This is a genomic window from Salipaludibacillus aurantiacus, assembly GCF_900111295.1.
Lineage (GTDB): Bacteria > Bacillota > Bacilli > Bacillales > Salisediminibacteriaceae > Salipaludibacillus > Salipaludibacillus aurantiacus.
Window position 1 is genome coordinate 1 of sequence record NZ_FOGT01000015.1, and the last position, 106371, is coordinate 106371.

Consider the following 106371-nt stretch of genomic DNA (forward strand, 5'->3'; position numbering starts at 1 on the left):
ACCCTTCACACCTCCACTCAACTATTAAATTATATTTAGTTACAGTTTACATCGAAGAGGAATTTGGTGTCCAAATGATTAAGGGGGCTTAAGAGCATTACCGCTTAATTGTGGCACTTGCCACTTATTTGATGCACTTCACCACTTATTTGAGGCATTCCCGACTTTATTTGATACACTCCACCACTTATTTGCCGCACTACCCAAAATAGTTTTGCACTCACGCAAGGCCAGCGATCCGCACAGCACAAAAAAACAGCCCCGAAAGGCCGCTTTTTCTTCTTACACTTTGGTGTCGATACTGCCGCCGAGATGGGGTGGCATCGCATGTTCCATCCGCTGCAACTCTGCGGAGTCTATCAGCTTTTCGAGTGCTTGTCCTTGCTGCCCAGCCTGATCCATCGATTTTTGCATCATCGAAAGAGAGGCCTGCTGGTTCACTCCCGCCTGGCTAAGGGCAATGGAGAGTGAAGGAATTTCCATCGGATCACCTCCTTTATACAAAATTAAGAGAACAGCGTTATACACATCGTTGCATTCATTTACCGGCGAGAGAACGATGTATCTATCATATCGACTTAAATCTCCCGGATTTAATAGACTGTCCCCCAAAACTGCATCCTCCTGCATATAATTATCACTTAAATACAAATGTAAATATATTTATGCACCTCATATCAAGCCTTCCATTTCCGTTCCAGCTAACCGTCTTTTCATTAAAACTTTCCTTTTTCTCAATAACTGTAGACGATACTCTCCAATAAACACCAAATCTATAAATCCTATTATTTTTATACAACACTATTGATTTTTATTCATATACTTGGTATATTTATAACCGTTCTATTTTATTTATACTTTGGAGGTTGCTTTTAATGGCTAACGATTATAATACACAAACGGTGACAAAATCAGATGAATATTCCTTATCTTTAATGAAATTTTTATTGCCTTCCTTATTCGGGATTCTAATGTTTCTTGTTCCGGTTCCGTTTAACGGAAGCATTACCATCGGCGTCGGGATTTTAGCAGAAACGATCCAGTCGACTTTCGCTGACATCATTCCTTTGTTTATGACGGGTGTGATTATACTGTCGGCAGCCGGCGCATTAATCACGAAAACAGTGAAGCCGGCCTGGATCACGAATAATGAAGCGATGCGAAACCTTTTTGATATCTCAGCGTTCTGGCTCCTTGTCCGAGTCATTGGTTCGGTTTTCGCGCTCATGGTTGTGCTCGAGGCTGGCCCGGAAATGATCATTGCGCCATTCACAGGAGGAACTGTCCTGTTTGAACTGGTTCCTGTATTGATGGCATGGTTTTTATTTGCCGCCTTATTCATGCCGTTTTTGCTGTCATTCGGTTTAATGGATTTTATCGGCACGCTTTTACGTAAATTTATGCAGCCTGTATTCAAACTGCCTGGCCGTTCGGCGGTTGACGCGAGTGCGTCCTGGATGGGCGCCGGGCCTGTCGGTGTGTTAATTACCACCCAGCAGTTCGAACAAGGGTATTATACAAAGCGTGAATCATCGGTTATTTCAACGAACTTTTCGATTGCTTCAATCGCCTTCAGCCTTGTTATTATCAGCTTCATCGGCCTTGAAGCGTATTTCGTACCGTTTTACCTGACAGTAACACTTGCTGTCTTTGTGGCAGCAGTCATCATGCCGCGCATTCCGCCGCTGTCCCTTAAGAAGGATGACTATCATGAACCTGTCGGGAAACAGATCACTGAAGCTGCTCCTAAAGATGAGTCGACGCTCTCATTCGGCCTGAAGGTTGCAGTGGAAAAAGCGAACAGCGTGAAGAGCCTTGGAAGTGTCATGCAAAAAGGCGCCACTAACGTCCTCGATATGTGGCTTGGCCTCATACCGGTCGTGATGACACTTGGAACGATTGCTTTAATACTCGCGGAATTCACCCCGCTCTTTGTGTGGCTGTCCATGCCAATTGTTCCTCTGCTTCAGCTGCTGCAGCTTCCGGAAGCACAGGCGGCAGCTCCTGCGATGGTCGTCGGGTTTGCGGACATGTTCCTGCCTGCAGTCATTGGAAACGGCATTGAAAGTGAATTGACACGGTTCGTTATTGCGGGCGTCTCAATCAGCCAGCTCGTCTATATGTCCGAAATTGGTGTGTTAATTATGCGGTCAAAAATTCCGCTCAGTTTCTGGGAACTTGCCGTGATTTTTATCCAGCGTACAATTATCACCCTGCCAATTATTGCCGGGATTGCCCACCTTATTTTTTAATTGTTGAACGGCACTGAGACTGTTATGCTATGGCAGTAGCAATTATTTTTCGTGAAAAAACAGGAGGCTTTATTCATGGCTATAAATGCAGAAGAATCGTTGAAAAAGCGGATGAGTGACCGGCTGGCGCCAAGCATGGCTAAAGACCATCCGAACCTTCCTGTGATTAAGGAAGAAGGCTGTTATTACTACGGCGCTGACGGAAAAACATACCTGGATTTTACGTCAGGCATTGCCGTGACCAATACCGGGCACCGCCATCCAAAAATTGTGGAAGCCATTAAGAACGGGGCAGATTTATTAACCCACGGTCCTTCCGGTGTTATTATGTACGACTCGATTTTAACGCTGGCGGATAAGCTGGCAGAGGTGATGCCGGGAGAAATCGACTGCTTTTTCTTTGGAAACAGCGGGACAGAAGCCATTGAGGGCGCATTAAAACTGGCCAAGTTCGTCACGGAACGAACCGCAGTAGTGTCCTTTACAGGCGGCTTCCACGGCCGGACGTTCGGCGCGATGGGAGTCAGCACCTCTAAGAGCAAGTACAGGAAACATATGCAGCCCAACATGAACGCGTTTCAGCTCCCTTACGCTGATCCTGAGCTGACGGAGGAAGAAAATATAGACAACCTGGACAAGCACCTTGATAACCTTTTCGCCCATCAAGTGACCCCTGAAGAAGTTGCCTGCATGATCGTCGAACCGATTTTGGGAGAAGGAGGCTATATCGTGCCGCCTGCAGCGTGGCTCAAAAGAATCCGCGAGCACTGTTACAAGCATAACATTCTTCTGATTTTTGACGAGGTCCAGACAGGGTTTGGACGGACCGGCCACTGGTTCGCGTCACAAGCTTTTGATGTAACGCCTGATATTCTCGCAGCAGCAAAGGGAATTGCTTCAGGCATGCCGCTCGGAGTCACTGCGGCTTCAAAAGAACTCATGCAGAAATGGCCGCTCGGCGCCCACGCGACAACTTTTGGCGGAAATCCGATTGCCTGTGAAGCCGGCATTGCCACGATCGAGGTGTTAACGGAAGAGAACTTGCTGGAAAACGCACAGGAAATGGGCGATTACGCTGTTTCCCGTCTGGAAAAAATGAAAGAAGACCATCCGACCTTAGGGACGATCCGGGGAATAGGGTTAATGATCGGCATTGAAATCATTAATCCCGAAACAGGAGAAGCCGACGGCGGCGGCCTTATGGAAGTCCTTGATCTCGCCCTTGAGGAAGGCGTCCTCTTTTACTTCTGCGGCAACAAGACGGAGGTTATGCGCATGATCCCACCGCTTATTGTTACAAAAGAGCAGATAGATGAAGGGTTGGAAAAGCTGGATAAGGCGCTTAACAGGTTTGAGAATTCATAACAAAAAGAGGTTGAGGAGCCGTTCCTCAACCTCTTTTTTGCTTACTTTTTATTCCTCTTAATTCCTTTAATGAGCTCTTAGGTACTTAAATTGTACTTAAAAGATTTGGTTTCAGGCTCAAAAATCTCTTCTAAAAAGTCTTTCGAGATTTTTAAATATATACATCCACATGGATGCGACTTAATGACATATAATTCCCTCCATTCGTGATGCAATTTCAATCCACGCATCCACATGGGATGCGACACGGGAAACGATCTCAGAGCGTGTTAGCTTTAATATATTTCAATCCACGCATCCACATGGGATGCGACGTTTATTGAGATAGTACACCTTTTCCGTGTCTCTATTTCAATCCACGCATCCACATGGGATGCGACCCCATCTTTTCACGGATGGAATCGACCATATCTTGATTTCAATCCACGCATCCACATGGGATGCGACTTGGGTGTGAGTAAGGACACTTTTTATAAATGGAAATTTCAATCCACGCATCCACATGGGATGCGACACAGGAGTTGCAAGCGCCGTACTTGTCCGATACAATTTCAATCCACGCATCCACATGGGATGCGACAAAAACTTGTACGTGAGGGTAAATGGCATGGTGATTTCAATCCACGCATCCACATGGGATGCGACTGAAACTAAATTCCATATAAATGACAACGATGCGATTTCAATCCACGCATCCACATGGGATGCGACTTGCTGTACTGGTTAAACTCTAGCCCGCCTTTGAGGTCATTTCAATCCACGCATCCACATGGGATGCGACATAACGATAAGACAGGCGAGCAGAGTATTAAAAAGGTCATTTCAATCCACGCATCCACATGGGATGCGACGTCTGCTTGCGGTTCTTTGACTCCTGGTGTTCCTATTTCAATCCACGCATCCACATGGGATGCGACTCACAGCCTCAGAAGCGTTCTTGTCTCAACAGATTTCAATCCACGCATCCACATGGGATGCGACGCCAATCTTTTCCAAGGGGATTGGGAAGGATTGTGGATTTCAATCCACGCATCCACATGGGATGCGACTTGCCGGTATTCAAACACATTTCGCATGTTATCATTTCAATCCACGCATCCACATGGGATGCGACTCGGGTATATCCTTTTCTTCTCCGAAAAAATAGATTTCAATCCACGCATCCACATGGGATGCGACTCGCCCACGATATTAAATGTATACGGGGTGTTATCATTTCAATCCACGCATCCACATGGGATGCGACAAACGATGGATAAGGTAATGGGAGTCAGTCAAACGATTTCAATCCACGCATCCACATGGGATGCGACCAGACAACCGGCGTGTGATCGGCTGGACGGTCATATTTCAATCCACGCATCCACATGGGATGCGACCCCTTCGTGCTTAGTCACCCACACGATGACAGGATTTCAATCCACGCATCCACATGGGATGCGACCTACTCATTCTACAACCACCAAAACCACAGTTATATTTCAATCCACGCATCCACATGGGATGCGACGTCCTACACTTCGCCCTTGCTGATACGTCACCTTAATTTCAATCCACGCATCCACATGGGATGCGACTCGGTTTCATTAGCTTTAGTTACTTGTAGATTTTATTTCAATCCACGCATCCACATGGGATGCGACGGACTTCAATCAGGTGTAGATGTAAATACATTAACATTTCAATCCACGCATCCACATGGGATGCGACCATCGGTAGAATGTCAATATGGGGGTGACTTCATATTTCAATCCACGCATCCACATGGGATGCGACGCTGAGTGGAAGTTATGCGAGAGTCATAGGCGGATTTCAATCCACGCATCCACATGGGATGCGACGATATAACTAACATAATCGTGTCCATGTTTTCACGGCGGATTTCAATCCACGCATCCACATGGGATGCGACGTTCCAGTGCCTAAAAGAGCGACAAAGCCGAAAATATTTCAATCCACGCATCCACATGGGATGCGACCAATACTAGGGAGTAATCTATCATCTTGTAACTATTTCAATCCACGCATCCACATGGGATGCGACAATTCCAATTTATGTTCACCCCCTCTTTATAAGGATTTCAATCCACGCATCCACATGGGATGCGACCGACTTCTTACCTGACTACAGATACAACACCGAATTTCAATCCACGCATCCACATGGGATGCGACTGCGAAATAAGAGTCTAAAGAACCACAACTAAGGTAGTTTTCTTCCTCTAAATGCGCTTAGTTATATAAAAACATATTTTTCCTTTAGAAAGACTCGGGATTTTAAGAGCAAATTTAAGTGCGAACCTACCTGAAAACAGATGTGCACTTTGTATTCGCACTAAAATATTAACGGGTCTTCAAGGTCTAATGATTCTTTTATCCCAATATGCTCAACTTTGGACTTATAATTATTACCTAACCTGTAAAATCTCAAACTGTCTTCATTTTCATCAATGATTTCACATAACTCAATTTTAAGCATAGTGAATTGAGTTGAATCAATCACGCATTCAAAAACAGAGTTCTGAACCCTTTGACCATATTTTTGACATACTTTAGCTACTTTTCGCAGTCTTCTTTCACCCGCGCAGCTCATGGTGCTAACATCATAAGTGATTAGCACAAGCAATTTATACACCTACTTCCATAAGAAAGGTGGATATTGATCAATATCTCCACGTAAGTATCTGGCTAACAATAATGCCTGAACATGAGGCATTAATCCCCACTCAATTTTTTCTCCAAGAAAAGGATGCGTAATCTTATCTTTTTTACGGTTTTGCCAAGCTTTCAAAAACTCTTTTCTGGAATTATCCGTGAATAAAACAGCTCCATTTTCCTTTTTATAAAAATCTTTTTCACTCATTACTTTTTTATTGATAAGTGACAAAACAAACCTGTCGGCGTATACACCTCTCAGTTCTTCCATTATATCCAATGCTAAAGAAGCTCGCCCCGGTCTGTCCCGGTGTAAAAAACCTACATAAGAATCTAATCCAGCTCCCTCCAACGCCGAAGCTGTATCATTCGCTAACAGTGAATAAGCAAAAGAAAGCATGGCGTTAACGGGGTCCATAGGAGGTCGGCGTGTTCTTTTAAGAAAGCTGAAAACGTCTTTTTGATGCAATATCATCTCATTAAATACTCCGTTGTAAGAAACAGCTCCCTGCCCTTCCAACCCTCTTAAAGCTTCTAGGTTTTCACATTTTTTAACCTCATTCATAATTAAGCTTAGATGTTTGGACACTTCTTTAAATTTTGGTACATTTATCCGAAGAGGATAATCTCTTGTTACTCTTTCCAAGATCCATTTAGTGTTGTATAGTTTTCCAAGTATAAAATTCCTCGCAATTTTGGCGGACTCTTTTTCACTTTCAGATAGACGGTACTGGCTTTTACGTAAAACGACATTTCCTCTGCTTTCTCCAATAACCTTAGCTAAAAAGCGCCCAGACATTGTAAAAAATGTTAGGGAGATATTATTCTTAGCACAATACCCCATTAACGCAGGACTCGCTCCTGTATAACCGAAAGTTACGATCGACTCCAAATTATGAAGGGGAAGCCGGCCCAGTTTTTCTTCATCTTTTAACAACACAACATTTTCACCGTTTAGTGATAAATAAACGTCCGGCTGAGTCACAAATAACGTATTTAAAAGTTTTTTCATTCTGAAAGTTTCCTTTCAATATACGTTTGTACAGATTGTTTTTTCATCAATTCCGGAAGGCAAACTTGCTGCAAAGAACAACTATTACAAAAAGCCCCTGTTTTAACTCTAGGTGTATGTCTTTTCCTATAGTAATGGTGCATTTCTTTTATAGTCCTTTTTACCAAATCCTTTTCTTTTTCCGTAAATTCAATGGCTAATCGGTGTTTTGTTTCCCCATAATACACATAACCTCTATTAACGGAACAGACTAGCATCTCTTCTAAACACATAGCTTGAGCAGTCAGTTGTAAAATATCTTCTTCACCACGTTTAGGTTTACCTCTTTTATATTCAACTGGAACAGGTATGAAAGTACCTTCATATCCTTGAATAGGTACTCCCTGACTATCTTCAATAAATTCAACAACATCACACAGTCCTGTTATACCAAGGTCCCTCGACTGGATAGGTAAACCACGCACAATCACTTTTTCCTTGCGGCGTTCTTTAATCAGTGGCTGATCAGCTTTTTTGTGCAAATATTGTCCTTCAATTGTTTTGACGTTTTCCTCCCATTGCTGTTCAATATGAATAAGAGCCCATTGCCGTTTACAAAACTTGAAGTGCTGAATTCCCGACAACATCAGATAATTTTCTTCATTCTTATAGACCATTTAATTCTTCCAATTTTAGTCCTTCCAACTCTTTGATATTAACTGTATAATCATCGAATGTTCTAGGTTCCGATACTGTACTGCTAACTTCTAAAGCTCGGTGAACTTTAGCCGCTGAATATTGCCCTAATTTTGAATTATGTTCCCACCAGAGTACTTTATGAATTTCCATACTTCCTTCGGGTCTTGCTGAAGAAGCATCATTTTCAAAAAGTGTAACAAGCGCTTCCTTGATTTTATTAGAATCAGAAATGGTAAAACCTGTCTTTTCAGCAAGCTGGGTATTAATGCTACCGTGAAATACGTACACACCGAAGTCCACCCTATGTTTCATCCCCATCGTGTCCGAGCCCCGTTCTTTTCCTGGTTCTGAGTTGACGCTTTTCGTAATCTGCATACTTGTTAAATCGATGGGATCTACGCTAGTGGCAGTATGGATTGAGACAGGACCACGTACCCCTACAGAAACGCCAGTCCCAGTACCCGAACCTTTATATGCAAATACTTGGCCAAATCCCCGAACATCGATCCACTCCTTACAAGCTATTTCTGCAAATTCTTCCGCTTGACTGTCTTTCGATTTTAATATATCAGCCAGTTCTTTCACCGACTCTGCTCTTTCTTTTAAACTTTTAAAAGAGTCTACACGTTTGTCATTTGACTGCACAAAAACATATTCTCCCATATCCTGTAAACGGTTACGAATCTTACGCTTAATAGCCACATCTGAAATTTCCCCATGTCCGTCATAGTTTTGCCTTGGACGATTTCCATTTAACGGATCTCCATTAGGATTCGCCTTAGTAACAGACATAACAACTGAAAAATCGATTTTATGATCAAGTACACTCATTTTTATTCCTCCTCGTGGGTTGTAGGTTGTTTATCTCTTTTCTGAAACAAATCGTGACGCTGACTGTAGAATCCCAGCAAATATTTTTCAGATAATGGCTTGTTATTAAAATCTTCGATAGCGATTCGAGAAGCTACGTCGTCGATTAAGCTAGATAAATATCCTGCCTTTGGCCCTAGTCGTGCCTGATAAGGCTGCAGACTCGACTGAATAGTTTTCCAGGTTCGTGCAGGGTGTCTTGAGAAAGAGTTCATATACCTGATTGCATTAGTTGCCCGGTTCTCCTCATTTCCCAAAGCCCTTCGTTCAAGAACATCAGCTATAGCTAGTAGTCTTCCAAACAAGTAATCTCGATTTGTTTCCTCCTGAGCTAATCTCACATCATATCCCTCCTTATGATTGAATAAAGAACACGCTATACTTAAGGTTTTTTCCCACTCCCACTTATCCATTGCTAATGGATTTGAAGCCCGGTAAAACGCGCTTTTCACAATATCTGCCGGTATTTTTCGTCCATCTATTATTGAAGGTAACATTCGCTCCATTAAACCTTTAACAATTTTCTCATTGGCTCGGGGACCATAGGCCGCAAACGCAATATCCCTCGTAGCAGGCGCTCCAAAAAATGGCTTCTTAAGATACGTGTGCCGCCAAAAACAAGAAGAATGCCAGCTTTTAATACGGTTCAAATAAATCTCTTTATTAAGGTACCTGTAATAGAGAACCGCCAGTCTTCCGGTCGTCGCAGAATCCAGGACAATAATATTAATATCATTCGAGTTGGATATATCATGTTTGTAACCATCTATCGCTTTGGATAATTCTTTAGCAAACTGCTCATTTGTAAATCCTTCCGGAGTGGTTTCACCCGTTCCAAACAAATTCAGGCTATCTTCATGAGGGTCAGGCGGATGATTCTGCCCTTTTTCCCACACTAGAAAAACTCTCTGATCTATCACTTTTGCCTGTTTATGAATAAGCCATTTCAAGGCATTATGCGCTTTTTGTGAGACCTCATAGCTGATCGTGGCCGCCTCACGGCTTTCTTTAAACCTCCCCCGGAATGTGAATCCAGTTTTATCATTTGCCGAAATCAATTTCGCTTTATCACCAGAATGCCGAATTTTATTTGCATGCATAGTTGTAGCAGGAGCTTCTTTACCTGTCACAAAGCAATAATCAACTGCCCCTAGCTGGTCTTTATAAAAATTTTTAAAAGAATCATATACGTTTTTATCATTCCAAATTTTCGTCAAGAGCTTCTCTTGAGAGAAAACATTGAAACGAATGAAGGCGCTCTCCTGACCGCCTGCAGCTATTGAAAATATTGCTGGTTTAGGACCATGCAAGTCTTCATACTTTTTATGCCATTTGTTTATTAGATTACCTTCAGTATCCAAGTACAAAATATACTCTGCTGTCAGGTCTTTAATTAAACATCCTTTCAGTAAATAGTGATATATACTAATCACTTTCTCAGTAGCAAAAGGTGACTGTGCCCATTTTTCAAGTTGCTTAATATAGGCTTGGTATTGTTCTCTTTTTTTAGCTTGTCCTCCATAATGGACAAAATCACCAGCGGTATAACTGAGTTTATCATGCAGAGGGTATGGAGCCACCTTAGAGCCTGCCCGATTAGCGGCATTCTCTGTTGCAGGGATTAAAGTACTGCTGTCGTTTTTTTCAACCACTGAAGCAGAATGAAATTCCCCTTTTTCTGTAATATTTACTTCAATGTGAGCGGTCTGAGTGGTGTGAGACACCGGCAGCAGTGTATATTCCTGCCCATTCTTTTTTTTATCAATAACACCAATTTTATCGGAATTGCATTCATAAGTTTCATATAAATGTAGGAGCCAGCTCATTTACTCTCCCCCTAACCTATCAAGCAACTCATCTGCAGCTTCCATATTTGAATCATCAAAATGTTTCTTATCCATTTTTTTCACTTGCCGTACATGTGTGCACTCTTCTGGTCTAATAAAAGTTATGACCCCATCTCGTATCACAGGGTTCCACAGTCTCACTTCCATGGCATCACGACCTGTTTCATCAGGGTAATTAATTCCGTGAACCATGGTCCCTAAAGCCAGCTCGCCATACTGATCATAAAAACTTTCTCCTTCTCCAAATTGACAGGGTTCTACATATCCTTGACACTCTCTAGTCCCAAGAAAAATATCTCTTCGCCCTCCAGCATTCAACGCCCGTTTCATAATATTATGGTGCTTGTGCTCATTACGATCATAAGCAAGATCTGGGCGGTATTCATTAAATTCAAAATGAGCCTTAACTTGATAACGAACATCACGTAGGTACGTATAATTCGCTAACGTATTTCCTCCACCATATTCTATAGGCCTGATACCTTTTGATTCCATCCGAATAGGATTTAAAATACGGATAGCATCCACTAAAATAAGGAGTGTCGGTTTCCAGTATATAGACTCTGTAATGCCTTTTAACGCCTGATAAGTTGGCACCTGATAACTGAGCTTCTCACCACCTAACTTTGTTAATGGATCCGTAAACAATGCATAGTCTCCAGTCACTTCAAATTCGATTGCATTCCTCATACTCACACCTCCAACCTTTTATTTAACCTTCTAAAACACATAGTTATCAAAGCCTGCTCCATCTTCTCGGATATCCAATCCGAATTCATCACTATAAAATCCTTCTTTTAAAGCAAGAACGGCTCCATCCAGAAAAGACACGAGTGCTCCTTGCTTTTCTAAATCCTGTTTCTGCTGACTGTATATATTAATGGAAAAGTGTTGAGCCTGTTTCATAAACTGGGAAAAGTGCTCAATCGTTTCGTAACCGTTCAAATCAGCAATATGTTCCTTTCCCTCCTCATAAGGCACAAGAACTGAAGTTGTAAGATTATCAATTACAGAAAAATGTTCTGCTGCCGTCCCGTAACTTGTAACTAAGTAAGTTTTAGGGGGATGGTTATATTTGCTATACAAACTTTTAACCCAGTCACTTTGAGTTCTATCCCAGAAAAGTAAATCGGTCATATTCTTTTCAACCCTGGGAACATAGTAATCCAGCTCTGATTCTAAATCTGTGTAGAATTCCTGAAAGTAACGAGTCATAGCTGGTGGTGAAAGAATCTCGTTCCCCCCTTCAGTTTTCATTTCTTTTAATAATTTCTTTGAAATCTCTTTTCCTTTTTGAATTTCTCTAAGTCTAGATAATTTTTCATCCCGATGATCAATTAAATAAACTTTTTTTATATCTTTTTTTCCATGTCTATTGCATCGTCCAGCTGCCTGGGCTATAGAGTCCAGACCTGCCAAGGAGCGGATGACACAATCAAAATCGACATCAACACCCGCTTCTATTAATTGAGTGGTCACACAAATAACCTGCTCATTGTTAGCGAGATATTTTCGGATTTCAGCTAATAACCTTTTTCGGTGTGAGGCGCACATGGATGTACTCAAATGATAGAGAGGCACTCCTGAATCACATTCATTTAATAACACATACAAATTTCTAACGGCCGATTTAGTATTTAAAATAACTAGAATACTATTTTCATCCTCTAGTTTAGTGCTAATAAATTGTTGCAACTCCTCATTAGTTACAGGTCCCTGACGAGATCGATCAATAATTTTTGTCCTTTCAAAGGACAAATTCACTTTGTTGATATCAGAGATCATGTCATTGTTACGGGGAACATCCAGTTTATAATCTACAAAGTCAAGTGCAGGCTGAGTCGCTGTGCAGAGCACAATACTTGATTTACATATTGATTTTAGAAAATTCAAAGCTTCATTAAAGAGGGAAACACACTTAACAGGTACTTTTTGTACCTCATCAAAAATAATGACAGCATCGCTCAACCTGTGGAGTCTTCTCACACTTCGGCTCTTTTTTTCATAAAACACATTTAAGAATTGAACCATGGTAGTGAAAATAATTGGTGAATCCCAATTGTCTTTAGCTAACCTTAGCTTTTCCTCTGGAGATATCATCCCGTCAAAACGCTCATTCTCTTCATAGTCCTCCTCAATCACATTACTGTGATGTTCGAGGATATGCTCATCATCTTGAAGTATTTTTCTGACCTCTTGAGCATTCTGTTCAATAATGGTAGTAAAAGGAACGATATAAAAGATACGTTTCTTTCCATATTTTTTCGCATGCTTTAACGCATAACGCAAACTGGCCAATGTTTTGCCACCCCCAGTGGGAATGGATAAGGTGTAAATATCTGAAGGCTTTTCAGCACAATCCTCACATTGGTCAGACATAGAAGCACGCAGTTTATTGATACGATTCCCAGCATCTGGATGCTCTTTAAACGCTTTTATTTTCATCATAAGTTTGTCATAATAGTTATCCATCAACTCTGCTGAATTAATAGGTTCATACTCTTGGTTTTCTTCAAAAAGACGGGTATTAGTTCTGTCAGCATCTATAAGAGAGCTAAATACAAATTTTGTTATAAAATGAAGATGCCTAGGGTAATCTTCTGGAGCATAATTTTTTAATAATATCTTTAATTCATCTTTAGCTGCAGTGACGTAATGGTCAAATGTATTTTCATCCATCACTTTTCTATAAAAATAGTCTTTAGTCTGTTTAAATTGTAGTAACTCCTTTTCCTTCACGCGTCTCAAATAAGGCGAGTCAAGGTCAGGAGTCAGAAAATCATGTAAATAAGAATGATGCGAGATAATAGCATTTCCCACAACTTCTGAAAGGACAGTATAAAAGGGGTCTGATTGTGTTGAGTGGTAAGAATTAAATAATATTTTTCCCCCAGCAGTTGAATGATCGACACTCCCCCGTTTAGGAGCATGCTCAGGATCATTAACAGCCTTTAAAATATAGTCTCTAAATTCCTCGGTCAATTTGCCTGCATCGTGAAGAAGAGCTGACAGTCCGCAAATATGCCCCATGCCCGAACTCTTACCGAATTTTTCTGCCAATGCCTTAGTTTCCAAAAGATGGTCTTCAACCGTCTGAATGCTGCCATCATTTTCACGAATGTGCGCTATGAACTCCATACGCCACCTCCACTTAGTCTCGACAAATTTCCTTTAATTTCTATTTTATCACGTAATAACTTCTTATTACCTATTTATTTGGAAATATTTTGTTAACTTTTGAAATTACTAAGTGTGAATAACAACTCTTATTATGGGAGTAATGATGACAAGGACTGTCAGGGAACTTACGTTTTCACTATTTTAATTAAAAAACACCGCAAACACGTTCTTTAGTTTGCGATGCTAATCTCAGTATGTTGCTGTGGTATTGGAAGCTATCAATCCCTGTAACTGTTCTGGAAATCTACCTTTACATAAGGTAGATTCTTATTCTACCGCAAAGCCGGGGGGGCTCAGCACCCCGTAATTCATAATGTCTTCTAGGTCCTCCACTTTCACTACTTCCGCTTCAATCCCAAGATTCTCAATAGCTTCCCGGGTTCTTGCTTCCAGCTTCTTGCATTTGGCACACCGCTTACTGAAATTTCAATTTTCATCATTATCCCTCCATATTAAAAGGGCAGGAAGGCAAGCAGTTCCGTCAACCCAATAACTACCACTATAAACTTCTGCCCGTTTAAATCCCATAATTTTCGAAACAATGATCAAATTAGGAAAACTCATCTGGCCCTGCCAGCAAAAGACCAAGGACAGACCCTTTAGCCATACTGAGATCAGGAAACTGTTCACAATCGGCCTTCTGTCAGTGTCGCAAAGAAATAAATAAACGCCCCAAAAATTTAGGCAAGAAAGGTTGACTGAACTGTACATTATTTAAATTTAAGCCACAATCAAAACCACCAGTTCCCACCGGTGGTTTTGATTTTTGATGAGCTCCTATATAGCCTTACCATCTATAGAACCTGAAAAGAGGAAAATTATTATCTCTTCACGGCATGTATGGTGGCTGAAACGACATCCTCCATTTGCAGGTCGCCCTCTTTCCAGGCTTCGAGCAAATCATCACTCGAGGTGGTTTTTGTAATTTGAACAGCGGAAAAGCCTGCATCCTTAAGCATCAGTTCAATCTTATCCATACGTTCTGCTCCAATGATACAATTACAAACCTGAGGATCTTTATAAGCACTTTCCGGCGCCTGACCACTGCCCCTGACGATATCAGAAATATTTATACGGCCACCCGGCTTTAAGACACGGTACACTTCTTTAAAAACTCTCTCTTTTTCAGGAGAAAGATTAATGACACAATTAGAGATAACGACATCGATAGTAGCATCGGCCACTGGCAAATTCTCTATTTCACCCAGTCTGAACGCCACATTCCCATACCCCTGCTTGCATGCGTTATGCCGGGATTTCTCAATCATTTCGTGAGTCATATCCACCCCGATAACTGCTCCTGATTCACCGACTTTCTTTCTTGCAAGAAACGCATCAAACCCGGCGCCGCTTCCAAGGTCGAGGACAGTTTCGCCTTCCTGAAGACCAGCAATGGCGGTTGGATTCCCGCAGCCGAGACCAAGGTTGGCTTCCTCCGCCCCCTTTAATTCGTCATCCCCGTAACCCATTGTTTTAGCAATCCCGCTTGCTTTCCCGTCATCAGAGCAGCACCCGTCACCCGCTCCTGCCGCAATACCGCCGTAACGCTCCCTGACCAGTTTCCGTTGAATGTCTGCTTTCATAAGTCATTCCTCCTCTTAATGATCGTTCACCAGAGAAGACGAAAGCAGTTTAAAAGGGTCGCAAAACTTCTTATGCACAGCACACATTTCTTTTCTCGTAACGGACCACGTTGCCGTACGCATCAAATTGAACATCACAGCAGTTCAGCAAGATCTCCTTCAGCTGCCTTCTGGCCCTTTGCACTCTCGTTTTTGATCCTGACAGTGTCAGATTCAATTCGGAAGAAATTTGGCGGTGTTTCCATTCCTCCCCCACATACAGCCAGAACGGCAGCTGGTACTTTTCATGAAGACCCCGTAATTCTCTAAGTAAGTAAGAGCCACAGTCTTCATTAAAATTAGTTTCCGCATGTTCCATATCGTTTATAGGAGTGTCCGGTACATTGACATCTGGAATTTCTACCGTTCTTTTCCGGTAAAAATCGATGATCGTACTCCTGACAATCTGGAATAACCACCCGCGCACGTGTGACACATCGGCCAGTTTATTCTGATTTCCAACTACCTTGATCCACATGTTCTGAAGGACATCCTCTGCATCAAACCGGTTTGTGACGCGTTTTAACACAAACTGCCTCAGTTCCTGATGATACTGCTCCACAATACGATCCAGTTTGCCTGCCATTATATGCACACCCCTTTATATAAACACTTTATTATATAATATACCATTTACTGCTCAGGAAACAAGAAAAAAGATGATCCGCTTTGAGATCATCTTTTTAAAGTAACGCTTAAGTTATTTTGCTGACAGATGTTTCTTAATATCTTTAACACTCAGTAACTTTCCTGTGGTGATAACTTCGCCGTCGACAGCAAAGCCGGGGGTGCTCAGCACACCATAATTCATAATCTCTTCCAGGTCCTCCACTTTCACCACTTCCGCTTCAATCCCAAGATCAGCGATGGCTTCCCGGGTTCTTGCTTCCAGCTTCTTGCATTTAGCACATCCGCTTCCTAAGATTTCAATTTTCATCATTATCCCTCCATCTATTATTTAAAAGATCAGCACGCCTGCAAGGAAGGCAAGCAGTGTCGTCAGCCCAATAACTAAACCAATATAAGCTCCTGCCCGTTTCAGTCCCATAATTTTTGAAACAACGATCATATTCGGCAAACTCATCGTCGGCCCTGCCAGCAGAAGGGCAAGGGCTGGCCCTTTGGCCATGCCGAGATCAAGGAAACTGTTCACAATCGGCACTTCAGTCAGTGTGGCAAAATACATAAACGCGCCGAAAATTGAGGCAAGGAAGGTGGCCTGAACCGTATTTTCGCCAGCGGCGGCCGACATAAATGTTTCAGGGATTAACACCGTAATGACACCGGCAATAAATATCCCGACGACAAACAGCGGAATAATTTTTTTAGCCAGATCAAAAGTCTCCAAACACCAGCTCCACAATTCATCTTTATCGAAAAACCATATAAGCTGGACGGCTAATATGACAAGAGCCCCTAAGGTCACAAATGGCATGTTCATGCCTGACAGCAACATGACGAGCAGGGTCACGAAGAACAGGCCGTTTTGCCACAAATTTCTCGGAGAAGTGTCTTTTATCTCGAACATTTTAGCATTTTTATCAGTGTGATTTTCGTCCTTTTGAAAAATAAGCTGCATAATAAAACCTATAATGATGGCTAATACAACCGCACTCACGACTCTGGCTACCCCGATGTCTGCACCAATAAAACTGAATGTAAAGGTGATCGCAAGCAGGTTAATCGCAGGGCCGGCAAAAAGAAACGTAATAGCAGGACCGATTCCTGCCCCTTTTTTCCAGATACTCGTAAACATCGGCAGCACCGAACACGAACAGACGGTGAGGATAATGCCTGAGACGGAAGCCATGGAATACGAGACTGATTTCTTAGCATTGGGACCGAAATATTTAAGCACGGCACCTTGCGACATAAACTGGGCGATCGCTCCTGAAATAAAGAACACAATTGTCAGCGTGATCGTTCGGGGAAGGGTGAAATATTCAATAAGAAACTGCCAGCCGGCATATAAAATATCCATCATGAGTCTCCCCCTCCTAAAAGAACGTCCAGGTTTTTAATAGAAGGGTTCAATTTATATATTGTGAACTTCCCCTCTCTCCGCGACTGAATGACCCCGCCTCGTTCCAGCAGTTTCAGATGGTGAGTCACCGTTGAATTCACACTGCCGAGTGCTTCAACCAGCTCGCACAGGCAGCATTCCCGGACAGCTAATAAGGAGACGATTTTTAGACGTGTCTCGTCCCCGAGCGCTTTAAACAACGCGGCTTTCGCCTCTATACCTTCATCTGTCTTAAGGTGAGGGAACTTTTCCTGCGCTTCGTTAAAGAGCGCTTTGCTTTCTTCTTTATTTAAAATAATCCATTCTTTCTTCGCCATATCTCTCACCTGCCTTTTCATTACCTATGTTCAATATATCACTAATCAAGTATTAAAACTACATTTCTAGTTTTATAGTTTTGACAGGTTTGTGACGAGTTTGGCGGGAGTTAAGATGTAGTTTCTGGTGGTGGAGAATGTGGATGAGGCGGGAGCAGACAGTGGAAAGAGTACCGTCTGGCTCGTTTTTTGTGGGAAGAAGCGGGACGGCCGGGGTGCGCATTATTTGAAATTTCAGCCATAAAAAAAAAAGACCCTGTAAAAACAGGGTCTTCTTGGTTATTACTTCTGTACGTTAGCAGCCTGTGGGCCACGTTGGCCTTGCTCGATGTCGAAGTTTACTGCTTGACCTTCATCAAGTGTTTTGAAACCTTCACCTTGAATTGCGGAAAAGTGAACAAAAACGTCGTCTTGTCCTTCAACTTCGATGAAACCGAAACCTTTTTCTGCGTTAAACCATTTTACTGTACCTTGAGTCATAACTTATTCCTCCTGCGTGGGAATTTCCCACATTGTATTACTAGTTGAGCCCTTCATTTAATCAATCCAGAGGAATTTAACTTGTAAAAGCAATCTCTTTCATTCTTATCCGAACCTCAATAAGCTTTCTATAGTATAACCCGTGTACCTTGAGAATGATACCCCTTTTCGAAAATTTATTATAATTTCTTTTTATGGAGGCGCGCTGAAGACTGGCATGGAGGGATAATTTTCATATAAAAAATTTTATTTTTCCTGCTGTTTATAACCACAACTTTTTAAAAATAGGGGCTAATCTTTTGTACATCGAATGGCCGGCAATCACAAGAAACTTAGCGGTAAAAAAGCCTGCAGGTCATATCTGCAGGCTTTGCTTATAGTTATTTTAAGGCATTGTACGCATCAACTAACCCGTGGCCGAAATACTCGTCATGCCCTTTTTTGCCAAGATCCTCGGCTGTTTGCTGTAAGTGAGTGATTGTTCTTGCCCTTGAAAACTGAGGATTCTCAGCTTTCACGAGCGCGGCTGCCGCTGCTACTTTAGGAGCGGCCATGCTTGTTCCCATCGCCCAGCCGTAAGACCCTCTGCTCACAGGAACCGTACTGTAAGCGCGGGATTCAGAAACGAGTAAACTCTGGTCATTTTCAGGATTAGGCCAGTTCGGACCATAGTCGCCGCCCGGAGCAGCCAAATTGACGTTCGACGACCCATAGTTGGAATAATAAGCGAGCGTATCTCGATCAGTAGTAGACGACACGCTGACTACCCCAGGGATGTCTGTGAATGTATCAAAAAGCGGGCCGTAAACTTTGCCTTCGCCTTTTTCAGTGTGAACAGCTTTTCCTAAATCCATGCCATTGTTACCGTTGGCGCCAACGATAATCATCCCTTCCTGATGGGCGTACTGGACCGCTCTTTTTGAAGAGAGGTGGAGTAGCCGCTGGGCTTCATTTGTGATCGTTGAATACGTGCCAAGGCTTAAGTTCGCTACATCCACGCCGTCATCCGCTGCCGTAGTAATAGCATCAAGGATGCCTGCCCAGTTCATCCGCCCCTGGTCATTGGTTACACGGTAAGAAGCGAGACCAAGCTCCGGCCCTACTCCTAACACTCTGCCATTAGCGGCAATCGAGCCTGCCACATGCGTGCCGTGCATGCCGGAATCTTTGTAAGCATCCTCTTCTTCAGCACCCGGGAAGAAAGCTTTGCCATACAGAAGGTTATCTTCAAGATCCGGGTGAGTGAAGTCCACGCCGGTATCAATGACACCGACAACGACGGAATGGTCACCTTTAGTAATGTCCCATGCTTTCCCATTACCAGTCACGCGCTTAATGTCCCACTGATACTCTTCAAATAAATCTGCTTCAATCGTCTCTTCATTTATAGATAACTCTCCATCTGCCTCAAGCACATAGTCATTTGTAAAAATGTCAATGTTCTCAGCCACGAGGCTCACATCTTCCATTTCCTCCGCCTCATCCAGGAAACTTTCCGGAGCGGCTACGTGAACCAGGCCAACTTTAGAGGCTTCCTGTAAAATGTCGGCCCCTCCTGCTTCCATTTCAGCTGACGTCTCCTCATTAATCGTATTCGATTTAAAAAGAACTAAATATTCTTTGTCTTCTTCTTCCTGACCCAAAGCTATCGTACCAAAACTGGTCACAGTTAAAGCAGTAACAAGAGTCAAACTTAACAGTTGTTTTTTCATTTGAACCTCCATATAATATGTAATTTTAATGCAGTGGACTACCACAACCCTCCTTTTCTAATTTTTGTAAATTATTAATTTTAAAATATCACATATAATGGCAGAATTGTTTGAAAAAAGTAAATACAGTCGTGTTTTGAGAAAAAAGAACTAGATAAAGTAAGTGAAGACTTGAGTTCCTTGCGAATAGGACAGCAAATAGAGACTAACATTTTTCGGAACACTAAATTGATTAAACTATACAGGACCTTCGGCATATAAACGGCCTCCCGTTTTTAGTTCAGTTCAAAAAAAAGAGTTACCTTTAGAGGCAACTCTTCCTGTTTATTCTATTATTACTAAGTGAGATACGGTTGAAAAGCTTTCTTAAGATCATCATTTAACTTCCTAAACTGGGGAATAAGTGTGGAATCAAGAACTTCTTCTACTTTTTCGTATTTTTCTGCTTCCAGGCCTGTGACCACAGCATTAACACCCTTTTGCACATTAGTAAAATATCCTTGAACCTCTTCTGCCTCGGCCATATCCATTTCAGCAAGCACAGGAGTAACAGATCGTTCCACAGACTCGTATGAGACAAGAATGTCATCAAGCATCTGCATCGCTTCCGGTCTCTTCCCCTCACTAAGCAAGGTCTTTGTATGTATTAATCCATTAACTACAGTCTCCGATAACTGAAGAGACTGTTTCATAATTTCAAGATGTCTTTCCAATTGAGTCACTACTTTCTATATAAATTATTGCAAAATATCACTGAAGAAGCGGAAATAGCAATTCCAGACAAGAGCGAGCGGCTCAATCTAATTAAGACAGAACCTGGCGTAAAGCTCTTAAGTTGTCTCATCACACGCCACCCCTATGGTTTAGCCCCCCTCCTTTTTTCTCTTATTGACATTAAACTGCCTGGCTGAAATTTTTTCCTGAAAAAATACTATAAACTTAACTCCCTGTCATTGTCAAATAATCCCTGTAAATATATTGGGATCAATATAACTGGAGAAACCAAAAACGGACGAAATTATTTTGCTGTGGCTCAATTAGAAATCAGGTAATAGAAACAACATTAATTAAGAAGCAAACAGGACAAATCCTTATTCACAAGTTTGGCCTATGAATTTTAAGGAACAAAATAAAGAACCAGTATAATTTTAATCAGGATACAATGTCAGGCTTAAACACCGTTTCCATCTCTTCTTTTAATTTCTTCACGTTCGGGAGGAGGGTAAACTGGATGACTTCCTGGACTGTCCCAAAATTCTCTTCCTCCAGCAGTGTCACCACTTGTCCCATGTTTTTACGGACATCGTCTAAATGGCCTTCTACCTGACCTTCTTTTTCCAGCGCTATTAAAACCGGGCGAACGGAATTTTCAATCGATGCATAACCAGATATCACATCGGTTAACAGCTGGGTCGCCTCTAAATACTTCCCCTCACTCAGCTGCTTTTGGATATGCGATAAACCTTCCACCATTGTTTCCGTCAGCTGTAAACTATGTTTCATAACCTCTGTGTACTTTTCCATACGATCACTGCTTTCTATGTAAGTATTTAGAAATCTATTCTTTAACTGCCATTTTACATGAGTCACTCTCATTCAGGTAGTTCTAAGGACTTTGTTTTAAACCTATGCTTTTAAAGTTCGGTTTAAATTTATGACATTAACTAATATTATTGTACTACAACTTAGGATATGAATATATTTTTTCCTTACAAATACTACGTACCTAAAAATGCTTTTACTTTTTTAATTTGATGCGTCTATTTCCCCGAAACTTCTGCTGTTTTTCCCTCCATTCAGTCTGATCCGTATAAAAGAAGAGTTAAAAAAACTCAAGTATTTTCATTTTTTTCCGATATTAGTAAGAGAAAGTTTTTGTCGAATGAGCAGGGGAAATAAGGCCCCTGATTTCATATGGCAAAAAGAAGAGTCTAAAGTCCCGATCCTTTAGAGGGGGATTCTAACCAATGTTTAAAAGTTCACCTTAAATAATTTCATTTAGGCTCCAGGTTTCTAGTTATACACTTGAGCACGACAGGGGGGAGTTATGGGTTACAAAGGAAGAATAATAAGTGTTCTTACATGTTTATTAATTGGGGTCGTCACTATCATAGTAGATTTCCACATATACGGCTACATACCTGATCTGGCATTTTTATATAGACTGATTTTATTTATTCCATTTTGGTGGATAGGAAAACAATTTGATAAAGTGACCTTTGATAAACATACAGCTACTCAAAAAATTGATGCGTTACAACAGCAGGCAAGCTGTGATAAGGAAGATGAGCAGTTAAACTTTGTCGTTTACTATGATTCTTTAACGAATCTGCCGAACAAAAAACTTTTAACTAACACATTGAAAAAGAAAGTTTTGAAAGCGGGCAATCGGTTTAGTCTATTGTTTATAGATCTTGACGGCTTCAAAAAAATTAATGATCAGTTAGGGTATTTATATGGCGACAAGTTATTGATAAAAGTAGCGACCTTATTGAAGTCTGCTTTTGAGTCAGAGAATGTTTTCCGTTTCAGCGGTGACGAGTTTATTATTATAGTAAATGACAGAGGCCAGCTTTATTTAACTTTAAGCGATTTGTTAGGTTCTTTCTCAGAACCTTTTAAATTAGATGATAAAGAGGTTTACATTACCCCAAGTATTGGTGTAAGTCTTTATCCGGAGCACGGGAAAAATTCAGAGGACTTAATCAAACATGCAGATGCCGCTATGCAATATGCAAAGGAAAAAGGGAAAAATACGTGGAAATACTATTCCTATTCCCTTGAAGAGAAAAACAAATACTACTACTCAATGGAACATGACTTACGAAAAGCAGTTTCTTATGCTTATACCGACTTTTCAATGCTGTACCAGCCGCAAGTAGACATTAAGACAGGAGAACTGGCTGGGCTTGAAGCACTTATTCGTTGGCACCACCCGCAAAGAGGAATGATTTCACCGGCTGAGTTTATTCCGGTTGCTGAAAAAACAGGACTCATCCTCCCTCTCGGAGAATGGATATTAAAAGAAGTATGCAATCAAATCATAACGTGGAAAACAGCGGACGACACTTCCCTTCCGAAAATTGCTGTGAATGTGTCTGTCATTCAATGGCAGTCCTCGGACTTCATTGATCGGGTTAAACGGATCATTAATGAAACAGGTGTGTCACCGGAGTATTTAGAGTTTGAAATTACCGAAGGATTTATGGAAGACCGGACAAACGTTTCAAACAAACTGAATGAACTGAGAAAAATCGGGATCCAGGTGGCCATTGATGATTTTGGGACAGGCTATTCCTCTCTTAGTCATCTGAAGCAATTCCCAATTAACGTTTTAAAAATTGATAAATCCTTTATCTTACAAAATGAAACAGCCATTATAGAAAGCATTTGTGATATTGCAGAACACCTAAAAATAAATGTGATAGCAGAAGGAATTGAAACCCAAGGGCAGCTCGCTTTTTTACAAAGCATCAATTGCACATATGGCCAAGGGTTTTACTTTGAACGTCCAATCAAAGCTGGTGAATTTGAAGAAAAATATTTAAGAAGGCAGCCTGAAATAATACAGTGATACTATTCCGGTGAATAAGAGGGACGTCATTGAGGTTTCTTGTAGATTTCTTTAGAGAAGGGCTGGAGCTGTATCTCCAGTTCTTCAGATTGCAGCGAAGCCCACACTTTTTGTAATGTGTGGGCTTTGATTTTTGATATGTGCCAGGCGCTTCAACACATCAAGTAGTTGAGTATAGCTTAGTTGTGGAGGGTATTTAATGAAGGAGATGTATTTCAGCGAAAAATTAGTTTTCACGCTTGTCACCCATAAAATAAAGCGCAACTGTTCCAGGACCCGTATGGGCACCAATAACAGTCCCCACACTGTTTATTCTTACGGACTCGTTAAGGTGAGGGAATTTTTCTTCTATTAAATCCGCCACTTTTCGTGCATCATCATAGCACGCCGAATGCGATATAAAACACTTCCCTGAGTAATCGGTACCATCCTTCGCATGAACTTCCATCATACGAACAATTTCATTGATCACCTTCTTTTTACCTCTAACCTTCTTGCGTGGAGTCAACTTCCCATCCTCGCTCATGTTTAACAAAGGATTTATATGTAGTAAACTTCCGACCATTGCAGACGTTGGGGAAATTCGGCCACCTCGTTTATAATGTGTCAGATCTGTAGAAAAAAACCAATGGTGTACATGAAGCTTATTATTCTCAACCCAATTGTGCAACTCTTCTATTGTTTCCCCTTGGTCTCTCAGATCAGCAGCCATATCAACAAGCATTCCGTAACCTGATGAAGCCGCCAATGAGTCTGCTATCAAAATTTTTCGCTCCGGGTACTCAGATAAAAGCTCTTCTTTTGCAATATTAGCAGATTGAAACGTTCCTGAAAGTCCTGAAGAAAAAGAAATATGCAGGATATCCTTCCCTTCCTCTAAATAAGGTTCAAAGAATTCGATAAACTGACTGACATTAACTTGCGACGTAGTAGGCATGGCCCCTTCAGAGATTCTTCGATAATAGTCATCAAAAGATATGCTTTGACCTAGATCATCAGGATACTCAGTCCCATCTATACTGTAGTGAAAACAGACATATGGTATTTTCCTATTTTGGAAATACTCATCCGGCATATCTGCAGTAGAACAACACGTTAGTACAAAACCCGACAAATTCACCACTCCTTCATCATTTATAATAGATTATCCATCTTAAATCATACATTAATAATTACTATTATAATATAGAAGGTGGAATAAATATGTAAAATTAATCTTGGTAGAGGGCACTTTCTTGCAATAATAGCTACTTTAAATACTTGCCCTTTTTTCAATTGATGTGTTTCCAAAAACAATTCAAATAGCCTCTACTCCTAAATGGAAGTAGCGGCTTCGTTACTTGTTTCTTGAACCTCCTGTGCTCACAGAACAAACGTACGTTTAAATTCACAATATATGGATAAAGATTTATTTAGTACTGGTTAGGTTTAGTGGGCCATTAGCTAAGCTATGTGGATATTCATAATTACTTTCTGACTAATTCCCCTTCACCTATTATGGAATAGCCATTTTGACCATTGCTTTGTACTGCCCCTCTTCCTTCTAGCCTGATATGTTGGTCTGTATAAAAAATAAATTGACTTCTATTTTTTTCTGTTAATCTAAAGTCTTTATATGTTACCCTTTCAGCACTCCAATAGCCTGTATACTCTGGCGTATTATCAAATAGCTCAACGTCTTGACAATCAAATTTGATTTTCTTTCCATTTTTGTCATGGTATTCTATCTTGACCACATTGTATTTAACCACTTAATCAATCCCTTTCCTATTAAAGTAAAGAGACCCCAGCCTAAGCTAGAGTCTTTCTTGTATTGTATAATAAAATTATCCAAGTAATTGTAGTACTGATTGTGGTTGTTGGTTGGCTTGAGCTAACATAGACTGAGAAGCTTGAGAAAGAATATTTGCTCGAGTCATTTCCATCATCTCAGCTGCCATGTCAACGTCACGGATACGTGATTCCGCAGCAGACAGGTTCTCAGAAGCGTTGTTCAGGTTAGAGATTGTGTGCTCTAAACGGTTTTGGTTTGCACCAAGCATTGAACGCTCAGCAGAAACCGTTTCAATAGCTTCATTGATAGTAGTGATAGCAGCATCTGCTGCAGCTTGAGAAGAGATATCTATTCCTAGAACACCTTCGTCACCTTCTGCGAGTTTGGAAGTAGCAAGTGTTAACTCTCCTTCAGTCGTGTAGTATCCTGCTACATCAGCATTAATAGCTGGATCGTCTCCGGCTGCTCCAACAACTTCAGCTCCAGCTGCGAAAAAATTAGATGTAACTTCTGTTCCCTCTGCGTCATTGAATGTAATAGTATCTCCATTTGTGCCTGCCACGAAATTAGTACCTACAGCTAGTGCATCAGAACTCATGTCACTAATGCTAAGTGTGATATTTTGTTCAGAATTTGCACCGATATGAAATTTACCTTCAAAATCTCCACCTAAAAGATTTTGAGTGTTAAACTCAGTTGTATCAGCAATTCGCGTGATTTCTTGAGAAAGCTGATCTACTTCTTTTTGAAGCTCTTCACGGTCTACTTCAACATTTGTATCGTTAGCAGACTGAACTGCAAGTTCACGCATACGTTGAAGAATGCTATGAGTCTCGTCAAGTGCACCTTCTGCAGTTTGGATTAAAGAAATACCATCTTGCGCGTTACGGCTAGCTTGATCTAAACCATTGATTTGTGCACGCATTTTTTCAGAGATTGCAAGACCTGCTGCATCATCACCTGCACGGTTAATACGCATACCAGAAGATAACTTCTCCATTGAGTTTTGCATAGCATTTTGGTTAATACCCATTTGACGGTGGGTGTTTAACGCTGGGATATTGTTGTTAATAATCATAATAAAATTCCTCCTTGAATTTACTTCCTGTCACGTCCTTGTGAGCGGAAGGTTGATCTATTTAGTGAACAGGCAAGCGTCGGCCGCCGCTGTCCTGGTCACTGTTACATTTCTATTATCGGATCTTTCATTTAAATGTTTAGGATTATTCAGAAATAAATTCACTAAATTGAACTTTCATCTCAGACTTTCTACCCAGCCGTTCCGGATGGCCTGGACGGTTGCCTGCGTGCGGTCGTTGACTTGCATTTTTTTGAGAATGCCGCTGATCGTCGCGCTCACTGTTGAGGGTGAGAAATACAGCTCGACAGCAATCTCGTTCGTCGTTTTTCCTTCTAACAGCCCCTGCAAAACGTTTAGTTCGTTTTCTTTTAACAGGCATCCGGCGAGCTCTCTCTTAAGCTCAAATTTCTTAATTGGTGTTTTCCTTGATTTTTTCTGGTCGATCTCAAATGCCAGGTTTTTATGTAACGAAGGTTCAAGCACAGGCAGATTAGAATAAATGGTTTCCAGGATTAGATGAGTATTTTCTTCAAGAAAGGTAATCGAAAATAAGCCATCAAAAGGAAACGACAAGTAAGGAAGACACTTATGGCAAGCTTCCCCTGCCTTAATAAGATAAATTTTGCATCCGGTCTTTTCTCTCATATCTGTTAATCTCTCAAATTCACCATCTTCTTTTCCATTAATCAGATAGAAAACAACGTCATTCGACTCAGTATTAACAGGCAGCTCCCTGATTTGTAACACACTGGTCCCATTGTTAACTCGTGAGAAAAGGCGTGTGAAATTAGTTTCAGATACCCCTCCAGTATCGACAATTACCAACTTCCCAACTAATCCTTTATTCTTAATCATCTGTACATCACCTGATTCTTTAGAATTTAATATATAGTAAATATTAACAAATTAAGTGTGAATCTACAATATCACTTATGTGTCGACAATTTTTGCATAAATGAGAAAACGTTTACTTAAACCGATAAAATGGTGCTCTATTCTATTTAATTGTAATTAATTCCCATTAAATGAGTCTAATATGACCTCAAAATTAGAGGGATTAGTACTAGGTGTTTTTCCAGGTAATTTGCTGAGTGAGAAAGAATTAGCAGTTAGTACGAAGAGAGTGCGAAGTTGAGTGAGAGTTGGTATAGTCGGCAGAACAATAATAATAGATAAGCAGCGTGCGAGTCTGCTTATCTATTATTACCTTAAAGCATCTACCCAGCCTTTACGGATGATCTGGACCATCGCATCGGTGCGGTCGTTAGCCCCGAGTTTTTTAAGCAGGTGGCTGATCACCGTACTGACGGTTGACGGCGCCAAAAACATGAGTTCGGCTATTTTCCGGTTATTATGGCCATCAAGTATGTGCTGCAGGACTTTCTTTTCGTTTTCAGTTAATATGTATTGAACATCTTCAACACGCAGTTTAAGCCGTTTGATCGGCCGGTCCTTTAATTTTTTATGCTGGATCAGGGTGACGAGGTCACAATGAAGCTTCTGTTCAAGAAAGATCCCGAACTCGTCAAGAGAATTAAGAACGCGGCGCCCGTTTTCCAGGAAAAATGGTAAGGAAACGATACCATTTAAGTCCTGCATAAAATAAGGAAAAAGGGACTTAGTCGGCTGTGCTGCTGTCATAATAAGTGAGTATGTATTGGTTTCCTTTAATTCTTCAAGTCTGTCTTCGATGAAGCGGAGGGTCTCGACTCTGTAATCTTCTATTAAAAAGAAGATGTACTGTACCTGTTTCAGCTCATCGGGATTACCCTTATCGATGATGACCTCTTTATCACCGGCGATCGATGAAAGTTTTCCCACGGTTTCTTCCGACAGGCACTGATCAAAATCGATAAAGAGGACCTTTTCGGTAGTAACTGTATCTTTGGAAGAATACAATGAGTGCATAGGTTGATCCCCTTTCATTAATGTCTACTCTTAACAATACCTATTAAAAACTTTTACGACAAGATTCGATTGTCTGATCATATATGCGACTTTTGTTGTTCAATTTTGAGAATAGCGATAAAATATTCCTCTATAAGGAAGATGTGACAATAAAAGATCTAGTTAATTGTAAAAATAAAAGTCAAAAAGTCTCACTGATAACAGCAGAATCTGCTAATCAATGAGACTTTTATATAATGTTACTTTTTTATCGAATTTGTGAATTGTTTTAAAATGTCGACAGACGCCCCGGCGGCCGCTTCGTTTTCTTCCTTGATGGCGAGATACACTTCTTTCCGGTGAATGTCGATATGCCTCGGGGCGTCGATCCCGAGTTTAATCTGATCCCCTTCCACCCCGATCACTGTGATCTCAATATCGTCCCCTATTTTGATCGATTCATTGAGTTTTCGTGTCAGCACAAGCATCGGCTATCCCTCCTTCTTTCCGGAGGCCGCAGGCTGTTTTAACGAATGCTTCGTCTCGTACCCGGAGTCGTTCATCACAATCTGCTTTCCTTTTTTGCGGGCGGTATTAATCACTATTGGGCCCCTTAAGTTTGCCGTTGACTCCTCGATCGTTTCCTTAAGGGTCAGCACCGTGAACAAAGCGACGTCCTGTTCGTTGGTGATATCCAGTGTTTCCAGCAGCTGGTTGGACAGTTTCACTTCATAGTCCGGGAAAAACGAGAAAGGCGTCATGACGGCGAAAGCGAGCCCCGGTGTCACCGTTGACTGGAGAATATAAAACGGGCCTGGTTCGTCACTGAATGGAAGCAGAATAAACGCTTTCTCTTCTTCAAAACTTGGCAGGCCCTGGTCGAATTGGATAATATTATCCGGATTGATCTCTGTTGGTCCTGAATATTTCGTCTCGATTATCAAACTGATCACTCCATTTTCATTCTTTGTTTTATTGTATCGAAAATTGGCGACGCTGTGGGGCGGAATTGGAAATTGTTTCTTTTTAAAGGGAGGAGAGGCTGACTTTTCCAGGAAATATTTTAAGCATCCCCCATCGTTGAATGGCGGATGCTTATAGCTGTCGGTTGACTGATCCTCCCGTCACGGAGAACTGGATATTGTTTTTCTGCTGGAGGTACACCTCAGTTTCCCAGCGGGGGATGCTGATGTCCGGCTTATTAGGGGTGATACGGATATCAGGGTCGGCCCAGTCGGATTGGATGGACAGATCGGACGGCTGGTATTTAAATGTGACTTTCCCCATATGTTCAGGAACAACGCCATAATTATAGTCTTTCGGAGGGCGTTCCCCGTTTTGTTTAGCAATGGAAGCGAGAGCGTTCGTTCCGTGCTCAATCTTTTTCAGCTGTTCGCCTTCACGGGTGACTTTGGCGACGTACTGGCGTACCTTTTGCTGCGACTGGGCTCCGTATTCTTTCACCCGGCGAAGCGGGCCTTTCAGATCGGCGTCGGCAAAGGCTTCTGACTGATCGATAAACAGTCTGGAAGCTGTTGTGCTGATGTGCAGAGTGCCTGAAAGGTCCTGGTTAATATGCAGGTCGGCGTTCGGCTGCTGAATCGACATGGGAGGACGCTGCTGCCGGATACCTGTCTGGGCCTGTACGGACGAGATGTGAAGACGGGGGAATTCCATGAGCATGCCTCCTTGATGACTCAGCTTCGCCGTGATTTTTCCAAAAAAGTTATCTTAAGAAGTCCATCAGGGTCGGCTGGATGATCCGGCCGCTTGAGGAGAGTGCGGCGCGGTGGACGTTCTCCTGCATCATGAGTCCGGTGATGACTTTCTCGATGTCGGCGTCTTCGTTGTCGGAGAGGATGCGTTTGGCGATGACTTCCTGCTCCTGGATTCTGTCGTCGATCATTTCGATGCGGTTTACGCGGGCGCCGAGTTCGGCGCGTTCGTCGACGGAGTTGTTGATGTGGGTGTCGATCGTGTTGAGCATGCCGGAAAGGTCAGCGGCTGTTGTGTTCGGATCTTCGAGCATGTCTTCGAGTGCCTGAATATCGTTAAACAGGTCTTGTGAGAAGACGTTTTGCGGGCGGATATTCACAGGGATTTTGACGCCTTTCAGCAGCTCGATCTCCACGTTTTCTGTATTGGTTGAGAATTCACCGGCTTCGAGGTTGACTGGTTTGCTGGTGGTGTTCGTGCTGTTAAAAATGTATTTATTGTTCGCCTGTGTGTTGGCCAGCGATTCGAGGTGTTCTTTAAGCTGGCGGACTTCGTTGGCTATATTGGCGCGCTGGCCTGCTTCATAGGTGTCGTTTGACGCCTGGACGGTCAGTTCGCGCAGGCGGTGGAGCGTGTTTGTTGTTTTATCGAGCGCTGAATCGGCGGTGTCCATCCAGTTGTACACTTCGGAAAGGTTGCGTTTAAACTGGGATGTTTCGGCTGCCTGGGTACGGTAGCGCATGCCGTTCATGGCGATCACCGGGTCTTCAGAGGCCCGGGATATTTTTTTGCCGGTGGACAGCTGGTCCTGGTATTTTTTCAGCTGCTGGTAGCTGTTGCTCAAATGGTTGAGCGAGCTGTTGGCAATCATGGATTGTGTAACGCGCATGTTCGTTCACCTGCTTTTAGTTAGTTTTGCGGCTGGCCGGCCGGGTTTAGAGGCCGCCTGATTGCTTGCCGGGATGACGGGAATTTAAAGTCTTCCTGGAAAAGGGCGGATTTTAATAGAAGGAAGAGGAATCCACCCATCCCCCCCTCCCCGGGAAAGAGCGTTTCTTAAGCTTTTATGGTCAGGCTCGTTTATTACCGGCCGACGACGCCCATACCGTTAATAATCCGGTCAAGCATTTCATCAATCGCGGTCAGGTTTCGGGCCGCTGCGTTGTAGGCGTGCTGGAACTGAATCATATTAGTCATTTCTTCATCAAGAGAGACGCTGCTTACCGATTTGCGGTTCTCGTCGACTGAATTTTTCAAAGAAGCAGTGTTACGCTCCATCCGTCCCGCTTCGTTCGTGTCAACGGCCATCTGGCCAATGATGCCCTGATAGAAGCTTTGAACGTTGGTCGTGTTCTCTCCGAAGCTGAGGCGGGCGTCTTTCACATCTGCAAGGGCAAGAGCGTTTGAGCCGTCCCCGGCGAATGCTTCAGCACGGGGTTCAAAGTTGCCGTCTCCGTCACGTTTCCCGGCGCCAGAAGCCGCGATGTTGTCGAGACTTGCCATAACGTCGTCTGACACTTTAAGAAACTTGGCGGCCTGGGTCGGCGGTGTGTCGTTCAAATCCTGGGAATAGGCAAAAAAGTCGAACCCTGTTTTAGTAAAAGCTGAGTCAGGATCGTTTGCTGCTTCAATCTCGGACAGGCTCCAGCCTGATTGATGGACCTCATTAAATTCAGCGGCGAACGCGGCGGCCATTGTATCAAGCTGCTGCATCATGTGCGGGAAATCGCCTCTTTGGCTGTCCTCTTCCATGTAGCCGTGGGTCTCGATGACAGCTTTTAACGCGCCTGACGTAAAGGTATTGAACTGGCCTTCCGTTTCAAAACTGATTGGATCGTAGTTATCGAATGTGACGCCTGTGACAAGTCCGGTGTCATCATCTGTATTCACAGTCATGGCACTCCTGGTGAGGTTTTCCCCGTTGACAAGCTTCACGGATTCCCCGCCTTGAGTGACGCGCTGGCCTTTACTGTCCAGCAGGTGAACGGTATATTTTCCATCGGCCATGTCTTTTGCCTGGCCGCCGCTCGGCACACGCTCGACTTCGATGTTGACGAACTGGGACAGCTCGTCAATCAGCTGGTCGCGCTTGTCGTAAAGGTCGTTCGGCAGCATGCCGTGCGGTTCCACGGAAGCGATTTGTCCATTCAGGTCGTTAATCTGCCTCGTGAGCGAGTCGATCTGGTTGTTCTGGACGGTCAGCTGTTCTTTATAGTCACGCTGAATGGCTTCAAGCGAGTTGTAAGTGTAATTGAACGTTTCGGCGACAGCGATCCCCCGCTGCCTGACGACTGAACGGGCGCCTGAATCTTCCGGGTTGACGGACAGATCCTGGAGCGACTCCCAGAAGCGGTCGAGCGTATTGGCAATTCCGTCCTCAGTCGGTTCATTCATAATGTCTTCCATTTTTTGAAGGGCGGTGTGTCGGGTGTCCCAGTAGCCGTTCTTCGTGTTCTGGGCGCGGTACTGCATATCGAGAAATGATTCACGGACCCGCTGAATTTCGCCGGGTTTCACGCCTGTTCCGATTTGGCCGGGAATGCCGGGCTTGTTAAACGCCGGGTTTGGGAACGCTTCAGTCTGTGTGAAGTTGACGCGCTGGCGCGAATAGCCCTTTGTGTTGGCGTTGGCGATATTATGGCCTGTTGTATGTAAAGCTGCCTGCTGCGTGCTCAGCGCGCGCCGGCTTGTTTCTAGTCCGTGAAACGTTGAAAGCATGGTCGTCTCTCCTTTGTTATGTATATTGCATTAAGATAGGGGCGGAGCTTTGTTAGCGATGCTCCAGGTGATAATTCGGGTGTTGCTGGTGCCGGGTAATGCTTATGCTGGGTGAGGCTCATTTTGGGCAGTGCTCATGGCTGGTTTCGGGTGCATCACCGGAGAGCATGAACGGATGACGCCTGGCCCTCCCCCTCCTGTCTGAAAAGCTGGTTAAAGCCAAGGCTGACGGTTGTCTTTTTAGACAGCCAGCCTTGATGGCGCTAAGCTTTTGAATCAAACAGGGAGCGTCCGCCCGGGCCGAAATCTTCGCCGTCATCGTTGCTGCCATCGCCGCCGTAGCCGGCAAACTGATTCTGCGGGCTCATGGCATCCAGCGAAAGATTCACAAACCTCAACGAATCTTCAAGCAGCTGCTCGTTCAGCTCATTTTGGTCCTTGAGCTTGTGGATTTCAGTCATAAGACGCTGCTGCCAATATTGCAGATCTTCTCTTTCTTTTTCCGGAAAAAGAGGGATCAGCTTGTCCATCGTGATGTCTTCTTTAATGATCCCTTTTTGTTCGAGCCATTCCTGAACGAGGCGCTGGCGCGTGTTTTCCAGCTTTCGCAGCTGCTGGATGAGAGGCGATTCTTCCTTCATCACTTGTTCAAGCCCTGGCATATCCCCTTTTTTAATGACTTCTTCTTTTCTTGCCGCCTGTTCATTGAACCGTTCATGGACGACGGTCATGGCCTGAAAAATTTGTATAAGCTGCTCCACCACGCTGTTCACCTCGCTTGAATATTAGTTGGCTGCCGTATGCCGGCTGATTGGTATTGGCTGTTGATTGTTTCTTATTAAATGTTGATGGTTTGGCCTTGTATGTTGGTGGTACGGGTTGTTAAAAATTGTTTTTGGTTATTGGTATCTTCGGCGGGGCTTTGTTATTTGTTCCAGAACTCGTAGAATTTTTTTGCCACCGCTTTATGGTTAATTTCGTATGTTCCTTTTTCGATCTGGGCTTTCACTTCGTCAACGCGCTGCTGGCGCTGGGCGGAAACATCAGTCGACTTCGCCATTTCCTTCGCCTCAGAAGAGATCTCCACCTGATCCGAACGCGTGGTTTTATCGTTATGTTTCTGCTGCGTCTCCTGCAGCTTGCGGTATGCCTGGATCGAATGCATCGGATTAATCTTCATCTTATAGCACCTCCCGGGATTCACAGTGTTACTCTGCTCATTCCCTTTTCTCTCAATTATATCGGTTATACAGCGAAAACCTTTAGCATCATGGCCGTTTTTTTACTGGGAATAAATGGCGGGTCTGTCCCCCCATTTATTCCCAGAGATGGCCCGCGGTTTTCTTAACGGTTCCGTCTCACCCTGTCATCTAAGGTCGTATAAATTCCGGCTCTGGGATTCTCCCGGTTTTTCATCCGTTGTTCAAAAGCTTTCTGCCGGTCCTTTGTTCGTATTCCTTTGTTAATCTCATCGGTACAGGTACTGCAAAGACGATTTTGACGAATTTGCACTCCGCATTTTTCACAAGGGTAGCCCAGGTTAGGGAATTGAGCCAGCTGGAGGCGCCCCTCCCGGATAAACTGATAAACTAATGCTTTTTCTACATCCGTCGCTTCGGTCACTTCATCCATTGTGGCCTGTCTGTTCTCGCGTTTGCGGATAAATTTATAAACCCGCTCAAACTTTTCCTCGACTTGCTGGGCACACGCGTCACAAGTCGGCCGTAGGGCTTTCGCAAAGACTTTCCCGCAGTTTGGGCAATTTGCTAATTCGGCCATAGCCGCCCCTCCTTAACGTTTCGCTTAATGTCTACCCCTTATATCGGCAGACCCTGGAGGAAGTTAAGGTTCCCTTTTTATCTTCCCTGTCGCCCTGGCGACTGTGACGGTGAAAACGTGAGAGGCCCCCTCTGTATAAAAAACTTCCGCAGCTGCTCTTAATGTGGCGCCTGTTGTATAAATATCATCCACAATCAGCACCCGTTTGTCTTGCCAGTCAGTTTGCCGGGCGGCAGATGAGAGGCTGAATGCCCCCTTCAGGGCAGCAATCCTTCCAGAGCGGTCCCTCTTGCTTTGTTTGTCTGAAGAGCTTGTCCTCTCAAGAACGTGTTGAACCGGAAAACTCTCGGCCAGAAGTTCTGCCTGATTGAATCCGCGTTCCCATAACCTTTCTTCTTGTAGAGGAATGACTGTTACCGTATCAATCTTTCCCAGGGACCGTGTGAGTTTTTTAAGCTTTCCGGAAAATAATTCGGAGAGTTTGGCGTCCCCTCTGTATTTATAGCGGGCGATCACTTCCTGGAGGTGAGCATTATACACATAAAGGGCCCGGTGCTGAAGCGGATGGTCAGCCCAAATGCCAGTGTCTTTCCATCTCTTACAGTCCAGACAGAGAACGTCCGGATGTTTCACAAACATGTTCGGGAGCCTTACCGAAGGATCAACAAATCCAATTTCTGGGGGGGCTGACCCCTTGGGGTCAGACCCCCCAGTTTTTTTCACAGAGGGGCGGCCGCACATGCTGCAGCCGATAGTGGTGATGCTTTCCAGTTTATTTTGGCACGGAGGGCAGAGGAGCTGATTTTCTGTTAAACCGAAAGCCCAGCGCCAGCTGATCTCTTCATGAAACGGGGTATCGCAATAAAGGCAGCGGTTGGTATGGGATAATCCTTCTCTCATATCCTGTCGGTTCAACTTAGCGCTCCTCCTTCTCTGTTCATAGCCTGAATGTGTCTGACTGCCGCGACCATCGCCTTCGTTTTACCGTAATGAAAATAAATGACGTCACCGTCCGGTTCGTCAGGGCTTCTTCCTGCCCTGCCGGCAATTTGGACGAGCGCCGATTCGGTGAAGATGCCGTCTTCCGCTCCTAGAACGCCGACTTGTACGCCTTTTACGGTGACCCCGCGCTCTAAAATAGTGGTTGTAACAAGGACCCTGATCGCCCCCTGCCTGAACTTGCTGACTTTTTCGCTCCGCCCCGGATCAGCCGAATGAACGGAATCTATCTTCGTCTCATTCAGGATTGCGGTAAGGCTTTGGACGATCGTGTCCATCACATCAATTCGCGGCACAAATAAAAAGATCTTTTTTCCGTTTGCTGTATGCTGCCGAAGCCACTGAATAACCGGATACGGAAGCCTCTTTTTAGCCAGACTTTTTTTCCAGTTTCCCGCCCACTTCATTTTTGGCACAGGGAGATCATAGCCGTGAAAACGTCTTGGCACTTTCACATGGCTGAGCGCGCCCCTTTCTGCCAGACGTTTCAGATCGCTTAGCGGAGTGGCAGTCAAGTAAACGGTGAGGCTTTCTTCTGCCCGGGCATTTTTCACAGCAAAACGGAGCTTCTCATCGTATGTATATGGGAACGCATCGACCTCATCTATGATTACGACAGGGAAGTGCCGATGAAAGCGGAGCACCTGGTGGGTGGTTGCTATGACCAAATCGGCGCTTACATATCTGTTGGCGGCATCGACCTCTCCGTGAAACGCTTTAACCGCGGAGTTTGGAAAAGCTTTTTCCAGCCGCGGCAGCAGTTCCCGAACGACATCTGTTCTTGGTGTCGCAATCAACACAGGGGTTCCGAGGTTTAATGCCTGATAAATAGCCGGGAACAGCATTTCCGTTTTACCTGCTCCGCAGACGGCCCAGATTAGAAATTCGGTCCGGCCGGAGATGTTTTTGACCTTCTCCGTCAGTTTCCGTGACGCTCTATCCTGTGCTTGGGATAACTGGCCATCCCAGCCTAACCGGTGACCTTTTTCTTTTTTGCGAAAAGTGCCATGCCAGGTTAACAACGGCGAACATTGGGTGACCCGCCCCATCATCAGGCAGGCCCGGCAGTAGAGGCACGCTTCAAGGCATCTCCCGCAAGTTACTTCGCCAAACAGAAACGGATCCGCGTTTCCACAGCGCTGACAAGCCGGACGCGGTTTCGTGTGGATGCCGGCTTCGTACCGTATGTAACCGGCGTGCACGTGTTCGTGGATATTTTCCAGGGAACAACCTCCGGTCCCAAGCACTTCATCAATTAATAAGCGTCTGCCTGTCAGCATATCGGCTAATGTTTCGTTCAGAATAAAATGGGGGCTCGGTTCAGGAAAATATAATTGATCTTGTGGGATGTCGCTTAATCGGGTGAGGAGAGCTGATTCAAGATGCGATTGAAGTGAATGAAAGGGTTCTTGCGGAAGCTGGGAACCTATTGCTCTTTTGAATGGCCGGATAAGGGGTTCAGGAATGAGCCACCGGCGATTCAGGTTTACAGGTAAATCAGAATGTGACGGGAAAAGCGGTAACAGAGAAGAGGGCTTCTCAAAAAGGGCAGGAAGAGGAAAATCATAAAAACGCATGAGGTGCGCCTCCTTTATATTTATTTGTATGGTTTGGAGCGGGAGGAAAAGCTTATAAAATGAAGAATCACGCTGAGGCATTATTTCGGGTAAAAACATAGGGAAAGCAAGGGACATGGCATGGCGGTAAGTGGCAGCCTGCCCGACCCTTGAATCCCCGGGCACACACTGCCAAACCGTGTCAGTTGGGGTCAGCCCCCCCATTTGACCCCCCATTTACTTCCATATTAGGTGAGGTGGGATTTGACCCAGCCGATGCCGAGGCTGCCTTCGCCGAGGTGGGTGCCGATGACAGGTCCGAAGTAGCTGATGTAAACGGTGGAGTTCGGGTACTTTTCGCGCAGGTCTGCCGCTATTTTTTCGGCTTTTTCCGGCCGGTTGGCGTGGATGACTGCGATGTCGAGCGGGGTTCCGTCCTGGGCGTCTTCATGAAGCAATTTGCAGATCTTGGCCAGTGCTTTCTTCTCTGTGCGCACTTTCTCGTACGGCACGATTACTTTGTTTTCAAAATGAAGCACCGGTTTAATCTGCAGGAGACTTCCGACTACAAGCTGCGCGCCGTTCAGGCGGCCCCCCCGGTGGAGGTGATTTAAATCGTCTGCCATAAAGTAGGCTCTCGTCGATTTTTTCAAGTCGTATAAATGATCTAAAATCTTCCTCGCATTCTCACCTTCGTTAGCCATCTTTGCCGCATGAAGTGCGTAAAATCCCTGGATCAGACAGCTGATTTCTGAATCGAAAACATGCACGTCGACGTCCCCTGTCATGTTCCCTGCAGCGACCGCGGTCTGATGGGTCCCGCTGATCCCGCTTGAAAGGGTAACGACAATAATTTCATCGTGAGTGTCCGCGAGCTTCTGGAAGGTTTCTTCAAATAAACCGATAGACGGCTGGGAAGTGGTCGGGAGTTCCTCTGTTTCTTTCATTTTTTTATAAAAATCATTAGTGGTAATTTCCCACTCTTCTTTATATGTTTCGTTGCCGAAAGCAACATTAAGAGGGACCATTGTGATCTGATGCTGTTCCCGCAAGTCTTTTGGTATGTATGCCGTGCTGTCCGTGACAATGGCAGTTTTACTCATAATGAACGCTCACTTCTTCCGTATGTATTTAGGTGTTTTTACAAAGGGTATGCGTCCTGCCTTAAAACAGAGCGCCGGGCCAAGCCGAAGCCCGCACTTACTCTCTGCACCTATCAATAACCTTATAATACCAACTGACGAGCTGGCCTGTCCACACAGTAAAAAAAAAGATGCACCTGCAAAACGTGCAGATGCATATCATCAACTTGTTGAAAAAACCTTCTTAATTCACTTTTACCCAGCCATTTTTAATCGCTTCAACCACAGCCTGCGTCCGGTCGTTCATGCTCATTTTCTGCAGGATATTACTTACGTGGTTTTTAACCGTCTTTTCACTGATATAGAGCGCTTCGCCGATCGCCCGGTTGCTCTTTCCGTCTGTCATCAGCTGGAGCACTTCACATTCACGACGTGTCAGAAGGTGAAGCGGGCGGCGGTATTCCACTTCGCGGAAGCCGATTTCCGTTTCCGTGCCAGTGTCACTGGCCAGGCGGCGGTACTCATTAATTAAATTGTGTGTGACTTTCGGGTGAATATACGCTCCGCCGTCACCGACGACTTTCACCGCTTCAATCAATGCTTCTGTGTCCATTTCTTTCAGGAGGTAGCCTGAGGCTCCTGTTTTTAGTACATGAGTGACATACGTTTCGTCATCATGGATGGAAAGAATGAGGACTTTAACGTCCGGGAACGTTTCAACGAGCGTTTTCGTCGCTTCCATTCCGTTCACATTCGGCATATTAATGTCCATGAGGACGACGTCTGGACGGTTTTGGCGCACAAGATCCAGAACTTCTTCCCCGTCGTTGCCTTCTGCCACGACATCGAAGTTTTGCTCCATGCTTAAAATACGTTTAACGCCTTCTCGGAACAGTTGATGATCATCAATGAGTACAATTCGTAGTTTATCGTCTCTTTCCATTTTTTCTCCTCCTAAAATATATTTATACGTTTTTACACGAAATTTCTCTCTGTAACAGCATCCTGTATATAGCAACATTTGTACATCCGACAAAGAACGGAAGTATCTAGTTCTTTTATCCTATTGGACATCCATTGTCTCTGCTGTATTCATCTTCACAGGAATTTGAACCATAATTAAAGTCCCCCGGCCGGGTTTGGAATCAATGCTGATGCTTCCATCAAGCATATTGATGCGTTCTTTCATTCCTACTAGGCCGAACCTGCCTTCTTTTTTCTGGGCAGGGTCAAATCCCTTGCCGTCATCTTTAATGACTGCCGTCACAAGGTCATCTTTCATTTCCATTTTCACTTGTATTTCAGCAGCATCCGCATGCTTGACGGCGTTTTGGACAGCTTCCTGTATAAAACGGAAGATCGCCACCTCCATATGCGTAGGAAAACGGCGTTCTCTGCCGAGGTTTTTAAATCTAATGGAAATGCCTGTACGTTCTTCGGCATTCCGCAGATACTTAGAAAGTGTCGGTAGAAGACCCAGATCATCCAGAGTCATTGGGCGGAGATCATAAATAATCCTCCTGACTTCGCTTAAGGAGTCTTTCACCATTTTCCTTAAATCACGAATTTCTTCCCGGGCTTTGTCCACGCCATCGTGGTCAAGCACCTTTTCAACCAGCTCTGAGCGGAGCATCACATTCGCCATCGTCTGAGCCGGTCCGTCATGAATTTCCCGGGAAAGTTTCTTGCGTTCTTCTTCCTGAGCCTGAATAATTTTCAGCCCGAACTGCTGCATTTCTTCAGCGTTCGCTACAATATGGGAGACTTGCTGCAAATCACCGGTTAAATAATTAATGACGACATTAATCTGGTTGATCAGCTGATCTGCCCGTTCCATCGTTTCACCGAGTTTCATGAGCCGGCGCTCGATGTGATCCCGTCTGTCGCGAAGCTGCTTTTCTTCCTGGTGTAGCAGCGCCAGTTTAACCTGATAATCATTTGCTTTTTCGTAAGCTTCCCTGACTTCTTCATCGCTGTATTTGGAAAAATGCTTGCTCACTTCCGCAAGCCGGTTTCTCGCAAACCGCGAATGAAGTTCGGTACGCTCAGACTGCTCAATCATCAGTACAACTTTTTCCTGGATTTCAGATAATTCACTTTTCAAGGTGTCATATTCGTTTCTCGACTCTTCACCAATTTCAAAAATTTCTTCTTTACTTCTGCCAACCATCTCCATCATTTTTTCCAGGATGGCTTCAATTGAACGAACGGAACTCATCCAACCCCTCACTTTCTGACTAGAAAAATATTCCTGTTTTTGGAAGGGAACCAAAAGCCCGGCCTCCCCTGAAGGGAACATGTCCGATAAATCCCACCGTTGCTGTATGTGCTTTGTTGGTGACAGCGTTTACGCCTGTCAGATGGCTGGCCTTTTAAGCTGCCTGCGTAACTTAATTGCAGTGCTATAAAGAATAATCGTACGCAACTTTTGATTTATGGGGGTGGTCCGCCATTTGATTCATTTATATAGAACTTTTTTTCCTGAAAAGACGGGAACATTAATTTTTGTGCTCCATTATTATCATATAAAAAAATTGCGGTTTTGTCGAAAATAACTCTTTTGGCACTTTAAGCCAGTTAAGAAGGACCTTCCATCCATATTTTTTTAAGCAGAAAATGGTGAAGGGGTTTTATTAAATTGTGCTTAGTCATACGGGTAACTTGACAGCTCCCTTCAACCATCATACCCTAAATTTACAGCTGGCCATCAGCTTTCACAACTTTTATATATTTTTTTACAATCATAAATAAGCCTTTTAGGATCATGTCAGGAGAGGTTAATCCATGCTTTCGACTTATTATACTGTTAAAGGTACGGGAGAACACGAGATCGCCATTCAAAAGTCACGTTTCATTGCTCATGTGACGCGTGTCACCTCTGAAGAAGAAGCCCAGGAATTTATTGATTCGATTAAAAAGCAGCATTGGAACGCGTCACATAATTGCTCCTGCTATATGATCGGCGAGCAGGACCTGATTCAAAAAGCGAATGATGACGGCGAGCCTTCCGGAACCGCCGGCGTACCGATGCTCGAAGTATTAAAAAAGCGCGGTCTGAAAGACACGGCGGTCGTGGTCACCCGCTACTTCGGAGGCATAAAGCTTGGCGCGGGCGGACTGATCCGCGCGTACAGCTCAGCAACAAGCGAAGGAATCAGCGCCGTCGGGGTAGTCAAACAGCAGCTGATGACTATCTATACCGTCACCTTTGACTACACGCTGCTAGGTAAAGTGGAAAATGCCGTCCGTTCGTCAGACTATCCGCTTAAACACATCGAGTATTTAGATCAGGTTAAGCTTGAGATTTACGTGGCAGCCGGTGCGGAAGACGCCTTTGAAGAATGGATGACAAACTTAACGAACGGAAAAGCCCTTATTGAACAGACCGGCCAGGAGTATCTGGAAGAAGACGTACCTACGGAGTAAACAGGTAGTCTTAGGGGGCGCTCGTGTTTTGGGGTGGATTATAGTGGAGTGAGCTTTGAGGTTTTTTGTAAAGGTCTGTGTAATTAGAGTTTGCGTTTTGGCATGTTGAGGGCGTGGGGCCTTTGAGAGCAAGGATGGCACGTACTCAGGTAAATTAAAAAGCTGGCATTTGGGAAAAGTGAACGGCCCAAATGCCAGTTTTTTTTATTAATTTAATAGTGAAGGTTTCATTTGCTCCAGCTTTTTCTCTCCGATTCCCGGGACACGCAGCAAGTCTTCCGTATGGTTGAACGGACCGTTTTTCTCCCGCTCGTTAAGAATCTTTTGAGAGAGGTCAGCGCCTACTCCAGGGATGGTCAGTAAGTCGGCAGGACCGGCTGTATTAACATCTATTTTACCAGGATCAGCTGGTGCGGATGAGTCGGCAGACTGGACCTCGGATTCCTGGGTCGCAGGAGTGTCTGAAGGCGCGGCCTCCTGATAGGATTGATTAGTTTCAGGGGCTGCGCCTAGAGTTTCAGAAGCGTTTGTATCTTGAACCGGCTGGTTTGTGTCTTTAGTTTGCGCTTCTTTTGACCGCAGTTCCGAAGATTTTGTTTCTGGTGATTTGGTAGCTGGTGATTTGGTAGCTGGTGCGTCTGCTCCCGATGATTCCGTTTCGGCCAAATGTGTGGCTTCAGCAGTTTCTTTTCGTTTGGTTTTTCCAGCTAGGTCGAGCGGTGTTTCATGTGCCTCAGCCGGGGGATTTACAAGACTGCCTGTTCCCTTGTGATCCCCAGTAGACAAGTGATCACCGGTGTCTTTTTCATTTTTATAGTCATTCAGCTCCGCATCAATTGCTTTCCTGTTCATAAACGGCAAAACAACTTTCCATAATGCCAGCATGAAAAGAGCCAGCACCACTAGTTTCTTAAACATCTCTTACCCTCCACTCTCTTAAACTCAACGACTATTATACCAATAACTGGGGGGGCTGTCCCCCCAGTTATTAGGAGATCATTAATGCCCTTTTTGGAGGCCAGTTTCTTATACGATAGGGGCGCGGTTTGTACCCCCCTCGTCGGCTTAGCTGCTGACAGCTCATAGCCTCATGTTACGAGCCATCCTGCTGTCTCGCCTCCTAATTGGGCCTTTTATAAGTCTATGACCCACTCACCAGTTTTGACACTGGCCGAGCGGGTCATATTTTTGTTTTATGAGCCGCTCATCTGCGTTCTCGGATCTCGAGCAGCTCTTATTTCCACTTTATCACCCGCTCACCTGGCGGACCGCAGTCCGAGCAGCTCTTATTTCCACTTTATCATCCGCTCACCTGGCGGACCGGCTCCCGAGTGGCTCATATTTCCCTTTTATCACCCGCTCATCTGCGGCCTCGGCTCCCGAGCGGATCATATTTTCATTTTATCAGCCGCTCATCTGCGGCAGCCCTCGAGCAGCTCTTATTTCCTTTTTATCACCCGCTCACCTGCGTCCTCGGCTCTCGAGCGGATCATATTTCCTTTTTATCACCCGCTCACCTAGGGCCTCAGCTCCCGAGCGGATCATATTTTCATTTTATCAGCCGCTCATCTGCGGCATCAGCCCTCGAGCAGCTCTTATTTCCACTTTATCACCCGCTCACCTGGCGAACCGGCTCCCGAGTGGCTCATATTTCCCTTTTATCACCCGCTCATCTGCGGCCTCGGCTCCCGAGCGGATCATATTTCCACTTTATCACCCGCTCATCTGGCGGACCGCAGTCCGAGCAGCTCTTATTTCCACTTTATCATCCGCTCACCTGGCGGACCGGCTCCCGAGCGGATCATATTTCCCTTTTATCACCCGCTCGCCTGGGGCCTCAGCTCCCGAGCGGATCATATTTTCATTTTATCACCCGCTCATCTGCGGCCTCCGCTCCCGAGCGGCTCTTATAATGGAACTCTCAAATTTCCCTGCCCCAGAAGAAGCAGCTTTTAAGCTTAAAGCCCCTACTAGTCAAAACACCTATTAGAATACCCTTTTCGGCATGCCTGTCTGGTTTCTGAGGGTTTCAGCCTCGATGCGAACCTCTCTCCCAAGATTTTCACCCAAAAGACGTGTGATCCAGAGCCACAACTACTCTTAACCTAATATGACTAGAAGCAGGGTCAGGGTGAGGACGCTTAGCAAGGTGGTGATGAGTGTGATGCTCGACACGAGTTTGGGTTTGGCGTCAAATTCAACGGCGTACATGACGATGGTGGCTGCTGACGGCATTGCCGATGCGACGATCAGGACTTTTGCGAGCAGCGGATCAAGCGGGAGAATGAGTGTGATTCCCCAGGCGATCAGCGGCGACAGCAAGAGCCTTACGATTACTCCGTATGAGACCTTTCCCCATTCAAATCCTGTCCATTTAATTTGGGCGAGCTGCATGCCGAGAATCAGCATGACGGTCGGGATGGCTGCCTGGGAAATTAATTCGACGGGCTGCATGAGATTGGCAGGCACCGTGACGTTTAACAGTTTTAAGATGACGGCTAAAATGACTGCGTATGTCACAGGCATACGAAGCAGCACCTGGAGCGCGGTTTTGACACCTGACACGCCCCGGGCCGCATAGTAGACGCCGAAAAAGTTCATGATGACTGACTGGAGAACCATAAACGACACGGCGTAAGCAAATCCTTCCTGTCCGTAGGCAAAAAGGATAATCGGCGCTCCATAGTTTCCTGAATTCATAAAGGCGGTCGATAAAATCAGCCCGCCTTCCGTACTGGAGTTGTACTTCATTTTCCATGCGTAGAGCTTATTGATGATAATTAGGGCAAAAAGAAGGCCCAGCGCAAAGACAATCATATACACGTACTGCATGTTCATTTCTGCTTTATAAAATGTTTCAAAGACAAGGGCCGGCGTCAAAATATAAATCGCCACCGTTGAGACGGGTTTAATATCGACCCGGCGCCAAATCTGAACAACGTACCCTATTAAAAAAACGAGTAAAACAGGTAAAACTACTGAAATAAAAATTGTCATATGTATCGCTTCCCGGTCAGGGGGTCAGTCCCCCCATTTTTTGTTAAATAAAAAAAGGATTTTAAAAGTTTATGTCGAATAGAGTCATTTACAAGAAAGAGAGGCTTATGTAGGCCAGTTTAATAGATTATTATAGCAGCAGCCAACGATTAAAGACGCTTTCCTTTTTATAACGATGACGCAGCGAGCCGTGAGACCCCTGTCTGAGCCACCCGCTATTTCCTCTTTTGCCATCGTACCACACCCAACCGGATGAACGTACCTGTTACCCTCTCTTTTCATAGTTACCCAGTTTTTAAAATTGAATATGAAAGGTTTGATGTTTATGGGAAGACAGCCGAGAGTCTGGTATCCCGGTGCCACGTATCATGTCACAAGCCGGGGCAACCGCCGTTCAGCTGTGTTTTTCGACAGCGAGGACCGGATGATGTACCTGGATTTACTGGAAGAGACGAAGTACGAATTTCCTTTTAAGCTCCATGCCTACTGCCTGATGACTAACCACATTCATTTACTGATTGAAACTGAGAAGGCGCATATTAAAAAGATCATGAAACGGCTCCATTCTTTATATGCGATCTACTTTAACCACCGCCATGACTTGTGCGGCCACTTGTTCCAAGGGCGGTACGGGGCGCGTGTGGTTAAAAACACGACCTATTTTCTTGAAGTAAGCAAATACATTCATTTAAACCCGTACATGGCTTCCATCGTTGCCGAGCCGGAAGATTACTGGTGGAGCAGCTACAAGGAATATCTCTCGCACTCTCCTTCTCCTCTTCTTACCACAGACAGAGTCCTCTCCTATTTTCCGTCCCGGGATCCTGAATTGTACAAGCAATTTGTCGAGCTCGATATGCGCGAAGAGGCAGCACTCGACGACCATCTCGAGTTTTATAACCTGTACCTCCATTATCTTTCCAAATACGCAACTGCCAATCTGCCCAGCTGGGAAGATTACGATAGGGGCAAGTCAAAAACAGCCCTTATAGCAGAAATGAAGGAAACGATGCATTTTAAAGAAGAAACTCCCGCTCCCCGCCGCTAACATCAAAAGGTTGTGCGGAAAGGCAATCACCTTTCCCGCACAACCTTGCTTTAAAGCGTGAGGGGACAGACCCCCCAGTATTATCCAGCCTGGTTATCTTCAGGCGGGGCGGGCTTATGCCCTTCCCCTTCTCCGCCGTCGGTGTTTGAAGTGTTTTCACTCGGCTGCTGCTCATTTCCCGATCTTGCCATGTTTCCTTTTCCGGAAAAGTTTTCGAGCAGTTCATTGACATCAAGCCCTGAGGCGGCTTTCAAGTTTTCCGGCAAAGTGGCCATTAAGTCAGTTACATACCCTGACATTTTAGCCGCGCCCCCGGCACTGCCATCTTTACCGCTTCCGCCCGTATCAACCACTGTTACTTTATCGATCGCGCTGAGTGGAGCGGATACTTCTTTAGCATAAGCTGGAAGCATGTCGAGGATCATGCTGAGCTTCGCTGCTTCGCCATAGTATTCGTAAGCTTCTGCCAGTTTCTTCTTCGCTTCGGCTTCGGCTTCACCCTTCTTCTGGATGACCGTCGCTTCAGCTTCACCTTTCTTAAGCGCTACGCTGGCTTCTGCTTCCCCGCGGAAACGCTCAGCGTCCGCGTTCGCTTTCGCTTCAGCTTCAATTTGATACTGGGACGCTTCTGCCGCACGCATTTGCTGGACTTTTGCCGCTTCCGCCCGCTGCTCCTGCTCGTAACGGTCGGCGTCCGCTTTCTTGCGCACTTCGGCGTCATACTGCTTCTCACGGCGCAGAATTTCACGCTCTTCCAGTTCAATCTGCTTATCCCGCTCAATGATCTGGATCTGCATCTCTTCCTGAGTCACCTGCTGCTTAGACTTTGCTGTCTGCAAGTCATACGCCTGGTCAGCTTCGGCGCGAGCCTGGTCCTGCTCACGTGTATACTGGGCGACCTTCAGCTGCTTTTCCTTCTCGGAATTTGCAATTTCAGTGTCCCGGATAAGCTCCTGAGCCTTAGCTTCCTGCTCCGCTCGGGCGTTTTCAATCCGCGCTTCTTTTTTACGCTCGGCTTCCGCTACCGCCGCATTCCGTTTCACTTCAGCGATGCGCGGCTTACCGAGTGAGTCGAGGTAGCCCTGGGCGTCCGTGACTTCCTGAAGTGTAAATGACTTAATTTCAAGCCCCATTTTGTTAAAATCACGGGAAGCAACCGCTTGCACTTCCTGGTTGAAACGCTCCCGGTTATTGTTGATATCTTCCACGCTCATCGACCCTAAAATGGACCGTAAATGTCCTCGAAGGACATCCTGCACTTCTTCCTCAAATTCGTCCGTGCTTTTTCCTAAGTATTGTTCCGCAGCCGTTGCGATCTCTTCCATCGTTGATCCGACTTTAACGATCGCTACACCATCCACGGAAACCGGCACACCCTGTTCCGTATAAGCGCCGGTCGTACGCACGTCCAGGCTGTAGTTCGACAAGCTGAATTTCGCATACTGCTGGAATACCGGAACCACAAATGCCCCGCCCCCGCGGATAATTTTCATCTTCTTTCCTTCAGAATCATCCGAAATATTTCTGCCTTTTCCTAAGTAACTCCCCGTCACGATCAGCGCTTCGTTTGGCCCTGATGTCTGGTACCGCGTAAAATACACGCCGAGCAGAACAAGGAATACAAAGGCGATGACCACCGCTACGATAATAATCGTTTCCATTCTCCCAACTCCTCATTTGATTGTCTGTGGAAAAAGCACGCTCCCACACCTTTACGACAAAGAAACAGTCTTACAGAAACAAGCGTTGTTTTTTTAACCGGCTGGAAGACATTCTTCACTCATTTTTTTGAAAAAATCAGTCGTAATGCTTCGACACGTGGAAAACGCCTTCATCATCGATATCAATCACGAGCACTTTCGTTCCTTCAGGAAGATCCTCATTATCAAAGCTCTTAGCAGCCTTGCTGACTGTTCCGTGAGTCCGTGAAATGACCACTTCGCCGAAACCTTCCGCAGGGATGGTCGTATACACTTCACCAACCGTTCCTTTCAGCTCATTAATTGAATAAGACGTGCTTTTCTCCGACCGTTTGACAGGAAGGATGATGAAATAGTTGACGAGGACGATGAGAACCGCTGAAACGACGAGATTGACGAGAAGGATCAGCCCGCTTCCCATAAAGAAAGCCATTGTTTCGAGGATGTATCCCAGTCCGCCGATTAACGTGATATATCCAATCACAGTAATCGGATTAATGATGCCGTCTCCGCTGATGTCCATCATGCCTTCGATCAGTTCCCCAACAAATATGTAGAGAAAGGTTAGAATCACCCCTGCAATTAACAAAAACAGGTAAATCGATTCAATCGTGTACCCCGCTATCTCCATGCCTCTCACCTAATTCCTTCTTTTGAGTGATTTTTTCAGTGCTTCCAGCTTGGCGTCCACCCCGGCTTCGTCAGCTGGTGCGGAAATCCCGGTGCGGTTCTTTTCCGGGTAGTCCTGTTCGCCTTCCGGGGGAATCGCCTCGGTGTGATTAACAGCCGTTTCGCTCCCTTGCTTCTTTGCCAGCTCAATCTCATTTACGGCGGAAGACGGATAGAAGTTTCGCTTTGCCTGTAATTCATTCTTTTTTCTTTGCAGACGTTCGTAATCAGCCATATGTTCTTCGATGTGGCGGTGAAGTTCTTCCTTATGGCTGTTAGCTGCCTGGTATAGCGATTTGATTTCTTCCACGTGCCGGTCCGTTTCTTCTTTTTTTATAAGCGCCAGCCTGGCCGAATACTCATCATTGTTTTCGAGAAAGCCGACCGCATCCTTTTCCCGTTCCGCTGACTCTGCCCGGGCAGTTTCCAGCCGCCGTTTTAGCCGTTTTTCAGCAGCAATCTGCTTATTTAAAGACTGCCTCATATCACTAAGTTCCTGCTCCATATCGCTTAAAAGCTCATCGGCCATGGCCACCGGGTCATCCGAAGACTGCGCCGGTTCTGCCGGAGTACCAGCTTTGAAATAACGTTTCAACCTGCGGAACCATAATATCATCCCGTCCCCTCCTTTCCTCACTGACAAATGAGCACTATTTCCAGTATACAGAAAAAACATGGTGTTTGGGGTCAGACCCCCCATTCATTTCCATTTTCATCATAAGAAAAACCCGGCAGCCCGCCGGGTCAGGTACTCGTATGTGTGATAAAAATAAATTATTTTAAAATATCGTGGTCTACATAGCGCTCGCCGTTCAGTTCGCTGATCACGTTGATCGCTACAGCGGCACCGTGGCCTGCCGTGATAATTGTATGGACACTTTCGCCTGCACACGTGCCTGCCGCCCAGACTCCGTTGACGTTTGTTTTTCCTGCGCGGTCAACATTCACAATCTTTTTAATCTTAGGCTCTGTCCCCTCTTTCGTAGTAATCCCGGAATCCTCAGCGACATTAGCCATCACACCGGTGGCCAGAATGACATGCTTCCCGTCATAAGCACCGATATCTGTTTCAACTTTAACCCCATCTCCTGCTTTCGTCACCTTCGATACTTTCGTTTCGATCACCTCGGTACCGAATTTTTTAGCCTGTTTAATCCCGGTATGCAGGAGATCAGGACCTGCCGCTTCCATTAACCCGTAATGGTTCTCAAGCCACGCTTTCTTAGTAATACTCTGCCCGCTGTTAATCATTAACGTTTTCTTTCCGGCTTTAGACGCAAACAAAGCAGCACTCGCCCCCGCCGGACCGGCTCCTACAATGATAATATCGTACACTTCTACCACTCCTCCTTCAAAATGATAGCGCTTTCTAAACTATATTTTACAAACCCCTTTGATTAAAAGCCACCAATATGCTTAGAAAAAACTGGGGGGGGGGTCAGACCCCCCAGTTTCTGGAACTTACTCGTAGACTTTTTTGAGCCGGTAAAGCTGGCTTTTGTAATGCTCTGATGGTGTCCATTCTATGCCATGCCTCATAAAGTAGGAGCCGCTCGCCCGCAGACCTTCATTGTCTTCATAAAGCGCTTCGGGATCGAGCCCTTTCAGCTGAAGCCTCACCTTTTGCGGGCCGTAGGCGATACCCTGCTCGAGCAGGAAAACAACCGATTCTTCTTTAGTGCCTTCAGACACATATTGGATGGCAAATACGGCTTCATTTCCATTTACGCTGTGACCGAACCCTTTCGCTCTAGTGGCTGCAGGTGCCAACCGGTACTGGTTGCCCTCCTGCACTGTCGCCCTGATTTCTTTATATTCAGCTATCCACTTTTTCGCCTCGGCAAGCTCCACATCGTTCCACTGATCAAGATTGCCGCCGATCCCGAGAGACCCCATCATCGCCGAATGGAACCGATATTTTAAAGGCACTTCCCGCTGATTGAGCCAGTTAGGAGAATCCGTTACCCAGCACATCATCGCTTTTGCGTTATAAGCATAGGAGCAGCCGTACTGTATAGGAAGCCGGTCGACAGCGTCCGTATTATCGCTTGTCCAGAACTGGTCGGTCCGCTGCAAGACACCTAGATCTATCCGTCCGCCGCCTCCTGAGCACGTTTCAACAACCACATGCGGATACTTCTCCTTAATTCCGTCCATGACCTCATAAAGCCCTTCCACATGGTCAAGCCACAATTTCTGCTGCTCCGCAGCTCCTTCCGTATGCGCCATCGCACCGCCATGGATCTGCCGAACATTTCCGGGTTCGGAAATAGCCCGGTTCATATCCCATTTAATAAAACGAATGTCGTGGTGCTGTAAAAGATCGTCCAGCCAGCCTTGAATATAATGGCGCACCTCTTTTTTTCCGAGGTTCAGAACAAGCTGGTTACGGGCTTCTGTCTTCTTTTTGCCGGAAAACTGATACACCCAGTCAGGATGGGCACGGAAAAGCTCGCTGTCTTCATTTACCATCTCCGGCTCGACCCAAATACCGAAGTCCATCCCCAGCCCGTGGACATGGTCAATTAATGGGGTCAGACCCCTCGGAAATTTTTCACGGTTGACGTACCAGTCCCCGAGGCCGGCTTGATCTGAATGCCGCTCACCAAACCAGCCGTCATCCACGACGAACAGCTCGCACCCGATGGCTGCAGCTTTGTCTGCCAGCCTTTTCTGTTCAGCTTCTGAGACGTCAAAATAGGTCGCTTCCCATGAATTATAAAGCACCTTGCGCAATTCCCCGCGGTGTTTTGGCGGAAGAATATTTTCTCTTTGAAAACGGTGGGCGAGATGGCTCATACCGGTAAAGCCGTCCCCTGTATATCCGGCAAAAAAGACAGGTGTTTCAAACGATTCTCCTTCAGACAGTGCTACTGAGAAATCAAAGTCATTGAGTCCTCCGCACACTTGGACAAATCCGAACGCGTCTTTTTCCACATGGATGTCCCAGTTCCCCGAGTAAGCAAAATGGCCAAACCAGACGTCGCCGTCATCTTCATTTGCGCCCGTATCAATCGCAAACCAGGGATTAGCCTGATGAGACGTACTGCCTCTTCGGCTGTCTATCGTTTTTCTCCCTTCAGTGAGAGGTTCACGGATGAGCTGAAATTCGCCTGTCCATTTTCCCGCCAGGTGGCTGAAATAATAGTCTTTCCCCGGGTTAAAAGCTGTCTGCAGGGATCTCGCCGCTTCGAGCGTGAGAGGCTCGCCGGAATAATTGAATACCTTCTGGCTGCGTCCGATGATATCAAATGTGTCATAGAGATCATAAATCAGTTCCACACCGTATCTGTTCGTGCCCGCTTCTTTAAGTGTCACAGTAAGCCGGGTGCCTTCTTCGCGTTCGTCAATTTTATAACTGTCAAAAATCCATTCGAACCCTCGCTCACCTGAGGCGTTCGATACTTTTAATGTCGGTTCAGAATAGACCATCTCTCCCCAGGGAATGAATTCATAACCCATCACACCGCGGGTCGCTTCAAATGAAGAATGAGGAATGACATGCGGGATACACGCCTCATAATCCTCTTTGTACGGCATTTTCTTTCCCCAGTAGACATGCTGGAGATGACCATCATCCTGACGATCGAATATATACGCGGTGTTTGCTGTCTCAAGAACAAACCGCTTTTCATCACGGCACACGTAAATCCCCATCGTGCAACCTCCTTTGAGTACTGTAAATAAATGGGGGGTCTGTCCCCCCAGTTTTTAGGTTCTGTCAATAAATGGGGGGACAGACCCCCCATTTTCTGACAAAACGGGAGAGGCTTAGCCTCTCCCGTCCTATTTTAATGCTGCTTTCTTTTCTCGAGGACGAGGCTGCCAAGGCGGGGAATCTCTAAAACTCCTGTATGCTTTTCGCCAGAGGCTGCATCCGTCCACTCCCCTTCAGGAAGGGCCACTTCATGGCCTTCCTCAACGTCGTGGTTTAAAACGGATAAGTACGACGCCTCTTCACTCTCTCTTCTCACGAGCTCGACATTTTCCGCTGTTTCCGTATATGTCAAGTTCGTCTCTTCGAAAATAGACGCATACAGCTTTTGAAGCATCGGTGACTCTATTCCGGCTCCTACATAATAGACGGTGCCTTCACCATATTTGTTTTTCGTTACAGCTGCGCGGTCCTGGAACCAGGAATCCTCATAAGTGGCGAGCACCTCTGCTGTTTCCGGCTCAATATAATCACACCAGACGCTTGCAGACGATGACAGGCCTTCGACTGCGCCTGCTACACCTTTTACACGTCCTGATTTTCCGCCTCTGAGTGATTCGTATTCGTGCACTTGTATTCCTGCCAGCCCTGCCAGATCGCCAGGCAACGTTTGGTCAGTCACAATATTATCCTCATCTTTTACACCGGTACGGTAACTGAAGATCACTGTCCCGCCGTTAGCGACATAGTCTTTCAGCCTGTCGTTAAATGTCTTTTTCGTTAAAAAGTACACAGGGACGACGACTACTTTGTACCGGCTTAAATCTTCATCATCCCGGATAATATTCCCCTGGGCGTTCAACGAATGGGCAGGCTCGTAAAACCTTAGAAACTCTCCGATATAGTTAAACTGGTCGGACTGAGGCTGAATCTGCCACGCCCAGTCATTCTCAGGGTCATGGTAAAAACCGACGTCAGCCGGTATTTCCGACTCAATCCATTGATCTGCAAAACCTTCAAGTGACGTGATCACATCTTTTACTTCATTATATTTTCTTCGCGGCTTGCCGTCGTGGTCAAGGATGCCATGGCAGAACTGTTCGGTTCCATACCTGGCCGCCCGCCAGCGGAAATACACAATTGCTTCCGCACCGCGTGAAATCGCCTGGTACGTCCATAATTTTAAATGACCGGGCCGCGGCAGATAGCCGATCTGGCTCCATCCTTGTGCACCTGATAATTCTTCCATGACCCAGTAACCTTTGCCGTTTTTCGTCCCGCGGCACAAGTCATGCTGCCTTGCAATAGCGGCAGGTGAAATCGGATCTGCCAGACCGCCCCACACGGGATAATTATCAAATGAAATGAAATCCAAATCTTTAGCCATTTCTTTCTGATCCTGGGAAAGCCCCGAATACACAAAGTTATGGGTAATAAACTGCCTGTCGGCAATATACTTTCTTAACGTCTCCACCTGAAGACGGTTATAACGGTTATAAGCTTCCGCACAGAATCGGTCGAAGTCCAAAAGCAGACTCGGGTTATGCTCCTGGTAAACTTTTTTAGGAACAGGAATCTGCGACCAGTTCGTATACGTCTGGCTCCAGAAAACCGTCCCCCACCTTTCATTCAGTTCATCAAGACTTTCGTACTTCTCCTGGAGCCAGGACTGGAAAGCTTTCCGGTCTGTTTCACTGTAGCTCCGGTCGGATTTTTCATGGCCGTATTCATTATCCACCTGCCAGCCGATGACCGCAGGATGGCTCCCGTACCGCTTTGCCATCTCTTCTACAATCTGTTTCGTAAGCTGCTGGTAAACCTCACTGTTCACCGTGTAATGTCTGCGTGCTCCAAAACCAATTACATTCCCGTGGTCATCAGCCGGAAGGACGTCCGGATATTTTTCGATCAGCCAGGCGGGAGGGGTAGCCGTCGGTGTGCCGAGCACAACATCAAACCCGTATGATTCAATAGCCGCAATAGCGTCATCGATTAAGGAAAAATCGTACGCTCCTTCTTCAGGTTCCATGACACTCCATCCGAATTCAGCAATTCTGACGACATTAATGCCCAGCTCTTTCATCAGCTTTAAATCAGTGTCCCACCGTTCACGCGGCCATTGTTCCGGATAATAATCCACTCCTATATACATATCAAAAACTCCTTTTAAAACCATCTGCTTTTCTTTTTACATTGCTCTGTTAAAGGGCAATGCCAAATTTTTCAGACACACTCGCCGTGCGGCTTTAACTCTTTGGCACCACCGCTCACTGCTTTTTTCCTGACAGAAGAAACCTGCCTCGCTTACTCCTTCACCGAGCCTCCGAGAATACCGGAAATAAACTGGCGCTGCAGAAGCAGGAAGAATACCATGATCGGCAGGGTAGATAAGGTTGTACCGAGCATGATCTGCCCGTAGTCGATCCGCGACATCCCTACAAGACTGGATAATGCGACAGGAAGTGTGTACATGGAGCTGTCTCCTAAGACAACTAGCGGCCAGAGGAAGTTGTTCCACTGGAACATAAACAGGAAGATAGCAACTGCCGCAAGTGCCGGTCTCATCGTCGGCAATACGACGGTAAAGAAAATACGCATCTCGCCGGCTCCGTCCACACGGGCCGCTTCTAATAGCGAGTTAGGGATGGATCTCATGTTCTGTCTCATTAGAAAAATTGCAAACGGGTAAGCCAGGTGAGGCAGGATTACCGCCTGGTAAGTATTGAGCCAGCCGACATTAGCCATCAGTTCGAATAACGGAATCAGTGTGACATGATAAGGAATCATAATGGCCAGCAGCAGCATGAAAAAGATCGGGTCACGGCCTTTAAACTGATACTTTGCAAAGGCAAAACCGGCAGCTGAACAAATCATCACACTGACAACGGTAAAAGTCAGCGTAATAATTAACGAGTTCATAATAACCCGCCAGATCCCTACGTTTTCATTCAAGTTTCTTAAATTCTCAAAAAAGTGGTCTCCCGGTACTAAGTTTGGGGGCATACTGAAGATCGCCCCTGATGGGTTCGTGGCTCCAATGAACATCCAGTAGAAAGGAAACATAGATAAGAAGACACCGATTCCCAATAACGTATACAAGCCGATCTTTTTTAAAATGGTCGTTGTCTTATTCTTGTTGTTAGTCATCTTTATCACCTACCACTTTCATTTGGAACCAGGATAAGAGAGCAATAATAATAACGAGTATATATGCAATAGCGGATGCATAGTTAAAGTCAAAATAACGGAAACCGTTAATATATAGATACAAAGAAATAGTAAGTGTCGAGTTGTTCGGGCCCCCGCCGGTTAAAATAAACGGCTCATCAAAAAGCTGTAATGTGCCGATAGTGGACAGCACGAACGTAAACAGGAAGATCGGTTTCAATTGAGGAAGCGTAATGGAAAAGAACTGCCGTATTTTTCCTGCTCCGTCAATACTCGCTGCTTCATACAAATCGTTTGAGATATTTTGAAGGCCGGCCAGGAAAATAACCATGTTATAACCTGTCCAGCGCCACGTAACTGCAACAATAAGTGACACTTTGGCCCAGAACGGGTCATTCAGCCAGGCGATAGGGTCAATTCCTACTAAACTTAAAGCATAGTTTACTAGACCATAGTTTTCATCAAGCATAATCATGAAAACGATCGCGTAGGCAACTAATGCTGTAATAGCCGGCATGAAAAAAGCAATTCGGAAAAAAGCTCTCATTTTTAATAAAGCTGAGTTCATAAGTACTGCTAACAGCACCGCGATGGTGAGCATAATTGGAACCTGGATAATGAGAATGGTAAAGGTGTTCCCTAATGCCTTGTAAAAAAGCGGGTCGTTAAAGAGACGCCGGTAATTATCGAGTCCTGCAAATGTACTGACTCCGCCGCTCGATGTCTGGAAACTTAAAATTAATGACTGAACCACCGGATAAACAGTAAATATAATAAATAAAATAACTGCAGGGGCGATAAAAATATATGGTGCTGTTTTAGGTGTTATAAATTTTCGTTTCGATTTTTTCTTAGATTCAGCTGTTGACTGATTCATCGTGAAAGCCCTCTCTTTCTTAAAAAATCCTTTTAAGAAGTCCCGCCGCCTGCAACTGGAGCAGACTCCCATTACTTAATTAAATTGTTTAACTATCGGTTAGGAAAGAAAGAAGAGCATCGGGACGCTCTTCTCTCTTTTAAATTCTTATTCGTTAATGTCTCTTTGCGTTTCATTTGCAATCATGTCGGCCGCTTCTCTTAAAGCTTCTGCCGGATCCGCATCCTGAAGCAGCGCGTTAGCCTGTGCATCAGAAGAATAGCGGAGGGCTCTTGCATAGTCGCTTGTATAGTTTGCCGGAAGGACGCCTTCAGAAATATCTGCAAACAAGCTCCAGATCGGCTCATTGTTAAAGTACTCATCTTCTTCCTCAAAGAATGGATCATCGTATGCTTCAAGGAGTGAAGGGAAGATACCGTACTCACTTAACGCATTAACCTGGGCGTCAGAGTCAGTTGTAAAGTATTCAACGAAAGCGTAAGCTGCCTGCTCATTATCAGACCCGTTAATGACTGTTAAGTCTGAACCTCCAAGGTTCGCATCACGGTTGCCGCCTTCTTCAAAAGCAGGAAGTTTGAATACACCCCACTCGCCTTCCTGTTCAGGTGCCTGGTCCATAATCGTTCCAGCATACCAGACGCCGAACGGCACAGTGGCTACCTGGTTGTTTACTGTCGCTGTGACGGTGCCATCCCAGCCGTCAGCATTCGCAACGAGATCTTTTTCCCGCATTTCTTTAATTGTCGATAATGCCTGCTGTCCTTCTTCGTTGTGAAGATTGATGTTTCCATCTTCGTCAAAATAATAGGTTCCCTGAAGATTCAACATCATACGGAACAAGTTATCATCTGCGGAAATATCAACAGGAAGCATTTGCGCTTCGGTTTCTTCAAGGATCGTTTCACCGGCTGCAATATAGTCATCCCACGTTTCGATATCGTCCGGATTTACGCCCGCTTCCTCAAATAGAGGAATATTATAGAAGACACCTGCCGGCCCGATATCCCACGGTGCCGCTACGAAGTCTCCGTCATTATTTTTCATTGTTTCGATTTTTGACTCGGCAAATTTATCTTCATGCTCATCGAATCCATACTCACTAAGGTTGACGAAACCATCCGGAAATTCTGCGATGTAGTTGTCGAGACGATCGGTTTCAACCATGGTGACATCCGGAAGACCTGATCCGCCTGCCGCTAAACCAACAGTTAAACGGTCATATAAATCTTCACGGCCGATATCTTCCACTGTCACATCGACATCAGGGTATTCCTCCTGAAAGCCTTCAATTGCAATTTCCATAGAAGCAGCTGCCACATTCCAGCCCCAGACAGTAATCTCACCGGACACCTCATCCGGGTCAGCTTCACCGTCAGCGCCTCCATCAGCGCCATCATTTCCTCCGCACGCAGCGAGCATAGAAACAGACAAAGCACCAGCTAACATTGTTTTCCATGGTTTCATTTGTTATTTCCCCCTTGATTTAGTTTTGTATCCGCTTTCAAGGGTTATGAAAAAAATGGGTGTCTTCTTATTTAACGACACGCCTGCGTTTTTCCAACAATGCCTTAAAGCGTTATCAAAACTTTTTTAAATTAAATTAGTAACTAGGGATAATGTATCACACCTTATCAAAAATGAAAAGTATTTTTTGAATATTTAGTGACTGGTATTTACTGGGGGTTGATTGCTGTTTTTATGACCGGTCATATAATTGTTTAAGTACAAGCGTAACGGCGCCAATCATCGTCCCTTGGGCGGCAAGCTCTGATACGGTTATCTCCGTCGATTTGGCATCTGTCGTCATTGCCCGCTTCTTTACCGTCTCTTTTAACGGAGCCATAATAAAATCTCCTGCTTTTGAAACGCCTCCGCCGACAATAATTTTATCCGGGTTCATAAAATTAATTAAATTAGTTATGCCGATTCCTAGAAACCTGCCTGCTTCATCGAGCACCTCTACAGCAAAAGCATCGCCTCTTTTTGCAGCTTCATGGACCGTGGCGCCTGTAATCTCTTCTTTTTTCCCGTCTACAAGGTCGGGAATAATCGTTCTTCTTCCTATGGTGATCTCCTGGGTGACTCTTTCTTTGATACGGATACCGCTAGCGACGGTATGCAGGCAGCCGTAGCTTCCGCACGTGCACTGGCGGCCATTTAAGTCGACAATCATATGGCCGAACTCCCCCGCGATATTATGTTTCCCGTGAAACAGCTGGCCATTAAGGATAATACCTGCCCCGATTCCGTCTCCGACGTTAATGCATACAAGGTTTTGGGCATCCCGCCCGTTCCCGAACCACAATTCCGCTAATGCAAGCGAACGGGCATCGTTTTCCACAGTCACAGGAATATCGAAAACGTTTTCAATTTTATCTTTAAGAGGAATATTTTCAAACCCGAAATGAGGGGCATAAATACTAATCCCCTTTTCGTGATCAACAATTCCGTGCATCCCGATGCCTATCCCGATCACTTTTGTCTTATCCACTTTTTCGTTCTCAAGAAGCGATCGTATGAGATGTTCCAGAATCGTTACGAACTCATTTTTGGTCATGCCCGTAGCGAGTTTTTGTTTTTTAGTAGCAAGAATTTCGGCATTCAGGTTAGTTAAACCTGCACGAACTTCCTCTGTTCCTACATCGACTCCAATTACAAAATAATTATTATAGTTGATTGATAATAAAATCGGTTTACGGCCGCCTTTTGATTCTCCGATTTTAAACTCCCGGATAATCCCCGTTTCGAGCAGTTCACTGACTATCGTTGAGACGGTGGGCGGTGTCAGGTTCGCTTTCTTGGCTATATCTGTCCTTGAGATCGCCTCTTCCTTGCGGATAATATTTAAAACCAGCGACCTGTTTAATGATTTCATAAGCTGAAAACTGCCTGTGATGTTCTGTACCATATCTTTCACACTCCCTGTATGTCGCTCATCACCTAAAGTTTTAATATTTAAGAAACAATGTGAACATTTAAACTTAACTATATTATACGCAAATAAACGAAACATTGTAAAATTATTTAAAAAAGACATGGGAATTAATGGGGGGTCTGACCCCTTTGTGAAATAACAAAAACTGGGGGGACAGACCCCCCAGTTTTTACCTTTTACTGACTTCCATGCTGGTGCCGGCCAGGATTTGTTTTCCTTCTTCCTGTGTCCAGCCGCTGCCTTTTTTATTAAATAACGGGAGCAGCTGATCTTGCACGTACACGTGTGCCGTTAATAAAGCTGTTTCGTCATCCGGTTTAGCTGATGCCCTCTTCAGAAGCATGACTGACTCAAGCACAGTGACCATTTTTTTCGACAGAGGTTTAATATAACGCGTTTTTTCCATAGCATCCAGTCCTGCAAGCTCCGCCATCTCCTCTTCAAGGGCGCTGATTGCGTCTTTCACTTCCTCCACAGCAGTCTCATTTTCCAGTTTGACCAAATCTGCCGTCTGTTCGTTCAGATAGGCCGTAAAAACCGTGTGGACTTGAAATTTATCCATGAGCCGGAGGACTTCAAGCCCGAGTATATTTCGGGTGCCTTCCCAGACGGTCAGAACCTGGGCATCGCGCAGCAGCCTTGGCGTCACAAAGTCCTCTATATACCCGTTCCCCCCAAGCATTTCGATCGCTTCATGGGAAAAATGAATGGCCTGGTCTGCTGTTTCAGCTTTTATAAGGGCGATCAACAGACGCAGAAGCCCGTCTTTTTCAGGCGTGGAATCACCGTTGTACCACTGGTCATAAGAGCCGATGAGTTCAAACGTCGTGAGCAGTTCCGCATCAAGCTTCACTTTGAGCCTCACAAGCGAATCCTGAACCATCGGGTAATCGGATAACGCCCGGCCAAACGCAGAGCGCTCTTCCGCGTATGCCTTCGCCTCTGTATAGGCCCGCCTCATAATCCCCACCGATGCCACGGCATTGCAGATTCGCGATAAGTTGAGCGCCTCCATCATATAGTAAAAGCCTCTTGACGGATCACCTACGAGGTACGCTTTCGCTCCATCAAATTCCACTTCACCGGACGGGACTGCTTTTACCCCTAACTTGTCTTTTAAGCGTCTGATGGAAAGCCTGTTCAGTTCCCCGTTTTCTGTGCGCCACGGCACCAGAAACAGGGACAGCCCCTTCGTTCCTTCCTGGGCATCCGCGATTCGGGCTAGCACCATCGCCACCCCGCACATCCCCGCATTACTGGCAAAATATTTTTCACCGTAAAGCCTGTAGTGCCCGTCCCCGTCTTCGTTCACATAGAGGGCTTCCGTCTCGTTGGCGCCTACGTCTGATCCTCCCTGGCGCTCAGTGAGAAACGTGGCTCCTTCGTATAATTCCGTCTCACCGGTGGACAGCACATGCGGCAAAAACCTCTGTTTCAATTCGTCATCGCCGTACCGGTCAAGCAAATAAGCTGTAGCCATCGTTAACGTGACTGGGCAGTAAAAGCCTGGCTCTGACTGGGACAAAAGGTAACCTTGCGCGAACGAGTACAAATAATTTCCTTTTCTGTTCAGAGCCGGTATTTCCCGGTGGACGTGGGCGACTATTCCTTCACCGTACGTTTCTTCAACGGTTCGCCGGTACCCTTCATTCACCCATACTTTTGACTGATCATTTCCATATTTATCGTATTTAATGAGCTGCGGCTGCCCTTCTCTGTCTGTATGTCTCGCCCGCTCATCAATCTCAGTGGCGCAGCGGTGCCCGAACCGCTCCAGTTGCCGGTCTGCCCAGTGGAAAAATTCATCGTCCAGCTTTTCTTTTAAGATCTCTTTAAGCAATGAATCATTTGTGTAAAAATTCATTTTCCGTCACCTCTTATACATGATTTTTTCTTAAATGGTGTTTTAATATTTTTCCAGTCGGGTTTCGCGGCAGCTGGTCAATCACATGAAAGTGTTTAGGGATTTTATAGTCGGCCACTTTTTCCTGCAGGAATGATTTCCACTCACTTTCATCGGCAGATTCTCCGTCTTTCACAGCAATATAAGCAGTAACTGTTTCTCCCCAGTCCTCGTGCGGGGCGCCGATTACAGCACATTCAGCCACAGCCGGATGGGTGCTTAACACTTCTTCAATTTCTTTTGGAAAAATATTGACCCCGCCTGAAATGATCATGTCTTTCTTACGGTCGATGACCCAGTAATAACCGTCCTCGTCTCTTTTAGCCATATCTCCGGTAAAGAGCCAGCCATCTTTTAAAGTTTCAGCTGTTTTTTCAGGTTCTTTATCATACCTCACCATATTACCTTCACCGCGGAGAATAATTTCTCCCGGTTCACCAGTATTTACTTCCTCCCCCTGTTCGTTCACGAGTTTTATTTCAGCATTCAGGGCAGCCCGCCTGCCGATGCTGCCGGCTTTCTCCTCATGTTCCTCAGGCAAGAGCAGCGTGCCGTTTGGACCCGCTTCGGTAAGTCCGTAAACACAATAAAAACGATCTGATTTAAAGGCTTGCTGCATGAAGGTCACTTCTTTTTTTCCTAAAGGGGCTCCGCCATACACCCAGTGGGTCATGGATGAAAGATCCCTCTCGTTTATAGACGGGTCTTTCGCTGAAAGAAGGTAGGCAACAGGCGCACCAAAAAAGTGGGTTGTCCGCCACTTTTCCACAGACTCGAGCAGCAGTTCCGGTGTAAATGTTGGCGACAGGCAATGCGTGGCTCCGACGTATGTCCCGGCTGCCAAAAATAAATGTAACGGCGCTGAATGGCTGAGCGGCATCATATGAAGCATTTTGCTCTCCGGCTTCATTTCCATTTCAACAGCCATCATCGCTGCCACACTCAGAATGTTTCTGTTTGAAAAAAGAACCCCTTTTGGCTTACCTGTCGTTCCTGACGTATAAAGCATTGTCGCAAGATCATCTTCTTTTGTCCCGCATTCGATCGGCGTGTTACCGCCTTCATTAAGAAGTGATTCAAATGAACCCCACCCTTCCACTTTTTCACCTGTTTTGACAAACACCACATTTTCAAACTTGGCCGGAAGTGAGGCGCAGGAGTTGTAAAGTATATGGTCGATGACCATCACTTTAGCCTCGCTGTGGCTGAGCATATAGGCCAATTCTTCCCCTGTTAACCTTGCGCTTACAGGGACAATGATCCCGCCAAGCCTGAGAGTTGCAAAATAAGTAATTAGAAAAGAAGAGGTATTCGGCATAAAGAGCATGACTTTGTCACCTTGAGACACTCCCAGGTTTTTTAACCCATTCGCAAACTTCGTCACCTGCCGGTCGAGTTCGCCGTACGTCATGTCTTTATTCTTTTCCTGGACGGCTGTTTTCCCTGAGTATTTGCGTCCATTTCTAGCTAGAAGTTCTGATAGATTCATAAAACCCCTCCTGATTAATCATTTTTGTTTGCAGTTAGTGGCGCCCCCCTTAAGAGTCACCTGCTATGTCTGATTTTCTTCAGTTCATCTTCAAACAGTGACTTGAACATTTCCATATCGGCTTTCAGCGCTTTCAGTTCGTCAATCTGGTCATCAACCTCCTTGATTTTGGCTTCGCCGTAAGCAATCGTCCGTTCGAGCTGCTTCTCCCCCGTTCTGTCGCTGTCAAAGAGCGTCACCATTTCTTTAATTTCATCAAGTGTGAAACCGAACTTCTTCCCCCGTAAGATTAACCGGAGCCTTGCGATATCTTTCTTATAGTAGTGCCGTTGAAGGTTGTCCGTCCGCTCTGGAGACAGTATACCGATCTCCTCGTAATAGCGGAGGGTCCTCGGACTCACTTCAAATTTCTGAGCCACTTCCCTGATTGTCATACTCATCCTAAGTCCCTGCCCTTTTTAATTTTTGGAAAATTCTCACTCTACTAATTTACCATTGACGTTAACGTAAATGTCAAGAGGTCTCCTTATGGGGTCTGACCCCCCAGTTATTTCCATACATAGGGGTCAGACCCCCCAGTTATTCCCAGATAAATATTTTATGAATATTGTTAACCAGGATAATAGTCTTGTAAATACGGTGTAAAGTTTTGGTAAATCTCGTTGACTTGCTATTTCAGTTAGACAATAATTTGCCTTGGAAGGCCGAAGTTAAATAAAAACAGGCCTAACAAAAAATACATATCAAAGTGGAGGGTTTACGAGTGATTAAACGATTAGGGTACGTTTTAGCATTAGGCGGGGTCATGACAGTATTAGCTGGCTGTGGTGAGAATAACGAGGCGAGTATGGACAACAATGGCAACACTAATAGTGGCGCTGATAATAACGTGGAAGAAAATGATAATTCAAACAATGAAAATAATACAAACAACGAAAACAATAATAGCAGCAATACAGAAAACAATTCGAATGAGGCAGTTGAAGAAGATGTAGACGAACTTGTGATGGGCTTTATTCCTTCCCAGGATGCTGCTGAAATAGCGACGACTGCTGAGCCATTAGAAGAATTTTTATCAGAAGAGCTTGGCATCGACGTTCGGGCGGAAGTAATGGTCGATTACAGCGGACTTATTGAAGCGATGAGAACCCAGCAGGTAGATATCGGCTTCCTGAACCCGTTCGGTTTTGTACAAGCTGAAGACCGCGCAGGTGTTGAAGTGATTCTAAAATCCATTCGCCACGGCAGCGATTCCTACGTAGCACAATACACAGTGCCGGCTGATTCCCATATTGAGGACCTTGATGACCTGCTTGAAGAAGAAGGGCTTGTATGGGCTTATCCAGATGACTTATCAACATCCGGCTTTTTATTCCCTGCCAAACAGCTGATGGATATGGGTGTTGAAAACCTTGATAACCAATTCCAGCGTTTAAGCGTTGGCGGACATGATAATGCGATTATGCAGTTAATTGACGAGCAGGCTGACTTTGCCACTACTTTCGATGACGCGCGGGATACACTGGCTGATGAGTTCCCTGACATCCATGAGGACCTCCGCGTGATCGGTTACACAGATGAAATTCCTAATGACACTATCTCTGTGAGAAGTGAACTGTCAGATAACCTTAAAGAACAGATTCAAGACGCTTTCATGAGCTTAAATGACAACGAGGAAATGCTTGAAGTGATGCATGAAATCTATACTTGGGACGGTGTAGCAATAGCTGAGTCTTCAGATTATGACATTGTCCGTGATGTATTTGCAGAGTTCGAAGACGATCTAGCAAACTAGTTTAAGCTTTAACGGTTTATGGAGAAGGTGTCTGTCGTCACTGGGAGTGCTTTTCACAGCTGCCGGCAGTCCCCTTCTTTTTTTCTGTTTAATAGTAAAAGTGATGGATTGGGATGGTGACTAGAGTGATAGAGTTTAAAAATGTGTCGTTGGTATACCCTAACGGCCACCAGGGGTTAAAAAATATCAACCTCAAGATTAATGATGGGGAATTTGTGGTGGTAGTTGGAATGTCGGGAGCAGGTAAATCGACATTAATCCGAAGCATTAACCGGATGGTCACTCCGACTGAAGGTGAACTGCTGATAGATAATGAGAATATTCTTTCCTATAAAGAAAAACACCTTAGAAAACTTCGGACAGAAGTAGGAATGATTTTTCAGAATTATAATCTCGTCAAACGCATGTCAGTGCTCCGGAATGTTATGGCAGGGCGTCTTGGTCATACCGGCACACTTAGAAGCATGCTCGGCTTATTTCCGCAGGAAGACCTGCAGATGGCTATGGGCAACCTTAATCGTGTGGGAATCCAGGAAAAAGCCTATGTGCGTGCCGACCAGTTAAGCGGTGGACAGCAGCAGCGGGTGAGCATTGCCCGGGTTTTAACACAGCAGCCTAAAGTCATTTTAGCCGATGAACCGGTGGCCAGCCTTGATCCCCCTACTTCCCATAAAGTTATGAAAGACTTAAGGCGAGTGAGTAAAGAAGATAATTTAACGACTCTTGTTAATTTGCACTTTATTGATATGGCACAGGAGTACGCCGACCGGATTATCGGCTTGCGTGACGGTGAAGTGGTATTTGACGGACCGATCGACCAGGTGTCTGAGAAGACATTCGAGGAAATTTACGGACGTCCTATTAAGGAAGACGATCTTCTTGGAGGAGATGAGAGCTGATGCCGAATTTGGAGAAAAATCATGATTCCGCCCCAACACGCTACCCGCTCACTCCAAAAGGGTTTAAGTGGTACATAGGTTCAGTTTTACTGGCGGTTTTAGGGTTGTATGTGTTGTCAGCCTACCAGACTCAAGCGTTTCCTGACCGTGTGATTGAAGGGCTGCCGATTATGTTTTACTTCGTCGTCGAAGATTTATGGCCGCCTAATTGGGGTTATCTTCCCCGCGTTGCTATGAGCCTTCTGGAAACTTGGAATATGGCGTTATTCAGCACCACGCTGGCTGCTGTCGCCGCGTTACCTTTAAGCTTCCTCGCTGCAAGTAATATTAATAAAAATCCGCTTTTTTATCAGGCAATCAGAAATGCGTTCAACCTGCTCAGAACTATTCCTGAAATTATTCTGGCCGTAGTATTTGTCGCGTTAGTCAGTATTGGCGCCGTTTCCGGTATTCTTGCCTTAACGGTGTTTTCACTCGGGATTTTAGCCAAGCTTATCAGCGAGACAATCGAGGCAATTGATCCCGGGCCCCTGGAAGCAGTGAGGGCTTCCGGAGGAAATGTGTTTCAGGTAATTACTTATGGAGTGATGCCGCAAATCCTGCCGCAGTTTGCCTCTTATACCCTGTATGTGCTGGAGATTAATGTAAAAGCTTCAGTCGTGCTTGGGTTCGTAGGCGCAGGCGGAATCGGGATTATCCTCCGCCAGCAGTTAAACATGTTTAACTATGATAACGTGGCCACAATTATTTTTATGACATTCTTAACGATTACAATCATCGATTTAGTCAGTAATCGCGTAAGGGAGCGATTAGAATAATGAACAGTAATGAAAAAATATCCCTGCGGAAAGGGATGACCAAAAAGGGTAAGTATACGTCTTATCTGATCCTGCTGATCCTGAGTATCCTGTATATTACGGCATTCGCTACTACACCTTTCTCAGTTTCCGGTTCAGCTGCCTCTCCGCTTGACACCTTGAGGCGAATTTTTATCGTTCCAATAACAACTATGGACTACATCGTTCAGTTCCCTGAATATATCGGCTACATGCTGGAGACCATTGCCATAGCTTACGCGGGCGTGGCGGTAGCTACTATTCTTGCCGTTCCCGTAGCTTTTCTGGCAGCCCGTAATACAGCAAAACGTTTTTCTTACGTTGGGAAATCTATTCTTAATGCGATCAGAGCGATCCCTGAATTAATTTTTGCAATCATTTTTGTTGCGGCTGTAGGTATTGGTCCATATGCCGGCGTGTTAGCCATCAGCATCAATTCAATAGGCATGCTTGGAAAACTCTATGCTGAAGTCATTGAGTCGATTGATTCAAGTAACGTAGACGCGATTAAAGCAAGTGGAGGCAACCGTATTCAGGCGATGTGGTATGGCGTTCTGCCGCAGGTTTTGCCTGAGTTTTCCTCCTACTCCATTTACAGATTTGAAATTGACGTCCGGGCCTCCACAGTGTTAGGGATCGTTGGCGCCGGCGGTATCGGTGCACCTCTTATCTTAGCCACATACCAGCGGGCCTGGGAAGACGTCGGAATGATTTTAATTGTTGTCGTAGTATTTGTAAGCATTATTGACTTTTTCAGCGGGAAGATTAGAAAGAAATTAGTGTAATGAGCCTGCTTTAATGAAAAAATATGGTTTGGAAGCCGGTCATTAATAGATATTGCCTAAGCTGCAAAAAATAAAGGGCTGATGCTGATGGAGTGCTGACCAGAGGACGCCTTTAAAATGATGGAATGATTAAATTGGCGTTTTAAAGTAATCCTATATTTTTTAAAGTGTGCGTTTCATTAATGAGACCGCAGGATTTACTTATACTAAAAAGTATAAGTAAACCGGCTACAGCCAGGCTCGATTTTTAAAAGACGGTTCGAAGGAAAGGAGGATCACATGGACCAGTTATACATATTTGATTTAGACGGGACGCTGTATGAAGGGACAGCTCATTTTGATTACTATGCATCGCTCCTTATGAAGGATGTCGATGAATCGATGCGGACTCAGTTTCAGAAAGACTATGAGAAAATGAAAAACGGCGATCATCCAGTGAAAATTGGAAAAGCTTACGATGTCCGTCACGATCTTGCCGTGACTGTTGATCCGATGACCCTTAAAGCTGCAGAATCACACAGATGGGACGGCACGCTGGTGGAAAACCTTGAATCCATTTACGGCAATGAGCCAGTCGAATTTGATTTCGAGAATTTGGTGGCGATAGGGGACGGCTGGTGGCTGCCGTTTGCGTGTGCAAAGCATTATGGAGTGGAAGACTGCTACCCGCGTTACTTGCAAACGAAAGAGTATATGGTCAGTGACGCATTCACATTAGAAAAGATTCCTCATCTGCGCGAATTTTTATTGCAATTGAAAAAAGAAAATCAAATCGTCCTTATGACGAACAGTGACAAAGAAGATGTCCAGCGCCTTCTAAAGGAACTGGATTTAGCAGGGGTGTTCAGCCATATCATTTCCTCAGCACAAAAACCATCTTTCACGAAAGATATCTTTATGGAATTGCATAAAATGTACAACATGCCTCTTCACCGCTTAGTTTCCGTAGGCGACAACTTTTTAAATGAAATTGCTCCGGCGCTGCTGCTCGGTATGAAAGCAGTCTACATTTCCGACCATCCCCTTTCGGTGTCCCATGATAACTTCCATCAGGTCAGCACGCTGACCGAGTGGATGGAAAAATAAGGGGGGACAGACCCCCCAGCTATTCCCAGTATGCAGTTTATTTTCATTTTATTGGGGCTATGGGTACACTAAGGGTAAAGGAGGCGATAAACATGTCCGATGAGAAACAGGAAATGGTCGATCGCGTCTATGCGGAACTGGAAAAGGTGATTGACCCGGAACTTGGAGTGGACATTGTTAACCTGGGACTCGTGTATAAAGTCGATTTGGACGACGACCAAAACGTTTTTATCGAAATGACCTTGACGTCAATGGGATGCCCGCTTGCCGGAACGATTGTAAGTGAAATTAAAAACGCGTTAAAAGAACTTCAGGAAATTGGCGAAATTGGCGAAGTGGATGTTGAAATTGTATGGAGCCCGCCTTGGGACAAAAAAATGATGTCCCGTTATGCGAAAATCGCTTTAGGAGTCGCCGACAACTAAATTTTAAAACGCAAAACCGCAGCCCCTGGGACGACAGGGGCTGCGGTTTTATTTCACAAAGGGGTCAGACCCCCCATTTATTTCCTTTTCAATACTGAAATTTGCTGGCGTTTTCCTGGAGGTCTTCTGCGAGCTTGGCCAGGGTTTCGCTTGAACTTGCGATTTCTTCCATTGAGGCTGTCTGCTCTTCGACTGCCGCGGAGATCTCTTGTGTACTTGCCGCGTTTTCTTCTGATATCGCAGAGAGATTTTCCATAACACGGATGATCTCTTCTTTTTTACCATTTAAATGAACTCCCGAATCGCTTAGTTCCTTTAGAGTAGCTCTCATCCGCTCGATCGCTTCCGCGACGCCTTTAAAAGTGCTCGTTGTGTGACTCACACTTTCTGACTGGATGCGTGCCATTTCTTTTGACTCTTCCATTTTATCCGCGGCTTTATCTGTTTTTTCCCCGAGTGTATGAATGATCCCGGAAATCTCTTCGGAAAATTTATTTGACTGCTCCGCCAGCTTCCTGATTTCTTCAGCCACTACAGAGAAACCCTTTCCAGCTTCGCCCGCTCTTGCGGCTTCAATAGACGCATTCAGTGCCAGCAGGTTAGTCTGTTCCGAAATGCTCTTAATCATGCCGCTTGCGCTGTCAATTTTCTCTGTATTTTCATTTGTTTCGGAAATGATGCGATGTACATCTTCTGTCACGTTGTTATTGGCTGTTGTTTTTTCCACCAGCTCCGCAGCCAGAGCCATCCCTTTATCTTTTAACGCCGCCATCTCAGCAGCAATGCCGTTTAAGCTTTCAACATACGCCTGATCCTGTTCGATAATGGCACCGAGATCATTCACTTCCTCAGCCCCTTTTTCCGTATCAGCCGCCTGGTCAGAAGCACCTTTAGAAATATCTTCAATTGTTTGTGCTACTTCCTCGGCAGCTTTCGCAGACTGGTCGCTCGTCGCGGTCAGTTCCTCTGAAGAAGATGCTAACTGTTCAGAAGCAAAGGTGACATTTTGCAGCAGCCCGCTTAAATTATCTTTCATCTTTGAAAAACTGGCTGAGATCTGCCCTATTTCGTCATTTCGAGTTTCCTCACGGCTGTCAGCACGGAAATCTCCCTGACCTGCACGGTGGAGGCTGTCCTGAAGCATCTGAATCCGCGACTTGATTTTTCTCGTAAAAAATATCAGCAGAACAGCAATCAATCCAAGGATCACCGCAAGGATAATGATAATCATAGTAATAATTTCAGACATGATCGAGTTAATGACTTCCTGGGAAGCCGCTGTGAAGAGCATCCCGACGATCTCCCCGTCTGCCGAAAAAACCGGCCGGTAGGCAGTTTGAAGCTCGGTCCCGAGAATATCTGCGTCCCCGTAATACATTTCTCCTTCACCAAGTACGAGCTCTGTCACTTCCCCTTCTGCTTCAACCGTAACCGCCCGTTCGTCATTAATAATCAAATTTGTTGTGACCGGCTGCCGGCCTTGAAAAATGGTCACCAGGCCGCCTGTCATATCAGCAATTTCATCAGCCAGTTCGTAATCTTCGTTAATTCTGTGGTCCCCTTTATACAGCTCGCCATTTTGAATCTGCCACTGGCCGTCAAACCTTTCATCTAAATAATGATACGCTAGATTCAGATCAGACCCCGCTTTTTCAGCAGCAAAACTTTCGATTCCGCTCCTTACTTCAGAAAAGGTCACCGCAATCAATATGGCCGACAACCCTATAACCGTTCCAAACATAAGCAATTGAAACTTTGTAAGTATTTTCATGTTCCTAAACAATCACTTCACCCCGCCTTTTAATTCCAAAATAATACATCCAAAGTATTATTTTAGATAGGAAAAAGCCAGTAAACATCCATAAATCATGCAAATTTTCATAGGTCTTTTTAACATTCGGGGTCAGACCCCCCAGTATTTTACAGCTAACATTCGGGGTCAGACCCCCCATTTATTTACAATCGCTGGATGAGAGGGAGGAATGAGGCGCCGATGACGCCTGTTTTCGTCCCTAAGCGGGCAGGCTCAATCATGACGGAGTCTTCTAAACTGGCGTACACTTTTCTTTTTACCGCCGGCTTCAGGTGCGGCAGGATAATTTCTTTTCCTTGCATGACACCTCCGCCCAGTACGATCATTTCAGGATTGATAACGTGGACAATGTTGGCGATCCCTGAAGCTAAATGTCCAATCCATCTGTCAAAAATCCTGAGAGCCTCGGCGTCTTTCTTTTCAACGAGCTGTAACAGCTCTTTAGCGCCTTCCTCCAGTCCGAATACCTCTTTCACTTTTTTCTTCATCGCCGTACCGGAAGCAAGCGACTCCCAGGCTCCCTGATTCAGTCCTGCCTGGGCGGCTCCTTCCTCGGAAATAATCATGTTGCCCACCTCACCCGCACTGAACTGGGCCCCTGAAAGGAGCTGTCCGTTTAGCACAATACCAGCTCCGATTCCCGTACTGATCGTTATGTACACAAGACTTTTGGCATCACGGCCTGCTCCTGCAATATACTCCCCGACTGCTGCAGCATTGGCGTCATTTTCAAAAAGGCATCTCTTCCCTGTCTTTTTTTGAAAAGCATCCACAAAAAGAAAGTCGTGCCATCCCGGCAAGTTAGGCGGATCCAAAAACAGCCCGCGGGCTAAATCCATCGGTCCCGGAGCCGCTACTCCGACTGCCTCTTCAGCCTCCTTTTGCCAATCAGCTGTCATTTCACTGATTGTATTAATGCCTTCTTCCGGCGTTTTTGGCGTCTCTATTTCCCGGTGGTCAACCACGTCTCCACGGTCATTAATCAGTCCCGCTTTAATCGTCGTGCCGCCAATATCTATCCCAATCCGTTTTATCTCATTCTTCACATGAACCCCTCCTTCTTTTTCTGTACCAGAAAGCCGATTTCAAAGGTTCGGCGCCAAGGACTATTATAGCCGTTCCCGCGGTAACCTTATATGCCGGCCAGCCCTTCATATTAAATCTTACTCTTAATTCTATAATTTTACCTTGTTCCCATCCATCCTGACTAACTTCCCTCTAACAACTACTTCCTCTTTCATCTCACTCATTTTATTCCAAATTAACAAACCAACAAAAAAGCTGCGAGACCATCTCTCACAGCTTTTTTTCTATTCAAGCCTGTTTCTGTTTTCATAGTCGAGCTGAACCCGACTCGCGGTAGCGTGTTTCTGGTCAAGATATTTCCCTTCATACGGTTTCGCTTCCTGGTCTACTTCAGCCAGAACGAGCTGGCAGATACGCCGGTTAACATCCAGTTCGATCGGCAGCCGGTTTGCATTATACAGTTCCAGTGTAATATGGCCGCGGAAACCCGGATCAACCCAGCCTGCATTCTGGATAAACAGCCCGAGCCGGCCAATTGAGCTTCTCCCTTCAACAAACGCTGTTAAGGAAGAAGGGATTTCTATGTACTCTTTCGTTGTGGCCAGCAGAAATGACTGCGGAGGAATGACAATGGATCCCCGGTCGCCCACATCAATTTCGCGGTATGCCGCTTCAGCAGTCAAAGACAGTTTAGTGCTTAAATGGTCGTCAATAACGAGAAAATGATGTCCGAGCCGCAAATCTACTGAGGCTGGCTGAATTTGTTCAGAGGTCATTGGTTTGATGACCATTTCTTCATTGGAGAGTTTTTCTGAAATTGTTTTACCGCTTAAAATCATCGTCCGTCAGCCTCCTTGTATACCTTTTTATTAATCTTATTTTATCATGCCTTTTATTGAAACTCTATCTTTACGGTAATTAAAAAGGCTTCCCGTAATCCCGGGAAGCCTTAAGAATTTATTCATTTAGTGCAGCTTAATGCAGTCGCCTTTTTCACAAAAATCGAGTGTTTTTCCGTCAAACATCCAAAGGTCATCTTCTTTAATAAAGAACCTTACTCCGTTAACAACACATTTCCAGTCATCGGCTTCTGAATTGTCTCTGTCTACACCAAGGAAAAAGCCTTCCGCACCTCTTACAAACAAGCGAATTTCTTCTTCTCCACCCAGTTCCATCTCTTCCTTATAAATATTTGCAGCACGCTCTGTAATTTGTAACATCGCACATTCCTCCTCAAAATAATTGTGAATAGTTTCACAAAATCATTTAAATAAATATCGAATTATCCTTACTGATAGGTTAACAACATCGTCATAGTGTTTTGTGAATCATTTCACTAACTTGATAGTTATAATATAAAATAATCTCCCTTAAATTACAATAGGGTTCACAAAAGCGTCACTTACAAAAAAATGGGGGGACAGACCCCCCATTTTTTTCCTTATTCCTCTACCTTTTCCCAGAATTCATTTGCGAGGTCGACGACATAACTGCTTCCGCCCCGCTCCTCTGCATTTTGAACCATAATAGTGGTCAAGTAGTCTTCTTCTTCATAATCGAAACTCACATACCAGCCGATTTGCTCTCCATCCTCGGCTGTCTGTTCCTCTTTTAATTCGGCTGTCCCTGTTTTTCCGGCAAGAGCCCGGTTGTGCCCCGCATCGGACCGGTAGGCAGTTCCGTCAGCATCCTCAACCACACTTATAAGCGACTCCCGGACAATTTCGGCATTTTCGGGAGAAATCAGTTCCTCCATTTCCCCCTCGTTTTCGTTTTGGAGACCGTCTGAAAACAACAACGGGTAAATAAGGTTGCCGTCATTCAGAAACATCGTATACAAAGCAGTCATATGAACCGGAGTAACCTGAACTTCTCCTTGGCCGTAGCCTGAGTCAGCCAGTAAAATCTCATTTTCTATGTCCTCATTAGCAAGGGTGGAACTATATAAAGGAAAATCATATGGAAACGGTTCTCCAAAACCAAACTTGCCTGCCCACTCCTCAAATGATTCCTGACCCATATCAAGTGTCTGTCTGGCAAAATAAATGTTATCTGAACGCATCATTGCCGTCTGCAAATCAACATTAGTCTCCTCATCATTCACCCTTGTGACACGGTAACCGCCCCAGCTGTCATCCGGCTGCCATTGCTTTCCTTCTATGACCAGCTCTTCTTCAGGATCCAGTGTCCCTTCTTCCAGTCCCGCTGCTGCGGTCAAAGGTTTAAACACAGATCCCGGCGAATAAGCCCCCTGAAAACGGCGCTCGAATAAAATATTTATATCCTCCATATCTTCCGCCCGCGGGTCAGGAAGCTGCAAGTACCTCAAATTCGAATTAAAGGTCGGTACGCTTACCAGTGCCAGCGTCTCTCCTGTTTTCGGATCCATTACTACGCCCGCACCGGAATCATTATTAAGGACCCCATACATTTTATCCTGGATGCTTATGTCCAGCGTCAAATAGAGATCTTCCCCGTTCTCCGGCTCTGTTTCAAGAATTGTTTCCCTTAACTCGCCGTCTTCCCTGTTAATAGAGACGGTCATTCCCGGGCTGCCGCGCAATTCTTCTTCCATAAGCAGTTCAATCCCATTCTTGCCTAATTCAGAAGTTGAGCCGTAGCCCTCACCTTCCCGCTCTTCTAAATCTTCAGCTGTAATTGAGCCGATGTGACCGATAAGATGACCGGTGCTTTCCCCGTGAGGATACACCCGTCCTTCAACTTTGCCTGCACCCACGCCGGGAATTTCAAGCAAGTCTTCAAGCCTGTCATCGTCAATAGACAGGTTTTGAATAGGAGCGTTCCAGTCAGGATTATCGGGATACCGGGTTGCAAGATCAGCCACCCGCTCTTCATCCAGGTTCAGCACCTCGGCAAACTGTTCAATAGTTTCTTCCAAATCCTCCGTGCGTTCAGGGACAATCCCGGCCTGATAAATGTCACCATTTACTGCAAGGCTTTCGCCGTTCCTGTCAAAAATACCGCCTCTTGCCGGCTGCTCCGTTTCAATTGAAACCGTGTCTTCCGGCTCCTCCATTCCTTTTATAAAATGAGAAGGATCCCATTCAACTCCCCATTCCGCTTCATTCTCTTCTTCCTCGTTACCAGGGATGAATTTAGTAAGGGCGATTTCCGTATCATAAGACAGCACACCGGCTGCCGTGTCCATTTCGACTGATACCGGATAATCGATTTCTTCCAACTCATCTAAATCAATCTCTTCTTCTTCAAAATCCACACTCTCAAAAGATATATTAATAGTGTCAATCCCTAATTCCCCGTAAATAGCGTCATATCTTTCTTCAAAATCCCACTCAAAGCCGGCAACCTCCACCCTGGAATTTTCAGTAAGGTAGTCAGGCATCTCTGAGAAAGCTTTTTCGCTCCACGCTTCTGTGTACCCTTCCAAAGTCTCTTCAGGATTTTCAGGCTCATCTCCCGTACAGGCGGTCATGCCCGCTAATAATAATGCAGATAAACTGATAAATAATGTTGTGTGTCTCAATTTCTAAATCCCCCTTTTTTCCTCACTCTTATATAAAAAAATTTGTTATCAACCGTTAATGTGGAAAAAGATTCGCTAATGGCCTTAGAATTGTTTAAATTAATGGCAAATCAGTAGGGTCGTGCCGCGGCAGTGATCCCCGCCTGATTTGTTTTCACACGATAATTTTAAAAATCCCAAATTTTAACCGTATCCTTCCTAAACTGTATCAAAAAGACCTATACTCCCCTCCATTAAACTAGTCTATAATTTTAAAATCGATAAAAGATGCCACATTATGACATTATTCTTTTATAGTATAGTTAGTTTAACTTTGTCCCCGGTGGTGATTTTGGTGTTTTGGAAGACAGCAAGGCAAAGAAAAATACTGGAAGCGACTTATGCAGAGTGTCCCAATTGTTCCACAACAGATCATATTTCAGCATGGAATCAGCTGGCAAAGGATACATATGGCGATCAGGCTCCGGATATCAGACAATCAGCAACTAGTAAAAAAAATTCTTTTCCATACCAGTGCCCAAGGTGCTTTAAAGGGTATTCAGCAAATAAAATTTTTTTTCTGACAGATGAGGAAGTCCAGGAATCTTTGAAAACCTCTTAAAATTTCCTGAAACTGCATAAGAATTTAAAGGCCCCAGGCTCGCTTCAGCACCCGGGGTCTTTTTTAATCTGTAAAAACGGATAAAATACTCTTGCTCCATTGCTCATGGCCTTTCTGAGTAGGCATCCTGTGATCGTCTTCGTCCACATAATCAAGCAGTTCCTCATCTGTAATATCAGGCCAGTCACTCCAATGGTCGATGTAAATATAATCATTTTCATTAGCGTAAGTTCGCATACCTTCAATTTGTATCGGATAATTCACCGTATTATAGGCAGGCTGAGACGGATTAATCATCGGAACGGCCTGTGCATTTTCAGACAACACAGCCTGGATTAATAACGATACATGTTCAGTCGAATGGTCAATGCTGACTTGGCCGTTATCGTTCCATAGTAAAGGTTCAATAATAACCAGATCGGCCTGTTTTTCCGCCACATCTCTGTGAACCCCCTGCTGGATCATCTCCAATGACGTCATGCCGCCGACCGACATTGTTTCAACTGAAAACACTTCGGTATCAAAAGCGTCATTCAGTTCTTCTTCCAGAAGTTCAGGCCACGGATCGAGCCCTTCGTCCTGTGAATCAGTCAATGACTGTGAACCGAAAGCTAACACAGAGATGGTTTCGTTTTCCGCAAGCTTTGGTTTAATGGCATCCGTGAGCGGTTCCGGCATGTGTTCAAAGTGCCTTTCCAGTTCCTCTTCTTCCCCTTCTAAATGCTCATCGCCTGCTTCTTCTGTTTCATTTTCATTTTCTGACGGTTCATTTTCCTCCGCATCTGCAGGTACGTTTTCCGCACTGGAAATCGCAGCCTGAGCATCGGTGGAAATATTGGACAACTTCTGATCGTACTGGTATTTTCCAAATAAAATGATAAACAAAGATAAAGTGATAACAGCTCCCGCTATGTACTTGTTCATGCTTGTGCTCCTTTAAAAAGAAATAAATGATGGCTTTAACCAACAAAAATTATACAGGAAAAAAACACCACTTTCATTAGTATTAGACAAATTTCCACTAATTTTGTCCTGATCTGAATGTTCCCCTCAATCTCTTTTTAACCGTTAAAAACACCACCAGGCCAAGAATACCGCCGGCAAAATTCAAGATCACATCTTCCACCATGCCTGATCTGCCGGGATTAAGGGACTGCCGATACTCGTCAAAAGACCCGTACAGCAAAACAAAGGCTAAAGACATACCTGCTGCTGCGTTTCTATTATTATAAAAATAACGTATGAGACGGTAAGTAAGCACAGCCAGTACCGCAAAAGTGAAGACATGGGCCCCTTTTCTAATAAAAAATTCAGTAAACTCAGCGGGTGTCATCGCTTGAAGACTGACAGGAGAACCGCCATAATTAAAAGACACCCACTGGAACATGGCTGACACCCATGTTAAATTAAAATCAGTTAAGACGGGCTCAACAGTCTGGTCTTCAAACGTCTGTGAGGAAGAATAATAGATCAGGCCCGCCCAGAATAAAAATGGAATTAAATAAAACACGACAAACCTGCCGCGGCTGCCACTCATGGCGAATCATCCTTTCTGCGAACAGCTTTTCCGGTTATTTGCAGTTATTTCCGCACATGCCGGAAGTTCGATTGTTGCTAAGAAAAACTGTACATGAGAATCATCCGGCACGCTATCTTTTTTTCAATAGTATAATAGGAGCTGCAGACAGTTAAACCAGGCTGAAACTTGAGCCGGTTAACTCATACAGCTGACTAAATAAAGGAGTTGACGCAATTGGGACTGAAAGTCGCATTAATCCAAGCAGACATCGCCTACGGCGATCCTGAGGCAAATTACCGCAAAATTGAAAGAGAATTTGAAAAAGCTGCAGCTGATCATCCTGATATTATCGTCCTTCCTGAACTGTGGCCGACAGGGTATGACTTAGCACGCCTGGATGAGATCGGAGACCCGGAAGCAGAACAGGCTGTCTCCTTTTTATCCGGACTCACGCGAAAGCACCAGGTGAACGCAGTAGCCGGGTCTGTTCCAAAACAGACAAAGGATGGCACCAAAAATACGATGCTTGTGTTTGACAGTTCAGGCAGACTGGTTAAAGAGTACAGCAAAGCTCATCTGTTCAGACTTATGAATGAGGAAAAATATTTAATTCAGGGAAATGACAACGGCCTCTTTCATCTTGCCGGCCATCCGAGCGCCGGCGTGATATGCTATGATATCCGATTTCCTGACTGGATCCGCACCCATATGGTCGGTGAAGAAGGAAAGCAGACAAAAATACTTTATGTCGTAGCAGAGTGGCCGAAAGCAAGGGTTGACCACTGGAAGGCCCTTCTCATCAGCCGCGCTATTGAAAATCAGTGTTTTGTAGTGGCCTGCAACCGCACAGGGGCAGATCCTAATAATGAGTTTGGCGGCCATTCCATCGTCATCGGTCCGTGGGGTGAAATTATTGCTGAAGCAGGCGGGGAAGAAACCATTCTTCATGCAGACATTGAGATTGAGGACGTTGATAAAGTACGTGAATCAATTCCCGTGTTTACAGACAGGCGCCCGGGTATTTATAAACTTTAGCAGCCGGCAGGGGGCCTCCTCCTTATTGAAGAAGATCTCCCCCTCATAGACGTGATTCAGCCTGGAGATAAGTTTATTATCTTGCCCTGCTAATACTGAAACCAAAGGCATGCGCGCCTTTGGTTTTTCATTTGCGCGCTTATGTGGGCGCCGTATGTTAAAATACGTGCAGATACTTTCGGAGGTAACATGGAAAAATGACACGCACATTCACTTTAACAGAACTGCTACTCATATTAGGCGTTACGGTGGCCGTTTTAATGACCGCCATTTTAAACAATTTTTCACTCGTACTGGCTATCATGCCGGGACTGTTTCTTCTCGTCGGCATTTCCGTCCGGAAAGGCTTTTCATTCAGTGAACTTTCCAGGTCCGCTTTTTTTGGCATAAAAAGAAATAAAGATGTCGCCTGGTTGCTGACGTTTATCGGCATCCTGCTTCCAACATGGCACTTTGCAGGCACGATCAACGACTTAAATGCCCTGTTTCTAACTGTTATTAATCCTGCCTATTTCTTTGTCATCGCTTTTTTGATCACTGCTGTCATGTCCCTGATTGTAGGATCAGCGATCGGCAGCCTCAGCATTGCCGGTGTTCCGGTGATGGCAGCCGGTGATTATCTCGGGCTTCCGATGGTGATTGTCGGGGGTGCCCTTGTGTCGGGAGCGTTCGTCGGGGACCGTTCGTCTCCCCTGTCAAGCTCGTTTTTTCTGCTGTCCTACGCACTCGAAGTCACTGTCCGCCAGCATTTCCGGGCGATCCTGCCCACTCTTATGTGGACCGTTTTTCTCACTGCGGGACTGTTTTTAAGCCTGGATCTCTACATTGATAAAGGAGATGCCCTTAACAACGGGACGGCAAGGAATTTCAGTGAGCTGAATATCGGTCAGCTGGCTGTGTCGTTTATTCCAGCCCTTGTCCTTCTCATCATGATTTTAACTGGGAAAAACATGAAAATCTCCTTTACGTCAAGTATTGCGGCGGCTTTTGCTATATTGTTTTTCCGTGATGTGCCTCTGGGGGCATGGGGGGAAGGCGTCCTGGCAGGGGCAGGACAGGTTAACGGCATAATAGATATGCTTCCGTTTATCCTGTTTATTCTGCTCGTCGGGGTCTATTCTCAGATTATAGAAGATACTCAATTGATTCAGCCATATATAGAAAAAGTATTCACTAATAAGTCCTCACTTGCTGTGAATACCTCGCAGTCTATCGGGATAGCGGCTGCCGTCTCGCTTATATCGCCAAATCAGTCTTTCCCGATCATTTTGACCGGGAGGTCCCTGCTGCCTCACTGGGCAGAGTATTTTTCCAAACGCCAGCTGTCCCGGATCCTTGCTGACTCTACGGTGGTGTTTGCAGGACTGGTTCCGTGGAGTCTGCTCGCGATTCTTTGCAGCACGATTATCGGCGTCCCGGTGCTCGAATACGCACCTTTCGCTTTTTTCCTGCTGCTGTCCCCGGCTGTGACAATGGTTTACTCCGTCCTGTCCGCCAGAAAGGCTTACCAGTAAGTTTTGGCGGAAGCTTTTTACCGCTTTATTTTAAAATCCCGATGAACTCCTCCCCAAAAAAAAAGAGGCGGGGTCGGAGCTGCTCATTAAGCAGCCTTCGCCCAGCCTCGTTCTACTTATCTGTAAACTCTACTTTTTCTAAAATATCCAGCTCTTTCAATTTTAAATAAAGATGATCCAGATCTCCGCTCTCCAGCTGAATCTGGGTCATTTCAAAATAACGGAACTCGTCCATTTCAGTTTCCCTTACTTTTTTGAAAAAGCCGGCTTCGTCTTTAATCTGCAATTCAAGAACAGCCGCATCAGACAAACTTTCCTCGTTGACCAGACCTGCGAGGGTGTAGGTGCCATTTACATTGCGCTGTACACATATCGTAAATGTCGTTTGCACCGTATCAAGCATGAGTTCATCTTCCCTTTCTCTTTATACATTATTTACATGAGTGATTTTTTAGCGTCACACAAGAATACATTATAACAGTTTTAACCAGTTTTACAATAAACCAAATAGCCGGGAATCTATCAGCCAAACAGTATAAGATTGACCGCAGCCACAGCTACGACAATGGCGGCAAGTTTTTTAATATTCTGCTGGGAGATATGGGCAAAACATTTAATCCCGATTCGGGAGCCAATAAGGACGCTTGCAATACCTACAAGGAAGTATAACAGAAACTCTCCGTTAAAGTCTCCATTCATTCCATGGAGAAGTACCGTAACTGAATTGGTAAAAACAAAGGTCAGCTGAAGGTTTGCACTGTAAGCATATTTATTGTCGCTGAATACTAGCATTAAATAAAAGACGAAGAACGGCCCTCCGACGGCGTAAATACCGCCGATAAAACCGCCGCCAAGCCCTAAAAGGACGGGAAGCCACGTTTTGCCCAGAAGCTTCCCTTCACCCGGTCCGCTGCTTTTAAACAGATAAATGACAACAGAAATCAGAAAAATCCCGAGAAAAGTCTTCAGTATATCCAGATCCCCATAGTTATGGAGCACAAAAAAAGCTCCGACCCTGCCGGCCAAAGCCGCAGCCAGAAGAACTGTAAGCACCCGCCATTGAATGTGGCGGAACATCTGGAGAGCAATGCTTATGGACAAAACAAGGGCTAATGACACCACAAGAAGAGTACTGTCCTTTATCGTAAACAAAAAAGGAAGAAAACTCATGGCGAAGAGGCCGAACCCAAAACCGCTGACCCCTTGAATAAAGCTGCCAATGAGCAGAATAACAAATATAATTAATAATTCGGTAATCATAATAGCTGCCTTTCCTTGAAAATAATAGTCAGTTCACCTCTTTTATTTTACATAAAAACATTTGCTTGCGGGGTAAAAATCACAGATCCGCCAATTATTTTGTGACACGCGTCACTGCCTGCCCCGGTCGCAGTAGGTTAAAGTAAAATCAAGCTTCAATTATTTTCCTTATGAAGCAAGAAAAAACTAACCAGACCGGAGGGATCAAGGTGCAAATTAAAAAATTAGAGAACGGGCAAGCAGAAATTGATGTGAGAGAATTAGTCAATAACGGAGGCCATCCAAAAGATGACATCCTTCAGTACCTTTCTTCTATACCGAAAGGAACAATTACGAAAATCCACGTCCCTCATGAAGCTGAGCCGCTCGTCCATCTTATGAAAACATATCAAGTAGACGTCGCCCGCGAGAAACTCGGTGAAGGACACTTTTGCCTTCACACCATTAAGCGTTAATCTTCGGGGAAGTTACAGGTGCAGGGAACAGGGGCGGGTGATTAATAGAAAGACTGAGGGGACAATTCTCAAGTTCTCAAGGGGTATTTACTCAGGAAGACCTTAGCAAAAGGGGAGCAATAATAGAATGAGTGTTGTATCGGAGCATAGGGGGTTGGCGGTTGGAACAGGGATATTTGGGGAGTGAAGCGGCAGATAAGGTAACTTGTCCGCCGCTTTTTACGTTTTATAAAACTTGAGGGAGCGTTTAAAGTAGGGGTCAGACCCCCCATTTACTGGAAAAAGCGGCCTCTGTAAACTTTCACAGAGGCCGCTTCAAATACTCCACATATATGATTCAATTATGTTTACTGATCAGCCACGCTCACTTCGACATTATCGACAAACAGGTGGTCGCCGCTTGTGTTGCGGATTGAAATGATAAGCTCGGCTTCCCCATCACCAGGTGCTTCGTACTCCCAGGTGACCTGCTGCCATTCGTCACCATCCACAAAGGTATAAGCGGAATAGTTGCTGTAATTGTTGCCGTGATAACCAGGGGCGTACATGGCGTTTCTAATCTCGCCGTTCCCTTTCACCCAGAAACTCACTTCGTAGGTCACGCCCGCTTCCATCGCATAAGCTTCAGATGTAAACCGGTTATGCGACGTACTTGTGTTCACAAGCTGGACGGAGGAATCACCTTCGTAAGCCTCATCAGACTGATTGACTCTTGACTGGGCAATATTTGAGGACTGGCCAAACCAATTGACTGGCAGTCCATCAGCCCAGTTTTCAAATGAGCCATTAGCTAACTCTTCAAATGGTTCCGCAGTAGACTGAACGATGACTGTCAACGTTTTTGTTGCGGTATTGCCGGAAGAGTCAGAGACTCTGTAACGGACCTCATACGTGCCGGCACGGGAAGTATCTACATTATTAGTCACTTCCACCTGATCAGTCAAATCGCCGTCTACATCGTCTACCACAGTTACAGCAGGCACTTCAAATTCGTCGCCGGCCTGCAAATAAACTGTAGGATCCTCATTCAAAGCCTCGTCTGTAAATTCGATCACAGGAGGCGTCACATCTCCCATATCATAATCAGGATCAATATCCGGAATTTCAAGCTGGACTACCATCGGGTCGTGGTCGCTGGCACGGCCGTGGGCTTCCATGAAACCTGAGTTGATATTCATGATATCCGCTTCCAGTCCTTCTGTCAGATGATCAGAAACGAGAATGGAATCAAGGGACTGGGAGCTGCCGTTATAATTATACGTATACTGCTGTTCCCTCGGAAGTTCATAAATACTGTTATACATCATCCCGTCACCTTCAAGGATTTGTACAGGAGAAGACCAAGGGAAATCATTGAAATCTCCTAAAATAACCACATTCGCTTCTTCCTGGTAGCTTTTCAGTTCGCTCACAAAATCATGAATGACTGTTGCAATCTCTTCACGCTGATCACGGCTGCCCTGTACCGGAGGCTGTTCCATCCCGAACGGTGCCGTATCTCCGCGTTTGGAGTTCCAGTGATTTCCAACCACATAGACGGATTCACCTTTAAAAACAAATTCAGTCATTAATGGTTTCCGTGAATTTTCAAACGCCTCATTCATAGGATCAATTAAACCTGACACGTAGTTTAATTCCCCGTTTTCATCGAATGCCAGTGCGTCTGTCGGACCGCCAATCTCACCATCTGCTAAATGCACGCGGTCAGTGCGGTAAATATGCCCGACACGGATATTTCCACCCGGAATACCGCCATCCTGGCCGTCCACAGGTGCCACATCAGTATAAGCGTATTGCGGGCCGCCAAGCTCAGAAATTCTATCAATTAACGTCTCATAGCTTTCGCTGGCGTCCGTATCGCCGCTGTCCGTCGTTCCGTCGCTTGCCATCACTTCCACAAGAGTAATAATATCCGGGGCATTCAGTTCATTTGCCATAGAGTTGGCCAGCCGTTCTGTTTTTTCAGCCGGAACGCCGGGATAATAGTTCTCTACATTATAAGTAGCAACCGTCAGTTTATCTTCCTCAAATTCAATCGTTGTTTCGTCACGACGTTCTGCTCCGCCATCGATCAGTTCAGGCAGGTCATCTACAGGCTGAATTTTAAAGTTGCCGAAATTATATCCCACGACACCTTCAATACTTTCTTCAAAGTAGTCGCCTGTTTTTGCGATCGTTCCGCGCGGCACGTTAACAAACATAATCTCCGGGTTAAGCTCTTTCTCTGTTAAGTAAACCCCGCCGTCCGGAGTCCGGTTTTCCAGAGCCCATTCTTCAGAAATGACGGTAATTTCATCGTATTTTTGCGGACCGGTAAGAGTGACCTGGCCCGGAATTTCAACGAGCATTCCTTCAAGGCTCTCATAAAAATCAAGCGCGTTTGCTGTCGCATCAAACGTATCCGGATCATAAATGTCGTATTCATCCGGGTCGGCCAGAAGCACACTTGGAATATCGCGGTCGACTCCAATGACAACCGGATCAGGCAGCTCATTGCCGCTTGAATCGACTTCCAGTGATGAACCGACAATCTGTGTCGTCGTTAAATCATTATTCCCGTCAAAACCTCGCTCTTCATACTCTACAACCCGTCCGTCCACAAGCACCATATCACCTGCCGTGACACCGTGATTCGGGTTATAAACGAAAATCCCTTCAGATGTATTGACATCGCCGTCAGATTCTTCGCTCTGCATGTAGAATCCGTTGCCTTGTGTGTAAGTGACAATACCCGGAACTTCCCGGACGGCCATATCTTCGTAAGGTGAAATATGGGCCGAGCCCTGTATGTCATAAATTTCAAGGCTTCCTGCTTCTGCGAGTACCGTGTACTCATAGGTACGCACCTGGCTGTCATTTAAACCGTCTTTCACTGCAAAAGCTTTAATAATCATGTCTTCCGTAATTTCAATTGGCCCGTCATACAGATTGCTTTCCACAGTCGGGTCTGACCCATCTGTCGTATAATAAATGGCAGCATCGTCAGTAAACGTGCTTAAAGTCACTTTAGTGCCTGCTTCTACTGCTGAAGAGCCCGGTGCCGCCTGTACCGGCTGAACAACAGTAGCGTCTTCAATTAAGTCTTCATCAAAGCGTGGCATAAGCTTATGTTCGTAAAAATGGTAATTCACAACGCCGATCAAATAGTCGTATTCAGTCTCTTCCTGAACATCAGCTTCTGAACCGAGTACAATGAATTCCCCTTCGCTGTCCTCAGCGATATAATCATTAAAGTCTCTTAATTCATTTACAGTAGCCTCTTCCACCATGACGAGCTGAGCTTCAATATTTTTACCGTTCTCTTCGGAAAAATCAGTTGAGTCCACCAGTTTAGGTTCAACCATTCCGGCATTTTCCTGAACCAAGTCAGAGTTTCCTGAAGCAATCAGCAGCTGAAGCATGTCACGGAAATGATCCAGATCTCCTGTCACTTCAATCATGTCACCGATCGTGTAGAGGTCTCCTAAACCAGGGCCTCTTAATAACAGGCCGGCCGTATCATCCTGGATGTACATATTCGTCTGGCCGCCTGCTTCGAAATGAGCGGTTACCGTCCCGCGGACAGTATGAGTGGTCCCGAGGTCAGAATCCCGAACCTCCTGAATTGTCGAGCCTTCGAACTCTTCTTCTTCCGTGTAGTCAAAGGCTGCCTCCACATCATTTACAGTCAGTGTCCCGCTCAGGCCTGCAAGGTCGTCATTAAGATGCTCCACGGTAACGTGGGACCGGTCTTCTGAAGAAACCTCATAACCTGTTAAATCAGGAACAATAACTGTTTTATCAGCCAGTTCCACTTCTACTTCCACCATTCTGTCTATCCCCAGCCCTTTAGGGTACGTTTTATCAAAATCGATTAAAAAGCTGGTTGAATCAATGATCGTCACATCTTCCACAGACCTTTTCGGTCCCTGTGCACTATGACCTTTTTGTTCCCTTTCTTCAACAACCTGGCCTCCTGGCTGCCCATTTCTGTTTCCCTGGTTTGCTTCGGCAGACATTGCCGGCGCAAAGGTGGCAGCTGTCAAGATGACCGCCATTAATGCTGCAAATAACGAACGGGTTCTTCTCGATCGATCTTTCATACCATCGTCTCCTCCTTAGAAAATATGTAATGTCTCTCGGAGTCTGGCATATAATGAGAGCGATTCCATTATAATCTGTTTTATTGAGTGACGTAAACAAAGGTCAGACCGCCTCACATCTATTCTCATAGGATAGATGACCTTATTTCTTGCAATTGAATACCCCGCCTCCCATTTCACCTCTATAAATTGCACATTCACCTCCCCCCCATTTGTTCAATTAAGTTAAGTTTGTAAACCCAGGGTGTCTTTTTATGGAAAATTCCTCCTTTATCCGTTGAAAAACCAGGTATATTTTTAATAAGTTTAAACAATTTGTAAATATATGAGAAAATAGATAGATTTTTTCGACATCTTTCCACAACAAAGAAAATAATGGTAAAAAAGACTTATTATCAAAGGAAAAACCTGGGGGGACAGACCCCCCAGGTTTTGGGAATTTATTCGGCGGCGGGTAAGGAGAGGAGGAAGCAGGTCCCGTTTGTGGACGTGCTCTCCAGCTGAAGTTTGCCTCCGTGGTTATCCATTATACGCTGAGCGATCGTGAGGCCTAAGCCTGTACCGCTTTCTTTTGAGGTAAGGAAAGGATCAAAAATCTGCTGCTGAATTTTCTCAGAAATTCCCGGTCCTGTATCTCTAATATAAATGTTATGATTTCCGTCTTCCACAATAGAAGAAATAGTAATAGAACCTTCCCCTCCCATCGCTTCAATGCTGTTTCTGATAAGATTATGCAGGACCTGTTTCATCTGTTCAGAATCGACATGCACGTGAGCCGGATAAAGATCGACTGTAAATTCGACTTGGTCGTATCCTGAAGACTGCCTGATTAACGGTAAAATGTCTTCTACGATTTTTTCAAAATACACTTTTTCCATGACCGGTGCACTTGGTTTTGTAAGCATCAGCATCTCTTCAATGATTGCGTTGATCCGGTCGAGCTCTTTAAGGAGAAGAGGCAGGTGGAACTGCTTTTTTTCTTCTTCTGACAGAGACTGATTCATTAAGGATAAAAATCCGTCAATCACCGCTAACGGGTTTCGTATTTCGTGGGCAGCCCCCGCTGACAGTTCGCCTATAACCGCAAGTTTTTCTGTTTGCTGAATTTTTTTCTCCATCTCCTCGGTTTCGGTAATATCAAGAAAATAAAAAATCTTCCCTGTCATTTCCTGGTCTTTGTTAAGGAGCTCAGATTGGGAGACTAATAGAAAATGCGTGCCACTCTTTGTGTAGAAAGGAATTTTGACATTATGGTAAATGTCCGGTGATGAAAACCTCTCCCAGAATGGAAGATTTTCATTAAAGTCTCTTTTGATTAATGTCTCCATCAGCTTTTTATTATCATGGCCGAGAAACTCTTTAGCCGTGTCATTCAGAGACAGATCGCCTGTTTTCTTATTGTAAGTTACGATGCCCATAGGCAGGGAATTCAGAATCTGCTCTCTGTAAATCTTATCGTTGACGATTGTATCAAAAGATTCTTTCAGCCTCTTTGACATTTGATTAATGGAGGCAGTCAGCGATTTAAGTTCTACCTGATTCCCCTCTTCGATCGTTAAGCCGTACTTACCTTTGGCAATATAGCCCAGCTTTCTTTCTATATTTTCTACCGGCTTTGTCAGGCCTGCACTGATTCTGTAAGAAGCTGCAATTGCTAAAATGATAGCGATAGTTGTAACAATAATGAGGAGCCTTAAAGACTCGCTGATAATCGTTGAAATATGTTCAGAGTGGTCTTCCAGTGAAGCATCGACACTCTCTCTCTGATCGCTCAAGATCTGGTGAAGCTCCTGCACGCCTGGAAGGTAATCCTCTTCTATAAGCGCAGCGGCCGCTGAAAAATTCCCATATTCCACTAACCCTCTAATATTATTTATGACTAAAAAATCTAATAAATCTATTTCTTTTTTAATTGATGAAAGAGAGTCGGGAACCGGCCCATGATCCTCCCTCACTTGCTTCTCTGTCTCCTGCTGCCTTTGTTCATAGGTGTCAGCGAAATCACAGCAGAAATTCGTTTCTACTGCCGTTTCAGCCATATATTCCTTCATCCGTAATTCCTGCTCCCAGTAAGAGAGCCAGAAATGTTCAGGAAGACTAGTGTTTCTAACATCATCGCTTACTTGATTAACCTCTTTAATAGACTGAATAATAACAAATGAAAAACTGGCTAATAAAATCGTAATGATAAGAAGAATGGACAGTATTTTACTGCGAAACGTTATGTTTTTAAAGAACTTGCCCATTGCTCTTCCCCTCTCTAAACCTGCCTGACTAAAAAGTCAGCTTCCCTCTGGTATGTCTCTTAATCTCTGATTCAATAAACTCTAATTCTTTTTTTGTAAACATAGGACCGAACGGAGCAAGGTCAACTACTCCTTCGTTTTCACCCAAAATCGTTACTCCCCCGGGAATTCCTTCTTTACTGAAATAGTCTTCCAGAATGGCCACGTAGGCTTTTGGTACGTCGTTTGTTACACTGGTTAAAACATATTCTCTCGCCATATAAGACTGGTCTTCTATATAACCAATCACATAAACGTCTTCTTCTTTTGCCCGTTCAATAATATCACGGTTGAAAGCATTCCCCTTCGAATAGATCACGTCCACCCCTTTTTTAAGGAGTTCATCCATTACCCCGACAGCTTCAGCACCGTCCTCCCTGCTTGTGACGGATTGACTGAACACCTCTGCTTCAGGCTTATAATGGTGCACGCCTTGAAAAAATTTCGGAGACCCTCTTTTTTCATCTTCTATTTCAATCAGGGCAATCCGGCCTGTTTCAGATTTTAAAGCCCCTGCGAGACCTGCAAAATATTCAGCTTTCCCTTTTCCAAATGTATAAACCGCCTGGTTAGAATAAGTAGCCGTTCCGTGAATGGTTACAAACTGCACATCCGGATAATACGGGGCCAAATCTCTGAAGAAGGGAGAAAACTCCTGGCCATGTCCAATAATTAATTCTGCCCCGCTTTCAATCGCCTCTTTCGCTTTGCCGGCCACCAGTTCTTCGGAGTAGAGTCCGCTGTGTAACACTGCGTCGACAGGAAACTCATCCTCGATCATCACCTGCCCTTTATAGGCAAGACTCCCCCAGCTCTGATCGCTTACAGAGTCAGAAGTAAGAATTGCCATAAGGAGATCTCCTTCATCTTCCTTTGTGACGTCTGATTGATCGTTGAGTAAAATACCCCTTGACTGATATAACATAATAAAAATAAGCACTGAAGAAACTAATAAAGAAAGAATTAATATATATTTAGTCTGGGATTCTGAATAAATCATAATTTGTTCTCCTTCTGAGATGCATAACCTGATTCCCGCTGTCACATCAGGCCCCTTACATACTGTAAAAAATATAAAAACAATTCGGTTTTATGATTTAAAACATTTCATTTTTCTGGACAGCTATGTAAATTAGAACTAGCTTTATCTTACAGAAAATCCTCCCTCAGGTCTATATGTCCACGCTTAACTCTTCAGTCCTTTACCGTTTTATTTTCAATTTTATTAATAGAAGGGGAGAGAATATTATTTTTACAGACTAAGAATAATTTCCTTTTAATACCATAAAATTGAAACTATTTTACTTCTTAATTTTTACACACTTAAAGAAATTTCCAGCTTATCCGACAAAAGATGACTCCCTGAAATTTCTGTTTGCAAATATACAAATAAAAAACACTTCTCTATACCTAAGTAAATATATTCAAAAAAAATTACACGCATGACACCCCCAGTTTACGGTCCTGCCAATAAGAAGATATAATGAAAACGCTCTCCTTTTGTCGTTCTAAGGGAGCAGGATGTAATAGTCCTATTACATATTTCAAAGGAGGAGAAAGAGGTATGTCAAATCGCTTTAAAAAGCTTCGTCCTTTTTTTGCAGGAGTGATGACTGTCAGTCTAGTGACAGCTGCCTTTGCACCGATGGAATCGGTGAGCGCTAACCCCGGCAAGGGAAATGGCCAGGGGAATGCTGCGGTAGAACAACAAAGAGGGAACAGCGGAAATGCCCCACACGGCCCAAAAAGAGACATTGAAGGCGTGACAATGGTTGATTCTACAAGTTTCCTGGTTGATTTTGATAAAACTTATCCGAAAGGCATCGATATTAATCGGATGCTTGAAGTTGAAGCAGAGTTAGATGATGAGTCAGTGGTGGAAGTTGAATTAACAGATTATGGTGTCTCATCAGACGATCGTTCATTAGTGACAATTGAACATGCGAACGATGATCTCGATGGATTGGCAGGAACACTTCGAATTAATGATTTTGAACTTGATTTTGACTTTGCAGATGAAGAAGAGATGTTCAGCCTTAATATTTTCCATACAAATGATAATCACGGCCGCACTAATATGTTTCCTCAGCTTGTGACAACCTTAAATGAAGCTAAAGAAACGTACGGAGACGGCCTTCTTCTTGACGCGGGAGATGTGTTCTCCGGTACGCTTTATTTTAATGAATTCCGGGGCCAGGACGCCCTTGAGTTTATGAACATGATGGAGTATGATGCCTTTGTTTTCGGAAACCATGAATTTGACCTTGGGGATCCTGATGAAGGGCACCCTGAATTAGTAGAGTTCGTCGAAAATGCAGAGTTCCCATTTGTGGGTGCAAACATGGACTTTTCAGGCGATCCCGGCTTTGATCATATAAACCAGCAGGGCGGGATCAGCTTCGGAGCTGAAGACGGTATGATTTATGATGGAATCGTAAAAGAGGTAGATGGCGAACAAGTAGGGATTTTTGGAATCAACACAGAAGATACAGTCGATATTTCCAGCCCGATGGATGTCACGTTCTCCAACTATGCAGAAGCGGCCCAGGAAATGGTCGATCTTTTTAAAGAAGAAGGCGTTAATAAAATTATTGCTCTTACCCATCTTGGCTATGACAGTGACCCAAGCGTCGGCAACGACCTTCTGCTCGCATCTAAAGTTGAAGGGATTGACGTTATTATCGGCGGTCACAGCCATACAGAAGTTTCACCTCCTACCGTAGTTACAGAAAATGAACAAGGCGAGGAAATGGAGCCGACTGTTGTCGCTCAAGCAGGAGAATATGGTAAATTCCTTGGCGTAGTTAACGTGACTTTCGATGAAAATGGCGTCGTTGTTGATTCAGATGGTGAGTTAATGGCAGCCGGAGACCGCGACCCTGATCCAGAAGCGGCCGAAATGCTTGAACCTTACACTCAAGCAATTGAAGAACTGCAAAATGAGCCGGCTGGATCATATCTCGTCAATGACCTCCCGAATCCGCGCCACGGTGACGGCGATGAAGTGAGTGTCCGCGCGAACGAAACAGCACTCGGCAATTTAATTACTGATGCCCAGCTTAACGCAGCATTAAAAGCAAATGAAGATACAATTATGGCCCTGCAAAACGGCGGCGGGATCCGCGCCCCGATATCTGCAGGAGAAGTAACCATCGGACAGCTGATTGAAGTCCAGCCGTTCGGAAACCGACTTACTCTATTAGAATTATCAGGTGAAGAGCTTATGCAGGCATTTGAAACGAGTGTCTTTGATGCGCCGGCAGAAAACGGCGGCTTCCTTCACGTATCCGCAGGCACAAGACTAACGTATGACAGCGACCTTGATCCAGGTGAAAGAGTCGTCTCTCTTGAAATAGAAGTGGACGGCGAGTACGTTGATATCGAGCAAGACGAAATGTATACGATTGCTACGAATAATTTCACAGCAACGGGCGGAGACGGTTATGAGGTGTTCGCACAGGCTTATGAAGACGGGCGCGGCACGATTGTCGGTAATACTGACTGGGAGATGCTGCGTGACTATATGGCTGAACTTGGCAACGTAGATTACAGCGTCGAAGGCCGTATTGTTAACTTGGCAGCTCAATAATAAAGCAGCCGTTAAAAGAATGGTGAATATATAGAAAGGCCCGGCTTCTCATAGAGAGCCGGGCTTTTCTTATGCTGGTTATTATTCGGGCCATCCTGCTGGACACTGGAAACGTATAATTATCTGTTGCGGTCCATTTCTTTCGCTTTTTCAAACGCCTCTTCCATTTCTTTAGTTGGCGGAGGACCGATGTAGCTGAAAATAATAATCATAATTGAAGAGATGACAAATCCAACAACGAGCTCATATAAAGAGAAGAACCCGGTTTCTGTTTTTATCTGAATCCAGAGAACAACTGTTAATCCGCCCGAAATCATCCCTGCAAGGGCACCGTTTCGTGTCATCCGCTTCCAAAACAAGGAGAACAGGACAAGCGGTCCGAACGTTGCACCGAGGCCTGCCCACGCATAGCTGACAAGTTCCAGAACCGTACTGTCAGGATTTTGCGCCAGGAGTAAAGCGACGATAGCGATCGCAAGCACGCCGAACCGACCGACAAGAACGAGTTCTTTCTGCTGAGCGTTCTTACGGATCATCCCTTTATAGAAATCCTCTGCTAAAGCCGATGAGGATACAAGCAGCTGAGAGTCAATCGTACTCATAATCGCTGCTAAAACGGCGGCCAGCAGAACCCCTGCAACAACAGGGTGGAACAATACTTGTGTGAAAGCTAAAAAGACCGTTTCAGGGTTATCAAGCGGCTGATCTGCAAAGTAAGCAATCCCGATCAACCCGGTCATCACCGCTCCAAACATAGAGAGAACAACCCAGGAAATACCGATAGTTTTTGCTTTAGGAATTTCTTTCATAGAACGGATAGCCATAAAACGGACGATAATGTGCGGCTGGCCGAAATAACCAAGTCCCCAGCCCATTAAAGAAATAATACCAATTAGTCCGACACCGCCCATAAGGTTCAAATTATTAGGGTCGATGGTACGTATCTGATCGAAGGTCGGGCCAAACCCTCCGAAATCCATAATTGCTACAATTGGAATGATGATTAACGCTAAAAACATAAGAATCCCCTGTACAAAGTCAGTCCAGCTGACGGCAAGGAACCCGCCCATAAAGGTATAGCCAATAATTACGACTGCACCAATCCACAAAGCAGCCTGTTGATTTAATCCAAAGGTGCTCTCAAACAATACTGCTCCTCCAACAAGGCCTGCAGACGTGTAGAAAGTAAAAAACAATAAAATTAAAATAGCTGAAACAACACGAAGGGACTTTGATTTATCCCCAAAACGGTTTTCAAAGAAATCGGGGAGTGTAATCGCATCATTGGCCACTTCAGTATAAGACCTCAGACGCCCCGCAACAAACTGCCAGTTAATGATTGCACCGGCTGCAAGACCAATTGCAATCCAGGATTCAACTAGCCCGCTTGCATATAATGCACCCGGAAGTCCCAACAGAAGCCAGCTGCTCATGTCTGAAGCTCCGGCAGATAATGCCGCCACTCCAGCTCCGAGTCTTCTCCCGCCGAGCACGTAATCAGATAAGCTGTCAGTCATCTTATAGGCAATTACCCCTAAGGCCATCATACCAACCAGGTAAACAATAAATGTAATAATAATCGGTGTTAAGTTCTCTACCATTACTTTCCCCTCCTTATATAATACTTTTCTAATAGTTCCTCCTTTCAATAAACTTAATTTTCTCTATAATCTGATTATAATTCTTTTTTGAAAAGTTTAATAGTAAAAGTTAATACAAAGAAAGGTATTATTATTTGGTAAATGCTGTATTTCAGGGCAGGACAGGTACAATGATATAGTTGTTACTATACTGCTGGCATACATTTTTATCGTGAATAAGGGACTTAAGGGGGTTGTCCCCTTCTGGAATATGGAGGTAAAATAGTTAATAATTTGTTATTAGCCGAGTGAAGGATTCTGTCCGGCTTCTCTCCTCCCAAGGGAAGACCGGCCGATAGGGCTAAATATTCTCTATGCCGTCAGGCCTTTTCAATTAGGCGGGTGCGCAGCCGGACAGCATGCTGCCTCCCTTCCTTCACAGACAAAGCACCCTATTCCCTCAGTGTTCACGACACAATTAAAAGGCCTGCTTCGGTCAGGCCTTTTCGTAACTGCTGTCATGCCTGGATCACTCCTCACACCGGAAAACATTCGTCAATATTTTCTTTAATAATCATGACATAGTCGTGTTTATCCATAATCTCAAAAATCAGCAATGATTTATTAAGGTGCATCATGGATCGTTTATAGTGTTTTAAGTAAAAACAATTGATCCCTGCCTGAAAATGCAGTTCACCCATCAAATATAAACTTTCCAGCTGTACACAAAGATTTATGCCCCTTTTCCCATAATTGAGTGACTCCCTGTGTCTTCCTAACGCCGTCAAGGATTTTGATAATCCGTAATAAATCCTGATCTTAGTCAGCTCTATTTTCTTTTGAAGTTTATGCATTTCTTTTAGTGCGCGTTCATAATATTGAACAGATAATTCGAACTCTTTTTCTTCATTGAAAATGATTCCGATACTGTTCATTATTTCTATTTCCGTTGCTGAATAAAGCGTTGGATTCCTCATTTCCAAGGTGAGCAGCAGTAATTCGATGGACCGGTTAAATCCTTTATTGAGATAATACATCGCCACGCCTTCATGCCACAGTAAAAACTGCTGATGTTCAATAGAGGAGAAAACAGGATTTTCTTTTTCGCAAGTCACTAATTCATACACCGTCTCATAATCTCTGTTTCTGATCGCTTTTCTAATTTCATTTTTAACAGTGGAAATATAGTCAAACCGCTTGTAAGAAGCCATATTAAAAAACTCATTCATATCGATTTCAAGCTTTTTTGATATTTCGTATAACGTTGAACTGAGAGGAATGACTTCACCTTTTTCAATCCGGCTGATTTGAGCCTGTGTACAAATGTTTTCTGCTAATTCGGTTTGTGACATTTTCGCTTTTTCTCTTAACATCTTAATATTTACACCAATTAAGTCATAATTCATCCCAATTACCTCCCACTTAGTTTTACTCACATCATGGAAAAAGTAACATTATGACGTTAAAAAGTTTATTACATACTTTGAAAGGGGGTGTGAGAATGAAAAAATATTTATTGAGTGTGGCGATCGTTACTATGTTTCTTGGCGGATTTGTTTCATTCAGTGGTGGAGAGCAATTTGCAGCGAGAGACTTACCGAACCAGCACAGTGTCCCCAACTTTCAATAATTCATTTTAAAGAGTTATTTTTCCGCCAAAGTTCTGAATAAGAGCTTTGGCTTTTTGGATGTTAAAGCAAAATCCCTCCCGTGTAGTTGTCTGTAGTTGTCCCCCCCTTAATCAACAGGCTCATTTAAGCCTGTGGTTAATAGTGATATCCCTAAAATTACGAAGGCCCTGCGGGTAAGTTGCCCGCCCCTCTCCTTTCTAGTCACTTCCCAGCAAAGACTTCCTAAACGCCTAAAGCCTAAGGTCCAGGGCCGCCCTGCGGGAAAAGGCGAGGTGAAAAGGTAAGGCAGGATAATCACTTTTAAAGCATCACAGCACCAAAAACAGAGCTGAAGATACTTCTTTTGTTTATTATACTACATTTTGGAAAAAGATTGAATTTTCAATCTATTTATAATGAGGACGACCTGAACTTATGACAGGCTTTTGATGGAATATACAGGAAAAATTATGTATGTAAGTATAATTCTATTATTTTTATTCGATGGCTGTTATTTCTTTCGAGAAGCCTGGGATTAAGGGGAACTTAAAAGTATTTAACGACTCATCGCTGAAAAAAATGGACGAAATAAAAAGCTTTGCAGAATCATTCTGCAAAGCTGGTAGCTGCCATTGTTAGAATGGCAGCCTTAAACGGGGCTGTTTCTTCTTTTTTTGCGGCCGGAACCAGTTTGTATACATGATTCTAATAAAAAAGTATAACGCAATCATACCGACTGCACTCAATTCATCCAATAGAGCAAAGATTCTCTCATCTAATGTCCTGTAGACACGCCCTTTAAATTGCTGATCATAGGTGGAGGGATATACAGGCTGATAATCGAACCTGTGAGGCTGAGAGACTGGATAAGGATAATGTGTACCAAATTTATCCGGATAACGTTCGTACCCGGGACCCCAATATATGAATTCACGGTGGGGCACCGGCCAGGCTCCAGGATTATATATTAAGTGGCTGTCTGCACCTTTCATAGACACATCTGCATAATTGTCCCTGCTGTCAGCTGCCAAAACCCGGTTTTCCGCTTTCATCTGATGCACGTGTGAGCTGTAAACGACTGAACTGAAGACAAACATAGACACCAGCACGATCCCAACGAACACCGACAGCTTCTTAACCATTGGTTATAACCCCCTTTTTAGATTGAACTCTATCGTAACCCAATCTGAAAATCGGTGTATTACCAATGAGAGGACGAGACAGCCAGTAATTCTGCATTTTAGGACATAAGAAACTTAAAAACTATAAAAATATACTTTTAGGAATAATAGCAAAAAAAGTAAAAATCCCGGAAGCAAAAGCTCCCGGGATGGGGTCAGACCCCCCATTTATTCCCAGTTTTGTGCCTGGTCAGCAGGCTTGCGCTGACGAAGACAATTAATGAGAGCAGCACTGGCATGACAACGGTATGGACGCCGAATATATTGGGCTGGACGTTGTGAATGACAGCATAGGATCCTATCCCGGCGAGCATGGAAGCTATAGCGCCATATTGGTTGGCTTTACTCCAATACAGTCCCATAACAACCGGCCAGATAAACGCAGCCTGCAAACCTCCGAAGGCAAACAGATTCATCCATATAAGCAGGTCCGGCGGACTGAGAGCCGCTGCGAAGATAAGGATTCCGAGTACTGATGTGACTCCGAAACTGATTTGCCTCACTTTTTTATCCGTTGCTTCAGGGTTCATATAATTCAAATATACGTCTTTTACCACAGCCGAACTGACAATCAGTAAAAGCGAGTCGACAGTGGACATGATCGCTGCCATCGGGGCCGCCAGTACAATTCCGGCCAGCCACGGCGGCAGTACTTCCATAGTAATCATCGGCATCACAGAATCCGGGACGTCAACGCCCGGCATAATCGGACGTGCAAAAACACCTATTAGATGCATGCCGAGCATAATAAAACCTACAACAATTGTTCCGATAATTAACGCACGGTGCATCGACTTTGCATCACGGTAAGACATCGCCCTAACTGCCACTTGCGGCAAGGCAAGCACCCCGACACCTACAAGAATCCAGAAAGACGAAACATAAGCCGGCGTTAAGCCGCCGTCATGGCCAAATGGCGTGATAAGATTAGGATTCTCTGCTGCGAGGTCCGACATAATATTTGAAATGCCCCCGCCTGCAATTATTGTTCCTATGAGAATAATCAATGTCCCAAAGAACATGACGACTCCCTGAATCGTATCCGTCAGCGCTACCGCGCGGAAACCTCCTATAATGACATAAAGAAGCACCGCTACAGCAAAGATAAACAGAGCGGACGTATAACTGAGACCTGTCAGTGACTCTATTAAACGGGCACCCCCAACCCACTGGGCCACCATCGCTGAAAAGAGAAAGACGATAATACTGAAGGCTGCAATAAATACCACCCATTTACTTTCCCCATAACGCTTTCTCAAAAAATCAATTAAGGTGACGGCCTTATATTTTCGCGCGTAGATCGCAAATTTTTTCCCGAGAACCATAAGAACGAAGTAGCCGGTTGCTACTTGAGCCATGGCAAGCAGCACCCAACCGAGTCCCTGAGTATACGCTGCTCCCGGTCCGCCTATAAAACTGCTCGCGCTTCCATATGTAGCGATCATGGTCATTGCCAGAATAAAGCCGCCGAGTTCACGGCTTCCAAGAAAGTATTCCTGTAAAAAATTATTCGTTTTTCTCAGATAGCGGGACGACCAGAAGCCGACGGCAAAAATTGAAATTAAAAAGATGATCAGAGGAATAACAACAGACCAGTTCATTCAGCATCCTCCTCTGCGCCATCTTTACCGGTTTTATCAGGTTCCGGATCATCAAAAGGCATATCTTTAAAGAAACTTTTAACTACCACGGCTACAAGGACAGCCATAACGATAAAGCCCGCTACACAGCTGTAAAAAAACCAGGCAGGCATTCCCAGTACATATGTATACTCCTCAACCGGCCGGGAACCAAGGCCGTAAGCAAATCCGTACCACCATAAAAAATTAAGAATAACAAGTCCAACCCCGATCAGTGCTTCCCGGTTAGCCACCTTAAACCGCGGATCTTTCTCATCTATCTCACGGCTCATTTCCTTCACCTCTTCCCAAAAATGTATGTCTCCAGAATATCACAAAAAAAGGGGTCAGACCCCCCATTTATTGGAAAGTCTGCCCCTATGGCAATTCCATTTTATGGGGGGACAGACCCCCCAGTTTTTGGTTATCAGCCTGTGTTGACGAGACCGGCTGCCACACCGCTGATTGTTAACAGAACTTCAGTTAACAGTTCATCTGACTTTTCACCTTCGGATGCACGCATCTTTTTAATCAGGTCAACCTGAAGGTAGCTCAGCGGGTCGACGTAAGGGTTTCTGCGGTGCACAGATGCCTGGATGTTTGGTGTATGATCTAAAAGCTCCTCGCTTTGGGAGATTTTAAGCAAGACATCCCGGCTGCGTTCAAATTCCTCTTTAATATCTGAGAAAATCCGCTCCCCTATTGATTTATCCTGTACAAGCGCTACATACTCTTCTGCTGTCTGCAGATCGGCTTTCATGAGCGCCATTTGAAGATTATTAATTGTAGACTCAAAGAACGGCCATATTTCATACATTTCCTGAAGGACTTTCAGGTTTTCTTCGCTCTTTGAAACGAAAGCCTGAAGCCCTGTCCCTGCGGCATACCACGCCGGGAGGTTCTGGCGGCACTGAGTCCAGGCGAAGACCCAAGGAATAGCCCGTAAATCCTCGAATTTCTCACTGTTTTTACGGCTCATCGGCCGGGAGCCGATATTCAATTCCCGCAGTTCATTTAAAGGCGTTGTCTGCTTAAAATAAGTGAGGAAGTCTTTATCTCCAAAAACGAGAGACTGATATTTTTTCAGAGCATGTTCTGAAATTTCTTCCATTGCTTCTTCCCACTCTTTTTTCAAGCCGGTGACTTTAACCGATTCGCTGTGTACCTTTGAAGAAGAGGAAATTAATGCTGCTGCCGCCTGTTCCAGGTTTCTGAAGGCGATATCACCTAAAAGGTATCTTGAAGACAGCACTTCTCCCTGTTCTGTAATTTTCACGCCGTCGAGAAGGGTTTCAGCCGGCTGGGAAACAATACTTCTGTTCAGCGGTCCGCCTCCGCGGCCTAATGAACCGCCGCGCCCGTGGAAAAATTTAAGGCCAATATTAAACTCGCGCGCCATATCATGAATTTCCTGCTGGGCTTTAAACAGCTTCCAGTTAGCTGTTAACGTCCCGCCGTCTTTACTGCCGTCGGAATAGCCAAGCATGATTTCCTGGTGGTCTCCGCGCTCATGAATATGGTTTCTGTAAATATCCATTTTAAACAGTGTTTTCATAATTTCCGGGCCGGCAATAAGGTCATCTACTGTTTCGAGCAGAGGCGCTACATGCAATCCGCTTTCGACTCTTCCGTCAGCATGGAGCCTGTAAATGCCTGCCTCTTTTGCTAAAACGAGAACTTCAAGCAAATCACTCGGGGATTGCGTCATACTGACCAGATAGACTTCGATGGACCGGCTGCCAAATTCATCATGAGCCCGTTTGATCATACGGAACACTTCAAAGATATCCCTTGTTTCCTCTGAATAATCTTCATTCAGAAGCATAAGCGGACGAGGATCCTTAAGCACATCCTGTAAGACTTTCAGTTTCTCATCTTCACTCAATGATTGGTAGTCTTTAGAAATTCCGACCACTTGAAGCATCTCTGCCACCGCAGTCTCATGTTCACCGCTGTGGTTTCTGACATCAAGCGTGGCCACATGGAAGCCGAATAATTCCACCTGGCGGATAAGCTTAGCGAGCTTCTTAAGCTGCTGACCTTCCTGCTGGTGCTTTTGAGCACTCTCTTTAATTTGAAGTAAGTCGTCCATCAGCTCTTCCGCTTCCTCATAGCCAGCTTTCGACTTGCCGACCTGGCGAAGACGCTTAAGCATAATCGCAAATTTGCGGCGGTAGATCTCAGATTGGATCGGCCACATATCTGCTTTTTTCATATAGGCTTTTTCGCCCTCTTCCACCGATTGAATAAGATCCTCATCAATAGAAACCCGTGCTGTTGACTGGCTGAATCGACGCATTAAATCCACTAGAGATTCATCATATTTTTTCAAAGCAAGTCCGCGCTGGAGTTTCAACGTCTCCCAAGTCACTTCTGGCGTTACAAATGGGTTCCCGTCACGGTCCCCGCCTATCCATGAACCGAAGTGAAGGAAATTAGGTACGCGCCACTGGTGGCCTGGGTAATAATCGGCCAATTGCTCCTCCAGTTCCCTGTGGATTGCCGGAAGGACTTTAAACAACGTCTGGTCAAAATAATAGAGGCCGTTTTTAACCTCGTCGATAACTGTAGGCTTTTTATGGCGCAGTTCATCTGTCTGCCAAAGAGCGGTTACTTCATTGACGAGACTTTCTTCAAGGTTATCCTTCTCTTTTTTAGTTAAAATACGAGTGTCGAGCTTTTGTAAAATATAAGAAATTCGTTTTTGGATCTCAAGAACTGTCCGTTTAGCAGCTTCTGTCGGGTGAGCAGTCATAATCAGCTCAATGGAAAGATCATCAATGATCTGCTGGATAACTTCCGGTGAATGATCGTCCTCTTTAAGCGTCTGCACGGCACTTTCGATCGAAATCGGCTGTGCCTGTCCGTCTTCTTTCATACGGTACTCCCGGGAGCGGCGGATACGGTGATTCTGTTCCGCAATATTGATGAGATGGAAATACGTTGCAAAGGCCCGGATCACATCCTGCCTGTACGGCGATTCCAATTTACTAATTTTTTCTTTCAGCTTTTTATAATCAGCATCATTAAAGTCCTCACGCAGTCCCTTTGTGATTTCGCGGATTTGTTCAACTTCATTGAATAATTCTTCTCCGCCGTGGTGAATTAAAACTTGTCCTAAAATGTTTCCAAGCTTTTTTACATCTTCCCTTAATCTTCCGTTAGGATCTTTCGTGTCAATCATGCCATCATCCTCCTGTAAAGAAAATTGCTGATCACCGGTGCGGAAACATCAGACAAACCTTCCGGCTGTCTGGTTCAGCTGCTCCCCGCATAATCTCGCACCCCCGGCGCAGCTTTAATCTCCTTATCCTTCGAATCCGGGTGAAAATGCCAGATTCATAAAGTATAAGATTTTGCTGGACCTCCAGCCATCTGAAAAGCAGGATAGAGATCGCAAGTGGGACAATTTGTGTCCGCGCAGACATAAACTGTCCCACTCACAATAAAAGAGGTCCAGCGTTAGATTAAGTTTAATACTAACAAAAAGCAAAGCCAATAATCAATTTTTTCTAACAATTTTGTCAGTTACGGGAGTATACCGGAGCAATCAGCCGTCTTTCCATGCTATTATAACAAATTTTGCTAATATCACGCTATTCACAACTTGTTCCATTTAAATAAGAAGAAAGAAGGTTTAGAGAGAGGCTTAAGAGATTTTTCACATAGGGGTCAGACCCCCCATTTACTGGAAAAGACGTTTTTGCTCACTCATTCACAAAAACGTCATGCCTTTGCAACAGGATTTTCACAGGTTTAACCGTTAGGAGGGCCTGCTGTATTATATACTGTAATCAGAAAGATAGTTAGTGGTCACTAACATCACACAGCACAGAAAGTTAACAAGTGAGCACAGGCTGTCTTCTCACTTAAACTTTTTTATGAGGAGGAATAGACCATGTTTATGGATTTCTTAAGGAATAACAAAATTGCAGCTGGGATTTTGACAGTTTTGCGGGTATATATAGGCTGGCAGTGGTTAACTTCAGGATGGGATAAAGCGTTTGGGGAATTTGATGCGTCCGGTTATTTGCAAGGAGTGGTCGGAAACGAAGAAGTGATGGAACAATATCCGACGTATCATGCTTTTATCGAAAACTTTGCTGTTCCCAACTCAGGGATGTTCAGCTTTATGGTTGCCTGGGGTGAATTACTTGTAGGCCTCGGTCTGATATTTGGTATTCTCACTACCGCTGCAGCGTTCTTCGGGCTCGTTATGAACTTTGCTTTCATGTTTGCCGGCACGATCTCGTCTAACCCTTGGATGGTATTATTAACTATTTTCATTATCGCAGCAGGATACAATGCCGGAAGGTTTGGAGGCGACCGGTGGGTTATCCCATATATCCGGACAGTCGTCTTTAAAGATAAATTGACACCAAAAAGAACAGCCCAGCAAATAAGCTAGCATTAGTAAGCGCCCTCGCTCAAATCAGCAGGGCGCTTTTCGCCCCTTTATTAAGCCTGTCCTTCCTCCCCTTTAGCGCTCTCGCTCCCTACCGCTCATCGCCTTTCTTTTAAAAGGCAAATTCACATAGGGGTCAGACCCCCCATTTACTGGAAATACAAATAACGAACCAAAAGACCTAGATACATATACCTTATTAATTGGTTAATTTATATAATTAATGGTATAATTTAAAAGAAAGAGCTTACCCCGCTAATCTTTTTCAAGGTATTTTAACTATTCGTGTGCAAATGACAGGGAGGAGGGAGACTATGGAATATAATATGCGGCGTTTTCTGCACACTATACAGTTAGTGAAAAGTATTCACTATGTTCATCTCACCTCCTTCCCGGCTGAGAGAACCTCTGAATTGAAGGAAATAAACATTCTTCCCCTTATAAAAGATCCGATTATCTTTGTGATGCGGGGGCCGGTTTTTATTCAAGGTGTTTCTGAACTTCTTGAACTCGGCAACGGCGTTATTTTTGATTATGAAAAATTTAGATTAGAACGGCAGATTCATTTAACCGTGTCACAAAACAAACCTTATGTATCCCCAGGCATTTTAAACTTTATAAGGGAAGATATTGAGGAGTACAAACAGAAGGGCAAAACATTTTTTATAAATGAACCTGAGCGGCCTCTTTCCGCCTTCACTGCCCGCAACCGGCAGTCAGTCATTGACTTGCTGCTGAGTGACCATCCTCCAAAGAAAAATTCCACAGCCGGGCGATTCCGCCAAAAGTTCTCTCCTATGCATAAAGAGCCCCCTTACTCGTAAGGGGACTCTTTTTCTTAACTCTCTTTTTCTTTTCTTTGGACTACTTTCCGTGTGATTGCCTTTTCCGCTTCAATCACTGTAAATACGATGGCGCCCAGAATGAACGGAATAACCCAATACGTCCATCCGAGAGGCACAGTTCCGAACGCTGTATTCATAAACGGCACATATAATATGAATGCCTGAAGCGCAAGTAAAACACCGGAAACGATAAACGCAAACTTATTTTTGAAAAAGTTCTTGTTAAACGCAAAGCCGATTTCGTTACGCGTGTTAAATAAGTGGAACATCTGCATAATCACTATTGTCTGAAGGACGACACTGTTAATCATCGCTTCTTCCATTCCCTGATTAATCAGGTTCATAAATAATACCATTGTACCGCCGCCGATTAGAAGAGATACAAAGATGATCCTGAAAATATAATAAGGGGTCAGCAGCGGTGTTTTAACCGGTCGCGGCGGCCGGTCCATCGCTCCTTTTTCCAGCGGCTCAAACGCCAGTGCAAGAGACACTGTGACCGCGATAACCATGTTTACCCACAGAATCTGGATAGGAGTAAGCGGCATGAGCGTCCCCAGTAGAATACTGATCATTATTAAAAATGACTGGGCACCATTTGTCGGTAAAATAAATAATATCGTTTTTTTCAGATTGGCATAAACCCGCCGTCCTTCTTCCACGGCATTGACTATCGTTTCAAAATTATCGTCCACGAGCACCATCTGGGAGGATTCTTTGGCAACTTCAGTTCCTTTTATCCCCATGGCTACTCCAATATCTGCCCGCTTAAGTGCAGGAGCGTCATTTACCCCATCCCCGGTCATCGCGGAAACCTGGTTATTTTCCTGCAGGGCTTCCACAATTCTTAATTTATTGTCAGGGCTGGTTCTTGCAAAAACGTCATATTCCAATATGGCTTCAGACAGTTCGTCGTCTGACATTTTATCAATGTCCCTGCCTTCCAGTCCTTTCTGGCCATCGCCAATTCCTAATTGTTTCCCGATGGCCATAGCCGTATCTTTATGGTCGCCGGTAATCATTTTGACGCCGATTCCTGCTTTCGTACATTCTTCTACTGCGCTTATTGCTTCTTCCCTCGGAGGATCGATAATGCCTGTGAGGCCTAAAAATTCGACTCCTTCCTCCAGGTCTTCATGGTCAATTTTTGTAACCTCATCAGACACCTTTTTAAAGCCGGCACTCAGGACACGTTCCCCTTTAGTCGTACGCTGCTTCATTTTCTTTTCCCAATAGGAGCGGTCGAAGTCTCCATTGCCTCTTTCGGCCATTTCAAAAAGACGGTCAGGGGCTCCTTTAACATAAATGAGTTTTTCCCCGTCTCTTTCTGTCAGCACCGCCATATATTTATAAGCCGAATCAAACGGTATTTTGGACTGGACATCCAGCCTGTCAATATCTGTGTTCGCTTTTTCTGCTAAAGTGAGCAGGCAGCCTTCAGTCGGTTCCCCATTAATTGTCCAGTAGCCTTCTTCGTCTTTTCTTAAAGTGGAATCATTGCATGTTTTCATAGCAGTCAGCAGTTCAAGCAAGTCTCCTCGCTGTTCTGCATCAGCTTCTTCATCTCCATCTCTGATTTCGCCTTCAGGAGCATAACCTGTGCCTGTCACTTCATAACTATCATCTTTTGTCATTACTGAGGTGACTGTCATTTCATTTTTTGTCAGTGTACCGGTTTTATCGGAACAGATGACAGACACGGCTCCAAGCGTTTCCACGGAAGGCAGGTTACGCACAATAGCCTTCCGTTTGGCCATATTCTGCACACCGAGAGCGAGGATGATGGAAATAATTGCCGGAAGCCCTTCCGGAATAGCTGCTACAGCCAGACCAATTATGGATAACAGAAGTTCGCCTGCTCCGTAATCTCTTATAAAGAATCCAAATAAGTAAATAAATACGGCCGCAACCAGGATAAAGACAGCTACTTGTTTACCGAACCGGTCGGTCTGTTTCATAAGCGGCGTTTTAAGCTCTTCAACCTGGGATATGGATTGATTAATTTTTCCAATCTCTGTATTTTCCCCGGTCGCGGTCACAATCCCATGGCCCGAACCTGAGGTGACTGATGTTCCGGAAAAAGCCATGTTTTCCCGGTCCCCTAAAACCGTATCCTCATCAAGCACGTCCGTGCTCTTCTCAGCTGAGGTGGATTCCCCCGTTAAAGCCGCTTCTTCGACTTTTAAATTATCAGCCGACAGCAGCCGGATATCGGCCGGGATTTTGTCTCCGGCACTGAGGTAAACAATATCCCCCGGGACCACTTCTGCGGCGTCCACTTCTCTTTTTTCACCGTTTCTCAGCACATTTGCTTCAAGTGACAGCATATTTTTAATGCCTTCAAGTGCTTTTTCAGCTTTGCTTTCCTGGAAATAACCAATACTTGCATTGATGATCGCGACAAGAAGAATAACGGCAGTATCAATGAAGTGCCCAAGCAAGGCAGTCACGACAGCCGCCACGAGAAGAATGTAGATCAGCACATCATTAAAGTGCTTCAAAAACTTAATAAAAGAATTCTCGCCTTCTTCCTCAGGCAGCTCGTTCCTTCCATATTTGTTCAGTCTTTCACTTACATCGTCCTGGGACAGCCCTTCAGACTCTTTGACTTCAAACTCTTTTAGCGTCTCATCTGTGTCTTTACTGTACCAGTTCTGTTCCTGCATTGAATCGTTGGACATAGAGCATGCCGTCCTTTCATACGAAATATAAAATATAGTACCTAAGGTATATATTGACCTAAAACGCCCCCGTTAAACTTTATTCTGACAGAAAAAGCAGAAGCACAGATAACTGGAAACAACTGGGGGGTCTGTCCCCCCTTTTTGTCCTATTTATGACAAAATAAGGACTTCTGTGCTGATTCCTCAATTAGTGGTATAGACAACTTTACGCGTGAGTGATAAACTGAATTCAACAGCGTTATTATAGAACACACACCCTTTATTATTTTTTACTATTAAGGAAAACGCTGTCATACATATAGGTGTACAAAGGTGGTGAGGAGAATTCCGGATTAAGGATGCGCGCAGTGTTTTTCTTTGCTCTTATTTATTTCACTTTTAAAATGAAAGGGGTCTTTTACCATGCTTAGTTTTTTACAAAAAATCGGTAAAGCGCTTATGCTTCCGATCGCATCTTTACCAGCTGCCGCTCTTTTGTTAAGACTCGGGGCTGAAGATGTGTTAGACATTCCGTTTATGGCAGCCGCAGGTGGCGCGCTGTTTGACAACCTTCCCTTGCTATTTGCGATCGGTGTGGCAATCGGGATGTCCAAAGACGGAAACGGTGCTGCCGGTCTCGCCGGGGCTATAGGATTCTTCGTTTTAACTGAAGGGACTCAGGCAATTAACGAAGAAATTAACATGGCTTTCCTCGGAGGTATATTCAGCGGGGTTGTCGCCGGCCTGCTCTATAACAAATTCCATGCCGTCCAGCTCCCGCAATGGCTCGGCTTCTTTGGCGGCAGGCGGTTCGTTCCTATAGTCACAGCCGCTGCAATGATTATTTTTGCAGCCATCTTTGGCTTTGTATGGCCGCCAATCCAGGAAGCGATCGATGGACTCGGACAGTGGATTATCGGTTCGGGAGCCGTTGGTGTCGGTGTGTATGGTTTCTTAAACCGTTTACTTATTCCTATTGGCCTTCACCATGTGTTAAATTCACTCGTCTGGTTTGAGTTCGGCGAATTTAATGGAGCTACTGGTGACTTAAACAGATTCTTTGCCGGAGACCCGACTGCCGGGCAGTTTATGGCAGGATTTTTCCCAATTATGATGTTTGCCCTTCCTGCCGCATGTTTTGCTATGATTCTTGCCGCAAAAGCGCACCGCCGTAAAGCGGTTGCCGGGATGATGATCGGTATTGCGTTCACGTCCTTCCTGACAGGGATTACTGAGCCAATTGAATTCTCATTCATGTTCCTTTCACCGCTTCTTTATGTCGTGCACGCCTTATTAACGGCATCATCGATGGTGGTGACCAACGCGTTAGGCATCTTGCATGGGTTTGGATTCTCGGCCGGGGCGATTGACTACTTCCTGAACTTCGGAATTGCCACCCAGCCTGTGCTGCTCGCCTTAGTCGGCCTTGCCTACGCAGGTATATATTTTGTGGTCTTCTACTTCCTCATTCGCGCTCTGGACCTGAAAACACCAGGACGCGAAGACGAAGAGGAAGAAGGCGAAGCTGAAGGGGCTGTTGACCAGTCCGCTGATAAATATGAACAGATGGCGGAAGGCTATCTTGAAGGCCTTGGAGGCAAAGAGAACATCTCGTCTCTCGATAATTGTGTCACCCGACTCAGAATGAAAGTGAAAGACATGAGTAAAGTTGATGAGAAAATGCTTAAAAAGACAGGCGCTAAAGGGGTTATGAAACTGAATTCCACTGATATACAAGTCGTCGTTGGAACAGACGTGGAATTCGTCGCAGACGCCATGCGCAAAAAACTGTAGCATCCAAAAAATGGGGGGTCTGTCCCAGTAGCCTTGCACGAATGGAATATATTGTAATTTTAAGTTTACAAACACAAAAAAAGCTCCTATTGTAGAGGAGAGACCAATACTTGTTCCC

The 106371-nt window shown here is 44.8% G+C and carries 88 protein-coding genes, 1 pseudogene and 1 CRISPR repeat array; of the genes and pseudogenes, 19 read left to right on the forward strand and 70 right to left on the reverse strand.

Annotation, left to right across the window (positions count from 1 at the left end):
• Nucleotides 1–282 precede the first annotated feature (282 nt).
• Complete coding sequence (locus BMW59_RS15875) at nucleotides 283–483, reverse strand: YjfB family protein (RefSeq protein ID WP_093054468.1); 201 nt, start codon at nucleotides 481–483, stop codon at nucleotides 283–285.
• Between the two features lie 392 nt (nucleotides 484–875).
• Between BMW59_RS15875 and BMW59_RS15880 the strand changes: the two genes are divergently transcribed.
• The gene (locus BMW59_RS15880; RefSeq protein WP_093054308.1) at nucleotides 876–2252 is read left to right on the forward strand and encodes a YjiH family protein; all 1377 of its coding nucleotides are present in this window, start codon (nucleotides 876–878) and stop codon (nucleotides 2250–2252) included.
• 75 nt (nucleotides 2253–2327) lie between these two features.
• Nucleotides 2328–3617 carry an aspartate aminotransferase family protein gene (locus BMW59_RS15885; protein WP_093054310.1) on the forward strand — a complete coding sequence of 430 codons (1290 nt, stop codon included), beginning with the start codon at nucleotides 2328–2330 and terminating at the stop codon, nucleotides 3615–3617.
• Between the two features lie 214 nt (nucleotides 3618–3831).
• A CRISPR array of direct repeats spans nucleotides 3832–5792; the repeat unit is 32 nt; unit sequence ATTTCAATCCACGCATCCACATGGGATGCGAC.
• A gap of 160 nt (nucleotides 5793–5952) precedes the next feature.
• On the opposite strand, the gene cas2 is transcribed toward BMW59_RS15885, so the two are convergent.
• From cas2 to BMW59_RS15975, 17 genes and pseudogenes are all read right to left on the reverse strand, one after another.
• Nucleotides 5953–6243, reverse strand: a complete 291-nt coding sequence (gene cas2, locus BMW59_RS15890) for a CRISPR-associated endonuclease Cas2 (protein ID WP_093054470.1) — start codon at nucleotides 6241–6243, stop codon at nucleotides 5953–5955.
• A 9-nt stretch (nucleotides 6244–6252) separates the two neighbouring features.
• Complete coding sequence (cas1c, locus tag BMW59_RS15895; protein WP_093054312.1) at nucleotides 6253–7284, reverse strand: type I-C CRISPR-associated endonuclease Cas1c; 1032 nt, start codon at nucleotides 7282–7284, stop codon at nucleotides 6253–6255.
• A complete protein-coding gene (gene cas4, locus BMW59_RS15900) occupies nucleotides 7281–7940 on the reverse strand; it encodes a CRISPR-associated protein Cas4 (RefSeq protein WP_093054314.1) in 660 nt (219 codons plus the stop codon). Before cas4 ends, cas1c begins: the two co-directional genes overlap by 4 nt.
• Nucleotides 7930–8793 (reverse strand): type I-C CRISPR-associated protein Cas7/Csd2, encoded by an 864-nt coding sequence (gene cas7c, locus BMW59_RS15905; protein WP_093054316.1) that lies wholly within the window; start codon nucleotides 8791–8793, stop codon nucleotides 7930–7932. The genes cas4 and cas7c overlap by 11 nt, the downstream gene beginning before the upstream one ends.
• Nucleotides 8794–8795: 2 nt before the next feature.
• Nucleotides 8796–10658: a type I-C CRISPR-associated protein Cas8c/Csd1 gene (gene cas8c / locus BMW59_RS15910; protein WP_093054318.1), complete on the reverse strand. Its 1863-nt coding sequence runs from the start codon at nucleotides 10656–10658 to the stop codon at nucleotides 8796–8798.
• On the reverse strand, nucleotides 10659–11369 hold the full coding sequence (gene cas5c, locus BMW59_RS15915) for a type I-C CRISPR-associated protein Cas5c (RefSeq protein ID WP_093054320.1): 711 nt from the start codon (nucleotides 11367–11369) through the stop codon (nucleotides 10659–10661). It lies immediately after the preceding gene.
• 30 nt (nucleotides 11370–11399) lie between these two features.
• Entirely contained in the window at nucleotides 11400–13817 is a 2418-nt protein-coding gene (locus BMW59_RS15920) for a CRISPR-associated helicase/endonuclease Cas3 (protein WP_093054322.1), read from the reverse strand.
• Nucleotides 13818–14126: 309 nt separating this feature from the next.
• A pseudogene (locus tag BMW59_RS22455) lies at nucleotides 14127–14267 on the reverse strand (thioredoxin family protein); the annotation flags it as partial.
• A 413-nt stretch (nucleotides 14268–14680) separates the two neighbouring features.
• Entirely contained in the window at nucleotides 14681–15442 is a 762-nt protein-coding gene (gene arsM / locus BMW59_RS15935; RefSeq protein WP_093054326.1) for an arsenite methyltransferase, read from the reverse strand.
• A 70-nt stretch (nucleotides 15443–15512) separates the two neighbouring features.
• Nucleotides 15513–16067, reverse strand: coding sequence for a sigma-70 family RNA polymerase sigma factor (locus BMW59_RS15940; RefSeq protein ID WP_093054328.1), 555 nt, complete (start codon nucleotides 16065–16067; stop codon nucleotides 15513–15515).
• Between the two features lie 114 nt (nucleotides 16068–16181).
• A complete protein-coding gene (locus BMW59_RS15945) occupies nucleotides 16182–16418 on the reverse strand; it encodes a thioredoxin family protein (protein WP_093054330.1) in 237 nt (78 codons plus the stop codon).
• Between the two features lie 21 nt (nucleotides 16419–16439).
• Nucleotides 16440–17465: a permease gene (locus tag BMW59_RS15950; RefSeq protein ID WP_093054332.1), complete on the reverse strand. Its 1026-nt coding sequence runs from the start codon at nucleotides 17463–17465 to the stop codon at nucleotides 16440–16442.
• A complete protein-coding gene (locus tag BMW59_RS15955; RefSeq protein ID WP_093054334.1) occupies nucleotides 17462–17821 on the reverse strand; it encodes an ArsR/SmtB family transcription factor in 360 nt (119 codons plus the stop codon). The genes BMW59_RS15950 and BMW59_RS15955 overlap by 4 nt, the downstream gene beginning before the upstream one ends.
• Before the next feature lie 282 nt (nucleotides 17822–18103).
• The gene (locus tag BMW59_RS15960; protein WP_093054336.1) at nucleotides 18104–18301 is read right to left on the reverse strand and encodes a cold-shock protein; all 198 of its coding nucleotides are present in this window, start codon (nucleotides 18299–18301) and stop codon (nucleotides 18104–18106) included.
• A 380-nt stretch (nucleotides 18302–18681) separates the two neighbouring features.
• The gene (locus BMW59_RS15965; RefSeq protein ID WP_177174385.1) at nucleotides 18682–20013 is read right to left on the reverse strand and encodes a S8 family serine peptidase; all 1332 of its coding nucleotides are present in this window, start codon (nucleotides 20011–20013) and stop codon (nucleotides 18682–18684) included.
• A 338-nt stretch (nucleotides 20014–20351) separates the two neighbouring features.
• The gene (locus tag BMW59_RS15970) at nucleotides 20352–20735 is read right to left on the reverse strand and encodes a DUF8042 domain-containing protein (protein WP_177174386.1); all 384 of its coding nucleotides are present in this window, start codon (nucleotides 20733–20735) and stop codon (nucleotides 20352–20354) included.
• A gap of 430 nt (nucleotides 20736–21165) precedes the next feature.
• Nucleotides 21166–21609, reverse strand: coding sequence for a DUF8042 domain-containing protein (locus BMW59_RS15975; RefSeq protein ID WP_483880116.1), 444 nt, complete (start codon nucleotides 21607–21609; stop codon nucleotides 21166–21168).
• Nucleotides 21610–22060: 451 nt separating this feature from the next.
• Here BMW59_RS15975 and BMW59_RS15980 point away from each other — a divergent pair, with 451 nt between their 5' ends.
• A complete protein-coding gene (locus tag BMW59_RS15980) occupies nucleotides 22061–23587 on the forward strand; it encodes a putative bifunctional diguanylate cyclase/phosphodiesterase (protein WP_093054344.1) in 1527 nt (508 codons plus the stop codon).
• A 226-nt stretch (nucleotides 23588–23813) separates the two neighbouring features.
• Here the strand turns inward: BMW59_RS15980 and BMW59_RS15985 are convergent, their stop codons facing one another.
• From BMW59_RS15985 to BMW59_RS16070, 18 genes are all read right to left on the reverse strand, one after another.
• Nucleotides 23814–24701, reverse strand: a complete 888-nt coding sequence (locus BMW59_RS15985; protein ID WP_093054346.1) for a DegV family protein — start codon at nucleotides 24699–24701, stop codon at nucleotides 23814–23816.
• 352 nt (nucleotides 24702–25053) lie between these two features.
• The gene (locus tag BMW59_RS15990) at nucleotides 25054–25323 is read right to left on the reverse strand and encodes a hypothetical protein (protein WP_177174388.1); all 270 of its coding nucleotides are present in this window, start codon (nucleotides 25321–25323) and stop codon (nucleotides 25054–25056) included.
• A gap of 90 nt (nucleotides 25324–25413) precedes the next feature.
• A complete protein-coding gene (locus BMW59_RS15995) occupies nucleotides 25414–26439 on the reverse strand; it encodes a flagellin N-terminal helical domain-containing protein (RefSeq protein ID WP_093054350.1) in 1026 nt (341 codons plus the stop codon).
• A 177-nt stretch (nucleotides 26440–26616) separates the two neighbouring features.
• Nucleotides 26617–27297: a response regulator transcription factor gene (locus BMW59_RS16000; protein WP_093054352.1), complete on the reverse strand. Its 681-nt coding sequence runs from the start codon at nucleotides 27295–27297 to the stop codon at nucleotides 26617–26619.
• 348 nt (nucleotides 27298–27645) lie between these two features.
• Entirely contained in the window at nucleotides 27646–28350 is a 705-nt protein-coding gene (locus tag BMW59_RS16005) for a response regulator transcription factor (RefSeq protein WP_177174389.1), read from the reverse strand.
• 239 nt (nucleotides 28351–28589) lie between these two features.
• Nucleotides 28590–28817, reverse strand: coding sequence for a carbon storage regulator CsrA (gene csrA, locus BMW59_RS16010; protein ID WP_093054356.1), 228 nt, complete (start codon nucleotides 28815–28817; stop codon nucleotides 28590–28592).
• Between the two features lie 3 nt (nucleotides 28818–28820).
• Nucleotides 28821–29273, reverse strand: coding sequence for a flagellar assembly protein FliW (gene fliW / locus BMW59_RS16015; protein WP_093054358.1), 453 nt, complete (start codon nucleotides 29271–29273; stop codon nucleotides 28821–28823).
• Nucleotides 29274–29424: 151 nt separating this feature from the next.
• Nucleotides 29425–30006: a DUF6470 family protein gene (locus BMW59_RS16020; RefSeq protein WP_093054360.1), complete on the reverse strand. Its 582-nt coding sequence runs from the start codon at nucleotides 30004–30006 to the stop codon at nucleotides 29425–29427.
• A gap of 49 nt (nucleotides 30007–30055) precedes the next feature.
• A complete protein-coding gene (gene flgL, locus BMW59_RS16025; RefSeq protein ID WP_093054362.1) occupies nucleotides 30056–30934 on the reverse strand; it encodes a flagellar hook-associated protein FlgL in 879 nt (292 codons plus the stop codon).
• A gap of 194 nt (nucleotides 30935–31128) precedes the next feature.
• Nucleotides 31129–32763, reverse strand: a complete 1635-nt coding sequence (gene flgK / locus BMW59_RS16030) for a flagellar hook-associated protein FlgK (protein ID WP_093054364.1) — start codon at nucleotides 32761–32763, stop codon at nucleotides 31129–31131.
• Between the two features lie 263 nt (nucleotides 32764–33026).
• The gene (locus BMW59_RS16035) at nucleotides 33027–33536 is read right to left on the reverse strand and encodes a flagellar protein FlgN (RefSeq protein ID WP_177174390.1); all 510 of its coding nucleotides are present in this window, start codon (nucleotides 33534–33536) and stop codon (nucleotides 33027–33029) included.
• Between the two features lie 152 nt (nucleotides 33537–33688).
• Complete coding sequence (gene flgM, locus BMW59_RS16040) at nucleotides 33689–33943, reverse strand: flagellar biosynthesis anti-sigma factor FlgM (protein WP_093054368.1); 255 nt, start codon at nucleotides 33941–33943, stop codon at nucleotides 33689–33691.
• A gap of 164 nt (nucleotides 33944–34107) precedes the next feature.
• Nucleotides 34108–34542, reverse strand: coding sequence for a TIGR03826 family flagellar region protein (locus BMW59_RS16045; protein ID WP_093054370.1), 435 nt, complete (start codon nucleotides 34540–34542; stop codon nucleotides 34108–34110).
• A gap of 63 nt (nucleotides 34543–34605) precedes the next feature.
• A complete protein-coding gene (locus tag BMW59_RS16050; RefSeq protein WP_093054372.1) occupies nucleotides 34606–35457 on the reverse strand; it encodes a ComF family protein in 852 nt (283 codons plus the stop codon).
• Nucleotides 35454–37118 carry an ATP-dependent helicase ComFA gene (locus tag BMW59_RS16055; protein ID WP_245733177.1) on the reverse strand — a complete coding sequence of 555 codons (1665 nt, stop codon included), beginning with the start codon at nucleotides 37116–37118 and terminating at the stop codon, nucleotides 35454–35456. The genes BMW59_RS16050 and BMW59_RS16055 overlap by 4 nt, the downstream gene beginning before the upstream one ends.
• Before the next feature lie 227 nt (nucleotides 37119–37345).
• Nucleotides 37346–38200 (reverse strand): DegV family protein, encoded by an 855-nt coding sequence (locus BMW59_RS16060; RefSeq protein WP_093054374.1) that lies wholly within the window; start codon nucleotides 38198–38200, stop codon nucleotides 37346–37348.
• A 223-nt stretch (nucleotides 38201–38423) separates the two neighbouring features.
• Nucleotides 38424–39122, reverse strand: a complete 699-nt coding sequence (locus BMW59_RS16065) for a response regulator (RefSeq protein ID WP_093054376.1) — start codon at nucleotides 39120–39122, stop codon at nucleotides 38424–38426.
• A 120-nt stretch (nucleotides 39123–39242) separates the two neighbouring features.
• Nucleotides 39243–40397, reverse strand: a complete 1155-nt coding sequence (locus tag BMW59_RS16070) for a sensor histidine kinase (RefSeq protein ID WP_093054476.1) — start codon at nucleotides 40395–40397, stop codon at nucleotides 39243–39245.
• A 566-nt stretch (nucleotides 40398–40963) separates the two neighbouring features.
• Between BMW59_RS16070 and BMW59_RS16075 the strand changes: the two genes are divergently transcribed.
• The gene (locus BMW59_RS16075) at nucleotides 40964–41605 is read left to right on the forward strand and encodes a YigZ family protein (RefSeq protein WP_093054378.1); all 642 of its coding nucleotides are present in this window, start codon (nucleotides 40964–40966) and stop codon (nucleotides 41603–41605) included.
• Between the two features lie 207 nt (nucleotides 41606–41812).
• Here BMW59_RS16075 and BMW59_RS16080 read toward each other — a convergent pair whose 3' ends face one another.
• On the reverse strand, nucleotides 41813–42523 hold the full coding sequence (locus tag BMW59_RS16080) for a ComEA family DNA-binding protein (protein WP_093054380.1): 711 nt from the start codon (nucleotides 42521–42523) through the stop codon (nucleotides 41813–41815).
• Between the two features lie 1182 nt (nucleotides 42524–43705).
• The gene (locus BMW59_RS16090) at nucleotides 43706–44602 is read right to left on the reverse strand and encodes an AEC family transporter (protein WP_093054384.1); all 897 of its coding nucleotides are present in this window, start codon (nucleotides 44600–44602) and stop codon (nucleotides 43706–43708) included.
• Nucleotides 44603–44927: 325 nt separating this feature from the next.
• On the opposite strand from BMW59_RS16090, the gene BMW59_RS16095 reads away from it, so the two are divergent.
• Nucleotides 44928–45650 (forward strand): transposase, encoded by a 723-nt coding sequence (locus BMW59_RS16095; protein WP_245733179.1) that lies wholly within the window; start codon nucleotides 44928–44930, stop codon nucleotides 45648–45650.
• 80 nt (nucleotides 45651–45730) lie between these two features.
• Here BMW59_RS16095 and BMW59_RS16100 read toward each other — a convergent pair whose 3' ends face one another.
• From BMW59_RS16100 to BMW59_RS16160, 13 genes are all read right to left on the reverse strand, one after another.
• Nucleotides 45731–47311, reverse strand: a complete 1581-nt coding sequence (locus BMW59_RS16100) for a flotillin lipid rafts scaffold protein FloT (RefSeq protein WP_093054386.1) — start codon at nucleotides 47309–47311, stop codon at nucleotides 45731–45733.
• A 136-nt stretch (nucleotides 47312–47447) separates the two neighbouring features.
• Complete coding sequence (locus BMW59_RS16105; protein ID WP_177174391.1) at nucleotides 47448–47981, reverse strand: NfeD family membrane protein; 534 nt, start codon at nucleotides 47979–47981, stop codon at nucleotides 47448–47450.
• Between the two features lie 9 nt (nucleotides 47982–47990).
• Nucleotides 47991–48635: a PspA/IM30 family protein gene (locus BMW59_RS16110; RefSeq protein ID WP_177174392.1), complete on the reverse strand. Its 645-nt coding sequence runs from the start codon at nucleotides 48633–48635 to the stop codon at nucleotides 47991–47993.
• Between the two features lie 158 nt (nucleotides 48636–48793).
• Nucleotides 48794–49354 (reverse strand): FAD-dependent oxidoreductase, encoded by a 561-nt coding sequence (locus BMW59_RS16115; protein WP_093054392.1) that lies wholly within the window; start codon nucleotides 49352–49354, stop codon nucleotides 48794–48796.
• Between the two features lie 126 nt (nucleotides 49355–49480).
• The gene (locus tag BMW59_RS16120) at nucleotides 49481–51676 is read right to left on the reverse strand and encodes an alpha-galactosidase (protein ID WP_093054394.1); all 2196 of its coding nucleotides are present in this window, start codon (nucleotides 51674–51676) and stop codon (nucleotides 49481–49483) included.
• 134 nt (nucleotides 51677–51810) lie between these two features.
• Complete coding sequence (locus BMW59_RS16125) at nucleotides 51811–53850, reverse strand: beta-galactosidase (protein WP_093054396.1); 2040 nt, start codon at nucleotides 53848–53850, stop codon at nucleotides 51811–51813.
• Between the two features lie 128 nt (nucleotides 53851–53978).
• Nucleotides 53979–54821 carry a carbohydrate ABC transporter permease gene (locus tag BMW59_RS16130; RefSeq protein ID WP_093054398.1) on the reverse strand — a complete coding sequence of 281 codons (843 nt, stop codon included), beginning with the start codon at nucleotides 54819–54821 and terminating at the stop codon, nucleotides 53979–53981.
• Nucleotides 54814–55719, reverse strand: a complete 906-nt coding sequence (locus BMW59_RS16135) for a carbohydrate ABC transporter permease (protein WP_093054400.1) — start codon at nucleotides 55717–55719, stop codon at nucleotides 54814–54816. The genes BMW59_RS16130 and BMW59_RS16135 overlap by 8 nt, the downstream gene beginning before the upstream one ends.
• A gap of 147 nt (nucleotides 55720–55866) precedes the next feature.
• Entirely contained in the window at nucleotides 55867–57183 is a 1317-nt protein-coding gene (locus BMW59_RS16140) for an ABC transporter substrate-binding protein (protein WP_093054402.1), read from the reverse strand.
• Between the two features lie 232 nt (nucleotides 57184–57415).
• Nucleotides 57416–58627 carry an ROK family transcriptional regulator gene (locus BMW59_RS16145; RefSeq protein WP_093054404.1) on the reverse strand — a complete coding sequence of 404 codons (1212 nt, stop codon included), beginning with the start codon at nucleotides 58625–58627 and terminating at the stop codon, nucleotides 57416–57418.
• A 196-nt stretch (nucleotides 58628–58823) separates the two neighbouring features.
• Entirely contained in the window at nucleotides 58824–60518 is a 1695-nt protein-coding gene (locus BMW59_RS16150) for an acyl-CoA dehydrogenase family protein (RefSeq protein ID WP_093054406.1), read from the reverse strand.
• 13 nt (nucleotides 60519–60531) lie between these two features.
• Entirely contained in the window at nucleotides 60532–62046 is a 1515-nt protein-coding gene (locus BMW59_RS16155; protein WP_093054408.1) for a class I adenylate-forming enzyme family protein, read from the reverse strand.
• Between the two features lie 56 nt (nucleotides 62047–62102).
• Nucleotides 62103–62486: a MerR family transcriptional regulator gene (locus BMW59_RS16160; protein WP_093054410.1), complete on the reverse strand. Its 384-nt coding sequence runs from the start codon at nucleotides 62484–62486 to the stop codon at nucleotides 62103–62105.
• 323 nt (nucleotides 62487–62809) lie between these two features.
• Here BMW59_RS16160 and BMW59_RS16165 point away from each other — a divergent pair, with 323 nt between their 5' ends.
• The 6 genes from BMW59_RS16165 (at nucleotide 62810) to BMW59_RS16190 (ending at nucleotide 67872) form a co-directional block, all read left to right on the forward strand.
• Nucleotides 62810–63841, forward strand: coding sequence for a phosphate/phosphite/phosphonate ABC transporter substrate-binding protein (locus BMW59_RS16165; protein ID WP_245733182.1), 1032 nt, complete (start codon nucleotides 62810–62812; stop codon nucleotides 63839–63841).
• A gap of 125 nt (nucleotides 63842–63966) precedes the next feature.
• Nucleotides 63967–64740: a phosphonate ABC transporter ATP-binding protein gene (phnC, locus tag BMW59_RS16170; protein ID WP_093054412.1), complete on the forward strand. Its 774-nt coding sequence runs from the start codon at nucleotides 63967–63969 to the stop codon at nucleotides 64738–64740.
• A complete protein-coding gene (phnE, locus tag BMW59_RS16175; RefSeq protein WP_093054414.1) occupies nucleotides 64740–65558 on the forward strand; it encodes a phosphonate ABC transporter, permease protein PhnE in 819 nt (272 codons plus the stop codon). The genes phnC and phnE (BMW59_RS16175) overlap by 1 nt, the downstream gene beginning before the upstream one ends.
• Nucleotides 65558–66361 carry a phosphonate ABC transporter, permease protein PhnE gene (phnE, locus tag BMW59_RS16180; protein WP_093054416.1) on the forward strand — a complete coding sequence of 268 codons (804 nt, stop codon included), beginning with the start codon at nucleotides 65558–65560 and terminating at the stop codon, nucleotides 66359–66361. The genes phnE (BMW59_RS16175) and phnE (BMW59_RS16180) overlap by 1 nt, the downstream gene beginning before the upstream one ends.
• Nucleotides 66362–66640: 279 nt before the next feature.
• On the forward strand, nucleotides 66641–67447 hold the full coding sequence (locus tag BMW59_RS16185) for an HAD family hydrolase (protein WP_093054418.1): 807 nt from the start codon (nucleotides 66641–66643) through the stop codon (nucleotides 67445–67447).
• A gap of 92 nt (nucleotides 67448–67539) precedes the next feature.
• Nucleotides 67540–67872 (forward strand): metal-sulfur cluster assembly factor, encoded by a 333-nt coding sequence (locus tag BMW59_RS16190; RefSeq protein ID WP_093054420.1) that lies wholly within the window; start codon nucleotides 67540–67542, stop codon nucleotides 67870–67872.
• Between the two features lie 88 nt (nucleotides 67873–67960).
• On the opposite strand, the gene BMW59_RS16195 is transcribed toward BMW59_RS16190, so the two are convergent.
• From BMW59_RS16195 to BMW59_RS16230, 7 genes are all read right to left on the reverse strand, one after another.
• A complete protein-coding gene (locus BMW59_RS16195) occupies nucleotides 67961–69643 on the reverse strand; it encodes a methyl-accepting chemotaxis protein (protein WP_093054422.1) in 1683 nt (560 codons plus the stop codon).
• 185 nt (nucleotides 69644–69828) lie between these two features.
• Nucleotides 69829–70731, reverse strand: coding sequence for an ROK family protein (locus tag BMW59_RS16200; protein ID WP_093054424.1), 903 nt, complete (start codon nucleotides 70729–70731; stop codon nucleotides 69829–69831).
• A 264-nt stretch (nucleotides 70732–70995) separates the two neighbouring features.
• Nucleotides 70996–71550 (reverse strand): dCTP deaminase, encoded by a 555-nt coding sequence (gene dcd, locus BMW59_RS16205; protein ID WP_093054425.1) that lies wholly within the window; start codon nucleotides 71548–71550, stop codon nucleotides 70996–70998.
• 126 nt (nucleotides 71551–71676) lie between these two features.
• A complete protein-coding gene (locus tag BMW59_RS16210; protein WP_093054427.1) occupies nucleotides 71677–71931 on the reverse strand; it encodes a hypothetical protein in 255 nt (84 codons plus the stop codon).
• Between the two features lie 221 nt (nucleotides 71932–72152).
• Entirely contained in the window at nucleotides 72153–74216 is a 2064-nt protein-coding gene (locus tag BMW59_RS16215; RefSeq protein ID WP_093054429.1) for a penicillin-binding transpeptidase domain-containing protein, read from the reverse strand.
• Nucleotides 74217–74880: 664 nt separating this feature from the next.
• Complete coding sequence (locus BMW59_RS16225) at nucleotides 74881–75741, reverse strand: SGNH/GDSL hydrolase family protein (protein ID WP_093054433.1); 861 nt, start codon at nucleotides 75739–75741, stop codon at nucleotides 74881–74883.
• A 97-nt stretch (nucleotides 75742–75838) separates the two neighbouring features.
• The gene (locus tag BMW59_RS16230; protein ID WP_093054435.1) at nucleotides 75839–76354 is read right to left on the reverse strand and encodes a VanZ family protein; all 516 of its coding nucleotides are present in this window, start codon (nucleotides 76352–76354) and stop codon (nucleotides 75839–75841) included.
• Nucleotides 76355–76570: 216 nt separating this feature from the next.
• Between BMW59_RS16230 and BMW59_RS16235 the strand changes: the two genes are divergently transcribed.
• Together BMW59_RS16235 and BMW59_RS16240 are read left to right on the forward strand one after the other, a co-directional pair.
• Complete coding sequence (locus BMW59_RS16235) at nucleotides 76571–77371, forward strand: carbon-nitrogen family hydrolase (RefSeq protein ID WP_093054437.1); 801 nt, start codon at nucleotides 76571–76573, stop codon at nucleotides 77369–77371.
• A gap of 197 nt (nucleotides 77372–77568) precedes the next feature.
• Nucleotides 77569–78885, forward strand: a complete 1317-nt coding sequence (locus BMW59_RS16240) for a Na+/H+ antiporter NhaC family protein (protein ID WP_093054439.1) — start codon at nucleotides 77569–77571, stop codon at nucleotides 78883–78885.
• A gap of 112 nt (nucleotides 78886–78997) precedes the next feature.
• Here the strand turns inward: BMW59_RS16240 and BMW59_RS16245 are convergent, their stop codons facing one another.
• Nucleotides 78998–79288, reverse strand: coding sequence for a hypothetical protein (locus BMW59_RS16245; RefSeq protein ID WP_093054441.1), 291 nt, complete (start codon nucleotides 79286–79288; stop codon nucleotides 78998–79000).
• 119 nt (nucleotides 79289–79407) lie between these two features.
• Nucleotides 79408–80145 (reverse strand): sulfite exporter TauE/SafE family protein, encoded by a 738-nt coding sequence (locus BMW59_RS16250; protein ID WP_093054443.1) that lies wholly within the window; start codon nucleotides 80143–80145, stop codon nucleotides 79408–79410.
• Between the two features lie 209 nt (nucleotides 80146–80354).
• Here BMW59_RS16250 and BMW59_RS16255 point away from each other — a divergent pair, with 209 nt between their 5' ends.
• A complete protein-coding gene (locus BMW59_RS16255) occupies nucleotides 80355–80600 on the forward strand; it encodes a hypothetical protein (protein WP_093054445.1) in 246 nt (81 codons plus the stop codon).
• 347 nt (nucleotides 80601–80947) lie between these two features.
• Here the strand turns inward: BMW59_RS16255 and BMW59_RS16260 are convergent, their stop codons facing one another.
• The 3 genes from BMW59_RS16260 to BMW59_RS16270 form a co-directional block, all read right to left on the reverse strand.
• Nucleotides 80948–84682 (reverse strand): chitobiase/beta-hexosaminidase C-terminal domain-containing protein, encoded by a 3735-nt coding sequence (locus BMW59_RS16260; RefSeq protein ID WP_093054446.1) that lies wholly within the window; start codon nucleotides 84680–84682, stop codon nucleotides 80948–80950.
• 440 nt (nucleotides 84683–85122) lie between these two features.
• The gene (locus tag BMW59_RS16265) at nucleotides 85123–86928 is read right to left on the reverse strand and encodes a sensor histidine kinase (RefSeq protein ID WP_093054447.1); all 1806 of its coding nucleotides are present in this window, start codon (nucleotides 86926–86928) and stop codon (nucleotides 85123–85125) included.
• Between the two features lie 28 nt (nucleotides 86929–86956).
• Nucleotides 86957–87967 (reverse strand): BMP family ABC transporter substrate-binding protein, encoded by a 1011-nt coding sequence (locus tag BMW59_RS16270; RefSeq protein WP_093054448.1) that lies wholly within the window; start codon nucleotides 87965–87967, stop codon nucleotides 86957–86959.
• A gap of 564 nt (nucleotides 87968–88531) precedes the next feature.
• Here BMW59_RS16270 and BMW59_RS16275 point away from each other — a divergent pair.
• Complete coding sequence (locus BMW59_RS16275; protein ID WP_218141997.1) at nucleotides 88532–90556, forward strand: 5'-nucleotidase C-terminal domain-containing protein; 2025 nt, start codon at nucleotides 88532–88534, stop codon at nucleotides 90554–90556.
• 119 nt (nucleotides 90557–90675) lie between these two features.
• Here BMW59_RS16275 and putP read toward each other — a convergent pair whose 3' ends face one another.
• Nucleotides 90676–92157, reverse strand: a complete 1482-nt coding sequence (gene putP, locus BMW59_RS16280) for a sodium/proline symporter PutP (RefSeq protein WP_093054449.1) — start codon at nucleotides 92155–92157, stop codon at nucleotides 90676–90678.
• Nucleotides 92158–92672: 515 nt separating this feature from the next.
• Nucleotides 92673–93542 carry a helix-turn-helix domain-containing protein gene (locus BMW59_RS16285; RefSeq protein WP_093054450.1) on the reverse strand — a complete coding sequence of 290 codons (870 nt, stop codon included), beginning with the start codon at nucleotides 93540–93542 and terminating at the stop codon, nucleotides 92673–92675.
• A gap of 95 nt (nucleotides 93543–93637) precedes the next feature.
• Between BMW59_RS16285 and BMW59_RS22295 the strand changes: the two genes are divergently transcribed.
• Nucleotides 93638–93766 carry a hypothetical protein gene (locus BMW59_RS22295; protein WP_281244280.1) on the forward strand — a complete coding sequence of 43 codons (129 nt, stop codon included), beginning with the start codon at nucleotides 93638–93640 and terminating at the stop codon, nucleotides 93764–93766.
• 615 nt (nucleotides 93767–94381) lie between these two features.
• Here BMW59_RS22295 and BMW59_RS16290 read toward each other — a convergent pair.
• From BMW59_RS16290 to ppc, 4 genes are all read right to left on the reverse strand, one after another.
• Nucleotides 94382–94888: a hypothetical protein gene (locus BMW59_RS16290; protein WP_093054452.1), complete on the reverse strand. Its 507-nt coding sequence runs from the start codon at nucleotides 94886–94888 to the stop codon at nucleotides 94382–94384.
• A 194-nt stretch (nucleotides 94889–95082) separates the two neighbouring features.
• The gene (gene panF / locus BMW59_RS16295) at nucleotides 95083–96528 is read right to left on the reverse strand and encodes a sodium/pantothenate symporter (RefSeq protein WP_093054454.1); all 1446 of its coding nucleotides are present in this window, start codon (nucleotides 96526–96528) and stop codon (nucleotides 95083–95085) included.
• On the reverse strand, nucleotides 96525–96839 hold the full coding sequence (locus BMW59_RS16300) for a YhdT family protein (RefSeq protein WP_177174393.1): 315 nt from the start codon (nucleotides 96837–96839) through the stop codon (nucleotides 96525–96527). Before BMW59_RS16300 ends, panF begins: the two co-directional genes overlap by 4 nt.
• A 134-nt stretch (nucleotides 96840–96973) precedes the next feature.
• Complete coding sequence (gene ppc, locus BMW59_RS16305; protein ID WP_093054456.1) at nucleotides 96974–99730, reverse strand: phosphoenolpyruvate carboxylase; 2757 nt, start codon at nucleotides 99728–99730, stop codon at nucleotides 96974–96976.
• A gap of 714 nt (nucleotides 99731–100444) precedes the next feature.
• On the opposite strand from ppc, the gene BMW59_RS16315 reads away from it, so the two are divergent.
• Both BMW59_RS16315 and BMW59_RS16320 read left to right on the forward strand, forming a co-directional pair.
• Nucleotides 100445–100954 (forward strand): DoxX family protein, encoded by a 510-nt coding sequence (locus BMW59_RS16315; protein WP_093054460.1) that lies wholly within the window; start codon nucleotides 100445–100447, stop codon nucleotides 100952–100954.
• Between the two features lie 311 nt (nucleotides 100955–101265).
• Nucleotides 101266–101775: a hypothetical protein gene (locus tag BMW59_RS16320; RefSeq protein WP_093054462.1), complete on the forward strand. Its 510-nt coding sequence runs from the start codon at nucleotides 101266–101268 to the stop codon at nucleotides 101773–101775.
• Between the two features lie 14 nt (nucleotides 101776–101789).
• On the opposite strand, the gene BMW59_RS16325 is transcribed toward BMW59_RS16320, so the two are convergent.
• Nucleotides 101790–104477 (reverse strand): cation-transporting P-type ATPase, encoded by a 2688-nt coding sequence (locus BMW59_RS16325; RefSeq protein ID WP_093054464.1) that lies wholly within the window; start codon nucleotides 104475–104477, stop codon nucleotides 101790–101792.
• Between the two features lie 405 nt (nucleotides 104478–104882).
• Here BMW59_RS16325 and nagE point away from each other — a divergent pair, with 405 nt between their 5' ends.
• Nucleotides 104883–106253 carry an N-acetylglucosamine-specific PTS transporter subunit IIBC gene (gene nagE, locus BMW59_RS16330; RefSeq protein WP_093054466.1) on the forward strand — a complete coding sequence of 457 codons (1371 nt, stop codon included), beginning with the start codon at nucleotides 104883–104885 and terminating at the stop codon, nucleotides 106251–106253.
• The last annotated feature ends 118 nt before the right edge of the window (nucleotides 106254–106371 follow it).

Excerpts from the sequence above, each read along its gene's own strand:
- BMW59_RS15875 (WP_093054468.1), bottom strand. The coding sequence starts at position 483 with ATGGAAATTCCTTCACTCTCCATTGCCCTTAGCCAGGCGGGAGTGAAC.
- BMW59_RS15880 (WP_093054308.1), top strand. The coding sequence starts at position 876 with ATGGCTAACGATTATAATACACAAACGGTGACAAAATCAGATGAATAT.
- BMW59_RS15885 (WP_093054310.1), top strand. The coding sequence starts at position 2,328 with ATGGCTATAAATGCAGAAGAATCGTTGAAAAAGCGGATGAGTGACCGG.
- cas1c (WP_093054312.1), bottom strand. The coding sequence starts at position 7,284 with ATGAAAAAACTTTTAAATACGTTATTTGTGACTCAGCCGGACGTTTAT.
- cas4 (WP_093054314.1), bottom strand. The coding sequence starts at position 7,940 with ATGGTCTATAAGAATGAAGAAAATTATCTGATGTTGTCGGGAATTCAG.
- cas7c (WP_093054316.1), bottom strand. The coding sequence starts at position 8,793 with ATGAGTGTACTTGATCATAAAATCGATTTTTCAGTTGTTATGTCTGTT.
- cas8c (WP_093054318.1), bottom strand. The coding sequence starts at position 10,658 with ATGAGCTGGCTCCTACATTTATATGAAACTTATGAATGCAATTCCGAT.
- cas5c (WP_093054320.1), bottom strand. The coding sequence starts at position 11,369 with ATGAGGAATGCAATCGAATTTGAAGTGACTGGAGACTATGCATTGTTT.
- BMW59_RS15920 (WP_093054322.1), bottom strand. The coding sequence starts at position 13,817 with ATGGAGTTCATAGCGCACATTCGTGAAAATGATGGCAGCATTCAGACG.
- arsM (WP_093054326.1), bottom strand. The coding sequence starts at position 15,442 with ATGAAAGCAGACATTCAACGGAAACTGGTCAGGGAGCGTTACGGCGGT.
- BMW59_RS15940 (WP_093054328.1), bottom strand. The coding sequence starts at position 16,067 with ATGGCAGGCAAACTGGATCGTATTGTGGAGCAGTATCATCAGGAACTG.
- BMW59_RS15945 (WP_093054330.1), bottom strand. The coding sequence starts at position 16,418 with ATGAAAATTGAAATCTTAGGAAGCGGATGTGCTAAATGCAAGAAGCTG.
- BMW59_RS15950 (WP_093054332.1), bottom strand. The coding sequence starts at position 17,465 with ATGATGGATATTTTATATGCCGGCTGGCAGTTTCTTATTGAATATTTC.
- BMW59_RS15955 (WP_093054334.1), bottom strand. The coding sequence starts at position 17,821 with ATGGCGAAGAAAGAATGGATTATTTTAAATAAAGAAGAAAGCAAAGCG.
- BMW59_RS15960 (WP_093054336.1), bottom strand. The coding sequence starts at position 18,301 with ATGACTCAAGGTACAGTAAAATGGTTTAACGCAGAAAAAGGTTTCGGT.
- BMW59_RS15965 (WP_177174385.1), bottom strand. The coding sequence starts at position 20,013 with ATGAAAAAACAACTGTTAAGTTTGACTCTTGTTACTGCTTTAACTGTG.
- BMW59_RS15975 (WP_483880116.1), bottom strand. The coding sequence starts at position 21,609 with ATGAGAGTGACTCATGTAAAATGGCAGTTAAAGAATAGATTTCTAAAT.
- BMW59_RS15980 (WP_093054344.1), top strand. The coding sequence starts at position 22,061 with ATGGGTTACAAAGGAAGAATAATAAGTGTTCTTACATGTTTATTAATT.
- BMW59_RS15995 (WP_093054350.1), bottom strand. The coding sequence starts at position 26,439 with ATGATTATTAACAACAATATCCCAGCGTTAAACACCCACCGTCAAATG.
- BMW59_RS16000 (WP_093054352.1), bottom strand. The coding sequence starts at position 27,297 with ATGATTAAGAATAAAGGATTAGTTGGGAAGTTGGTAATTGTCGATACT.
- BMW59_RS16005 (WP_177174389.1), bottom strand. The coding sequence starts at position 28,350 with ATGCACTCATTGTATTCTTCCAAAGATACAGTTACTACCGAAAAGGTC.
- csrA (WP_093054356.1), bottom strand. The coding sequence starts at position 28,817 with ATGCTTGTGCTGACACGAAAACTCAATGAATCGATCAAAATAGGGGAC.
- BMW59_RS16020 (WP_093054360.1), bottom strand. The coding sequence starts at position 30,006 with ATGGAATTCCCCCGTCTTCACATCTCGTCCGTACAGGCCCAGACAGGT.
- flgL (WP_093054362.1), bottom strand. The coding sequence starts at position 30,934 with ATGCGCGTTACACAATCCATGATTGCCAACAGCTCGCTCAACCATTTG.
- flgK (WP_093054364.1), bottom strand. The coding sequence starts at position 32,763 with ATGCTTTCAACGTTTCACGGACTAGAAACAAGCCGGCGCGCGCTGAGC.
- flgM (WP_093054368.1), bottom strand. The coding sequence starts at position 33,943 with ATGAAGATTAATCCGATGCATTCGATCCAGGCATACCGCAAGCTGCAG.
- BMW59_RS16045 (WP_093054370.1), bottom strand. The coding sequence starts at position 34,542 with ATGGCCGAATTAGCAAATTGCCCAAACTGCGGGAAAGTCTTTGCGAAA.
- BMW59_RS16055 (WP_245733177.1), bottom strand. The coding sequence starts at position 37,118 with ATGCGTTTTTATGATTTTCCTCTTCCTGCCCTTTTTGAGAAGCCCTCT.
- BMW59_RS16060 (WP_093054374.1), bottom strand. The coding sequence starts at position 38,200 with ATGAGTAAAACTGCCATTGTCACGGACAGCACGGCATACATACCAAAA.
- BMW59_RS16065 (WP_093054376.1), bottom strand. The coding sequence starts at position 39,122 with ATGGAAAGAGACGATAAACTACGAATTGTACTCATTGATGATCATCAA.
- BMW59_RS16070 (WP_093054476.1), bottom strand. The coding sequence starts at position 40,397 with ATGAGTTCCGTTCGTTCAATTGAAGCCATCCTGGAAAAAATGATGGAG.
- BMW59_RS16075 (WP_093054378.1), top strand. The coding sequence starts at position 40,964 with ATGCTTTCGACTTATTATACTGTTAAAGGTACGGGAGAACACGAGATC.
- BMW59_RS16080 (WP_093054380.1), bottom strand. The coding sequence starts at position 42,523 with ATGTTTAAGAAACTAGTGGTGCTGGCTCTTTTCATGCTGGCATTATGG.
- BMW59_RS16090 (WP_093054384.1), bottom strand. The coding sequence starts at position 44,602 with ATGACAATTTTTATTTCAGTAGTTTTACCTGTTTTACTCGTTTTTTTA.
- BMW59_RS16095 (WP_245733179.1), top strand. The coding sequence starts at position 44,928 with ATGGGAAGACAGCCGAGAGTCTGGTATCCCGGTGCCACGTATCATGTC.
- BMW59_RS16100 (WP_093054386.1), bottom strand. The coding sequence starts at position 47,311 with ATGGAAACGATTATTATCGTAGCGGTGGTCATCGCCTTTGTATTCCTT.
- BMW59_RS16105 (WP_177174391.1), bottom strand. The coding sequence starts at position 47,981 with ATGGAGATAGCGGGGTACACGATTGAATCGATTTACCTGTTTTTGTTA.
- BMW59_RS16110 (WP_177174392.1), bottom strand. The coding sequence starts at position 48,635 with ATGATATTATGGTTCCGCAGGTTGAAACGTTATTTCAAAGCTGGTACT.
- BMW59_RS16120 (WP_093054394.1), bottom strand. The coding sequence starts at position 51,676 with ATGGGGATTTACGTGTGCCGTGATGAAAAGCGGTTTGTTCTTGAGACA.
- BMW59_RS16125 (WP_093054396.1), bottom strand. The coding sequence starts at position 53,850 with ATGGTTTTAAAAGGAGTTTTTGATATGTATATAGGAGTGGATTATTAT.
- BMW59_RS16130 (WP_093054398.1), bottom strand. The coding sequence starts at position 54,821 with ATGACTAACAACAAGAATAAGACAACGACCATTTTAAAAAAGATCGGC.
- BMW59_RS16135 (WP_093054400.1), bottom strand. The coding sequence starts at position 55,719 with ATGAATCAGTCAACAGCTGAATCTAAGAAAAAATCGAAACGAAAATTT.
- BMW59_RS16140 (WP_093054402.1), bottom strand. The coding sequence starts at position 57,183 with ATGAAACCATGGAAAACAATGTTAGCTGGTGCTTTGTCTGTTTCTATG.
- BMW59_RS16145 (WP_093054404.1), bottom strand. The coding sequence starts at position 58,627 with ATGGTACAGAACATCACAGGCAGTTTTCAGCTTATGAAATCATTAAAC.
- BMW59_RS16150 (WP_093054406.1), bottom strand. The coding sequence starts at position 60,518 with ATGAATTTTTACACAAATGATTCATTGCTTAAAGAGATCTTAAAAGAA.
- BMW59_RS16155 (WP_093054408.1), bottom strand. The coding sequence starts at position 62,046 with ATGAATCTATCAGAACTTCTAGCTAGAAATGGACGCAAATACTCAGGG.
- BMW59_RS16160 (WP_093054410.1), bottom strand. The coding sequence starts at position 62,486 with ATGAGTATGACAATCAGGGAAGTGGCTCAGAAATTTGAAGTGAGTCCG.
- phnE (WP_093054414.1), top strand. The coding sequence starts at position 64,740 with ATGCCGAATTTGGAGAAAAATCATGATTCCGCCCCAACACGCTACCCG.
- phnE (WP_093054416.1), top strand. The coding sequence starts at position 65,558 with ATGAACAGTAATGAAAAAATATCCCTGCGGAAAGGGATGACCAAAAAG.
- BMW59_RS16185 (WP_093054418.1), top strand. The coding sequence starts at position 66,641 with ATGGACCAGTTATACATATTTGATTTAGACGGGACGCTGTATGAAGGG.
- BMW59_RS16190 (WP_093054420.1), top strand. The coding sequence starts at position 67,540 with ATGTCCGATGAGAAACAGGAAATGGTCGATCGCGTCTATGCGGAACTG.
- BMW59_RS16195 (WP_093054422.1), bottom strand. The coding sequence starts at position 69,643 with ATGAAAATACTTACAAAGTTTCAATTGCTTATGTTTGGAACGGTTATA.
- dcd (WP_093054425.1), bottom strand. The coding sequence starts at position 71,550 with ATGATTTTAAGCGGTAAAACAATTTCAGAAAAACTCTCCAATGAAGAA.
- BMW59_RS16210 (WP_093054427.1), bottom strand. The coding sequence starts at position 71,931 with ATGTTACAAATTACAGAGCGTGCTGCAAATATTTATAAGGAAGAGATG.
- BMW59_RS16225 (WP_093054433.1), bottom strand. The coding sequence starts at position 75,741 with ATGAACAAGTACATAGCGGGAGCTGTTATCACTTTATCTTTGTTTATC.
- BMW59_RS16230 (WP_093054435.1), bottom strand. The coding sequence starts at position 76,354 with ATGAGTGGCAGCCGCGGCAGGTTTGTCGTGTTTTATTTAATTCCATTT.
- BMW59_RS16240 (WP_093054439.1), top strand. The coding sequence starts at position 77,569 with ATGACACGCACATTCACTTTAACAGAACTGCTACTCATATTAGGCGTT.
- BMW59_RS16245 (WP_093054441.1), bottom strand. The coding sequence starts at position 79,288 with ATGCTTGATACGGTGCAAACGACATTTACGATATGTGTACAGCGCAAT.
- BMW59_RS16250 (WP_093054443.1), bottom strand. The coding sequence starts at position 80,145 with ATGATTACCGAATTATTAATTATATTTGTTATTCTGCTCATTGGCAGC.
- BMW59_RS16260 (WP_093054446.1), bottom strand. The coding sequence starts at position 84,682 with ATGAAAGATCGATCGAGAAGAACCCGTTCGTTATTTGCAGCATTAATG.
- BMW59_RS16265 (WP_093054447.1), bottom strand. The coding sequence starts at position 86,928 with ATGGGCAAGTTCTTTAAAAACATAACGTTTCGCAGTAAAATACTGTCC.
- BMW59_RS16270 (WP_093054448.1), bottom strand. The coding sequence starts at position 87,967 with ATGATTTATTCAGAATCCCAGACTAAATATATATTAATTCTTTCTTTA.
- BMW59_RS16275 (WP_218141997.1), top strand. The coding sequence starts at position 88,532 with ATGTCAAATCGCTTTAAAAAGCTTCGTCCTTTTTTTGCAGGAGTGATG.
- putP (WP_093054449.1), bottom strand. The coding sequence starts at position 92,157 with ATGGTAGAGAACTTAACACCGATTATTATTACATTTATTGTTTACCTG.
- BMW59_RS16285 (WP_093054450.1), bottom strand. The coding sequence starts at position 93,542 with ATGAATTATGACTTAATTGGTGTAAATATTAAGATGTTAAGAGAAAAA.
- BMW59_RS22295 (WP_281244280.1), top strand. The coding sequence starts at position 93,638 with ATGAAAAAATATTTATTGAGTGTGGCGATCGTTACTATGTTTCTTGGC.
- BMW59_RS16290 (WP_093054452.1), bottom strand. The coding sequence starts at position 94,888 with ATGGTTAAGAAGCTGTCGGTGTTCGTTGGGATCGTGCTGGTGTCTATG.
- panF (WP_093054454.1), bottom strand. The coding sequence starts at position 96,528 with ATGAACTGGTCTGTTGTTATTCCTCTGATCATCTTTTTAATTTCAATT.
- BMW59_RS16300 (WP_177174393.1), bottom strand. The coding sequence starts at position 96,839 with ATGAGCCGTGAGATAGATGAGAAAGATCCGCGGTTTAAGGTGGCTAAC.
- ppc (WP_093054456.1), bottom strand. The coding sequence starts at position 99,730 with ATGATTGACACGAAAGATCCTAACGGAAGATTAAGGGAAGATGTAAAA.
- BMW59_RS16315 (WP_093054460.1), top strand. The coding sequence starts at position 100,445 with ATGTTTATGGATTTCTTAAGGAATAACAAAATTGCAGCTGGGATTTTG.
- BMW59_RS16320 (WP_093054462.1), top strand. The coding sequence starts at position 101,266 with ATGGAATATAATATGCGGCGTTTTCTGCACACTATACAGTTAGTGAAA.
- BMW59_RS16325 (WP_093054464.1), bottom strand. The coding sequence starts at position 104,477 with ATGTCCAACGATTCAATGCAGGAACAGAACTGGTACAGTAAAGACACA.
- nagE (WP_093054466.1), top strand. The coding sequence starts at position 104,883 with ATGCTTAGTTTTTTACAAAAAATCGGTAAAGCGCTTATGCTTCCGATC.